Below are 111,939 nucleotides of genomic sequence, written 5' to 3'. Positions count from 1 at the left end.
CCCGTTCCGTCGCTCGCCGCCCTCGCTGCGCATCTCAACGGCGCGACAGGGCTGGAGCGGTTCGCAGGCTCCGCTCGCGGCGAAGAAGACCCGTTCGCGTCGGCCGTGACCGACTTCGCCGACATCGTCGGCCAGGAGCACGTGAAGCGCGCGCTCGAAGTCGCGGCGGCGGGCGGTCACAATCTCGTGATGAAGGGGCCGCCGGGCAGCGGCAAGACGCTGCTCGCGCGGGCGGTGCCGGGCATCCTCCCGCCGCTCACGGCAGCCGAGGCGATGGAGGTGACCCGCATTTACAGCGTCGCCGGGCTCCTGCCGCCCGGAACGGGCCTCGTGAGGAGCCGGCCGTTCCGGTCGCCCCATCACACCATCTCGAACGCCGGCCTCGTCGGCGGAGGTTCGGTGCCGCGGCCCGGGGAGATCACCCTTGCCCACCGAGGGGTGCTGTTCCTCGACGAGCTGCTGGAGTTCGACCCGCACGTGCTGGAGATGCTGCGTCAGCCGCTCGAGGACAAATCGGTGACGATCAGCCGGGCAAAGCAGGCTGTGACCTTCCCGGCGAGCTTCATGCTCTGCGCGGCGCTGAATCCCTGCCCCTGCGGCTACCTCGGCGACCCGGAGCGCCCCTGCACCTGTCCGCCGGCCGTCGTCGGCCGGTATCAGCGCCGCCTGAGCGGCCCGCTCATGGACCGCATCGACATCTTCGCGGACGTGCCGCGGGTGCCGCTCGAGAAGCTGACGGCTGCCGCGCGGGGCGAGCCGTCGTGGGCGGTGCGGGCGCGCGTGGCCGCGGCGCGCGACGTGCAGGCGGAGCGGTTCGCGGGGACGCGGACAGCGACGAACGGCGAGATGTCGCCGGCGCAGGTGCGCGATTTCGCGCAGGGAGCGCTGGAGCCGGCAGCCGCCGAGCTGCTGAAGCGGGCAGTGGAGCGCCTCAACCTCTCGGCGCGGGCATTCCACCGGGTGTTGAAGGTGGCGCGCACGGTCGCCGACCTCGCCGGTTCGGAGCAGATCGGGCCGGCCCACATGGCGGAGAGCATCCAGTACCGGGCTCGGCTGGATTAGGCCTGCGGCGGCCGCTTCCCCGGGGGCGCAGCGAACGCCTCCATGAACCGCTGGAACGCCTCCGGGCTGGCCCACGCGAACGGCGCCTCGCGGGCGCGCTGCAGCCATGCCTCGAACTCTCCTGCCGCGTCGGCCGCCAGTTCGCCGAGGCGCACGTTCGCCTCGACGAGGGCGCTCGCGGCGGCGAACAGCTCGGCCCAGCGCTGGAGGACGAGGGCGTACTGCCGGCCGAATTCGAGGGCAGCGTCCGAAGGAGCGAGGAACGGCGAGCGGGCGCGCGGCATGGGCGGGAGTATACGCCAGCTGCCCGGCGCGACACCTGCTGACGTTTTTCGAACATTTGTGTTGACACCAGCACATCCGTTCGCCTAGGCTGTCGCCACCTCCCGAACGGATGTGCGCATCATGGTCAACCCGGTCCTCACCGTCCTCGTCGACCTCGTCCTCATCGGCTCGGCGCTCGCCATCCTCAGCGCCATGGTTGCCGAGGCATGGGTCGACCGCCGGCCGCGCGTCGGCGCAAAGCGGCTTCGTCCGCAACGGCTGCCGCCGGCGCGGCGGGACCGCGGCCTTCAGCTGACGGTCGGAAGTCGGCGTGTCGCCTGAATCAGGGCGCCGTGCGGCGGAGCTGGACGGGGGCTTCCTCGRGGAGCGGCTTCCGCCGGCGCTCCTGGACGCGCTCCACGGAGCGGACGCCGCGGACGATTTCGATGCGCGCGAGGAGGCGCGAGAGCTGTTCGATGCCGGTCGTCTCAAGCGTGGTGGTGATGGTGACCGAGCCATCGCCGTTCTCGATGGTCCGCACGCCGACCATGTTGACCTTCTCGTCGGTCACGACCGTGGTGATGTCGCGGAGCAGGCCCACCCGGTCCCACGCCTCGATGCGGATCGAGACCGGGTAGGTGCGCGTCACCGTGCCCCACTCGACTTCGACGATCCGCTCCCGCTCGGCTTCGTTGAGGATGTTGAGGCAATCGGCGCGGTGGACGGTGACCCCGCGCGCGCGGGTGACGTAGCCGACGATCTGGTCGCCGGGGACGGGGTTGCAGCAGCGGGCCATGGTGGTGAGGAGGTTGCCGACGCCGAGCACCCGCATGCCCGGGCCGCCGAGCTTCGCGGCCTCCTGCTTCTGGGGCAGCTGGGGCGGCTCTTCGGCCTCCGCCTCCTCCCGCTCGATAACGGCGGCCACCTTGCGGGCGATGCTGTTCGTGCTGACGCCCCCGTAGCCGATGGCGGCGAGGAAGTCCTCCCAGCTGGTGTAGTTGAACAGCTGGAGGAGCTGCTCCTGCCGCTCGGCGACGTCCCAGCCGAGCCGCTTCAGCTCCTTCTCGAGCATCTCGCGGCCGCGCTCGATGTTTTCCGCCCGCTCCTGCTTGCGGAACCATTGCCGGATCTTCTCCCGGGAGTGCGCCGTCCGGATGTAGCCGAGGTTCTGGTTCAGCCAGTCGCGCGAAGGCCCTTTGCTCGTCCGGCTGCGGAGGATTTCGACCACGTCGCCGGTCTTCAGCGGCGAGTTGAGAGCCACCATGCGGCCGTTCACTTTCGCGCCGACCGTCTGGTGGCCGAGGTCGGTGTGGATGCGGTAGGCGAAATCGAGCGGCGTCGCGCCGGCGGGGAGGTCGAGCACGTCGCCCTTGGGGGTGTAGACGAAGACCTGGTCGTGGAAGATGTCGGTCTTGACTGATTCGACGAATTCGTCGGCACCCGCGAGGTCGCGCTGCCATTCAATGAGCTGCCGCAGCCACGCGATCCGCTCTTCGTCGCGGCCGGCCTGTTTCCCGCCCTCCTTGTACCGCCAGTGGGCCGCCACGCCGTATTCCGCAACCCGGTGCATCTCCCACGTTCGGATCTGGATTTCGAGCGGCCTCCCGCCGGGGCCGACGACGGTGGTGTGGAGCGACTGGTACATCGAGTCCTTCGGGTTCCCGATGTAGTCGTCGAACTGGCCGGGAATCGGCCGCCAGAGCGCGTGGATGACGCCGAGGGCGTGGTAGCACTCGGAGACGGTATCGACGAACACGCGCATCGCGAGGAGGTCGTAGATCTGGTCGAAGCTCTTCGACTGCGCTGAATAGCGCCGCATCTTCTGGTAGATGCTGTAGATGTGCTTCGCTCGGCCGGTCACCTCGGCCTTGATGCCGGCGGCCTCGAGGTGCTCCTTGAGGATGACCGACGCTTCAGCGATGACCCGCTCGCGGGTAACGCGCTTGGAGGCGAGCAGTTCGGCGATTTCGCGGTACTTCTCCGGTTCGAGGTAGCGGAAGGCGAGGTCTTCGAGCTCCCACTTGATTTGCCACACGCCCAGGCGGCTGGCGAGCGGCGCGAAAATCTCCTGCGTTTCGAGCGCGATGCGCCGCTGCTTTTCGGGCGGGAACGCCCAGAGCGTCCGCATGTTGTGCAGCCGGTCGCACAGCTTGATGAGGACGACGCTCAGGTCCTCGGCCATCGCGAGGAACATCTTCCGGAGGTTCTGGGCCTGCGTGGTGCCGCGCATCGGGTCCAGGTCGGCCACGTTCATCGGCAGCTTGTCGAGCTTGGTGAGCGCGTCGACCAGCTTCGCGACCCGCGGGCCGAACCGCTCGGCGATCTCCTCGTTGCGGACACCGCAGTCTTCCTGGACGTCGTGCAGCAGCGCGGCGGCGATGGCGAGGTGGTCGAGTTCGAGGTTGGCGACGAGTTCAGCGACGGCGACGGGGTGGGTGATGTAGGGGTCGCCCGTCTTGCGGAATTGCCCCTCGTGGTGGCGGGCGGCGAAGTCGAAGGCGTCGCGGATGATGTCGAGGCGTTCGGCCGGGAGGTACTGGCTGGCGCGCGCGAGCAGGGCGTCGATGCTGACGCTGGCTACGGCGGGCTCTCCAGGGCTCACGGACATGGGCGGCGGCCTCTTTGCCGGGGCAATCCTTCTTCTTATCCTAACATGCTGTCACCCCCGCTCGTCAGGACGGCCCCATGCCCCGTTTCCAGGCCCCCCGCGGCACGCAGGACGTGCTGCCCGCGATGCAGCCTTACTGGCAGGCTGTGCTCGATGCCGTGCGCGAGGTGGCCCGGCTCCACGGCTTCCAGCGCATCGACACGCCGATGTTCGAAGTCGCCGGCGTCTTCGAAAAAGGCAGCGGAGATACGACGGACATCGTGGAAAAGGAGATGTACGTCTTCGAAGACCGCGGGGGCGATCGGCTCGCGCTGACCCCGGAGGGCACCCCGGCGATCGTCCGCGCCTACCTCGAACACGGGATGAGCAGCTGGCCGCAGCCGGTCCGGCTGTACACCACCCATCCGATGTTCCGGTACGACCGGCCGCAGAAAGGGCGCTACCGCCAGCACACGCAGTTCGACGCTGAGGTGCTCGGCTCGGCGGACCCGCTCGTCGACGCCGAAGTCATCACCATGCTCTGGCGGCTGTACGGGATGCTCGGCATCCGCGGCATCACCGTCCGGCTCGGCTCGCTCGACGACCTCGAACCGCGCCGCACCTACGTCGAGCGGCTGAAAGACTATTACCGCCCGTTCCTCGACCGGCTGTCCGAGGACAGCCGGCGCCGGTTCGAGCGGAACCCGCTGCGGCTCCTCGACAGCAAAGACGAGCGGGACATCCCGTTCAAGGAGGGCGCGCCGAAGCTGGTCGACCAGCTCAGCCCCGCCGCGCGCGAGCACCACGACGCGGTCCAGGCGGCCCTCGCGGCGGCCGGCGTCAAGTTCGCGGTCGACCCGCTGCTGGTGCGGGGTCTCGACTACTACAACCGGACCGTCTTCGAAGTCGTCCCGGACGATGACGAGCGGGCGCAGGGCACGATCGGCGGCGGCGGCCGCTACGACGGGCTCGTGGAGCTCCTTGGCGGGCCGCCCACCCCGGGCATCGGGTTCGGCACCGGCATCGAGCGCATCATCCTCGAGATGCAGAAGAACGGCGTCGTCTTCGAACCGGCGCCCGCGGCCGAGGTGTTCATCGTGCACCGCGGCGAAGGGTCCGCGCCCGCGGCCGTCCGGCTCGCAGCGGCGCTCCGGGACCGCGGCATCGCCGCCGTCATCGGCGAAGGCGGCCGCTCGTTCAAAGCGCAGCTGCGCTCGGCGAACGCGGCCGGCGCGCGGCTCGCGCTGATCATCGGCGAGGACGAGCTGGCGCAGGGCATCGCCACGCTGAAGCCGCTCGAGGGCGAGGGCGAGCAAGCCGGGGTGCCGCTGGAGCAGGCGGCCGAGGCGGCGCGCGCCCGCCTCCGGGCCGGCTGACCGCCCCTTTCCGTTCCGCTTTACCGCCGGGGCGGTACGATCGAGCAATGCCGGGGGAGAACGACGGGGGCCAGCCCGACTGGTACGAAGTGCTCGAGGTTTCGCCGAACGCGAGCCGCGAGGTGATCGAAGCCGCCTACCGCAGCCTTTCGGCGAGATACGCAGCCGACCCCGACCCCGCCGTCCGGGAGCGCCGGCGCCTGCTCGAAGCGGCGTGGGACGTCCTCGGCGATGCGAAGCGGCGCGCAGAGTACGACGCGCGCCGGAACGGCGGCCCGGTCCTCACGGCGCCGGCCCCGGCCGCTGGCGCGCCGCCGCCCGGCACGGTCGTGACGTGCCCGCGCGACCCCGGCGTCGAAACGGCGCTGCGCTGCAGCCGGTGCGGCACGCCCATCTGCCCGCGCTGCCTCGTTCAGACGCCCGTCGGGGCGCGCTGCCGCGATTGCGCGAGAATCGCGAAGAACCCGATCTACACCCTCACCGCCGGGGGCATGGCGCGCGCCGCCGCCGCGTCGCTCATCGGCGGCGTGGTCATGGGGCTCATCTGGGGGCTCGTGCTGCTGCCCTTCACCTTCGGGTTCTTTGCCATCTTCGTCGGCGCCGGGCTCGGCTACGCATTCACGCGGATGCTGGAATTCGCGACCGGGCGGAAGCGCGGCCCCGCCGTCGTCAGCTTCGCTATCGCGGGCATCCTCGTCGCGTGGGGTGTGATGGCCGTCCTCGTGCCGCAGGTCTGGCTGTACGGGGCGCTCCCGGCGGGCATCGCCGCGTACCTCGCCTACGCGAGCCTGCGCTGAGCGGCGAACAGGGCGAATCGACCGGGTTTACTGGACGACGAAGCTCATCACCCCGATGAAACCGAGGCTGATGAGGCCGACGACGAGGATGCCGAGGAGGTCGCGGCGGACGTAGCTGTAGTCCCGCGTGACGTGGTGGGCGCGCGGCTGGGGGTGATGCGGCTGAGGCCGGCGGGCCGCCGGCGCTGCCACACCCGCAGGCGCAGCCGCCGGGCGCGGGAGCGAGGAAGCCGGGGCATCGACCCGGCGACGTCGGCGGGGGCGTTCGGTGCTCACAGGCGGATGCTACCCCCGGCGGCGCCAACGCTCTAGCCGGCGTCAGACCTCTTTGATGGCGATGTCGATGTTGAACTCGCCGAACGAGACGACGAGCGGGACGACCAGGCGCGTCAGGTTGAGCGTGGCGATGCTGCTCCCCTTCCCGAGCAGGAGGACCGGGGGCGACATGTCGCTGGGGAAGCCGTTCTTCTCCAGGGCGATGCCGGCCTGGCCGGTGATCATGTTCGCGAGCTCGGCGATCGCGCTCTGCGGCAGGGCATCGAACTCCCGCACGGGCTCACCGATCATGCGGGAAGCGAACTCCTTCGCCGTCTGCTCGGACATCGAGTAGATCACGAGCCCGGCGACGCCGCCGGTGATGGCGATCAGCACCGACACTTCGTTCGAGGTCTGCGGCGACCGGACGCGGTGGAGCTGGCCGCGGGTCACCCGCTCGCCGCATTCCTGCTGGATGACGMGCGCGGCGGCTTCGACGAACGGGGCGATGAGCTCGACCCGGGCCTTCTCCCCGGCTTCGGCGGCCGCCTGGGCGGCCTCGGCGACGGTGATCCTTGCGTGCATGGAATCCTCCTGGCGATGCGCCGAACAGGGTGGGAACGGTGCCGGCGCCCTCAGCCGACCTGGAGCGTCCGCCCGAGGTCCGATGCGTAGGCGCCGAAATCGTCGATGTCCCGGGACGTGATGGTCACGGTAGCCGGGAGCATGCCGTACTCTTCGAGGCGCATCGCCAGCTCCCACCGCGCCCACGTCTTCAGGAGGGTCGTCTTTTCGACGGGCGCGAAGCGGGCGCGGGCCATCTGCTGCACGATCTTCCGGTGCGCATCCTGGGAGATGAGGACGGTTACCGTGCTCATGCCCGCGCGGCCGCCGTCGACCTTGAAGACGAGCCGGTGGAACCCGGACCCGCCGTTCATGATCTCCGAGGACATGAGCACCGCGCGGATCGGGATCGTGCTAGCCATTGGCGACATCCTCGAACGGTCTCACCCAACCATCATCGTCAACCATGCCCGTCACCTGTAGCGCCAGCCGCCGCCCATGCGTCCCGGGCACGCCGGCGAAGCGCTCGCAATTGCCGACCATCAGCCGCAGCGGCTCGTCGATCTCCCGGTCCAGGACGATGATGTCGCCGGGCTCGAGACGGGCGAGGTCCACCGCCGGGACGCGGGCCGAGCCGAGGATGGCGCGGAGGAGAACGCTCATGGGCAGCACCTGCTCCTCGCGGACGCGTTCGTCCTCCTTCGCTTTTCGCGCCGGGCGGTTGTCGAAGAGGCTCTGGCCGGTCAGCTTGGGCAGGATCTGTTCGAGGATGGTGAGCGGGAAGCAGAGCGAAATCCCGCCCGTCTGCTCGGCGAGCCGGATTTCGTACCAGGCGGTGATGACGAACTCGGAGGGCGGGATGGCGTGCATCACCTGCGGCCCGAGCGCCAGCTCCGAGACATCCGGCGTCAGCTCGACGATGCGCGCCCACGGCTCGATGAGCGACCGCGCGACGTCCATCCCGATGTGGCGGATGAGGGCGATCTCGATATCGGTGAGGTCGCGGTTGAGCACCCGCGGCGCCCGCTTCCCTTTGCCGCCGAGGAGCCGGTCGATGATGCCGAAGGCGACATCGAGCCCGAAGGCGGTGACCGCGTACCCCTGGAGCGGGGACATATCGATGATGATGACGACGGACTGGGTGCCGAGCTGGCTGACGTACTCCTCGTAAATGCCGCGTTCGAGGGCGCTGAGCCGGGATTCCACCGGGGCGCGCAGCCTGGCCGAGAAGTTCGCCGCCATCGAGCCGGCGACGCCCTGCTGGATGATCTGGAGGCCGCGGAGCTGCTCCTTGGAGAGCTTCTCCGGGTGGCGGAAATCGTACGGCTTCACGCGGCGGCCGCCATCCTTCCGCGCAGGGGGCGGCATGGCGACGATGGTGTCCGCGTCGAGCTGGCTCACATCGGCGCTGAGGAGCGCGTCGATTTCGCGCTGGGTGAGGACGGCGTTGTCGGATGCCATCGGCGGCCTGTCTCCTCCCGCAGTGTCCCTGTAGTGACTATCGGCACGAAATCCGCGGAAACCCTAGGCCCGCAGTGACGATTCCCCCACGGGGCGGGGACGGGTTAGGGGAGATCCGGGGGCGCATCGGGGGAGCCGCGGATGCCCGCGCTTCCCCGGCGGTTCGTAGCTTTTTCTAGCGCCCCGGCGGAGAGCCGGGATTCACGAGGAGGACCGACCGTGGCCAGGTTCGAAGCTGCCCCTGAATCGACTGCGCTCCCCGCCAGCGAGGAGCATGTCGTCATCTTCAAGCTCGCCGATGAGTACTACGCGCTCGATATCCAGGCGGTGCAGGAGATCGTCCGGATGCAGACGATCACCAGCATCCCCGGCGCCGATTTCTGGGTGGAGGGCATCACGAACCTCCGCGGCAGGGTCGTGCCCGTCATCGACCTGCGGAAGCGGTGCGGCGTCCCGGCCAGCGAGTACACCCCGGAAACCCGCATCGTCGTCGTCAGCAGCTCGACCGGCATGGTCGGGCTCATCGTCGATGCGGTGAGCGAAGTGATGCGCATCCCCGGCGACCAGGTGGAGCCGCCGAGCGCCATCGTCGCCGGGCCGGAGAACGGCTACCTCCGCGGCGTCGCGAAGCTCGAAGACCGCCTCGTCTCGCTGGTCGACCTCGAAGGGGTGCTGCCCGCCTCCGCGGATGACTACGGCAGCTTCTCCCGGGCGGCCTGACCGGGCGCGGCAGCAGCGCCGCGGGACGGACCGACGGATTTCGATTCCTTGATTGCGAGGAGTGCCGCCGCATGGCCAGCACGAAAGGAACCCCGCTCCAGTTCGACCTCGACGACGAGGACCTGAAGCTCTTCCTCGAAGAGGCGGAGGAGCAAATCGAACTGCTCGACCAGTCGCTCGTCCAGCTCGAGGGCGAACCCGACCCCGCGCTCGTCCAGCGCATCTTCCGGGCGGCGCACACCCTGAAAGGTTCGAGCGCGACGATCGGCCACAAGAAGATGGCCTCGCTCACCCACGCGATGGAAACGGTGCTCGACGCGGTGCGGCAGGGCCGGCGGGCGCCGACGTCCGACGTGGTCGATGCGCTGCTGGCGGGGCTCGACGCGCTCCGCGTGCTCGCCAACGAAGTCGTCACCCGGGTCGATTCGGGCATCGAGACCGAACGCCTCGAGGCCGACTTGATGGCCGTGCTCGAAGGCGACGGCCCGGCCGTGGCGCTGCCAGAAGCCCATGACGCACCGGTCTACCAGGTGCCGGCGGGCGCGCTCGAGTGCTGCTGGGAGGACGTCGAGCAGGGCCAGGGCATCTACTTCGTCGACGTGACCATCGCGTCCGATTGCCAGCTGCCGTCCATCCGCTGCTACCAGGTGCTCCAGGAGATGGAGAGCATCGGCAAGGTGGCGGCCTGCTGGCCGGAGCGCGACGTCATCGAGGCTGGCGGCGGCGAGTACCGGATGGCGAGCCTCCTGGTGACGCGCCAGACTGACGAGCAGGTCGCGGCCGCGCTGAAAGCAGTGAGCGACGTCGCCGCCGTGCGGCTCCGGCAGGTGCCGCCCGCAGAAGCCACCGGCCCCATCGAAGGTTTCCGCGACGAGCCGCAGCAGCCCGCGGCAGCCCGGCCGGAGGCCGGCGAAGCGCGGGAAGACGCCCCGGCGGAGACGCAGCGGGGCGCAAACGGCCGCAAGGCCTCCCAGTCCGTCCGCATCGATGTCGAGCGGCTGGACGGGCTGATGAACCTCGTCGGCGAGCTGGTCATCGACCGCACCCGCCTCCAGCAGGTGCGCGAACAGCTCAGCTCCGTGCTCCGCGACGCCAGCCTGAGCGAGCTGATGGACAACTTCGAAGAGACGACCTCACACCTCGCCCGCGTGACCGACGAGCTCCAGGAGCAGATCATGCGCAGCCGCATGCTGCCGGTCCGCTCGGTGCTTTCGCGGCTGCCGCGCCTCGTGCGGGACGTCGCCGTGAAGTGCGGGAAGAAAGTCGACCTCGTCACCGCCGGCGAAGAGACGGAGCTGGACCGCTCCGTCATCGAAGAGATTTCCGACCCGCTCGTGCACATCCTCCGCAACGCCGTGGACCACGGGATCGAATCGCCCGAGGAGCGGCGCGCGGCCGGCAAGCCCGAGACCGGGACCATCTCGGTCACCGCCTGGAACCAGGAGACCTACATCTACCTCGCCGTGCGCGATGACGGCCGCGGGATCGACACCTCCGCGCTGCGGCGAAAGGTGGTGGAAAAGGGGCTGATGACACGCGAAGCTGCCGAGGCGTCGACCGACGACCAGGTCGTCCAGTGGATCTTCATGCCGGGGCTTTCCACCGCGAAGCAGATCACCGACGTCTCGGGCCGGGGCGTCGGCATGGACATCGTCCGGACCAACATCGAGCGGCTGAACGGCCAGATCACCGTGAGCAGCGTGCCCGGCAAGGGGACGGAAGTCATCATCCAGCTGCCGCTCACGCTGGCGACGACGAAGGCGCTCATGGTCTCCGCCAACGGCACCGTCTATGCCATCCCCCTCGTCTCGGTCACGGAGGCACTCGCCGACCACGAGGCCGACATCCACACCGTCGGCGGCCGCAAGACGCTGCGGCTGCGGCACCGGCTGCTGCCGATGATCGACCTCGCGGCCGCGCTCGGCGACACCCGCCCGCGGATGCTGCCGACGGACGGCTACTTCGTCGTCGCCGCGCGCCACGGCGACCGCCAGGCGGCGTTCATCGTCGACCGGCTGCTCGGCGAACAGGACGTCGTCGTCAAATCCCTCGGCGACATGCTCGGGACCCGGAAGGGTCTCACCGGGGCGACCATCCTCGGCGACGGCACCCTCGGCCTCATCGTCGATATCGCCAGCCTCGTGACCGAACAGGCCGCCGTCGCGGTCCCGGCGTAGCGCCGCCCGGACCCTCACCCCCCACCCACGCAGGGAGCATGCAGATGGCCGTTGATGAGCTGATTCCCACCCTGGCTGCAGTTGCCGCGGACGGCGCGGTGCGCGCCGGCAGGGGCCTGAGCGGGCTGATGGGCCAGGAGATTTCCATCCACGTCCCGAACATCCGCACCGGGACGAAGAACGACGCCTGCGATGCCGTCGGCGGCGAGGAGACGGTCGTCATCGGCTCCTACCTCTCGATTTCGGGGGACATCACGGGGCACGTGATGCTGCTCTTCCCGGAGCCGCGGGCGCTGGAATGCGTCGACCTCATGATGGGGCAGGAGCCGGGCACCACGACCGGCCCGGACGAGATGGCCTGCTCCGCGATTTCGGAGCTGGGCAACATCGTCGGCTCCGCGTTCGTCAACGCCCTGGCCGACCACCTGAACCTGGTGCTCCACCCGAGCCCGCCGCAAGTGCTCCACGACATGGCCATTGCGCTGGTCGAGTCCGTCTATGCGGAGGTGCTGTCGCAGGGCAGCGACGTCGTCATGATGGATGCCGTCTTCGAGGACCAGAAGGGGCGCACCGCGGGCCTGCTCATCGTCGCGCCGGACCCGGCATCGCTCGGGGCGCTCCAGAGGGTAGCGGCATGACGACCACGACCGCCGAGGCCCGGCGCATCTCCGTGGGCATCGGCCAGCTCGCCCTCAGCCGCGACCCGCATGACATCCTCGTGGCCTACGGCCTCGGCTCGTGCGTCGGCATCGCCTGTTACGACCCGGAGGCGAAAGTGGCGGCCCTCGCGCACATCCTCCTGCCGTCTTCCGAGGGGAAGCGGGTGGATGACCGCGAGCCCGCGCGCTTCGCCGATACGGGCATCGACCTGCTGCTCCAGCGCCTCGCTGAGGCCGGCGCCGTCAAGCGGCGGCTCATCGTGAAGGTCGCAGGCGGCGCCGCAGTCCTCGGGGCTGCGAACGCCGAGAAATTCAAGATCGGCGTCCGGAATGCCGAAGCCATAACCGAACGGTTGAAGCACCACGGGATCCGCGTGACCGCCGCCGACCTCGGCGGGACCAAAGGGCGCACGATGGAGCTCCACGTGGCGACGGGCAAGACCTTCGTCCGAACGGCCGCTTCACCGGCCAGCGAACTGTAGGAGACACACGATGGCAACCATTCTCGTTGTCGACGATGCCGCCTTCATGCGCATGAGGATGTCCAAGATCCTCACGGAGGCCGGGTACGAAGTCATCCAGGCCGAGAACGGCCTCGAGGCGGTCGAAAAGTACCAGGCGGCGAAGCCCGATGCGGTCCTGATGGACATCACCATGCCGGAGATGGACGGGCTCACCGCCCTCAAGGAGATCCGGAAGGTGGACCCGAACGCGAAAGTGGCCATGGTCACGGCGCTCGGCCAGCAGCAGATCGTCCTCGAAGCCGTCAAGAGCGGGGCGAAGGACTTCCTCGTCAAGCCGGCCGAGGCCGACCGCGTGCTCGCCGCCGTCAGCAAGCTCTGCAACTGAGCGGGGAGGCGCGGCGGTGGCATACCCGGCCCAGTCCCCGGCGCGCCCGTTGCGCGTCCTCATCGTCGACGATTCGGCGTTCATGCGGCGCGCGATCGAGCGCCTGCTCACGGCCCACCCCGGCGTCACCGTCGTCGGCCAGGCCGCCGACGGCATGGAGGCCGTCCAGAAGGCGCTGCAGCTCCGCCCGGACGTCATCACCATGGACGTCGAGATGCCCCGCATGGACGGCGTCTCGGCTGTCGCCGAGATCATGCAGACGGTGCCGACACCGATCGTGATGGTCTCGACCCTCACGCACGAAGGCACGTCGACCGCCATCCGCGCGCTCGAAGCGGGCGCCGTCGAATGCGTCGGCAAGCCGTCCGGCCTTAGCGCCGACCTCGTCAACGTCGGCGAAAAGCTCTTCGAAGCGGTCCAGCGGGCGAGCCAGGCGCGGCTGACGCGGCGGCGGCCGGCGGCGCCGGCTCCCCCCGTCGTGCGGCTGCCCGAGCGCCCGCGCCTCACGGGCAGCCAGCAGCCCGCCAAATACGCGGTGGTCATCGGCTCCTCCACGGGCGGGCCGCCGGCCCTCACGCAGGTCGTGCCCCACCTTCCGGCCGGCCTCAACGCGGCGGTGTTGGTGGTGCAGCACATGCCGCCCGGTTTCACGGGCGCGCTGGCCCGCCGGCTGGACGGGCTCTCGCCGCTACCTGTCGCGGAGGCGCAGGAGGGCGACCTCCTCCTCCCCGGGCGGGTGCTCATCGCGCCCGGCGATTTCCACCTCATCATCGGGCGGGACCGGCGGGTCCGGCTCGACCGCGGCCCGACCGTCCACGGCGTGCGCCCGAGCGTCGATGTCACCCTGTTCTCGGCCGCGGAGGTGTTCGGCAGCGCCGTCAGCGTCGCCATCCTCACGGGGATGGGCCGGGACGGGGCCGACGGCGCCGCCCGGGTCGAGGCCGCCGGGGGACAGGTGTTCGCCCAGGACGAAGCGACCAGCGTGGTCTACGGCATGCCGCGCGTCACCGTCGAACGGACGAAGTCGGCGCGGCAGCTGCCCATCGACCGCATCGCCGCGGCGCTCGCCGCGAGCGTTCCCGGGAGGCAGGCATGACGATGCAGGAGACCGGTTCCGACCCCCAGTGGCTCTCGTTCCGGCGCGCGCTGGAGGCCGCCATCGGCGTCCCGCTCGGCCAGTACAAGGAGCCCCAGATGAAGCGGCGGCTCGGGAGCCTGATGACCCGCCGCGGCATCAGCTCGTGGACGGCGTTCTCGCGCGCCATCGCCACCGACCCGAAGCTGCTCGACGAAGTGCGGGACACGCTCACCATCAACGTCAGCGAGTTCTTCCGCCAGCCCGAGCGGTTCCGCGAACTGGAGACGCGCTGGTTCCCCCAGCTCCTGAAGGAGCGCCGCAGCCTGAAGATCTGGAGCGCCGGCTGCTCCATCGGCTGCGAGCCCTACACCATCGCGATGATCCTCGACCGGATCGACCCGCAGGGCCGCCACAGCATCCTCGCCACCGACGTCGACATGCCGATTCTCTCGCGCGCGAAGGACGGCGCCGGCTACCTGCCCTCCGAAGTGCGCTCCGTGCCGCCGGACTACCTGAAGCGGTACTTCATCCACGAAGACGGGACGTACCGGGTGGTCGACGAGATTCGGCGGAAGGTGACCTTCCGGCGGCACGACCTCCTGAAGGACCCGTACCCCTCCGATCTCGACCTCATCGCCTGCCGCAACGTCGTCATCTACTTCACCGATGAGGCGAAGGCCCACATCTACGCCGGCTTCAGCAAGGCGCTGCGGCCGGGCGGCGTCCTCTTCGTCGGCGGGAGCGAGATGATCATGCGCTCCGGCGAAATCGGCCTCAAAACCGCGGGCGTGAACCTGTATCAGCGGGCTGCATAGCCGGCTCCGGGAGCTCCGGCGCGAAGCGGCTGGCGGCCAGCCATGCAGCGAATGCGCAGGCAACGCCCACCAGCAGGTCGGACACGTAGTGCTCGCCGAGGTACACCAGCGACAGCGCCATCACCGCCGAGTAGCCGAGGAGCCACGGGGCGAGCGCCGGGATGTGGCGCCGCGCCCAAAGGTACATCGCGAACGTGACCGCCATGTGGATCGACGGCATCGCCGCGACGGAGTTCGGCTCGCCGAGCGCGGCGTACAGCGACGAGTAGGCGCTGCCGTGGATGGAGCCGCCGACGTAATCCATGACCCGGCGCACGCCGGCGAGCGCGCCGAGTTCGCCGGCGAACCACGGCGGCGCGGTGGGAACGACGAAGAACAGCGCCAGCCCGAGCCACATCGTCCCGACCATCAGCAGCGCGAAGCGCGGGAAGTGGCGCCGGTCCACCAGGAAGACGCCGACGGCGAGGGCGTGCGGCGCGATGAAGAACGACCAGTGGGTCGCCACCGCAGCGTAGTCGACGAACCCGATGCGGCGGGGGTCGAACAACTCCCGCTGAAGCCAGAGCGTCGGGTCCGTGCCGAGGAAGAGCCAGCGGTCGAAGCGGATGGGGTATTCGATGCGGACCGGCACGCCAGTCTCATCGGCGTAGGCGCGGAGCAGCGTGTAGACGAAGATTCCGCCGACGTAGACGAACCACCAGCGGCGGATGCGCCGCTGCCGAATCTCCGGCGCCCAGAGGAGCGCGGCGACGCCGACGAGGAGGAAACCGACCCAGAGGTGGTCCTGCCACGTGCGGGTCGCGACCGACGCGGTCATCGCGAGCAGGATGCCCGCCTGTGCGGCGAGGAGGAGGCGGCCCCGCCGGGTGGCCGGGGGCTCCGGCAGGGGCGGGAGCCGCAGGCGGCTCCATCCGCGCGGGCGGCCGGATTCGGCAATCACCGACACGCCTTCCAGCGTAGCCCGGCCGTTTCCCTTGGGGAAGGCTTGTGGCACGCTGTTGGGGAAGGGACTGGGCAGTGATCCGTTCGCTTGCCAGGTCGGCGCCCGGGTTCGTCGTCACCGCCGCATCGGTGGCGCTCCTGTGGCAGCTCATCCCGTGGACGCCCACGGTCGCCTCGCTGCGCACCGCCGACCCGCTGTTCGTCGCCCTCGCCATCGCCTGCCTCGTGGCTTCGCTGGTCGCCAAGACGGTCCGCTGGCGGCTGCTCCTGCCCGAATCGGCGCCCGTCACCACGCGCCGGCTCTACCGCATCCTCCATATCAGCTTTTTGCTGAACAACGTGCTGCCGGCGCGCCTCGGCGATGTGGCCCGCGTCGCCATGACGACCCGCCAGCCGGGCATTCGGCTCGGGCACGTCCTTTCTTCGATGCTCACCGAGCGGGTGACGGACACGGTCACGCTGCTGCTCTGCTTCCTCGCCGTGAGTCCGTTCCTGCCCGTGCCGGCGCGGTACGAAGGATGGAAGACGGCTGCATGGGTCATCGTGGCGGCGCTCGCCGCGGCCGTGGCGCTGGGCGCGCTGTTCCGCGGCCGGCTCCGGTCGGTGGCGCGCTCCGAGCGGCTGCACCGCCGGCTGCCCGCCAACCAGCGCATCCGCGCCGAGGCCTCCTCGTTCGCGGACGGCCTGGGCCGGCTCTTCCGGCGCGAGCGCGTCGTCCACATCTGGGGCTGGTCGTGGACGGCGTGGGTCGGCGCATTCGCGATCAACTATCTGCTGATGCGGGCACTCGCGATCGATGCCCCGCTCGCCGTCGCGGTCCTCCTCACCTGCACCACCAACCTCGCCATGCTGCTCCCGAGTTCGCCGGGCGCGATTGGCGTCTTCCACATCGCCGCGACGGCCTCGCTGCTGCCCTTCGGGGTGCCCGAGGCGCGGGCGCTCAGCTTCGCCATCCTGGCGCACCTCGTGAACGTCGTGCCCGTGAGCCTCATCGGCGCCGCGCTGCTGCTCGCCAGCCGGGACCGGCTTTCGCCCGCGCTGCTGCGCCGCGAGGCGAGCCCCGCGGCGCAGGCGCTGGGCGACGACTGAAGGCGGAGCCTCAGCCCCAGAGCTCCTTCGCTTCCCGGCGCAGCTCCGCCCGGAAATCCGGGTGGGCGATGGAGATGAGCTCCTCGGCGCGCTGGCGGTGGTTCTTGTCCAGCAGCCGCGCGACCCCGTACTCCGTGATGATCGTGTCCGCGAGGTAGCGGGGGATGGTCACGAGCGTGCCGGCCTCGTGCTTCGCCACGACCTTCGAAATCGTGCCGTCCATCGCCGTCGAGCGCATCACCGTGATGGCGCGGCCGTTTTTGCACATCGCCGCCGCCATGTGGGTATCGGGCTGACCGCCGGTGCCGTTCACCATATGGCCGCCGAACCGGTCCTCGCTCGCGATTTGGCCGAGGAGGTCGACCGCGATGGCGCTGTTGATCGACGTCATCTGGTGGTTCTGGGACATGAAGGCCGGGTTCAGCACGATGTCGTGCTGGTGCAGCTCGAACGCCGGGTTATCGGCGATGATCTTCAGGTCTTCGCCATCGCAGCCGGTCCAGGCGACGGCGATGCACTTGCCGGGGAAGAGCGTCTTCTTCGAGCCGTCGATGATGCCGCGCGCCCAGAGCTTCGCCAGCCCGGGCGAGCCGAGCTCGGTGTGGACGCCGAGGTGCTTCGCGTCATCGAAGGCGCCGGCGAGGAACATCAGCTGGCTGGGCTGGCCCACGCCGACCTGGATGGTGTCGCCGTCGCGGATGATCTGGCGGAGGTTGTCGGCGATCGCCTGGGCCGCCGGGTCGACCTCCTGGATGCCGAGCGCGGCCCCGAGGAGCGACGGCGGGAAGGTGTGGAACGTGTGCTCCACGAGCGCCAGCTGGTCCGGCGTGGCCCGCTTCATGATGTCGAGCAGCGCCTGCCGGTCCTCCTCCTTCGCCTGCGTGCGGACGCGCTCCTCCATCGCCGGGATGTCGACGGGCTTCATCACGCCGTCGATGAACGTCTCGATTTCGGAGACGTGCATCCAGACGTCGCCGTGGACCGGCGTGATGTTCGGGTCGACGATGGCGATGGTGTGCTTGCACCGCTTGGCGTAGCTCTTCCGCTGCCACATGTGGGGGCCGAAGTGCACGTAGCCGTGCTCGTTCGGCGGGCTGCAGGGCGTGAGGAAGACGTCCGGGATGCGGGCCTCAGGCCGGCCGTTGTCGAACGCCTTCATGCCGAGCATGAACGTGTTCGGCAGGTAGGTCGCAATCTTGGCGTCGTGCGCGGGGCGCATCGCATCGCCGATGAACAGCTCGATTTCGCGCTCGCCCTTGAAGAGTTCGGTGTTGAACAGGTCCGGGTAGTTCGGCGCCAGCGTGCGGACCGAGACGTTGCCGAGCTGCTTCGCGCGCTCGATGAACGCCTGCACGAGCGGGGCGGGGCAGAGGATGGTGACGCCGACGAGGTCGCCTTCCTTGATGACCTGCATCGCCTCGGCGAGGGACTTCTGCCGGGATTTGTACTCGTCGCGCCAGTTCTGGTAGCGGATGGCCATGGGCACACCTCCGTGGGGGATGGCCGGGCAGCTCGCCCGGCAGGCTGACGGGGGATTCTACATTCCTGAATCGAAAGGGGCAGTTCACCGCCTTCGCGGCCTCTGGTAGAGTTCCGCGGTGCCGCAGGGCAGGCGGCACGAGCAGGAGGTGGGACGAATGCAGGCGCTGGATGACGTCCGCGTCCTCGACCTGACGCACCATATCGCGGGCCCCTACGCAACGCGGCTGCTCGCCGACCTCGGGGCCGACGTCATCAAAATCGAAAAGCCCGGCGGCGACATCGCCCGCCAGCTGCCGCCTTTCAAAGGCGGCGTGCCGCACCCGGAGCGCAGCGGCCTCTTCTTCTACCTCAACTGCAACAAGCGCTCCGTCGTGCTCGACCTGCGCGAGCCGGCGGGCAAAGCCGCGCTCGAAGCGCTGGCGAAAACGGCGCACGTCGTCGTCGAGAACTTTGCGCCGGGCACGCTCGACCGGCTCGGCGTGGGCGTCGACTTCTTCCGGCGCATCAACCTCGCCCTGCCCGTCGTCTCTATCTCGAACTTCGGGCAAACCGGGCCCTACCGCGACTATCGCCTGAGCGAGCTGACCCTGTACGGCTTCGCCGGCGAGATGTACTCCATGGGCCTCACCGAGCGCGAGCCGGTGAAGATGGCCGGCACCGCGGCCCTCTTCGAATCGGGCGCGGCCGCGTCCGTCGCCATCATGGGCGCGCTCTGGGCGGCGAAGCGGTTCGGCATCGGCCAGCACGTCGACGTTTCGCTCGCCGAGACCCATTTCGGCGGCGTCGACCGGCGCCACGCGACGGCCATCGCCTACCAGTTCAGCGGCCGGAAGACGATCCGCGCGGCGGGCGGCGGCGCGGGCATGCCGCAGGGCATCTACCCCTGCGCCGACGGGTACGTGGAGTTCACGAACGCCGCCCTCCGGCCGGACCGCGTCGACGACATGCTCGGGCACCCGGAATGGAACCAGGACCCGCGCTTCAACGACCCCGTCCAGCGGCTCGACCCCGCGGTCATCGAAGAGTGGAACGTCTACTTCCTCACCTGGTGCCTCGAGCGCACGAAGCGGGAGATCTGGGCCGAGGCCCGGCGCGCCAAGGTGCTCTGCGGGCCGCTCTTCAGCATGGAAGACCTCTTCGAGGACGACCACTTCCGGGACCGCGGCTTCTGGGCGCGGGCCGAGCATCCCGAGCTGGGCGAAGTCGAATTCCCCGGGCGCCCGTTCCTCATGGGCAAGGGCGGCTGGCAGCTCCGCCGGGTCGCCCCGCTGCTGGGCCAGCACACCGGGGAAGTGCTCCGCGAGGCCGGCGTCGATGACGCCACGATCAGCCAGGTGCTCGCTGGGGGAGGTGCGCGGTGACTCACAAACCCCTCGAAGGCATCCGCGTCATCGATCTCTGCGTCGTCTGGGCCGGGCCGTTCGCCACGATGCTGCTCGGCGACCTCGGCGCGGAGGTCATCAAGCCGGAAAACCCGTTCGTATTCCAGCCGATGACCCGCGGCGCGATGGCGCGCCCGCCGCAAATCCTGCTGGAGCGGAGCATCGCCTGGAGCGGCGGCCTGCCGCGCAACGAAGTCGGCCCGCGGCCGTGGAACTACAACCCCACCTTCGTCAGCCTCTACCGGAACAAGAAGAGCTTCACCGTCGACCTCCGGCGGCCCGAAGGAAAGGACATCCTCCGCCGCCTCGTCGCGATCTCCGATGTCGTCTACGAGAACAACGCCGTAGGCACGCTCGAAAAGCTCGGCATCACCGAAGCGTGGCTCCGCGAAGCGAACCCCGCCATCATCCTCGTCCGCGTGCCGGCCTACGGGCTGACGGGCCCCTACCACAACGCCCGCGCCCTCGGGGTGCACCTCGAGGCGGTGATGGGGCACACCCTTCTTCGCGGCTACGACGATGCCGACCCCTCGGCCAACACCGCGATCTACTCCGGCGACTACATGGCCGGGGCGCAAGGGGCGCTCGCCGTGATGGCCGCGCTCTGGTATCGCGAGCGGACGGGCGAGGGCCAGACGATCGAAATCGCCCAGGCGGAGAACGCCGCCGCGATGTTCACCCACGCCATCATGGACTACTCGCTCAACCGGAACGTGCAGGGCGCCATCGGCAACCGCGACGTCCACGGCCGCGCTCCCTGCGGCGTCTACCCGGCAAAATCCCCCGGCACGGCGGCCACGATGGATGACCGCTGGATCGCCATCCACATCGAAAACGATGCCCAGTGGCAGCGGCTCGTCGAGGCGATGGGCTCGCCCGAGTGGGCGCGGGACCCGCGCTTCGCCACGAACGAGGGCCGCGCTGCGCACCACCGCGAAATCGACGAGGGCATCGCAGCCTGGACGCGCGAGCGCGACGACTACGAGCTGATGCACCAGCTGCAGGCGCTCGGCATCGCCGCGGCCCCGGTCCTCGAAGCCTCGCGGATGTTCGACGACCCCCACCTGCGGGCGCGGGACTTCTTCAAAACGCAGACCGTCCGCGATGCGGGGACCCACGAGTACGTCGGGCCGCTCTGGAAGTTCGAGAAGACGCCGGTCGAGTTCTACCAGCCGCCCGTCTGTTTCGGCGAACACAACGAGTACGTATACCGCGAGCTGCTCAAGGTCAGCGATGAGGAGTACGCCGCGCTCCGGGCGGGCGGCCACATCGCCGAAGAGTACGACCCGAGTGTGCCCTGACCGGCGGATTTCGCGCCCGGCCGCGGGTAGAATGCGCGGCAACACCTGAGCCCCTGCACTGGAGGATGTGGCATGGCCGACGTTGGCCTCCCTGTCGACGAGCGGTACGACCCGCCGGCGCACGCCCGCGAAGGCGCGCTCGTCGCCGATATGGACACCTACCGCGAGCTGTACCGCCGGAGCGTCGAGGACCGCGACAACTTCTGGCGGGAGATGGCGGACCGGTTCCTCACGTTCTCGAAGCCGTTCGAACGGGTCGTCGAAGAGGATTTGCGGGCGGGCAAGATCGCCTGGTTCATCGGCGGGAAGCTGAACGCCTCCGTGAACTGCGTCGACCGGCACCTCGCCGCCCGTGGCGACAAGACCGCCATTCTCTGGGAGGGTGACGAGCCCGGCACGAACCGCCGCGTCACCTACCGCGAACTCTCCGCCATGGTGAATCAGCTCGCCAACGCCCTCCGCCGCAAGGGCGTGAAGAAGGGCGACCGGGTCGCCATCTACATGGGCATGGTGCCCGAGCTGGCCGCTGCGATGCTCGCCTGCGCCCGCATCGGCGCCATCCACTCGGTCATCTTCGGCGGCTTCTCCCCGCGCTCTATCCGCGACCGCGTGGACGACTCCAGCTGCAAGGCGATCATCACCCAGGACGAAGGGCGCCGCGGCGGCCGGCCCGTCCCGCTCAAGGCGAACGTCGATGAGGCGCTCGCCGAGCCCGGCCACACCGTCGAGTTCGTTATCGTGTACCGCCACACCGGRACGCCGGTGAACATGGTTCCCGGCCGCGACACATGGTGGCACGACGAAGTCGCCGGGGAATCAGCCGAGTGCCCGCCGGAGGAGATGGACAGCGAAGACCCGCTCTTCATCCTCTACACGTCAGGCTCGACCGGGAAGCCGAAGGGCGTCCTCCATACCCACGCCGGCTACCTGCTCCACGTGATGGCCAGCCACCGGTACGTCTTCGACGTGCGGGAGGAGGACGTCTACTGCTGCGCGGCCGACGTCGGCTGGATCACCGGCCACAGCTACATCGTCTACGGCCCGCTCGGCAACGGCGCGACGACCGTCATGTTCGAATCGGTGCCGACGTACCCGGATGCCGGCCGCTACTGGGACATGGTCGACCGCCTCGGCATCAACGTGTTCTACACCGCGCCGACGGCCATCCGCGCCATCGCCCGCGAAGGAAACGAGTATGTCACGAAGTATCGCCGCACCTCGCTGCGCGTCCTCGGGACCGTCGGCGAGCCGATCAACCCGGAAGCGTGGCGCTGGTACTTCAACGTCGTCGGCGAAGGCCGCTGCTCCATCGTCGATACCTACTGGCAGACGGAAACGGGCGGCCACATGATCACCGGCCTCGCCGGCTGCACGCCGATGAAGCCCGGTTCCGGCTCGCTGCCGTTCTTCGGCGTCCAGCCGTGCGTCGTCGACGAAAACGGCAATGAGCTCGAAGGGAACGGCGTCACCGGCCGGCTCTGCATGAAGGCCTCCTGGCCCGGCATGATGCGGACGGTCTACGGCGACCACGACCGGTTCGTCCAGACGTACCTGACGGCGTACCCCGGCAAGTACTTCACGGGCGACGGGTGCCACCGGGACCAGGACGGCTACTACTGGATCACCGGCCGCGTGGACGACGTCCTGAACGTCGCCGGGCACCGCCTCGGGACCGCGGAGATCGAAGGCGCGCTCGTCGGCCACCCCGCCGTCGCCGAGGCGGCCGTCGTCGGCTACCCGCACGACGTGAAAGGCACCGGGATTTACGCGTACGTGCTGCTGAAAGCCGGGTTCAGCGGCTCGCCGGAGCTGGCGAAAGAACTCCGCGACGCCGTCCGGAAGGAGATCAGCCCGATCGCGACGCCGGACCGCATCCAGTTCGTGGAGGGACTCCCGAAGACGCGCTCCGGGAAGATCATGCGCCGCATCCTCCGGAAGATTGCCGAAGGCGAGCCGGAGAACGTCGGCGACGTCACGACGCTGGCCGACCCGGCGGTGGTGCAGGAGATCATCGCCGGGGCTGCGAAGGCGGACTGAACGGGCCGCGGACCGGTTCGCACCCTGCGAAACATCCTGTTACAATCCGGCCCGCAACAGGATGCCGGCCCGAACCGGGTTCGGCAGGCCGCGCGGGACGCGGTCACGACACATCGAAAGGGACGCAGAACGAATGGACCTTGGCCTCAGCGAAGAACAGGAACTGCTGAAAAACTCCGCCCGCGAGTTCCTCGAGAAGGAGTGCCCGGAAGAGCACGTCCGCGCCATGGAGGACGATGAGAAGGGCTACAGCCCCGAGCTCTGGAAGAAGATGGCCGACCTCGGCTGGCAGGGGCTCATGATTCCCGAGGAGTACGGCGGGGCCGGCTTCTCCTTCCTCGACCTCTGCATCCTCGTCGAGGAGTTCGGCCGGGCGCTCGTGCCGGGTCCGTTCATCCCCAACGCCGTCTGCGCCGCTGAACTCATCCTCGCCGGCACCGAGGAGCAGAAGAAGAAGTACCTGCCGAACATCGCCAACGGCACCGCCATCCACACCTACGCCATCACCGAACCCTCCGGCCGCTGGGACCGCGAAGGCATCGAGATGAAGGCCACCCAGAGCGGCAGCGACTTCGTGCTCAACGGCACCAAGCTCTTCGTGCCGGACGCCCACGTCGCCGACTACCTCCACGTCGTCGCGTGGAAGCCGGACGGCCGCCTCAGCACCTTCATCGTGCCCCGCACCGCGGAAGGCATCAGCATCACCGTCCTGAAGACGATCGCCAGCGACAAGCAGTGCGAAGTCGTCTTCAAGGACGTGAAAGTGCCGGCCGCTGACGTCATCGACATGGACGACAAGACGGCCGCCCGCCTGCGCAATATGGCGACCTGCCTCGAGTGCGCTTACCTCGTCGGCCTTGCCCAGCGCGACTTCGAGATCTCGGTCAACTACGCCAAGGAGCGCGTCCAGTTCGGCCGCCCGATCGGCTCCTTCCAGGCCATCCAGCACAAGGCCGCCGACATGGTCACCGACGTCGACGGCATGCGGTTCATCATGTACAAGGCCGCCTGGGCCACCAGCGAGAACGAGGACTCGCAGGACATGGACACCGCCATGGCGAAGGCCTGGTGCAGCGACGCCAGCCGGCGGGTGGTCGCCCACGGCCAGCAGATCCACGGCGGCATCGGCTTCACCAAGGACTACATCATCCAGCTCTACTTCCGCCGCCAGAAGCGGGCGGAACTCTTCTGGGGCGACGGCGACTACCACCGCGAGCGCGTCGCCCAGATGCTGGAGATCTAATTCGGCTCCTGTTCTCGAACGGAAGCGGGGCCCGCGCGCGGGCCCCGCTTCATGTTGTGCATTTGCGCACACAACCAATCATCGAGATTCACCGCAGCGCGCCGAACATTTGCATATACCACCTACGGGGGTCACGATTGGCCCCGGCGGGAAGCAGCACAAGGAGAACACACAAATGCGATTTCATCGTTTCAAGCTCGGGGCGCTCCTGCTCCCCGCCGTGGTGGCCGCCGGCCTCCTCGGGGCGTGCGGCGGCGGTGGCGGTGGCGGCGGGACCGGCTCCGATGAGCAGTTCGTCGCTGACGTCTGCAAAGCCGGCGCCAAGTTCCAGGACGACCTGACCAAGCTCATCGCCAAGCTCGCGACCATCGAGAGCGAAGAGGAAGCGGCCAAGGAGGTCGCCAAGCCCTTCGAAGATTTCGCGGCCTCGTTCAAGAAGGCGAAGCCGCCGGCCGACCTGAAAGAGTGGCACACCGGGGCCGGCAAGTCGCTCGACCAGGCCGTTGCCGCGCTCAAGAAGGGTGACACCTCGACGTTCGACGGCGACCCGTTCCCCGAGCCGCCGTCCGGCGCAGCCGACCGCCTGAACAAGATCGCCGAGAAGAACGCCGACTGCCAAAAGGCGCAGCTCTTCTCGGAGTAGTCTTCCGGGCCAGTTCCCAGCCCGCCGCACGAGGGGGCCGGCCCGGCGCCGGCCCCTTTTCCGTTTTCGAACCGGTCCGCCCGCTCCCGTAGCACCGTTCGCGCCGGTCCGGCATAGTGTCCCGCATGCGGCGCGCCGGCCCGCCCCTGCATGCCCGGACGAGCCGGGCCCTCGCCTGGTCGGTCGCGGTCGCGCTCATCGTCCTGGCCGCGGTCGCGGCTCTGCCGGCGCCGGGGCAGCCGCCCGGGGCGTCCCCGCCCGCTGACGGCTACCGCGTCAGCATCCACGTGCTCACCTGGGACGGGAGCGACCCGGACCTCGAGCCGGTCCCCGACGCCGGCGCCGCCTTCAAGCTCAACCCAAACCGCTGGTCGCCCTCGGCGATGCCGGTACGGGTATGGCTCAACCCCGCGGGCGGGCCGTCCACCCTGCCGGTCGAGGACCTGGTCCGCAGCGCCGTCAGCCAGTGGAGCAGCATCGAGGGGTCGGCGTTCCGCTTCGAATACGCCGGCACGACGACCGCAGACGCCGGCGCCTGCAACTTCGCCAACCGGCAGCTCGACGGGCGCAACACCATTACCTTCACGACGGGGCTTCCCTCGACGACGCTGGGCGTCACCTGCAGCGTCTGGGGCGGCAGCGGCAACCTGCGGGAGTTCGACATCCAGCTGAACGCCAGCGTGAACTGGGGACCAAGCGGCAGCCTCGGCCCGGGGCAGTTCGATCTCGCCTCGACGATCCTCCACGAGCTGGGGCACGGGGCGGGCCTCGGCCACCCCTGCGAAAACACGGCCCGCTGCACCGACGACGAGCGGCAGGCCGTGATGTACCCTGCGCTCAGGCCGCGGGAGGAGCGCAACGTGCTCCAGCCCGATGACCGCGCGGCGATGGTCGAGGCCTACCCGGCACCGGGCGGACAGGGGGCCGGGTTCCGGCTGGTCTTGCCGGTCGTGAGCCGGGACTGACGGCGTTCAGTCGTCGCCGAGGTCGAGGTCATCCCAGCTGTGCGAGTGGGAATGACCGCCCGGCCCGTGGCTGTGCCCGTGCGAATGGCCGTGGCCATGCGAATGGCCGCCCCACTCGTGGCTGTGCCCGTGTCCGCCTTCCTCGCCGCCTTCGCCCCCGTCTTCCCAGGGCGCGGGGCCGTCTTCCACGCCGGGCTGCGCCCGGCCGACGAGGACGAAGCGGCCGAAGGACTTCTGCGCCTGTTTGCCACACTTCGGACAGGGGATGACCTGGAGAACGTCGGACATGGGCATCCGCTTTTCCGTGCGGGTGCCGCAGGAAGCACAGACGTATTCGTACAGCGCCATGGCCCGATCGTCCGCCGGCGGGCGGCGGCCGTCAACGCGGGGCGAGGTGCGGGCGGTAGGCCCAGGTGCGGAGCTCCCAGGGCTCGGGCGGCACCTCGGACCAGCCGGCCGGCAGCCCGGGAACGGACCACCCGGCCGGCGGCCGCCAGCGCGGCCATTCGCCGGCGAACACGCCGCTGCGGCGCTCGAGCTCGGCGAGCACGGCCGCAGCCTCGGCGCGCACGGCGGCGGCGAAGGGCTCCGTGAAGACCCCCTGCGCGGCCAGCGCCTCGAATTCGTCGAGGTCCTTCCACTCCCAGCGGAAATCGGGCCACACGACGATATCGAGCGCGTGGTCGTTCGTGTCGAAGCCGATGGGCGTCCGGCGGAACGGCTCTTCGAAGTTGACGTAGTACATCCGGAAGGCGCGGTCCGGGCCTTCCCACGAGCACCAGGTGGAGTGTGCGCGGCCCGGGAACATGAGCCGGAGCGTCTCGCGGCGCCACCGGGCCGGGCCGAGGCGCCGCGGCTCGCCCGGCGGCCGGTGCCAGGCCCGGTATTCGGCACCCTCGGGAATCCAGAGAGCGACCAGCTCGTCGTCGTCGCGCACGACGCGGGCGGGCCACGTCATGCCGACGGTGCTGTCCGCGCGGGTGATGTAGCGCAGCGCGACGGTTTCGCCGGGCTCGAAGCGGCGCATCCTGTCGGAGATCGTCCGCCCGGGCCCGCGCGGCCGCAAGCCGTCAGTAGGCGCGCGGCAGCGGCGTGGGCGTTGCCTTGGGCGGGATGGGCGTGCGGGTCGGCGTCGGGGTCCGCGTCGGCGTCGGCGTGATGGTCGGCGTCGGCGTCGGCGGCTCGGGGGTGGGCGTCGCCGTCGGCGGGCCGGGGTCGGGCGTGTTCGGCTCCGGCGCCGGGCTGCCGCCGCCGTCGCTGCGGGGTGCGCTGCCGCCGGGCCGCGGCGTGTTCGTCGGCGTCGGTTCGGGCGTCGGCGTGTCGTCGGGTTTCGGCGTGGGCGTCGGCGTCGGCGTCCACGGGATGACTTCGCGGCCCGGCACCTGGACGAAATCGGCCGGGTCGACCGGGACGCCGAGGTAGCGGATTTCGAAGTGCAGGAACCCGCCCGGCTCGCCGGCGCCGATGACGGTGGACTTGCTCACGAGGTTGCCCTTCGCGACGCGCAGGCCCYGGAGCCAGCCGTAGACGGTCTCGAACCCGCCGCCGCAGTCGATGACGACGTGCGTGCCGTACCGCTCGTCGCTGCCCGTCGCGGTCACCTCACCGTCGCAGGCCGACTGCACGGGGATGTTCTTGAGGCCGACGAGCGAGAAATCGACGCCGGCGTGGCGGAGGCCGTTGCCGCGGTCGGTTCCGAAGTAGTCTTCGACGCCGGCGTGGGCGGTGAGGGGCAGGGCGAACCGCTTGCCGCCAGCGATGAGGTATTCGCGGATGTCGGGCTTCGGCGGGTTCGCCGCGGGCCGGTAGGTGCCCTCCTCCATACCGCCCGCCCGCGACGACGGGTGGCGGGTCGGCGCCGGGGTGTTCGTGGGCGCCGATTCCGGCTTCCGATCCGGGCCGGCCGGCGATGCGCCGGGGTCGGCGGGCGGCGCCGGGTCGCCGCCGCCGGCCAGCAGCATCCCCACGGCCGCGAACACGGCCAGCACGGGGACGGCGGCGAGCAGGTAGAACGGCGCCATCCGGCGCTCGTTGCGCCGGGAGCGGAACTCCTTTCCGTAGAACCCGCGGCCGGGCGGCATGTGTCCTCCTCGTCGAACCGCTGCAGGCAGGGCGCGTCCCGCCGCCCGCGGCGTCTCCTGCAAGGAGAATCGGCCGGGCGGGCGGCCGCGGACAGGGGCCGGGCCCCCGGTAAAGCCCGGCGGCAACGCCGGGGCAAGACCGCGAGGCGGGCAGATTGCGCGGAGCGGCGCAGGCCGGGATAGTTCGGCCTCGAACGCGCACCTATCGGAGGGACCATGCCCCGGCAGCGCCCCGGCCTGGGCCAGGGCCTCGCAGCCCTCGTCGCCCCCGCCCGTCCGGGCCCATCCCCTATGCCGGCCGCCGCTGCCGGCCCCGCGTGGGAATACGCCGCCATCGTTCGCAAGCGGAAGCGGGTCGTCGTCGAGCTCGCCACCGGCGACCCGGTCCGCGGCTTCAGCCGCCGCCGGGTGCGGGGCATGCCGCTCGTCGCGCTGCTCGGCCTGCTGGGCGCCGCCGGCTGGGAGCTGGTCGCCGTCGAAGGCCGGCGGATGTTCCTGAAGCGGCCGGTGAGCCGGCAATAGCGCATACACGGGCCGTTTCCGCTACTATTTCGGCCGACGCTAAGGACCGCCCCGCAGGGCGGCGCAGCAGAGGGACAGCACCATGACGTACCGCCCCGCGCGCATGCGCTTCGGCATCTTCCTCGCCCCGTTCCACCGCCTCGGTGAAAACCCGACGGTGGCACTCCAGCGCGACCTCGAGCTGGTGGACCACCTCGACCGGCTCGACTACGACGAGGCGTGGTTCGGCGAGCACCACAGCGCCGGCTGGGAGCTCATCGCCTCGCCGGAGCTGATGATCGCTGCTTCGGCCCAGCGGACGAAGCACATCAAGCTCGGCACCGGCGTGAGCTCGCTCCCCTACCACCACCCGTTCATGCTCGCCGACCGGATGGTCCAGCTCGACCACATGACCCGCGGCCGCGCGATGTTCGGCGTCGGCCCCGGGGCGCTCACCTCGGACGCCTACATGCTCGGCATCGACGCGCTCACGCAGCGGGCGCGGATGGACGAGGCGCTCGGCGTCATCCTGCGCCTCTTCCGCGGCGAAACGGTCACGATGGAGACCGAGTGGTTCACCATGCGGGAAGCGCGCCTCCAGCTTGCGCCGTACACGCATCCCCACATGCCGGTCGCCGTCGCGAGCACGTTCTCGCCTGCGGGCCCGGTGACTGCCGGCAAGCACGGCGTGGGCATCCTGAGCGTCGCCGTTTCGCAGCCGGGCGGGCTCATCTCGCTCGCGAAGACGTGGGAGATGGCTGAAGAGGCGGCGGCGAAGGCCGGGAAGACGATCAGCCGCGACGACTGGCGGCTCGTCATGCCGATCCACCTGGCAGAGACCCGCGAACAGGCCTTCGCAGATGTCGCCGAGGGGATGCTCCGCTGGAACAAGGAGTACTTCGAGGAGACGCTCGGGCGCCCGGCCGACCCTTCGAACCCGGGCGACGTCGAATCGACGGTCGCGCGCGGGGGCGCCATCATCGGGACACCGGACGACGCCATCGAGGCGATCGAACGGCTGCTCGAGCTCTCCGGCGGCTTCGGCTGCCTGCTCGGCCTCGCCCACGAATGGACGACCTGGGAGAAGACCATCCACAGCTACGAGCTGTGGGCGCGGTACGTCGCCCCGCGGTTCCAGGGCCAGTACGAGCGCATCGCCGCCAGCCAGAAGTTCGTCTCGGACAACCGCACGACGATCTTCGGCCCGAACGCGGCGGCCATCGGCAAGGCGTTCATCGACGCCGGCGTGCAGCTGCCGGCCGAGATGATCAACCGCATGCAGCGGGGGAACGTCTGACCCGGCGGCGGCCGGCTTGCCCYGCCGCACCGCCCCCGCCAAGATGCCGGGTGTGATGGCCCGTCTCCCGTCCATCGTCCGGGGCCTGGCTGCAGCTGCCTTCGCGGCGGCCCTCCCACTGCTCATCGTGACCGGCACGGTGCGGTGGCTCGCCGGCGATATCGCCTACTACCGGCACGGCTTCCGCGCCTTCGACGCCGCCGGCCGGACCGGGCTGCCGCTTGCCGAGCTCGACCGCGCCGGGCAGGAGATCATCGACTACTTCGAAAACGACGCCGACACCCTCCGCATCGTCGTGACCAACAACGGCGCGGAAGAGCCGCTCTTCGGCGAGCGCGAAGTGGCGCACATGCGCGACGTGAAGACGCTGATGCGGGCGCTCTTCCGCGTCAACGAAGCCGCGCTCGTCGTCGTTCTCGGTTATGTCTCCCTCGCGGTCCTCTGGTCGGGGGAGCGGTCCGTCCGCGGGCTGGCGAAGCTGGCGCTGGCCGGGCTCGCCGCCGGCGCGGCGGCCGTCGGCATCATCGCCGTGTTCGCCGTCGCGGGTTTCGACCGCGCCTGGACGACGTTCCACGAGATCGCCTTCAGGAACGACCTCTGGCGGCTCGACCCCGCGACCGACCGGCTCATCCAGATGTTCCCCGAGCCGTTCTGGCAGGAGACGACCTACCTGGCCGGCGCGCTCATCGGCGCGCAGGCGGCCGTCATCGCTGCGGCGGCCGGGCTCTATCTCTACCGCTCGCGGCGAACGGGCAGCGAATCGGCGTCAGTTCGCTGAGGCGCAGGCGCAGCCGCCACCGCCGCAGCAGCCGCCGGCCGGCGCTTCGGCCACGGCTGCGCCTTTCGGCACCGCGAACATGGAGAGAACGCGCTCGGCGCGGTGGCCCCGGGCGCACGTCGCCGGTTCGCCGGCGCTCGACATCGGGCGGCGCTGTTCGAACTTCTCGCGGCAGGTCGGACAGTAGAACTCGTAGATCGCCATACCGGAAGTATACGGCGGAGGCCGTCGGCTCAGGCCGCCCGGCTGGCGCGGCGGCGGCGGACCCGCTGGGCCGTGCGGGTGACCGGCTGCTGGCGCGCATTGAGCGCGATGATGCTCGCTGTGCGGCGCTGCCGCCGGACCGGCGGCTCGATCGGCGGCAGGGTGATCGACGCAGGCGCCGTCAGCACCGCGCGGGTGATCGCATTCGACGGCTCCACCCAGGCGTCCTCGTGCGAACGCCGGAGGAGGGCGTCGATGAGCGACCGGAAGAGCCGAATGAGCCAGGCCATGGGAGCTAGACCATAACCGGGCCGTTCACCTAATGGCAACGGCTCATCTCCTCAGCAGTTTACCCGGAGGCGGAGGCGAGGAACTCCCCGACGGCGGCGTTCCACTCGGCCGCGCGTTCGAAGTAGCAAGAGTGGCCGGCCCCGGGGATGATGTGCACGCGCGCGCCGCGGACGAGCGCCGCCGCCTCGCGGATCATCGCCGGCGGGGTGATGGCATCGTGTTCGCCGACGATGTAGAGGATGGGGACCCCGAGCCCGGAGAGCAGCTCGTGCATCGAGCCCCGGTAGGTGGGCGGCGGCGGCCCGAGCAGCCCGCGCGGCCGGGGCGGATTGAGGGCGTTGATCTGGCGGTAGAGCAGCGCGAGCGCCGGCTCCTCGGCTTCGAAGCCCGGCGCAAGCGCCTGTTCGCGGAGGCTCGCGTCGCCCCGCTCGGCCCGCAGCGCGGCCTGCATCTCCCGGATGCGGTCGTTCGTCGCCCCGGCGGTCGTCCCGCTGAGGACGAGCGAGGCGATGCGGCCGGGGGCCAGCCGCGCGAGCCCGGCCACGGCCCGGCCGCCCATCGATTGCGCGGCGATGTGGGCCCTGCCGATGCCGAGGTGGTCGAGCAGCCCGAGCAGGTCCGTGCCGAGGGTCGTCCGGCCGACCGCCATCTCGCCGCGGGAGAGGCCCCAGCCGCGCGCGTCGTAGACCGTCACCCGGTAGTCCCGGGCGAAGTGCGCCGTCTGCTGCCACCAGGCGAGATGGTTGCCGCCTGCGCCGTGGATGAAGACGAGGTCCGGGCCGGCGCCATGCTGCCGGTAGTAGAGGCGGGCGCCGTTGACGGCGGCGTAGGGCATGGGCCGAAGTCTACCGCGCGGCCGCGCTTCACCGGAGCGCCCCGAATGCGTAGGCTGACCTGCCGGGAGAGGAGGTCGAACGGCATGAAGATCGGCATCGGTATCGGCATCACCGGCAGCGAAGGGCTCCCGGAGGTCATCCGGCAAATCCAGCGAGCGGAGGAGAGCGGGTTCGACGCCGCGTGGCTGCCGAACATCTTCGGGCTCGACGCCGTGACGACGCTGGCGCTCGCCGGGCGCGAAACGTCCCGCATCGAGCTGGGGACGTTCGTCGTCCCGACCTACCCGCGCCACCCGATGGCGCTCGCGCAGCAGGCGCTGACGGCCGCGGCGGCCGCGGGCGGCCGGTTCACGCTCGGCATCGGCCTGAGCCACCGGGTCGTCATCGAGGGGATGTTCGGGCTCGACTATTCGAAGCCGGTGCGGCACATGCGGGAGTACCTCTCGGTCCTCGTGCCGCTGCTCGAAGGGAAGCCCGTCCAGTTCCGCGGCGAGGAGTACCGGGTGCAGGGCCAGCTGACGGTGCCCGGCGCCGGCAGGGTGCCCGTCATCGTCGCCGCGCTCGGACCGCAGATGCTGAAGGTCGCCGGCCGGCTGGCCGACGGCACGGCCACGTGGATGGGCGGCCCGGCCTACCTGCGGGAGACGGCCATCCCCGCCATCCGGGCCGCAGCCGCCGAGGCCGGCCGGCCGGCGCCGCGCATCGTCTCCGGTTTTCCGGTGGCTGTCACCGCCGACGCTGCCGCAGCCCGGGCCTCGGCCGCGAAGGTCTTCGCCGTCTACGGCACGCTGCCCTCCTACCGGGCAGTGCTCGACGTGGAAGGCGCGGCCGGCCCGGCCGACGTCGCCATCGTCGGGTCAGAGAACGACGTCGCCGAACAGCTGCGGGCCCTCGCCGCCGCGGGGGTGACCGACTTCAACGCCTCGCCCTTCCCGGTGGAGGGCGACCCGGCCGCCGTCGGCCGGACCATCGAGTTCCTCGCCGGGTTCCGCCGCGCCGCGGGGGCCTGACGGGGGTTCGCCCGCCGCGGCGGCGTCCGATACGCTGGAATCGAATGAACGACCACACGCTGCGGGTTCTCGAATTCGACCGGGTGCTCGAGCTTTTGGCAGCGGAGGCGGCCTTCAGCCTCGGCGCGGAAAAGGCGCGCGCCCTGCGGCCTGCGGCTGACTTCGGCGCGGCGAAGCAGCTCGCCGCCGAAACGGCGGAGATGCGCCTGCTCGACCAGCTCGGCATCGATATCCCGTTTTCGGGGGCGCGCGACATCCGGGCACACCTCCGCGCTGCAGCCATCGGCCAGCTGCTGGAACCCGGGGCGCTGCTCGAATGCGCGCAGGTGCTGACCACGGCGCGGCGCGCCCGGCTGGTGCTCGAAAAAGTGCGCGACCGGGTGCCCGTCCTCGCTGCCATCGGCGACCGCATCGGCGACTTCCGCGCGTTCGCCGGCGACGTCGAGCAGGCGATCTCGCCGCGCGGCGAGGTGCTGGACAGCGCCAGCGAGCAGCTCGCGCTCGTGCGCCGCGAACTGCGCGCTGCTGAAGCGCGGCTCGAGCAGCGGGCGCAGGCCGCGCTCGCGGAGGCGCTCCGCCGCGGGGCCGCGCAGGAAGGGCTGCTGACCGAGCGGAACGGCCGCAAAGTCATCCCGGTCCGTTCCGACAGCCGGTCGCTCGTGCCCGGCATCGTCCACGACGTCTCATCGAGCGGCGCCACGCTCTTCATCGAGCCGTTCGCCGTCGTGGAAGCCGGCAACGCCGTCCGCGAGCTGCGGCTCGCAGAGGAGCGGGAGGTCCGCCGCGTGCTCCAGCGGCTCACGGACCAGCTCGGCAGCCGGGCCGACGAGGCGCTCCGCTCGCTCGACGCGCTGGCCGAGCTCGACCTCATCAGCGCCCGCGCGCGGCTCGCGCGCAAGATGCGGGCTGCCCTCCCGCCGGCCGGCGACGCCGAGAGCTGGCTCGGCCAGCAGGGGCCGACGCGGCTGGTGCGCGCCCGCCACCCCCTGCTCCGCGGCGAGGTCGTGCCCATCGACATCGAGGTCGGCGAATCGCCGCAGGGCATCCTCATCACCGGTCCGAACACCGGCGGCAAGACCGTGGCCCTCAAGACCGTCGGCCTGCTCACGCTGATGGCGCAGGCCGGGCTGGGCGTCCCCTGCGACGAGGGCAGCCGCATCCGCTTCTACCCGAAGGTCTACGCCGACATCGGCGACGAGCAGTCGATCGAACAGAGCCTCTCCACCTTCTCCTCGCACCTCCGCAACATCATCAGCATCCTCCGCGAAGCCGACCGTTCGACGCTGGTCCTGCTGGATGAGCTCGGAGCGGGGACCGACCCTGCGGAAGGGGCCGCCATCGCCCGCGCCGTCATCGAAGAGCTGCTCGACCGGGGCACGACGCTCGTCGCGACGACCCACCACGGCGAGCTGAAGGTGTTCGCGCACGGCGACTCCCGGCTGGCCAACGCCTCCGTCGAATTCGACCTCGAAACGCTGAGCCCGACCTACCACCTCGTCGTCGGGCTGCCGGGGCAATCGAACGCGCTCGCCATCGCGCGGCGGCTGGGCCTCGATGAGCGCGTCGTCGCGCGGGCAGCGGAGCAGCTGGCGCCCGGCCACTTCGAACTCGAATCGCTGCTCGAGGAGATCCGGGCGCAGCGGCGGGAGGCCGAGGCCGCCCGGGCTGCCGCCGAAGCCGCGCGGGCGGAGGCCGAGCGCACCCGGCGGGAACTCGCGATCGAACGGGAGCGCATCGAAGACGAGCGGGCGGCCGTGCTCGCCGAGGCGAAGCGCGAGGCCGAAGACACGCTCGCGCGCATGCGCCGGGAGATCGAGCAGCTCCGGCGGCGGAGCGCGGAGCGCCAGTTCGACCCGCAGGCGGCGCAGGAAGCCCTCCGGCAGGCCGAACGGGAGCGGGAGCGGCTCGCCCGGGCCGCCGTCCCGCGCCGGGCCGCGGCCGCAGCACCCGTCATCACCCGCGAGGTCGAGCCCGGCGACTTCGTCCACGTCCGCGATATCCCGCAGCTCGGCGAAGCCCTCACGGCCCCCGGCGAAGACGGCCGGCTGGAGGTGCAGTTCGGGAGCATCCGGATGAAAGTCAGCATCGACCGGGTCGACCGCATCGAGAAGCGGAAGGCCGGCGGCGGGGGCGCAACCGTCGTCGTGCCCGCCGGCCCGCCCGTCAGCCACGAAATCGACCTCCGGGGCCAGCGCGCCGAGGCCGCGCTGGAGCGGTTCGAGAGCTACCTCGACGCTGCCTTCCGGGCCGGGCTGCCGTACGTCCGCATCATCCACGGGAAGGGAACGGGCGCGCTCCGCGCGGCGATCCGGGAAGCGCTCGCCCGGCACCCGCTCGTCCGCGGCTACGAATCGGCGCCGGCGGCGGAGGGCGGCGACGGCGTCACCATCGCGCTGCTGGCGGGCTGACGGCGATGGCGGACGACGCCCTCCAGGCCGGGTTCGATTTCGGCGAGCCGCCGGCAGCTCCGCCCCCGCCCGATGCGCCGCTCGCCGCCCGCATGCGGCCGCGGTCGCTCGACGAGGTCATCGGGCAGGACGCCGCCGTCGGACCGGGGTCGATGCTCGGCGAACTGGCGCGGCGCGGCCGGCTGCCGTCGGTCATCCTCTGGGGCCCGCCGGGCTGCGGCAAGACGACCATCGCGCGGCTCCTCGCCGCAGCCGCCGGCGCGGCCTTCGTTCAGCTCTCGGCGGTCACCTCGGGCGTCGCCGACCTCCGCCGCGTCATCGGCGAAGCGGAGCGGGCGCGCCGGGCCGGCCGGCGGACCGTGGTGTTCATCGACGAGATTCACCGGTTCAACCGCGCCCAGCAGGACGTCGTTTTGCCCCACGTGGAGGAGGGAACGATCACGCTCATCGGCGCGACGACGGAGAACCCGTCGTTCGAAGTCGTGGCGCCGCTCCTCAGCCGCGTCCGCGTCGTGCGGCTCCAGCCGCTGGACGAGGCGGCCATCCAGAGGCTCGCCGAGCGGGCGCTCGCCGACGCCGAACGGGGGCTCGGCCGCCTCGGGCTCAGCCTCGAGCGCGAAGCGGCCAGCCTGCTCGCGCGGAGCGTCCACGGCGACGCCCGGGCGGCGCTCACCGCGCTCGAAATCGCCGCCGACCTCACCGCCGCCCGCGGCAGCGCACGCATCGAAGCGGGCGATATCGCAGCCGCCCTCCAGGACCGGCGGCCGTACTACGACCGCGCCGGCGACGCGCACTACGACACCATCTCGGCGTTCATCAAATCGGTGCGGGGCAGCGACCCCGACGCCGCGCTCTACTGGCTCGCGCGGATGGTGGAGGCCGGTGAAGACCCGCTCTTCATCGCCCGGCGGATGGTCATCCTCGCAGCGGAAGACATCGGGCTGGCCGACCCGCAGGCGCTGGTCCTCGCGACGGCCTGCCAGCAGGCGGTGCATCTCATCGGCATGCCCGAAGGCGCAATCCCGATGGCGGAGTGCGCCGTCTACCTCGCCCTCGCGCCGAAGAGCAACAGCGCGTACGCCGCGCTCGGGCGCGCGCTCGAAGACGCCCGCGCGACCGCCGGCGAACCCGTCCCGCTCCACCTGCGCAACGCCCCGACGGGGCTGATGGCCGCCTTCGGCTACGGCCAGGGCTACCGGTACGCACACGAGGAGCCGGGCCACATCGCCGCCGGGCAGGCGTATTTGCCCGAAGCGCTGGGAGACCGGGAGTATTACCGGGCAGGGGCGCTCGGCGCAGAGGCAGCGCTCGCGGCCCGCTGGAGGGCGGCGGTGGCAGCCGCGAAGGCCGCCGCCGGCAGCCCGGCATCCGATCGAGAGGAGGACGGCAGCGATGGCCGTGACGATTGAATTCCTGTATTCGAAGGCGACCGGCAGGAGCCCGGAGGCCGAGGAGGCGCTGCGGCTCGCGCTCGAAGCGACCGACCCCGCAATCCCGGTCGTCTACATCGAAATCGACGGGATGGAGGAGGCGCGCGAAAAGCGGTTCCTCGGCTCCCCGTCGATCCGCGTGAACGGCGTCGACGTCGAATACGGCGAGCGCGAGCCGGACGAGTACCAGAGCGGGACGCGCTACTACAACACGCCGCAGGGCTGGAAGCCGTACCCCCACGCGCGGCTCATCGCCAACGCCATCCTCGAGCAGCAGGCGCGGGAGGCGGCGAGGCAGGGCTGAGGCCCTGCGAGGGCGCTCAGCCGCGGTCCGCGAAGGTGGCGAGGCCGTCCAGGTGGCAGGTGTCGTTGTGGCGCGCGATGACGAGCCGCCCGCGCCCGTCGCGCACCACCTCGGTGAAGGAGCAGTTGCCGACGCGGAACGTGCCACGCCGGTGCAGGTCGGCGCCGAGCACGAGGTGGCAGACCGCAGCGACGACGCCGCCGTGGGTGACGGCGACGGTCGTGCCCTCGAGCCGCGTCAGCCGTTCGAGCGCGGAGCGCACGCGGGCAGCGAAGGCCTCCCGGCCTTCTTCGCCGGGGAAGCGGACGGGCTCCCCGCGGCGCTGCGCCTCCAGAACGCCCGGGAAGCGGGCGCGGATCTCGGCCGGGGTCAGCCCGCTCGGCGCGCCGATGTCGTACTCGGCGAGTTCCGGCAGCACCCCGGGCGCGGGGCCGGCCAGCGCGGAGACGATCCCGGCCGTCTCGAGGGCGCGCCTTTGCGGGCTCGAGACCAGCCGGTCGATGCCCATCGCTGCGAGACGGGCGGCCGCAGCTTCTGCCTGGAGCCGGCCGCGCGCGGTGAGCCCGTACTCGATGCGTCCCTGGAAGACGCCGGCGGCGTTCCCTTCGGATTCGCCGTGGCGGATGAGGATGAGCCGCACCGCTACTCCGTGAGCCGCCGGTAGAGCGTCGGCAGGCGGCTCGGCAGCGATTCGATGTCGGCGACGACCTCGTAGCCCATGTCTTCGCACATCGTCTTCAGGTAGTCGTGCCCGGCGCGGTCGACCGTCAGGGCGAAGGGCGTGATGCCCTCGCGCTTCGCTTCGTTGAGCGCCTGCTTGGTGTCGTGGATGGCGTACTCCTTCTCGGTGCGGTCGCGGCCGTACCCGTGGTCCTGCGGCCGGCCGTCGCTGAGGAGGAAGAGGATTTTCACCTTCGCGTCGGTCTGCATGAGCTTGAAGGTCGCGTGGCGGATGGCCGGGCCCATGCGCGTCGACCGGATCGGCGTGATCTTGTCGAGCCGGTTCTTGATCTTCTGGTCGAGCGTCTCGTCGAAGTCCTTGATGACGAAGAACTCGACGTTGTCGCGGCCGTAGCCGGAGAAGCCGTAGATGCCGTACTGGTCGCCGATGGTCTCGAGCGCGGTCATGAGGAGGACCGTGGACTCTTTCTCGAGGTCGATGATGCGCTTCGGCGGCGAGGTGAGCTCCTGCCGGCGCTTCGAAACCCACCAGCTGAGGTACTTCCGCGGGTCGTCGTCGTAATCGTCGTCGTCGTACTTCTTGTCCCGCTTGTTGATCTCCTCGTCGGTGCTCGCCGACATGTCGATGAGGAAGGCGACGGCGACGTCGCGCTCGATCTTATTCCGGCGCCAGTAGATTTTTTCAGTCGGGTTGGCCCCGGCGCGCTTTTCGACCATCCATTCGATGGCCGAGTCGAGGTCGAAGTCTTCGCCGTCGGGCAGCCGTTTGATCTTCCGGAACATCTCCGGCTTCATCAGCTCGAACTGCTTGCGGGTCTGGGCGACGAGGCCGGCGTGCTCCTTGAGCGCCTTCTCGTAGAAGCCCTCATCGCCCTCTTCGAGCTTCGCCTCTTTGACGGCGCACCAGCGGGGCTTGTAATCCTGCGCGCGGAAGTCCCACTCGTCGTAGTAGTAGACGGTGACGACGGGCTTGAGCGGCTCCTCGCCCTCGCCTTCGCCGGTCGAGTTGTCGCTGGTCGGCTGGCCGCCCTGGTCGCCCTTCTCGGAAGCGGGGGTGCCGGCCTCCTTCATGAGATTCGAGAGGAACATGCCCGTCGAAGCGTCGAGGTCGCCCTCGTCCATCGCGTCGAGATCGATTTCGACGCTCTTGGCGAGGAGCTCGGCGAGCTGCTCGGGGGTGAGCGGCATCGTCTGCTGCTGGCCGGCCTGGCCGCCCTGCGCGTTCTCGCGCAGCTTCATGAGGAGGTCGACGAGTTCCGGCTTGAAATCGCCGCGGAAGTCGATCTCCTGGGGGCTTTCGTACTCCTCGTCGCCTTCGCCGGCGCCGCCGAGCTGGGCCTGCGAGCCCTGCGCGCCGCCTTCGCCGGCCGCCTCCATCGGCATCGCCTGGCCTGCTTCCATCGGCTCCACGGCGTCCCACGAGCCGGGGTCCACGTCGTCGCGGATGTTGGGGATGGAGACGGCGATTTCGTAGAGGGCGAGGGCGGCCTCGGCCGCGTCTTCGACGGTCGCCCCAGGAGTCTGCACCGCCGAGAGGATGCCGAGCGCGCGGCTCATCGCCTCGGCGCGGTCCCGCGGCCAGCGGACGAGGTGGAGCCCGTCGAGACTCGCACGCACGAGGTTTTCGACGAACGCGTTGCGCAGCGGCATCATCTCGACGGGCGGCCTGCGCTCCAGCTCCTCCGCCTGCATCCGCACGAGGTGGCGGCGGATGCCGCCGTATTCGTCCTTCACGCGGGCGTCGATGCGCGCGTCTTCGGCGATGGTGAAGAGGTCGCTGGCGAGCTGACGGTCGGGGAAGAGGTCGAAGAACGCCTCCATGTCCGTCGTGGCGGGGCGTTCGCGGTCGCGGGCGAACGCGTGCCGCCGGGTCGGGAAGACGGCGCCGGGCCGGTCGAATGCGAACTGGAAGCTGCCAAATTCGATGTGGGCCGCCTGGTGGGTGGCGAACACCTTCATCGCCGCGAAGTTGTCGTCCTTGTTCGGGAAGCGCTCCATCAGTTCCGGGAGGAAGATTGTGGTCCCGTCCGTGCTGGCGCGGTGCTCGTCGACCCAGCCGATGCCCTTCTCGGCGAGCGATTCGGCGGTCTGGATGCTGACGTTGCGCCCCGTGAGCGCTTTGCAGTAGAGGCGGAGGACTTCGCCGACGCGGGAAAGTTCGACCCGGGAGGAGAGGTTCTCGAGGATGTCCTCGGCGCGGGTGGACTGGAGGCGGAAGTAGGCCTCGCCGCCCTCAGCCGAGGTCTGCAGGATGCGGAGGCCGGCCTGCTGCCACGACTCCAGCTCGTCGATGCGGATGCGCTGGAGCACCGTCGGCATCGCCGTGAGGAAGTCCATCGCTGCGAACGGCGAGTACGGCGCCAGCTGCTCGGCGAGCATGATGACCTGCTGGTGGTCGTCCGGGTCGACCTCGCCGAGCGCATTGGCGGCGTCTTCGAAGTACTGGTAGGCGGAGCGCTGGTGGTGGCCGCGGGCGGCCTGCGCGGCGAGGAGGAGGAACCGCTCGCGAAGCGACGAGTGCACTTTTTCGATGAGCGGCACGCCGCGGTCGAAGTAGAGCCGCGAATCGGCCCAGGAGGTCTGCGCGAGCTCGGTCGCGAACGTGATGAACGGCAGCCGGTCCTCCTCTTCGAGGCGGGCGAGGACGGACGGCGCCGAGGCGAGGCAGGCGCTCGCGAGTTCGTAGCTGTGCCTGGCGAGTTCATCGATGAAGATGACCAGCCGCGACGCCTGGCCGATGCGGAGCACGCGGAACAGCTCGGGGGCGACCTCGTAGAACTGGGCCGCGAGCGAGGAGCTCTTCCAGTTGCCCTTGTAGAGCCGGCGGCCGAGTTCCGCCCAGGCGTGGATGTTGGCCGGGCCGATCGCCTCCATCGCGCCCGGCGCGGCGCGGAGGAACGAGACGGCGAGCGGCGCGGATTCGGCCGCCATCTGGAGGGCATCGCGGCCGATCGTCTCGATGGCGTCCCAGGTCGCCTGCGGCGGGTAGTTCGCCCCCGCGCGGAAGTATTCGACAGCGGCCTCCCACGAGCGGAGGCTGAGCGCGGTCAGCTCGGCGCCCGTCTCGGCCCACGCCTGCAGCTGGGAGGGCGTGAGCCGGTTCGCGAGGGCGCGGAGCCCGGCTTCGAACTGCTGGCCGAGCGGCGCGGGGAAGCCGGAGAGGCGCTCCTGGTGGCGCGCGAGGAGTTCGGTCACGATGGACACAGGCATGGCGCGGCGGCGACCTCCTTGCCGTGGCGTGGCGCCGCAAGGGCGCGGATGGCGGTCGGCGGATGCGGGGCCCGGCTCACTGCTCCCCCGAATGTCGGACGAAGTGACGGGTCGGGTCGGGATAATCGTAGAAGACCACTTCCCCGGTTGTCGTGTCCCAGGTCGCGCAGGAGAGCTGGAAATCGTTCCGGTGGTCGCGCGGGTCGCCGGCCGACCCGGGGTTGATGACGAGCACGCGGCCGACGCGGAGCGCCATCTTGTAGTGCGTGTGGCCGACGATGAGCGCGTCGCAGTCGAGCTCGGCCGCGCGGCTCCAGATCGGCTCGTGAGGGTAGTGGTAGTCCTTCCAGGGCTCCCACGGCGAGCCGTGCGTCATCACCACCTTCTTCCCATCGACGACCCGCTCCACCCGGTACGGCTGCTGGCGGAGCCAGGCGACCAGCTCCTGGTCCACCTTCGGGTTCGAGAGCGCGCGCTGGCCGTCCGGGCCGAGGATCGTCTCTTCGTGATTGCCGAGGACGACGACGGCATCCAGCTCCCGCAGCCGGCGGACGACGTCGTTGGACCAGCGAAACTGGAAGACGCTGTCGCCGGCGCACCAGAGCTGGTCGAACGGCGCCATGAGGTCGAGCGCCCGTTCGAGGCCCTGGATGTTGCAGTGGATATCGGAGACGATGCCGAGGCGCACCCGCGCTCCCTATTCGAAGATGCTCGTCACCACCTCTTCGATGGAGCGCTGCACTTCGGAGTCGTCGGTGAGGGCCCAGGTGATGGCGACCTGGCAGGCGCGGCGGGCCGGGATGCCCTGCGCGATGAGGCGGCCGGCGTAGACGAGCAGGCGGGTGCTCACGCCCTCGCCGAGGCCGTGCTCCTTCAGGTTCCGCACCTTCTCGCCGAGGCGGGCGAGGTCCATCGCGGTGCGGTCATCGCAGCCGGATTCGTGGGCGATGATCTGCGCCTCCGCATCGCGCGGCGGGTAGTTGAATTCGATGGCGATGAACCGCTGCCGGGTCGAGTGCTTCAGGTCCTTGAGCGCGCTCTGGTAGCCCGGGTTGTAGCTGATGACGAGCAGGAAGCCGTCCGCCGCTTCGATGACCTGGCCAAGCTTCTCGATCGGCAGCAGGCGGCGGTAGTCAGTCAGCGGGTGGATGAGGACGGTCGTATCCTTCCGGGCTTCGACCACTTCGTCGAGGTAGCAGATGGCGCCGACCTTGACGGCGCGGGTGAGCGGGCCGTCGACCCAGCGGGTGCCGTCGGTATCGAGCAGGTAGCGGCCGACGAGGTCGCTGGCGGTCAGGTCTTCGTGGCAGGCGACGGTGATGAGCGGCATCCGATGCTCGACTTCCTCGCCCGTGCGGGACGAGACCTTCAGCATCGGGCGGCCGAGGCGGTAGGCCATGTACTCGACGAAGCGCGTCTTGCCGGCGCCGGTCGGGCCCTTGAGCAGGACCGGGATGCGCTGGCGGTACGCGGTTTCGAAGAGCTGGACCTCGTCCCCAATGGGGAGGTAGTAGGGCTCTTCGTGGACGCTGTATTCCTCGACGGCGTAGATGGTTGCGCCCTGGACGGACCCGTTCTCGGCCACTGGCTAGTTCCTCCCGGCTGCGGCCTGCAGCCGCTCTTGAAGTGCTTCCCAGGCCTGCTGGATGCGCGCGTGCAGCTCCTCCAGCGTGCCGTTGTTCTCGATGATGACGTGCCCGCGCCGGATGCGCTCCTCGTTGGAGAGCTGCGAGGCGATGCGGGCGCGCGCCGCCTCCGGGTCGAGCCCGTTCCGCGCCGCCAGCCGCTGGACGGCGACCTCCGGGTCGACGACGACGACCCAGATTTCATCTACGAGGTCTTCCCAGCCGGCTTCGAACAGGACCGCCGCTTCGAGCACGACGAGCTCGTTGCCGGCCGCCTCGAACCCGGCGAGCTGCTCGCTGGCGAGCCGGCGGATGCCGGGCCAGACGATATCCGTCAGCTTCTTGAGCTCCTCGGGCTTGCCGAAGACTTTGCCGCCGAGCACTTTCCGGTCGATCGTCCCGTCGGGCGCGACGACCTCCTGCCCGAACGTCTCGACGACCTTGCGGTAGGTTTCGGTGCCGGGGTCGTAGGTGCGGTGGCCGAGCACGTCGGCGTCGATGACGGGGATGCCGCGGTCGCGGAAGAACGTGGTCACGGTCGACTTGCCGCTGGCGATGCCGCCCGTCAGCCCGATTACGTGCACGAAGGACTCCGGCTGTGGTGGTCTGAACTTACAGTGTACGCCCGGCAGGGAAGGGTCACAAACCGGGCCCGCGCAAGGCGGAGGGAACCGGGCCGGGCTGCCGTCAGGAACGCCGGGGCGCGTAGCGGGCCTCGAGCCGGCCGGCTTCATCGAGGATGTGCCGGTAGCGGGCGTGCACCTCCCGGTCGGCGGCGAGCGCTGCGGCGCGGTCGCGCGGCGACAGCGCCCCGGCCGCCGCAAGCGCCTCGAACTCCTCCCGGTCCTCCTCGAGGAGGACGTCGCCGGGCAGCACCCACCAGTCGAGCGCGAGGTCGCGGTAGTTCACACGCTCCGGGCCGATGACGACGTCGGCAACGGCATCGAAGCGGTGAGCGAGGAGGGCGCCGTCCGGCCCGCGCCAGCGGTAGAGGTTGTACGGCCGGCTCTCCCAAAAGTAGCCCAGCGAAACGGAGCCGGGCGGCACCGCGATGGGGATATCGGGCGGGCCGCCGCCCCGCAGCATGCGGAATCGGACGAGCGCGAACCCCCGGCCGAGGTGGAGCAGCTCCGTCGGGTACTCCCGGACCGTCCCGTCCGGTTTCACTTTCTGTTCGAGGTAGACGTCCATCGCAGCGGCTGGCCCCGCGCGGTATTCTGCCGCCGAAATCCCGTTGGAGCCCGAGCCCATGAGTGAACCCGGCTACACGAACATCCGCTATGAGAAGCGCGATGCCATCGCCGTCATCACCATCGACCGCGAGCAGGCGCTCAACGCCATCGATGCGAAGACTTCCAGCGAGCTGTACCGCGCGTGGTGCGACTTCCGCGACGATGATGCGCTGCGGGTCGCCATCCTGACCGGCGTCGGCGAGAAGGCGTTTTCGACCGGGATGGACCTCGTCGCCACGGCGCGCGGCGAGAACCAGTTCGAAGGCGGCAAGCCGGTGCCGTTCGGCGGCTTCACCAAGCGGATGACGATCGACAAGCCGATCATCGCCGCCATCAACGGCTACTGCCTCGCCGGCGGGCTGGAGCTCGCCCTCGCCTGCGACATCCGCATTTGCACGCCGGAGGCGCGGTTCGGCCTGCCCGAAGTGCGCTGGGCGATCATGCCGGGCGCCGGCGGCACGCAGCGGCTCCCCCGCGCCATCCCGCAGGCGTGGGCGAACTACATGATTCTCACCGGCGAGCAGATCGACGCCGAGACGGCGCTGCGCATCGGGCTCGTCTCGCACATCGTGCCCCGCGAAGAGCTGATGGACCGCGCGCTGCAGATCGCCGGCGTCATCTGTGAGCGCGGCCCGCTCGCCGTCCGCGCGGCGAAGGAAGCGATCCGGCGCGGCCTCGATATGCCGCTGGAGCACGGGCTCGCGTTCGAAGACCTGCTGCTCGGCCGGCTGTTCGCCACCGAGGACGCGAAGGAAGGCCCGCGCGCCTTCGCCGAAAAGCGGAAACCGAACTACACAGGGAGGTAGCAGATGAGGCCGGCCGGCCGGCTCGCGGCGGTGCTGGGCGGCTGGCTCCTGCTCGTCCTGCTGCCGGCCTGCTCCGGCGAGCCCCGGCCGCCGTCCGCCCCCGCTGCCGCAGAGGCCCGCGCCGAGCGCATCCGGGAGAACGGCCTCGCCACCCTCCGGAGCCGCGTCACGGTGACGTTCGACCGCCCTGTCGAATTCGCCGAGTCCCGCATTCCGCTCGCTTCGCACTTCGAGCTTCGCATCGCCCTCGCCGAAGGCGGCAGCCGCCGCCAGCTCGTCGCCGCCGCCGAGCGGAGCACCGCGAACCGGCGGGAGGTGGTGCTCACGGTCGATGCCCTCGTGACCGAGGGGAGCGTGCTGGTCATCTCGCGCCGGGCGTTCGACCCGCGGGCGAGCGGCAGCTTCGACGTGCCGGTCGCGGCGGACCTCAGCCCTCTCGCCGCGCTCCTCGCCTCGAGCGCGCTGACGCCGGCAGACCCGGCCTTTTTCGACCCGCCGGAGGCGCGCGAGCCGGACCCGGCGGCCGATGACCCGGCAGCGATGCGGGACGCGCTCCGCCGGCACCTCGCGGTGCGGGGGTCGGATGCCGCGACGAGCGCCGACGCTCTCGCCGTCTTCGACGCCATCCCGGCGGCAGTCGTCCCTTCGCCGAAGATCCGCGCGGCGCTGGCGGCGCTGACGGGGACGTTCGCCGAGCCCGCGCTGGCCGACCTGCTCACGGCGGCGAACTGCACCRGCCTGCCGGCAGCGAGCATCGATTTCCGCGAGCCGCCGGGGATGGAGCGCCTGCTCGCGCGGGTGACCTACACGGGCACGGGCGCGCGGGTGGTCTCCATCCACCCGTCGCTGCGGGACGAGCGGTTCGAGCTGCTGATCCCGCTCCTCGCCCACGAAGCGGTGCACTGCGACCAGGCCGACAGCCGGGTCGAAGAGGTGGCCGCCACCGCGTTCGACACGCTCCTCTTCCTCCGGCTCGTCGCCGCAGACCCGACGCTCGCCGAAGAGCGGACGCGCGTGGCCCGGGAGCTGCGCATCGACGCCCTCGCGATGGTCAACAGCGGCGCGGTGCTGCCGGAGTCGGTCGGCGTGCTGCGGTCGCCCGGGTTGGAGGCGGCCCTCCCGGGGACGAATGCGCCCTACCGCTCCTTCGCCGAGCTGGTGGCAGCCGCGTACCCGTCGGTCACGGCGCTCCAGTCGCCGACCGAGCCGCTGGCCGCGGCCTACATGGCGGCGCTGGCGGCGGAGACGGGCGCCCCCGCCGGGGACCCGTTCGACCTGCGCTATCTCGACGGGCTGCTGGCGCAGGCGCTGGACGGCGCGAGCCTCGTCGCCGTCATCCGGGCCTTCGGGCTCGTGCCGGCTGATTGACGGGCGATCTTGCCGCGTTAGCCGCAGCGCGTGCTAGCATGTGAGGAAATCCCGCGAACGTGGCCGCTCGTATCGAGATGGGGTTGAGGGACCGGCCCGGTGAAACCCCGGCAACCTGCCCGGCGGGTAAGGTGCCAAATCCGGCCTCCCGGGAACATCCCGGGGGAAAGATGAGAGCGACTTCGCTCCGAAACACGGCCCACGCGGAACGAGGAGTTGCCGAGATGGTTGAGTTCCTGGGCCGAATGGTCATGCTCTAGCCCCTCACCCGAAGGGGCCTCCCGCATCGTCTTCGCCGCCTGTCCGCCCGCGCGCTGCCCGGCGCCCTGCGCCTGCGCGGGCCCACGCTCCGAAGGGAGGAAGAGCATGAGCTTTGCCAAGAATCTCCGCTGCCGCGAATGTCATCGCGAATACCCGCTCGAAGCGCGCCACGTGTGCGACTTCTGCTTCGGGCCCGTCGAAGTCACCTACGATTACGACGCCATCCGCAAGGCTGTCAGCCGCGAGCGCATCGAGCGCGGGCCGGCGTCGCTCTGGCGCTACCGCGACTACCTGCCCTGCGACGCCGAATCGGCCATCGACATCGGTGCCGGCTTCACGCCGCTCATCCGGGCGAAGAACCTCGGCAAGGCGCTGGGGCTGAACAACCTCTACATCAAGAACGACACCGTGAACCCCACCTGGTCGTTCAAGGACCGCGTCGTCGCGGTGGCGAGCAGCCGCGCGCGTGAGCTCGGCTACGACAAGCTCGCCTGCGCCAGCACGGGGAACCTCGCGAACAGCGTGAGCGCCCACGCCGCCGCCGCCGGGATGGAAGCCGTCGTCTTCATCCCGCACGACCTCGAGCTCGGGAAGGTGCTCGGCTCGAGCATCTACGGCCCGACGCTGGTGAAGGTGCGGGGCAACTACGACGCCGTGAACCGGCTCTGCGCCGAGCTCGCCGGCGCCTACAACTGGGCGTTCGTGAACGTGAACGTGCGGCCCTACTATTCCGAAGGCTCGAAGACCCTCGGCTTCGAGGTGGCCGAACAGCCTCGGCTGGCGCGCGCCCGACCACTGCGTGGTGCCCATCGCCTCCGGTTCGCTCTTCGTGAAGATCCGGAAAGGGCTGCAGGAGCTGTGGAAGACGGGGCTCATCGATGAGCCGAAAACCCGCATGAGCGGTGCGCAGGCCGCCGGCTGCTCGCCCGTGGCGACGGCCTGGCAGGAAGGCTCGATGAACTTCCGGCCCCAGCGGCCGAACACCATCGCCAAGTCGCTCGCCATCGGCAACCCGGCCGACGGCTACTACAGCCTCGTCCAGCTGCAGGAGACCGGCGGCGCCTGCGGCAGCGTCACCGACGACGAGATCGTCGCCGGGATGAAACTGCTGGCCGAGACGGAGGGCATCTTCGCCGAGACCGCCGGCGGCGTCACCGTCGCGTCGCTCAAGCAGCTCGCCGCGCAGGGCCGGATTCACCCGGATGAGCTGACGGTCGCCTTCATCACGGGCGCCGGGTTCAAGACCGTCGAAGCCGTCGCCGAGGCGCTCAACCCGCCGCTCGAAATCGACGCCACGATGGAGAGCTTCGAAGCGGCGTACAATGCCCGCGTGGCGCAGGGAGTCGCGTGATGGCCGTCAAACGCGTCCGCTTTACGTTTCCGGAGAACCTGATCCGCGAGCCGATCATCTACCGGCTCGGCCACGAATTCCRGGTCATCACCAACGTCCGCATGGCCGATGTCGACGAGAAGACCGGATGGGTCGTCCTCGAACTGGAAGGCGACCCGGACGAGATCGAGCGGAGCCTCGCCTGGGCGCAGGAGCGCGGCGTCCGCGTCGACCCCGTCACCGGCGACATCGTCGAAGGCTGAGCCTGCGCCTTCAGCACCGCTCCACCACCAACTTCGCAGAGGAAGGAACTGCCCACGTGCCTGTCAATGTCCGCATCCCGCAGCCGCTCCGCCCGCTCACAGGCAACCAGTCGACGGTGACCGCCGACGGCGCGACGCTCGAAGCGCTCGTCGCCAACCTGGAATCGGCCTACCCCGGCATCAAGGAGCGAATGGTCGACGAAGCCGGCCAGATTCGCCGGTTCGTCAACATTTATGTCAATGGAGACGACGTCCGCTTCCTCGACGGCATGCAGACGGCGCTCAAGGACGGCGATGAAGTGAGCATCGTGCCGGCGGTGGCCGGCGGCGCGTAGCCGCGGGCCCTCAGGCGTTCCGCACGGCCTCCTCGAGCCGGGCGGTCGCGTCCTGGTACGACGTGCCGGGTTCGAAGCGGATCGGCTCGCCGATGCTGACGCGGACGCGCGCCCGCGGGTGCGGCAGCCACTTGCCTTCGTAGAAGCCCGGCCGGAGGACATCGATCCGCATCGGCAGCACCGGCACGCCGGTCTCCACGGCGAGCAGGCCGGTGCCGGATTTGAAAGGCTGCATGGGGCCGATGACGGTCAGCTTGCCTTCGGGGAAGATGAGGACGTTCCAGCCCTCGCCGAGCATCTTCGCCACGTACTCGAGGCTTTCGCGCACGCCGGAGCCCTCCTTCGCGAACGGGAAGGCGTTCCCGAGCAGGCTGGCGAAGAACCCCCGCAGCCGGTTCCCGAAAATGTCGCTCGCGGCCGCCGCGATCGCCACGCGCCGGCGGAAGCCCGGCGGCATGCTCCGCAGCAGCATCGCCTGGTCCAGGTGCATGTTGTGGTTCGAGATGATGAGGCAGGGCTGCTGCACCGTCGCGAACCGCTCCCGTCCCCGGACTTCGACGCTGTAGCCGACCCGCAGGAGCGGGAAAACGAACCACGAGAGCAGCGCATGGCGCAGCCACTGGACCGTGCGCCAGCGCGGCCAGGTCGGGAACTTGCGGATGCGCACCTTCCGTTCGCCTTTGGCTACCATGCGCCGAAGCTCACCGATGGTAGTCTGCGGACCGACGTCGGCATCGTCTACGTAGACGCCGATATCATCTTCGATGGCCGAGAGCAGTTCGACCCGCGCGAGGGAATCGAGACCGAGGTCGGCGCCGAGGTTCGTCTCGTCGGTGAGCGGCGCGCCGGGCCGGGCGATGGCCGCGATGATGCGGAGCAGGGGGTCGCCGGTTTCGATGGTCTGCGCCGCAGGGGCCGGCTGCTGCTCGCGGAGCCACGCCTCGACGAGGGGCCGGCGCACCTTCAGCGTGTGCGTCCGCGGGAAATCCGGCTGCGGCCACGTGCTCCACGCGAGGATCTGCTGGCGTGCATCGAGCTGCCGGTTGGCGAGGCGGACCGCCTCGGCGGCCGACCCGGGCTCCGCCTCCGCGATGACGGCGTGGAGGACGACCTGCCCCTCCCGCTTCAGGCCGAGGACGACGGCGTCGGTCACGCCGGGCTGGCGGCGCAGCACCGCTTCGAGGTCCTCCGGGTAGACGTTCTGACCGTCGGCGAGGACGATGAGGTCTTTTTTCCGCCCCTTCAGGTAGAGATAGCCGTCCTGCAGGTAGCCGAGGTCGCCGGTGCGATACCAGCCGTCCTCGAACGAGGCGGCCGTCGCCTCCGGCGCTTCCCAGTAGCCGGCGAAGACGTTCTCGCCGCGGGTGAGGACTTCGCCGTCCTCGGCGATGCGGACCTGCTGGCCGGGGAGCGGCCGGCCGACGCTGCCGACGCGGCGGTCCTCCCGGGGGTTGATGGTGACGATGGGCGCGCACTCGGTGGTGCCGTAGCCCTCGACCACGGAGATGCCCATCGCCTCCCACTTCAGTTGCACCTCCGGGTCGATAGCCGCGCCGCCGCTGGCGACGAAGTCGAGCGCGCCGCCGAACCGGGAGAGCACCGGCCGGAAGAGCAGCCGCCGGGCGCGGGCGGGGAGCGGCTGTCCGACGGCCCGGAGGAAGCGGAGCAGGCCGAGCCGGTGCCGGGCTGCCGCCTCCCGCTCGATGCCGGCCATGAAAAGGCTCAGCACCTGCGGCACGCCGATGATGACCGTCGGCTTCCACTCCTGCATCGTCCGGCTCAGCGAGGCAGGCTGCCGGCTCGTGGGGTAACAGACCGCGGCGCCGGCTGCGATCGGCGCGAAACAGCCGGCAGTCTGCTCGAACATGTGGCTGAGCGGCAGCAGCGAGAGCATCCGCGTGCCGGGGCCGATATCGATGACCGCGAGCCCCGCCTCGACGTTCGCCACGATGTTCCGGTGGGTCAGCATCACGCCCTTCGGGTCGCCCGTCGTCCCTGACGTGAAGATGACCTCGGCGAGGTCGTCGCCGGTAAGCTGCGGCCCTTCGAAGCGGCCGTCGAGCGGCGGCCGGGCCTCCTCGAGCACGATGACCGGCACCTCCAGCGCGGCCAGCGCCTCTGCCTGCGAGCGGCCGGCGAACGCGAGCTTCGGCCGAACGCGCTCGACCACCCGGGCGGCGAACTCCGCTGAGCTGCGGACATCGAGCGGGACGAGGACGCCGCCGGCGATGAACGTCCCGAACATGGCGGCGACCCACTCCGGCTGGTTCGGCGCCCACGCGATGACCCGGTCGCCTTTTTCGATGCCCCGCGCCGCGAGGAGCCGCGCCCACGCATGCGCGCGCCGGGCGAGTTCGGCGTAGGTGTAGCGCGTCGTCCGGACGCCGAGCCGCATGGTGAGCGCGAGGCGGTCCGGGTGGCGCTCCGCCGACCGTTCCAGCAGGTCGACGAGCGTGTTCATGCGGGCAACGCGCGGGCAAACTCGCGCACGCGCAGGTCGGCATCGCGGACGATGGGGCGGAAGTGGCTGAAGCAGAGGGTGTCGAAGTCGAGCTCGGCGAGGCGGCGGATGGAGGCCGCGGCCTGCGCCATGTCCTGCGTGAACAGACGGTGGGGCAGCATCAGCCGGCCGAACCGGTACTGCATCGCATCGCCGACGATGAGCACCCCCCGCTGCGGGAAGTGGAGCGCAATCGAGCCGGGCGTGTGCCCCGGCACATGCACGATGCGCATCCCGCCGAGCGCCGGGAATTCGTCGCCGTCGCGCAGGTAGACGTCGATTCGCGCGCGGCCGGGGTCGACCCACTGCAGGTAGGGTTCGCAGATCCGCGCGAGGAGCGGGTGGGTGAAGGGGTTCGGCAGCGGGTCGTCGCTGTCGATGTGGTGCGCCTCGGCGAGGTGGATGCCGGCCCGTGCCGGAATCCGCCGCTGGAGCTCCGGCAGGCCGCCCACGTGGTCGAGATGGCCGTGCGTGATGATGATGTCAGACACGTCGTCCGGCGAGCGGCCGAGTTCGCGGATCGCCTCGAGGATGCGCTCGCCGGAGCCCGGGGCGCCGGTATCGATGACGGTGATGCGGTCTTCGACGGCGAGGTAGGCGCGGGATGCCCGCGTCCGGACCTGGTAGAGGCCGGGGACGACTTCGACGAAGGGGCGAAGCGGCTCGGGACGGAGCTCCTGCCACCGCTCGTGCCATGCGGCGCGGCGCGTCTCAGGCGGTCGGTTCATGGCCGGGGGACAGGATACCAGCAAGGGGGGCGGTGCGGTGGCCGGCCGGAGGGCAGATGGAAGCAGAGCAGTAGGAGAAGGGACAGAACCGAAAGCCGGCCACCGCACCCGGGTGGGACAATGTGAAGACTATCACGAGCGAACCGCGCTCGGGAAGACGGCCAGCCATCGAAGTTTCCGCGGGCCGCGATTGAGCGCGCGCTCACCAAATCCGAACGGAATTCGCTTGCAGGCCGGGGAGCCGTCCCCCACAATCGGTGCACACGGCAGCAGCCGAACGACCCGACAGCACGAAAAAGGAATCCGCATGGCCATCAATCTCGGCGACAACGAACGCGAAGCAGCGTGGCGCAAGGAAGTGCGCGAATTCATCGAAAAGGAGGCCCCGGCCGCGCTCCGCGCCGGCGGCGAAGGCGGCGAAGGCAGCCTCTTCGCCCGCATGGGGGCCATCAAAGAGTGGCGCGACAAGCTCGCCGCCAAGGGCTGGATTGCGCCGGCCTGGCCGAAGAAGTACGGCGGCGCCGACATGACCGTCGTCGAGCAGTTCATCATGAACGAGGAGTTCGCCGAGGCCGGCGTGCCCGCCAACGTCGGCGGCTTCGGCGTCATGATGATCGGTCCCACCCTCATCGAGCACGGGACCGAGGAGCAGAAGGAAGAGCACCTCGGCAAAATCCTGCGCGGCGAAGTCATCTGGTGCCRGGGCTATTCCGAGCCGGGCGCCGGCTCCGACCTTGCCAGCCTGCAAACCCGCGCCGTCCGCGACGGCGACGACTACGTCATCAACGGCCAGAAGATCTGGACCACCGGCGCCCAGTTCGCGGACTGGATGTACATGCTCGTCCGCACCGACCCGGACGCGCCCAAGCACCGCGGCATCACCTACCTGCTCGTCGACATGAAGTCGCCCGGCATCACGGTCCGGCCGCTCACGACGCTCGCCGGGACGCAGACCTTCAACGAAGTCTTCTTCGAGGACGTGCGCGTGCCGGTGAAGAACCGCGTCGGCGAGGAGAACCGCGGCTGGTACGTCGGCACGACGACGCTCGACTTCGAGCGCTCCTCCATCGGCTCGGCCGTCGGCATCCGGAAGCAGCTCGAAGGGCTGATGCGTCAGGCGAAGGAAGGCAAAGAGGCGAAGTTCCGCAGCGACACCGTCCGCCGCGAATTCGCCGACCGCTGGATCGAGGCCGAGGTCGCGAAGATGCTCAGCTACCGCGTGGTCTCGATGCAGGCTGCGGGGAAGATCCCGAACTACGAGGCGAGCATGTGCAAGCTCTTCACGAGCGAGCTGAGCCAGCGCATCGCCAACCTTTCGATGCACCTCTACGGCATGTACGGCAACGTCCGGAACCGGGCCTCGATGGGCTACATGCAGGCCGTCTCCGCGACCATCGCCGGCGGCACCACCGAGGTGCAGAAGAACATCATCGCCACCCGCGGCCTCGGCCTGCCGCGCGGCTGACGCGCACCGTTCGACTGCCATCGCGGGCCCCGGGCCGAGTGCCCGGGGCTCGCCGTCTTCGCGCGGCGCGTTCGACCACAGGGCTGGCCCGGGCATAATGGCCGGCGTGGCCATCCCGCTGCGCGCGCTCGGCCCGGCAATCCGCGCCGCTGAGGCAGCAGTCCTCGCCATCTCGGCATACCAGTCGGCGGTGACGCTGGCCGGCTACCTGAAGCGGCGCGAGCCGCCGCAGCCCCCGGCCGCATGGCGGCCCCGGTTCGCTCTCGTGGTGTGCGCGCGCGACGAAGAGGCTGTCGTCGGCCGGGTCGTCCGCGACCTCCTCGAGCAGGAATACCCGGCGGAGCTGCGGGACGTGCTCGTGGCGGCCCACAACTGCACGGACGGCACCGCCGCCGCAGCCCGCGCTGCCGGCGCGAAGGTCATCGAAACATCGTCCCCCGTCCCCGGGAAGGCCTGGGCCATCCGCGCCGCCCTCGATGCCATCGGCGAAGGGTACGACTACCTCGGCGTGTTCGACGCCGATGCGCGGGTCGAGCCCGGGATGCTGGCGGCGGTCGCCCGGCGCGGCCCCGGCGCGGGCTGCCTGCAAGTCGAAACGGTCCCGATCGGCGACCCCGAGTGGATTGCCGAGGGCTACGGCTTCGGCCGCCGCGCGCGCAACCTCTTCTGGTGGCGGCCGCGCGAGTCCCTCGGCCTCGGCACCACGATCAGCGGGTGCGGCTGGTTCATCCGGCCGGCGCTGCTGCGCGAGGAGCTGCCGCAGGTCACGACACTGACCGAAGACCTCGAGCTGACGGTGCGGCTGGCGCTCCGCGGCGTTCCCGTGACGTACGTTTCCGAGACGCGCGTGGCGGTGGGGGAGGCGCGGGACCTCGGGACGTCCGTCCGGCAGCGGCTCCGCTGGGTTCGGGGCCACCTGCTCGTCGTTCGCCGGCTGTGGCCCCGGCTCGCGCTGCGGGCGGCGCGCGGCGACGCGCGGGCGCTCGACCTGGCGCTGTACCTCATCGCGCCGACGCGGATGCTGACCCGGCTGGGCGCGAGCTTCGCCGCGCTGCACGCCCTGCTGCCCGTCCCGGCGGCGCTCCCGCGGGCCGCAGCGCTGCCCGTCGCCGCCGCAGAATGGACCGTCCCGGCCGTCATCGCCTGGCGCGAGCGGCTGCTGAGCTTCAACCGGCGGGGGTTCGACCTCGCACTGCGCCACAGCGTCCTCAGCCTGCTCTGGTTCCCCATCGGGCTGTGGGCCCTGCTGACCGCGCAGGTGCAGGCCTGGACGCCGACCCGCCGCACTACGCCGGAGGTGCCCCATGGCAAACCAGCGGCCGGCCGCTGACGGCGCGGGCGCCGCTTTTCCGCTGGCCCCGTGGCTGTTCAGCGGGTCCGTGCTCGTCCTCGCAGGCGTGCTGTTCTTCGGCATCGCGACCCGCGTCAGCCTGGCGAACGACATCGACATCGTCGCGCGGGCCGGCATCTCGCGCGTGCTGCGCGGCGGCATCCCGGACCTCGTCGACACGTTCCTGCTCATCCTCGTGATGTTCGCGGCCTACGCGGGGGCGCTGCGGGCGCTGTGGCTCGGGTTCCGGCACGCGTTCGCAGCGGCCGCGGCGGGCATCGTGCTCTGCAGCCTCGCGATGCTGCCGGCCATGCCGCTGACCTCCCCGGACGCCGTTCACCTCGCCGCTGATGTGCGCACGTTCTGGCTCCACGGCAAATGGCCGGCGGATTTCAGCGGCACACCGGACAAGGTGGATGACCCGGTGGCGAACGAGGTGCGCGTCTTCCGTTCGAACCCGAGCGGCTACGGGCCGCTGGCGTACATCATCGGCGGCGCCGCGCTGCCGTTCGTCGGCGATTCGTTCCGCGCGAACCTCGTCGGCCAGAAGGTCATCGCCGGCGTCTTCCTGCTCGGCACGGCGCTGGCGGCGGGCATCATCGCGCGGAGGTTCGGCGGCAAGGCGGCGTTCACAGCCGGCTTCATCGGCCTGAACCCGATGATGCTCTGGCAATACCCGGGCGACGGCCACAACGATTCGCTCATGGCTTTCTTCGGCGTCGCCGCGCTCGGCCTGGCGACGCTGCCGGGCTGGGGCGCGCGGGCGGGAGCCGCCCTCGCAGGGCTCGCCTCCGTCCTCTGCAAGTACGCGCTGCTCATTGCGGCGCCGCTGCTGGCGGCCTACTGGTTCCCGCGCTGGCGGCTCGCCGTCGCCGGGGCAGCGGCCGGCCTCGGGCTGGTCCTGCTGCTCGCCTATGCGTTCGGGCTCGGCCCCGTCCGCAACGGCACGCTCGGCCCGGCCACCGCCGTCGCGCCGTCGAACCCGTGGGGCGTCGTCGCCGGGCTGTTCTCCATCGAGGGCAGGGGCCAGGACCGGATGGTGTTCTTTGGTTACGTCATAGCGCTGGGCATTCTTGCCGCAGTCGCCGCGCGGCATCGCCTCGAGACAGGACGCGACCTCGCGCGGGCGGTCGCGCTGGTGATGGGCCTGTTCCTGTTCGCTGCCTTCCCGGGATTCCTGCCGTGGTATCTCATCTGGTTTCTCCCCTTCGCGGCCATCGGCGGCGACCGCCGGCAGCTCTGGTGGGCGGCCGCCTGGAGCGCAGCGGCCTTCCTGCCGGTGCTGGCGCTGAACTGGCAGCTCTCCATCAACCGCGCGTGGAACATCCCCGAGCCGGTCCGCTGGTCGGTCGTCCTGGCGTGGTCGCTGACGCTGCTCGCTGTTTGGCTGGGGCCGCGGCTCACGCCGGGGGCACCCCGGCTGCCCGCCCGGGCGGCAGGGCCGCGGCGCGCGCGGCGCCGGCGCAGCATCTCCGTGCGCGAGGCCGGCCGGCGAGCCTAAGCGCCGGGCCGCCGCACCAGCCGCGTCACTTCGCGGGCGAGCGCGGGGTAGCGCTCGAGGTCGGCCCGCCGCAGCCGCCAGAGGTCGCGCCCCGGCACCGGCGCGAGCCAGAGGAAGAGAGCGATGGCTGCGAAGCCGGAGACGAGGTAGCTCGCCGTCGTCGCCCAGGCCGCGCCCACGAAGCCGAGCCCCGGGATGAGCGCCAGGCCCAGCGCGACGCTGATGACGAGGGAAAGGAGCCCGAGCGCCAGTGCAAGGCTCGGCCGGCCCAGCTGGTTCGCAAAATAGTTGTTGAGCAGCGCCTGCGGCGCGTAGAGCAGCGTGCCGATGCAGAGGATGCGCAGCGGCAGCGCCGCCGGCCGGTAATCGGGCCCGAAGAGCAGGACCATGGCCCACGGGGCCGCCGCCGCGAGCAGCCCGGCGCCGGCCGTCACGATGAGGAGCGTGTGGCGCACCCCGGCGGCCGTGATCCGGGCCGCCTCCGCGCGGGACTCCGCCCCGACCCGTGCAAACGACGCCATCGCGATCGCCGACGAAAAGAGCCAGAGCGCCTCGGCGCCCGCGATGGCCGAAGCGTAGATGCCGGCCCCCTCGCGGCTGTCGAGCGTGACCACGAGGAGCAGGTCGATGCGGTAGTTGAGCAGGCCGACGGCGCCAGCGAGCCCGCTCACGGCGGTGAAGCGGAGCATGCCGCGCAGCAGCGCGCCGTCCGGGCGGTGGCGCAGCAGCCACGTCCACCACCCCTTCCCCCACGCGGCGAGCGGCAGAAGCCCGAGGTACTGCGCCACCGTCCACGCCGCCAGCGCCGCGAGAGCGGTGCGTTCGCCCGCGCCGAGCAGGACGCCGAGGAGCAGCGCGAACCCGATGACGACCGGGATGTTCGCCGAGAGGTTGAACGGCACGAGCTTGCCTTCGCCCAGCAGGACCCCGTTGAGCGTGTTGCGGATGATGTTCGGCGGCAGGAGCAGGCCCGCGATGAGGCCGAGCCGGCCCGGTTCGCCCGGCAGGAGCAGCCACGCGAGCGCGCCGCCCGCGGCGGCGAGGATGGACGCCGCAAGGGCGACGAGCAGCGCATTCCCGGCCACCTCGGCGGGGAGCCGCTTCCGGTTCGCGACGAAATAGCCGGTCGCCGCGCCGAGGCTCGTCACGCCGCCGACGGCTGAAGTGAAGACGACCGCCGACGCGTAGGCGCCCCGGTCCTCGACGGAGAGCGCGCGCGCAGTGAGCACGCCGATGACGGCCCACAGGAACGTCGCACCGAAGCGGAACGCGAGCGCGATGAGGCTGCCGGCGGCGATGCCCACGCCGGCATGGTAGCGCGGCCCCGGGTTACGCCATCGAGCGGTAGGCGTCGAGCAGCCGGCGGCCGACGGCCTCGACGGAGAAATCCGCTGCGCGGGCCGCGCCAGCGTCGCGCAGCCGCTCGGCGTGGCCGGCGTCCCCGAGCACGCCGGCGAGGGCGCGGGCGAGCGCCCCGGCGAAGTCCGGTTCCTCGAGCGGTACGATGACGGCGGCGCCGCCCGAGACTTCCGGCAGCGCGCCGCCGTCGCTGGCGACGACCGGAGCCGCATCTGCATCGCTTCGAGCACCGGATAGCCGAAACCCTCCGCGAGCGACGGCTGCGCCAGGACATCGCAGGCGGCATACAGCGGCACGAGCAGGGGGTCATCGACCGGGCCGACCTCGATGAGGCGGCCTTCGGCGGCGAGCCGCCGGACCAGGGGGAACCGCCGGGGGCTCAGCTTCGTCCCGGCGCGGACGAGGCAGGCACGCCGGAGCTCCGGCCGCTGCATGGCCTCGAGCAGCGCGGGGAGGTTCTTGTAGAAGCCGTCATGCCCCACGGAGAGGATGCGCGGGGCGGCCGGCAGCCGAATGCCCGCTTCCGCGAGGCGCGCCTCGGCCGCCCCGCGGGCGAGCGGCACGAAGGCTGGGTCGACCGGGTTGGGGATGACAGCCAGCCGGGAAGCGTCGATGCCCTGCCAGCCAGCTGCGCCGTTTGAGTTGAAGTTCGACGGCGCGACGACGAGATTCGCCGCCCGCAGACCTGACAGCGGCCTCCGAAGGAATTGCCGCCGCGCGAATCCCCTCAGGCCGTGGAAGTACCCGGGCATCGACATCGCCAGGACGTCGTGGACGGTCACCGCCACAGGTGTGCCGCGCCCGAACCGCCGGGCATGGTGCGCCAGGGGAACGTCGGCCAGGTGCACGACGTCGAAGCGCCCCTGGCGGGCTTCCGCGACCGCCTGCTCGCGCGCCCATGCCCAGGTCCCGGGGCGGAGCGGCGACGGGGGAAACCACGGCGCGGACACCCGGACCACTTCCGTACCAGACGAGCGGAGGGCGAGCGCGAGGCCGTCGGCGTAGCGGGTGATGCTGCGCCAGCGCTGCCCGGGGAACGGTTCGACGATGAGGACGCGCACGGGCCGCATGGTAGAGTGACGGCCCGCTGCGAACGAATGCCGGGGCTCTGGTAGGATGGCAGTGGCCCGGCAGCGGGCACCGAGCGGGCGGGCGTGGCGTAGTGGCAGCGCGCGACCCTTCCAAGGTTGAGGTGCGGGTTCGATTCCCGCCGCCCGCTCCAGTTCACCGGCGCGCCCGCACCCGGACCGCTCAGTACAGGCCCGGCACCAGCCGCCAGCGCACCCGGCTCGCGTAGCTTTCGTAATCGGCGGTCGCGCGGAGGACGCGCTCCTCGGCCTGGATGCGGAGCACCTGGAAGACGACTACCGTCACGAAGACGAGGCCGTTCCACCACCAGAGGTTGGCGAGCAGGAAGCCGGCCAGCGTGATGTTGTGGCCCAGGTAGATCGGGTGGCGCACCAGCCGGTAGGGGCCGTACGTCTTCAGGCCGCGGTTCGCGGCCACGACGCCAAAGCTCCGCCCGAGCGTGGCAAAGCTGACGATGACCCACGTCAGCCCGACGACCTGGAGGCCGATGCCGTACGCCTCGAGGATGCCGCCGCTGGGCATCGGCCGGGAGGCGAGCGCGAACCAGCCGCCGATCGTGGCGATCACCCAGTCGTAGACGCGGGTCGAGGTGTAGATGGGCCGCCGGCGGGTGAGGAAGATGCCGATGAGGAGCGCCTGTTCGATGGCAAAGAAGGCGCTGGCGGCGGAGTGGCCTTCGAGCGCCGAGCGGCCGTGCGCATAAAAGAAGAGGGCGCTCACGACGACGAGCGCGGCGTCCTGCGCCATGGAAACGCGCCGCTTCCACGGCGAAGGTGACAGGCTTTCGGCAGTCGCCCCGGCAGTCGGCATCGGCGTTCCCCCCTGCTGGCTGCAATTCGGGCAGCCGTCATTCCTAAGGTCGGCAGGGGAATCCGGGGGCAGCAGTCCCGGGGCGCGGCGGGCGGACGGGGGAACGAAGCAGTTGCACGTGGGTGACTGGTCTTTTGGGGCCCTGGGGTGCGGCCGAAGTTGCGAGTAGCTCCACCGATGGTGGCGCCCCGCCGGAAGGCGACCGACGCGACGGCCAAACCCGATGAGGGGTTCGCGGAGGTTCGACGGACGGCTCCGGGCCAGGCGGCCCGCAGGTCGGACGCTGACATCGAGGGCGAACACACCCGGGGCAGGGACCCCAAAGAGAGGTAGGAGAACCGACATGTCGAAGCTTCGCAACTGGGCCGTCAGCAAGGTCGCCGCGTGGCAGGCGCGCGACGAGGAAGGCCAGGGTCTCGCCGAATACGGCCTGATCCTCGCCCTCATCGCCATCGTCTGCATCGGCGCCCTCACGCTCCTCGGCGGCAACATCGCCAACGCGCTGAACAACGTCGCCGGCAGCATCTAGTCCGAATCGCCGGTAACCCCGGCGAGGCGGCCAGCAGCGAAGGGGTGGGGCACGGCAGTACCCCACCCCTTCTGCCATCAGACAGGAGTCTGCAGCCATGACCGAAGCGGCAGAGGAACCCCGCGGGGCGGGGATGGAAGAGCCGGGCGCGCCCCGGCGTTCGGCGTTGCGGCGGCTGCTGCGGCGCTTCCGGGAGACGGAGACCGGCCAGGCGCTCGTGGAATTCACGATGATCCTGCCGCTCTTCGTGCTCCTGTTCATGAGCATGGTGGAGTTTGGGCGGGCCTTCCACACCTGGCTGCTCATCACGAACGCCGCCCGCGAGGGCGCCCGCATCGCCGCGGTCCAGTCGGACCTTTCGACGGTGCAGACCCGCATCTACGACAGTTTCTGCGCGAACTACCCGAGCCAGTGCAACATCGATCCGTCACGCGTCACCATCACGACGGCGAACGTGCAGGGCTCGCGCGGCTCGATGGTGCAGGTGGATGTCGCCTACAACTTCCAGTGGGTGACGCCGATTGGGAACATCGTCAATCTCGTCTCGGGCGGGAACCTGGCGAACCTCACGATCCGTTCCCACGCGTCGATGCGGCTCGAATGACCGAAAGGTGACCAGGAAAAGGAGGCGAACGATGGCGCGTTCGCTCTGGAATCGGCTTCATCGCAGTGAGCGCGGGCAGGCGCTGCCGCTGTTCGCGCTGTTTTTGCTGATCTTTCTCGGCTTCGTGGCCATGAGCATCGATGTCGGCCGCTACGTCTGGGCGCGGACGCAGATGCAGGCGGCGGTCGACGCGGCTGCGCTCGCCGCCGCGCAGAGTATGCCCAGTGAGACCGACGCGGCGGCGAAAGCGACCGAATACTGGCTCGACAACTCCGGCTTCATCCGGAGCCAGGGCGAAAACGTGCAGTTCGCCGTCACGTACCCGGAGGGGAACAAGGCGGTCCGGGTGCAGGCCTCGGCGCGCATCCCGACCTGGTTCGCGCGGCTGTTCGGGGTCACGCACTGGAACGTTTCCGCCTCAGGCGACGCCGAATCGCAGGTGCTCGATATCGTGGTGGTGTTCGATATCTCGGGGTCGATGTGCTTCGACAGCTTCCGGCAGGTGGAATCGAGTGTCGCCTACCAGATGAGCCCGGGCCGGCTGACGCCCGCCGGCGGCTTCGCCTTCCCGCGGCTGGCGGAGAACATCAACGCGACGCAGACGACGATCCGCCTGAACGACGTCCGCATCTTCGCGAGCACGAACGCTTCGACGAACCGGGCGAACTTCGGCACCACCTTCAATTCGACGACGCCCTACTGGCAGCGGTCGGCTTCGGGACTCCGCGCCGGGATGATCATGATCGACAACGAAATCATGCGCATCACGAACGTGAACGTTGCCAACAACACGCTCACGGTGCAGCGCGGGCAGCGGAACGACGCGACCGGGGTGATGACGGCCGCAACCTCTCACGCGATGTACGCAGAAGTCTGGGCGAACCGCACCGGCTACTCCAACACGAACGACTACTGCGAGCTCGCGAGCTACCGGACACCGACGACGACCGTGAACGGGCCGCATGAGCCATTCGACTCGGCCATCGACGCGGCGAAGTACTTCACGACGCTGTTCGACAGCCAGTACGACAAGATCGGCGCGGTGCGGTATTCGACGACGGCGGCCATCAGCCAGAACCTGACCGCGAACTTCGCGAACGTGCGCGGCAGCCTCGACGCGATCCTCTGGCCGGCGGGCGCGACGAACATCGCTCACGGGCTCGCGGTAGGCCGCCAGGTGCTCGACGGCACCGGCAAACGGGCGAACGCCGTCCGCGTGCTCGTCCTCCTCACGGACGGCGTGGCGAACACGTACTGCGGCAGCGCGACCTACAACCCGAACGCGTACAACAGCACGAGCTGCACGACGGGCAACGGCGTGTCGCAGGCGGAACACCACGCGCGCCAGGAAGCGCAGCGCGCAAGGAACGGCGACATCCTCATCTTCACCATCGGGCTCGGGAACGACCTGAACACGGCGTTCCTGCAGGACATCGCCACCATCGGCGGCGGCCACTTCTACCACGCGCCGACGACGGCCCAGCTCGATGAGGCATTCCAGGCCGTCGCCGAGCAGACGCACATCGCGCTGGTGCGCTGACGCCCGGCTTCGGCACGCACACCGTGGCATCCCCGCCTCCCCGGCGGGGATGCCGCTTCCGGGGCGGATTCGACGGGCGGTCTGTAGGGGAACCGTATGACCGCCGATATAGCAAGGGGAGGAGTAGTCACGTGAACAGATCGATTGCGGCAGCCACCAGCGGTTCGAACCGGAACAAGGGCGTGCTCCTGCTCGCCTGCGCGTTCGGTCTCCTGAGCGCCCTGCTCGTCTTCGCGTTCCTGAACAGCCGCGGCGGCGGGGAAGACGTCAACAGCAAGATCTTCGCCGGCGAGGGCGCGGAAACCGTCGTCGTCCTGACGCGCGACGTGAACGTCGGCGAAAAGATCACGTCCGACATGCTGACGACGCGGACGATCCCGGCGACGGCGCTCCTGCCCGGCCGGGTGAAGGACAGCGACCTCTCGACGCTCGTCGGCAAGGTCGCCACCGCGCCGATGTACGCCGGCGAGCAGGTCATCGATGCCAAGGTGACGACGTACGTGGGGCAGGACACGCTCGCCTACAAGGTGCCGCAGGGCATGCGGGCGATTTCGCTGCAGGTGCCGCACGAGGCGTGGATTGCGGCGGGCCTGCCGCAGCCGGGCGACCGGGTCGACATCCTCGGCATCACGACGCTGAGCAAGGTCGACCCGCTGACGGGCGAGGAGAAGCCGAACGTGGTGGCGGGCTACATCGCGCAGGACGTCGAAGTCCTCGCCGTCGCCCAGGCGGTAGTGAAGACGGTCCCGAAGGTCGACGGCGCGAACGGCGGCGACGGCTCGAGCGCCGGCACGTCGGCCACGACGGCGGGCGCCGTGAAGCAGGAAGCCGCGACCTACGAGAAGGCGATCTCGATCACGCTGGCGCTTCCGCCGGACCTCGCGGCGAAAGTGGCGCTCATCGATGCGATGCGCGACGACGTGGGCCAGTACCGCATCCTGCCGCGGCAGAAGGGCGACACGGACCCGATCACCGGCAAGCAGGTGTGGACGTACGACGACCTGTTCCCGGTGCGGTGAGGCCGCGGGAGTGACGACAGCGCGGGCGCTGCCCCGGCGGCGCCCGCACCAGCGCAGGACGATGCAGGCCCCTGGTGGTCGCCGGGGTGCAGACGGTGGAGGAAACGACGACGATGGCACGAGTACCTCAGCTTCTCGTGGTTGACCCGGACCGGGAGAGCTCGGCGGAACTGGCGAAGACGCTCCAGATGCTGGGCTTCGGGATTCTCGGGACTGCCGGGTACGGGGTGGAGGCGTTCACCCTCTGCTTCCAGATGCGGCCCGACCTGGTGCTGATGCGGATCGAAGAGCCGCTCGTCCGCCCGGTGCAGACGCTCTCCCGCATCAACGACGGCCTGCCGGACCTGCCGATCATCGTGTTCTCGACGGAGGCGAACATCCGCCTGATGCGCCAGTCGATGGTCGGCGGCGCGTCGGACTACCTCGTCGAGCCGCTGGACCCGGAGGAGCTCGAGACGTCGATCATGAAGGTGCTCGAGAAGAAGGAGCGGGAGGCGATGCGGCGGCGCGGCGAACTGGCCGACCCGGTCGCCCAGGGCACGATCATCACCGTCTTCGGCGCGAAGGGCGGCATCGGGAAGACGACCATCGCATCGAACCTCGCCGTCGCGCTCGCCACTGAGGCTCACCAGACGGTGGCGCTGGTCGACATGGACACGCGCTTCGGCGACGTCGCCATCACGATGGATATCCCCGTCGAGCGGTCGATCGCCGACCTGGCGCGGAACCTCGACAACGTGGACCGGAACACGCTCCGCGAATACCTCGTCGAGCACGAGTCGGGCGTGCGCATTCTGCCGGCGCCGACGCGGCCGAGCGACTGGCGCAACCTCAGCTCCGCCCACATCCGGGATGTGGTGGACATCCTGTCACAGACCCACGACTTCGTGATTCTCGATACGCCCGGGACGTTCAACGAGATCGTCGCGGCGGCCATCGAGGTGGGCACGATGATCTTGCTGATCACCACCCTCGATATGGCGAGCATCAAGGACACGGTGCTCGCCCTGGAGATGCTGCACGAGCGGTTCGGCAACGACGACGAGCGGATCAAGGTGGTGCTGAACCGGGCGGGCGTCGACACCGGCGTCCGCGAGAAGGACGTCGAACGGACGCTCGACACGGACCTGTGGTGGAAGATTCCGCAGGACACCGAGGTGGTGAAGGCGGCGCAGCTGGGCCGGCCGATCGTGCTGAGCCGGCCGAACAGCCGCGTCGCGACCGAGATCCGGGAGATTGCGCGGGCGCTCGCGGGGATCCGGGCGCGGTCGAAGGCGAAGAAGAGCGGCGGCCTCGGCGGGCTGCTCGGGGGCCTGTTCAAGAAGAGCGCCTAGCGAATTCGAAAAACCAGGGGATTGAGCCATGCCGGATGACTTTCGCGAACGACGTGCAGCAGGCGGCGAAGAGCGCCCGGCATTCGGCTGGGGCGCGCGGCGGCGGCTGCTCCCGGGCGACCAGGGCGCCGGGCCGCGGCCGGAAGGCCAGCAGCCGCCGGCGAACCCCGGGCCGGCGCAGCCCATCGGCAATCCGGAGGCGCTGAAGCTCCGGCCCTCCGGCCAGCTCGGCCGGCCCTCCACCGGCAAGCCGTGGGGCCACATCGAGCCCGCCGCGCCGCCCCCGCCGCCCGGCATTCCCGGGCAGCAGCGCGCCGGGGGGCTCCTCCGGCCGTCCGCTGCGCAGCCTGCGCCTGCCGCTGCGCCCGATGCGCCGCAGGGAGCCCCGCTCCGCCCGGTGCGGCCAGTCCAGGTGGATGCCCCGGGCGGCCGGGCGCAGGGCGCCAACCCCGTCGCCGAGGCGACCAAGATCCGCCTCCATGAACTGCTCATCGAAGAGCTGGAGCACGGCGCGCTGGAAGGTCTCGCCCCGGAGCAGCAGCGCGAAGCGGTCATCAAGGCGGCGCGCGAACTGCTCGTGCAGGAGGGCCTCCAGCTCGGCGGCATGTCGCGCGACGAGCTGCTCGAGGCCGTGGCCGACGAGGCGCTCGGCCTCGGCCCGCTGGAGCCGCTCCTGCGCGACCCGTCCATTTCCGAAGTCATGGTCAACGACATCGACAAGGTCTACTTCGAGCGGGAGGGGCGCATCTTCCGGAGCCCGGTGCGGTTCCGCGACAAGCAGCACGTGATGCGCATCATCGAGCGGATCGTGGCGCCGCTCGGCCGGCGCATTGACGAATCGAGCCCGATGGTCGATGCCCGCCTCCCGGACGGCTCCCGCGTGAACATCACGATCCCGCCGGCCTCGCCGAAGGCGCCGACGATCACCATCCGGAAGTTCCGGGCGGACAAGATGCGGATGGCGGACCTGATTGCGGTCGGCGCGCTGAGCGAACAGACGGCCGAGTTCCTCGCGATGTGCGTCCGCGCGCACCTGAACATCATCATCTCCGGCGGTACGGGCACCGGGAAGACGACCATCTTGAACGCGCTCTCGGCCTTCATCCCGAACACGGAGCGGATCATCACCATCGAAGACCCGGCCGAACTCCGGCTCCAGCAGGACCACGTGATCACGCTGGAGGCGCGGCCCGCAAGCATCGAAGGGAAGAACCAGATCAAGCAGCGCGACCTGGTGCGGAACTGCCTCCGCATGCGCCCGGACCGCATCATCGTCGGCGAGGTCCGCGGCGAAGAGGCGTTCGACATGCTGCAGGCGATGAACACGGGCCACGACGGCTCGATTTCGACCATCCACGCGAACAACCCGCGCGAAGCGCTCTCCCGCCTGGAGAACATGGTGCTGATGGCGGGCATGGACCTGCCGTCGCGCGCCATCCGGGAGCAGATCGCCTCGGCGATTCATATCTTCATCCAGCTCAGCCGCCTCCAGGACGGTTCCCGCAAGGTGACCCACGTGACGGAGGTGAGCGGCATGGAGGGCGACACCATCACCCTGCAGGACATCTTCCTGTTCAAGCTGGATCGGGTGGACGAAGACGGGAAGGTGCACGGGTCGATGCGGCCGACGGGCATCCGGCCCGGCTTCGCGCACAAATTCGCCATCGCAGGCATCGAGCTGCCGAACAATCTGTTCGGCACCGGGGAAGGCTGGTGACCCTGATGCTGATCCTCGCAGCGATCTCGACGGGCATCTTCGCGACAGCGCTGGCGCTCTGGTTCTTCGGCTTCGGCGGGAGCAGCGTCGAGGCCTCGGCCCGGCTGAAGAAGCTGCGCGAGGCCGAAGCCCAGCTGCCGCAGGAGACGCGGGCCCGGCTTCGGCGGCGTGCGTCGGTGAACTTCGCCGGCATCACGCTCATCTCCGGGAATATCGCGGCGAACTGGTCGCGCGACCTGGAGCGGGCGGGGCTCACGCTGAACGCGAAGGAGTACTTCACGCTCCGGCTCGTCGTTGCGGTTCTGTTCGCGCTCGTGGGCGTCATGCTCCTGCCGCTGCCGATTTTCGGGCTGATGCTGGCGCCGCTCGGCTGGTTCCTCGTGGGCTTGTGGCTGAAACGGCGGATCGCCACGCGGTTGCACAAGATGGAGGGGCAGCTCATCGAGCTGCTGCAGATGCTCTCCAGCGGCCTCCGGGCGGGCTTCGGCCTGCTCCAGGCGATGGAGGCCTCGGCCGAGCAGATCCCGGCGCCGCTCTCGGTCGAAATCCGGCGCACCCTGCGCGATACCGCGATGGGCGCGAGCGTCGAGCAGGCGCTCGCGGCCCTCAACGACCGCGTCGGCAGCCCGGACTTCGACATCGTGATCACGGCGATCCTGATCCAGCGGAGCGTGGGCGGAAACCTGGCGGAGATCCTCGACAACGTCGCCCACACGATGCGCGAGCGCGAGCGCATCAAGGGCGAAATCCGGACGCTGACGTCGCAGCAGCGGATGACGGGTTACGTCATCGGCGGCATCCCGATCGGCCTGCTCATCATCTTCTACATGATCAGCCCGGACTTCACGGGGCTGCTGTTCACGGACCCCCTCGGGCGACTGATGCTGATGGGCGCGTTCGTCAGCGAGGTCATCGGCTACCTGATCATCCAGCGCATCGTGAATATCGAGGTGTAGCGCGATGGAGATGCTCATCGCCTTCAGCACGTTCCTGTTCATCACGCTCATGACCTACGGCCTGCTGTACCGGGGGGCGGGCAATTCGGCGATGGACGTCCGCCTCGGCGGCCTGCGGTACACGCGGCCGGCGCGGGAGGCGCTGCCGGACCCGGAGGCGGCCTTCACCCAGCGCGTGTTGAAGCCGCTCATCCAGAACGTGAACCGGCAGATCAACGCCATCCTGCCGTCGTCGATCGAAGAGCGGGTGGAGATGGCGCTCGTCCAGGCGGGCCTGCGGCTGAAGCCGGGGCAGTTCATCGCGCTCGTGGCGGTGTTCGCCGGGCTGTTCCCGCTGCTCGGCCTCGTCTACGCGATGGGCGCGGGGCTCGACGCGCAGCGCACACTGCTGGTGTTCGCGGTGCTCACCGGCCTGGGGCTGTATGCGCCGCGGATCTACCTGCTCGGCCGCATCCGCCGCCGCCAGAAGGAGATCTGGAAGTCGCTGCCGGACGCCTTCGACCTGATCACGGCTTCCGTCGAGGCGGGGCTCGGCATCGATGCGGCGTTCACGCGCGTCATCGAAAAGGTGAAGGGCCCGTTCGCGGAGGAGCTGACGCGGACGATGCGGGAGATCCAGATGGGCCGCTCGCGCCGGGACGCGTTCCTCGACATGGCGGACCGGACCGGCGTTGACGAGCTGCGGCAGCTGATCAACGCGATCGTGCAGGCGGAGGCGATGGGCATCTCCATCGGCGGCGTCATCCGCGTCCAGACCGGCGTCATCCGGACGAAGCGCCGGCAGCGGGCCGAGGAGGCGGCCTTCAAGGCGCCGATCAAGATGGTTTTCCCGCTGGTCTTCTTCATCTTCCCGGCCATCATGATCGTGATCGGCGGCCCGGCGATCATCCAGCTGAAGAACCTGTAGGGCCTCAGCCGCCGAGCGTATCGAACCGTTCGAACCAGAGGAGCACGACGACGGCCCCTGCCGCGAGGTAGGGGCCGTAGCTGTACGTCGAGCCCCGGCCGCGGAGGACGAGAAGGACGCCGGCGACGATGCCTGCGGCGACGATGCCGAGCAGGAGAGCGCTGAGCACCGCCGGCCAGCCGGTGAGCAGGCCGATGAGGAGGATGAGCTTGGCATCGCCGAGACCGAAGGCCGTCTCCCGCGAGCGGGCGGCAGCGCCGGCGAGCGCGCCGAGGAGGAGCAGGAGGACAGCCGCCGCAAGCGCCGCCGCACCGCCGGCGGCGATGCTGCCGATGGAGCGGTCGGGCCAGGCTGGCGCGGCGACGACCGCGGCGAGGATGCCGGGGTAGACGAGGACGTTCGGGATGCGCCGCCGATCGAAGTCCGTGGAGCTGATGGCGATAAGCAGCAGGCAGAACGCCGCCGTGAGCGCGGAGGCGAGGCCGCCGGGCTGCCCCGGCCGGAAGGCGAGGGCGGCGGCGAGGGCGCCGGCCGGCATCGCGAAGGCGCGCAGGGCGAACAGGCGCGCCCCGCGGGCCGGGGCTTCGCGGAACGCTGCTTCGCGATAGAGGCGGTGCTGCTGCGCGGGGAACCAGTACCCGAACAGCGCGCCCAGCAGGCCCGCGGCAGCCTCGAACGCCCAGTCCACGCGGGGACTATCGGCGCAGGGCGGATTACCGGCAATACGGAATCGGGTTTCAACCCGGGGGCGGTGCGAGTTCGGCGCGCATGGCTTCGAGGTCGGCCGGGCTGATCGGTTCGAACGCCCCGCCGAGGCGCTCGCTCCACCGGCGGGCGAAGCTGCGCACAGCGTCGTCCGGCGAAGGCGGCGCGCGCCGGGGGACCAGCGGCGAGACGCCGCGGCTGAGCGCGGCGAGGTCCGTCTCGCCGAGGAGGACGGCGACGGCGAGCCGGAGGTGCTCGAAGGTGATGACGGGCTCGAGGCGGTAGTCGGCGAGCGAGGACGCCATGGACAGCACGTCGGCGAGGCGGATGGGCGGCTCGTCGCCGGGCACAGTCAGATGTCCGGGTCTTCGACCTGGAGGTCCCGCTTGCGGCGGAGGGACCCGGATTCGACGAACCGCTCGACCGAACGGGCGAAGTCGTTGAGCTCGGCGGGGGACATGTGCTCCATGAGCCCGGCAGCATACTCGCGGAGCTCCTCGCGGAGGGATTCGACGACGGCGCGGCCGCGGGGTTCGAGCCAGATGCAGATGCTGCGCCGGTCGTTCGGGGCCACTTCGCGGCGGATGAAGCCGCCGCGCTCGAGCCGCTCGAGGAGCGCGGAGACGGAGGGCCGGGTGACGTAGAGGCGCTCGGCGAGCTCGGCGTTGCTGAGGCCCTCCTGCTCGGCGAGGTGGCCGAGGAGGCGCAGCTGGGTCACGGTGAGGTTTTCGCGGTCCCAGAGGGTGAGGCGGATCGGGTCGAGGAGTGCGCTCGCGCGGAACAGGGCGGTGATGGCCCGTTCGACTTCGGGGGTGCGTGGCTGGCGCTTCACGTGGCTTCTCCGGTACGTACGAATTCCGCCCGTGTCCCCGGGGTGGATTCTGCGGGTGCGGCTGAGGATGCGCAAATGCCGGGATGCGATGGCGCTGCCCGGGAGAAGTTCGCATTGCGCTAAGGGTTCTGTTAGACTCCGCCCGCAACAGGAGGGTTCGAATGAAGTTCGGAATTTTCTACGAGCACCAGCTCCCGCGGCCGTGGGACGACGGCGCCGAGCTGAAGCTCTTCCAGGACGCGCTGGACCAGGTGGAGCTCGCCGACCGGCTGGGCATCGACTTCGCCTGGGAGGTAGAGCACCACTTCCTCGAGGAGTACTCGCATTCGTCCTGCCCCGAGGTGTTCCTCGCGGCGGCGAGCCAGCGCACGAAACGCATCCGGCTCGGGCACGGCATCAAGCTGATGCCGCCGAACTACAACCCCCCGGCCCGCATCGCGGAGGAGATCGCGACGCTGGACCTCGTCTCGAACGGCCGCGTCGAGTTCGGCACGGGCGAATCGGCCTCCCGGGCAGAGCTGGAGGGCTTCAACATCAACCCGGCCGAGCGGCGGGCGATGTGGCTGGAGACGACCGAGCAGGTCTGCAACATGATGGCGATGGACCCGTACCCGGGCTACCAGGGGAAGTACTTCTCGATGCCCGTGCGGAACGTCGTTCCGAAGCCGGTGCAGAAGCCGCACCCGCCGCTCTGGGTGGCATGCTCGAACCGGGACACCATCCACCTCGCCGCGCAGCTCGGCATCGGCGCGCTGACGTTCGCGTTCGTCGACCCGGCGGAGGCGAAAAAGTGGGTGGACGACTACTACGAGACGTTCAAGCGGGAGTGTGTGCCGATCGGCCACACGGTGAACCCGAACATCGCGATGGTGACGAGCTTCTCGATCCACCACGACCGGGAGGAGGCGTTCCGGCGCGGCTTCGACGGCTTCAAGTTCTTCCAGTTCGGGCTCGGCCATCATTATGTCTTCGGCCATCACAAGCCGGGCCGGACGAACATCTGGGAGAACTATGAGCGCGTGAAGGCCGCGATGGGGGCGGAGCAGCTCGACTTCCTCGGCGGCGGCACGGACGGCATCGGGACGCCGGAGGACCTGCGGCAGCACCTGCGGAAGTTTGCGGAGGCCGGCGTGGACCAGACCGTGTTCATCCAGCAGGGCGGGAAGAACCGCCACGAGCACATCTGCGAGGCGCTGGAGCTGTTCGCAGCCGAGGTGATGCCGGAATTCAAGGAGGAAGAGGAGCGGCGCCAGCGGCAGAAGATGGACGAGCTGGCGCCGTACATCGAAAAGGCGCTCCAGCGGAAGCAGCGGATGCGGGAGCTGACCGACGACGAGATCCCGGTCTACGCGGCGTACGGCGCGATGATCGCCGAGGTCGACACGTCGAACCTGGAAGGCGCGGCGCGCATCCGGGCCGAGCGCTGGCGGAAGATGCGCGAGGTGCTGACGCAGGTCTGAGCCGTCCAGCCCGCTGGACACGGTGGTGGCCCTCCCCGCCCCGGGAGGGCCACGCTGCATGGCGGGCGAGCGTCAGCCTTCCGCGGGCTGCCGCTTCGGCGGGGGCGTGCCGAGGCCGCCCATCGGCACGAGCCGCGACATATCGATGTCGAGCAGCGCCGGGCCGCCCCGCTCGAGCGCCCGCTGGAGCGCGGCCCGAAAGCCCGCCGCCGAGTCGACAGCCTCGGCCGGGATGCCCATCGCCCCGGCGACGCGGACGAAATCAGGCGTGGCGAGGTCGACGCCGAACTGGCGGCCTTCGAAGGTGCGGCCTTCGATGGTGCGCAGGACGCCGTAGCCGCGGTCGTTGAAGACGCAGACGATGACCGGCACGGCGTATTGCGCAGCGGTGGCGAGTTCGCCGATGTTGAGCATGAAGCCGCCGTCGCCCTGGATGACGACGGCCGGCCGGCCGGCGCCGATGGCCGCCCCGAGGGCGAGCGGCAGCGCCGGCCCGATGGCCGCCGAAGTCGGGTAGATCGACGTCCGGGGCGAGAGGATGGGGAGGAGCCGGTTGCCCCAGAGGTAGGCCGGCACCGTCGCATCCCGGACGATGAGCGCGTCCCGCGGCGCGAGTTCGCGGATGGCGTCCATGATCGCGGCGTAGTCGGGGCCGATTTCGCGCCGGATCTGCTCGCGGGCGGCATCGCGGAGTTCGGCCGCGCGGGCGGCGTAGTCCGGGTCGGCGCGGTGCCCTTCGAGGTCGCGGAGGAGCGCCGCGAGGGCGAGCCGGGCATCGCCGACGACGGGGACGTCGGCCCGGTAGCTGCGGCCGATGACCGCCGGGTCGGCGTCGATGTGAATGAGCCGGCCGCCGAGCGGGAGCGTCCAGTTCCGGGTCGGGCCGGCCTGGAAGCGGGTGCCGACGGCGAGGACGGCCTCGGCGCGCTCGAACACCTCCTGCAGGCCGGGATGGGCGGAGAGCGGGCCGAGCGCGAGGGGGTGGTCCTCGGGGATGGCGCCGCGGCCGTTGGCGGAGGTGACGACGGGCGCGCCGAGCGATTCGGCGAGCTGCCGGAGTTCGGCCTCGGCGCCGGCCGCGAGGACGCCGCCGCCCGCCCAGAGCAGGATGCGGCGGGCGCTTTTCAGCACGTCGGCCGCGCGGCCGAGCGCTTCGCGCTGCGGCCGGACCCGGGGCCAGCCTTCGACGTGAGGCACGTCGACCTCTGCGCGGGCGTACTGGAGGTCGATCGGGATTTCGACCGCGCCCGGCGCGGGCCTGCCGGTCGAGATGTCGCGGGCGACGCTGACGATCGTCTCGGCGATGTCTTCGGTTCGGCGGACGGACTCGGCGCGGCGGGTGACGGTGCGGAGCATCGGGAGCTGGGCTTCGGCTTCGTGCAGGAAGCCCTTTCCCTTGCCGTAGAAGAGCGACTCGACCTGCCCGGTGATGAGGAGGACGCGGCTGGAAGCGAACTGCGCTTCGTAGAGGCCGGTCATGGCGTTGGTGGTGCCGGGGCCGGTGCTGGCGATGGCGACGCCGAGGCGGCCGGTGGCGCGCGCGTAGCCGTCGGCGGCGTGGAGCGCGCCCTGCTCGTGGCGGACAGCGACCGGGGTGATGCCGCCGAGCCGGTGGATGGCGTCGTAGATGGGGATGTTGTGGACGCTGACGATGCCGAAGACGTGTTCGACGCCGAGCGCACGGAGGGCGTGGTAGACGGCTTCGCCGCCGGTCATCTCCTGCACGGGTTCCTCCGGGATGGGGTGTGGCCGGGACGCTACCGGCGCCCCGGGAGGGGTGTCAAACGGGGATTGGCGCCCGGCCTACCAGCGGTACTGGCCGGCCTGCCATTCGGCTTCGTAGTAGGGCGAGACGTGGGTGCCGGGCCGGATGATGCGGTCGATCGCCCGGCGGTCGTCGTCGGTGATCGTCACGTCGAGCGCGCCGAGGTTGTCTTCGAGCTGCTCCATCGTGCGCGGGCCGATGATGGGGCTGGTGACGCCGGGCTGGTGCATGCACCACGCGAGCGCGAGGCGGGAGAGGGTGGTGCCTTTGTCCCGGGCGAGCTGCTCGAGCGGCTCGATGACGTCCCAGATGGCGTCGTTCATCCGGCGGCGGTACATCGGGTTCGCATCGAGGTTGGCGTAGCGGCTGTCTTCCGGCGGCGGCGCGTTGCGCGAGTACTTCCCGGTCAGCAGCCCGCCGGCCAGCGGACTCCACGGGATGATGCCGAAGCCGTAGGCCCGCGCGGCGGGCAGCACCTCGCGCTCGATGCGCCGGTCGAGGAGGTTGTAGGGCGGCTGCTCGCAGACGAACCGCTCGAGGCCGTACTCCTTCGAGACCCAGAGGCTTTCGACGAGCTGCCAGGCGGCGAAGGTGCTCGTCCCGATGTAGCGGACCTTCCCGGAGCGGACGAGGTCGTCCAGGGCGCGGAGGGTTTCGTCGATGGGCACGTCGGGCTGGGGCCGGTGGATTTGATAAAGGTCGATCCAGTCCGTCTTCAGCCGGCGCAGGCTGGCCTCGCACTGCTCGATGATGTGGCGGCGGGTGTTGCCCATGGCGTTGGGTCCATCGCCCATCCGGCCGTGGACCTTGGTGGCGAGGATCACATCGGCGCGGCGGCCGTTCCGATGGAGGGCGTCGCCGACGGCTTCTTCGCTGCGGCCCTGGTTGTAGACGTTGGCGGTGTCGATGAAGTTGATGCCGGCATCGAGGGCGCGGTCGATGATGGCGGCGGAATCGGCCGCGCTGGTCTTGCCGCCGAACATCATTGCGCCCAGGCAGAGCGGGCTGACGCGGATGCCGGTGCGCCCGAGCGGGCGGTACTCCATGGGTGCGACCTCCGGGTGGTGGATGCGGTGAGGGGAGCGTACGCCACCGGCGGCCGGTCTGCAGCCGGGTCAGCCGTGCCGCGGCGCGAGGCCGAACTCCCGCGCGAGCAGCTCGTAGCTCCGCTTCCGCGCCGCGGCGTCGTAGGTGATGGTCACGATAACGAGCTCTTCGGCGCCGGATTCGGCTGCGAGCTGGCGGAGCCGGCTTCCGACGGCGCCGGGGCTGCCGTAGATGGACGACTGGCGGAGGTAGGCGAGGTAGTCGAGCTCGGCTTCGGTGTAGTCGAACGCCATCGCGTCACGCGGGGAGGGGATGCCGGGCGGCTCGCCCGGCCGCGCGCGGGAGATGATGCGGGCGCCCCAGCGGCTCCACGAGAGGTGCTCGGCCTCCTCGTCGGTCTCGGCGCAGGTGACGGCGACGGCGAGCGCCGGCCGCGGCCGTTCGAGCCAGCGCGACGGGCGAAATCCGGCGGAATACCGGCGGAGCGTCTCCGCCGCGCCCTCTTCGGTGATGAAGTGGGCGAAGCAGAACGCCCAGCCGCGCTCGGCCGCCAGCGCGGCGCTCACACCGGAAGAGCCGAGGAGCCAGAGCTCCGGCATCGCCGGCCCGGCGGGCTGGGCGGTGACGCCCCGGTACGGGTGGCCGGCCGGGAGCTCGCCGGCGAGGAAGCCTTCGAGGTCGGCGAGCTGCTGCGGGTACGCTTCGAGGCCGGTGATGGCGCCGCCGCCGAGCGCGCGGGCGGTGCGGGTGTCGCTCCCCGGGGCGCGCCCGATGCCGAGGTCGACCCGCCCGGGGAACAGGGCCTCGAGCATGCGGAACTGCTCCGCGACCTTGAGCGGCGCGTAGTGCGGCAGCATGACGCCGCCGGAGCCGACGCGAATGCCGCTGGTGAGCGACGCGACGCGGGCGATGAGCACCTCCGGCGCGGCCGAGGCGAGCGAGCCTGCGCTGTGGTGCTCGGCGAGCCAGTAGCGGCGGTAGCCGAGCCGGTCGCAGAGCCGGGCGAGTTCGAGCGTCTCGCGGATGGCCTCCGCCGGGCTGCCGCCGCGGCGCACCGGCGACTGGTCGAGCACGGAGAGCGCGAGGTCAGCCACCGGCGGGGCTCCGCCCGGATTCGCGGGCGAGGGCGGCAAGCCACGCCAGCCGCCCCGGGTCGACCTGTTCCCATGCGAACCGCCACGTCCAGTTGCCCTCGGCCCGGCCCGGGTGATTCATCCGGTGTTCGCTGCCGAGCGCGAGAACGTCCTGCATCGGGATCACGGCCGTCTCTGCGACGGAGTGCATCGCCGCGCGGATCATGTCGTCGACGATAGCGGAGCCGTCGGTGCCGAGTTCGCGGCGCACGTTGTCGCGCTCCCATTCGGGCAGGTGCTGCCACCAGCCGAGGGTAGTGTCGTTGTCGTGGGTGCCGGTGTAGACCACCTGGTTGGCGCGGTGGTTGCGGGGGAGGTAGGGGTTGTGCGGGTCGCCGCCGAAGGCGAACTGGAGGACGGCCATGCCGGGGTAGCCGAGCTCGTCGCGGAGCGCGCGGACGTCGTCGGTGATGATGCCGAGGTCCTCGACGATGATGGGCAGGCGGCCGAGCCGGGCTTCGAGCGCATCGAAGAGCGACCGGCCGGGGCCGGGAACCCAGGCGCCGTTGACGGCGGTCGGCTCGTTCGCCGGGATATGCCAGGCGGCGACGAAGCCGCGGAAGTGGTCGACCCGGACCGCATCGAAGAGTTCGAGCGCGCGCTGGAAGCGGGCGACCCACCACGCGTAGCCGTCGGCGCGCATCGCATCCCAGTCGTAGAGGGGATTGCCCCAGCGCTGGCCGGTGTCGCTGAAGGCATCGGGCGGGACGCCGGCGACGACGGCAGGTTCGCCCCCCTCGCCGAGCAGGAAGAGGCCGCGGCGGGACCAGTGGTCGGCGCTGTCGCGGTCGACGAAGATGGGCATATCGCCGATGAGGAGGATGCCGCGGGCGCGGGCGGCGCTGCGCAGCTCCTGCCACTGGGCATCGAAGACGTACTGGAGGAAGCGGTGGAACTCGGCCTCCTCGGCGAGCGCGGTGCCGGGGAGCGGCCGGCGGGGCGGGTACTCCCGGAACTCGGCGGGCCATTCCCACCACGGCTGACCGGTCAGCTCGCGCAGCGCTTCGAAGAGCGCGTAGTCCTCGAGCCACGGCTGGCCCGCGGCGAAGGCGTCCAGCCGGTCGCGGCCGCCAGCGGCCATGAACCGGTCGAAGGCGCGGCGGAGGACGGGCGCCCGGAGTGCGCGGGCAGCAGCGAAGTCGGCGCGGTTGGCGGCGCCTGTTTGCGGGATGGCCGCCTCGGCGGCCGTGAGCCAGCCGCGCCGGCCGAGCCACTCGAGGTCGATGAGCCGGTCGTCGCCCGCAAAGGCGGAGCGGCCGGCATACGGCGAATCGTAGGGGCCGGGCGGGCACACCGGCAGCATCTGCCACGCGCCCGCGCCGGCCGCGCTGAGCAGGTCGAGGAAGCGCAGCGCAGGCTCGCCGAGGGTGCCGGGGTGCGGCAGCGATGTCGGGTGGAGGAGGACGCCTCCCAGCCGGCGGCCCATCATCGCGCGGCGGCCAGCGCTTCGAGCTCGGCGGGCGAGAGCCGGGCCACGCGCCGGCCGTGCTCGAGGAGAGCGGCGATATCGCCCCGCGCCTGCGCTGCTTCGAGCTGGCCGAAGGTGAAGGACTCGCCGGGGACGGGCACGTCGATCGCGGGCGGGTCTTCGACGACGAGGAAGACGCCGGTATCGGGGCCGCCCTTGTGGAGCTGGCCCGTCGAGTGGAGGTAGCGCGGCCCGAAGCCGACGGTGGTGGCGATGCGGAGGCGGTCGCGGAAGGCGTGGCGCGCCCGTTCGAGGCGGTCGGCCGTGGCGCGGTCGCGCGGGAGGTAGGCGAGGATGGCGAGGTAATCGCCGGGCCGAATCGAGCCCRGGACCTCCGCCGGGGGCGCAGCGGCCGGCTCGGGCGCGCCGCCTTCGAGCACCCGCCGGGCGTTCCGTTTCGATTCCTCGACGTTCGGCTGGTCGAACGGGTTGATGCCGAGGATATGGCCGGCGACGGCGGTGGCGAACTCCCAGCGGAAGAATTCGGCGCCGAGGTCGAGCGGGCCGATTTCGGGCAGGCGGATGACGGGATGCCCGGCGGCTTCGAGTTCGTCGAGCCCGTCGAGCGGGCCGTAGGCGACGAAAAGGCGGTCCTCGCCGTAGACGGCCGGCGGGCCGATGCGCTCGGCTTCGACGGGGAGGATGCCGCGGCCGCGCTTGCCGGTCGACTCGGCGACCAGCTGCTCGATCCAGTGGCCGAGCGCTTCGACGGCGTGGGGGAGGAAGAGGGTGAGCTTGTCGCAGCCGGCGAGGGCGGCCTCGGCGATGACGGCGCCAAGTCGTGCGCCGGGGTTCGCTTCGAGGCTGCGCCGCTCCTGGCACGCCTGGACCATCGGGCCGATGCGGCCGAACATCCCCGGCACGTCGGCGCCGCACAGGATGGCCGGCACGAGGCCGAAGAGCGAGAGCGCGGAGAACCGGCCGCCGATATCGGGCGGGTTGAGGAAGAGGTGGGGGATGCCGAGGCGGTGGGCGTCGGCCTCGAGCGGGGTGCCCGGGTCGGTGATGACGATGAAGCGGGCCGGGTTGCTGATGCGGTCGCGGAAGAGGGCGAACTGGCTGCGGGTCTCGATGGTGGTGCCGGATTTGCTGGAGACGGCGACGGCGGTGCGGCTGAGGTCGAGGCGGCCGAGCAGCGCTGCGACCTGCCGCGGGTCCGTGGAATCGAGCAGCTCGAAGCGGAGCGCTCCTTCAGCGGGGCCGAAGGAGGAGGTCATGACCTCCGGCGCGAGGCTGGAGCCGCCCATGCCGAGGAGGAGGAGGGTGTCGCAGCCCTCGGCCCGGAGCCGGTCGCGCAGCGCTGCGATAGCCGGGAGGCGGGCGAACATCTGCTGGTGGACGGTGAGCCAGCCGAGGCGGTCGGCGCACTCGGCGGGTTCGGGCTGCCAGACGGTGTGGTCGCGGGCCCAGGTGCGCCCGATGATGTCGGCGGCAGCCATCGCCTCGAGTCGGGCGCGGACCGCGGTCTGGAGCGGAGCCGGCAGCATGGAACCTCCGGCGCGGGTTTGCTGCTAACGATACCGGAGGCGAGGTGAACGGGCAGGAGCGGGCGCCGGGCGGACCGGCTGTTCGCCGGCGACGATGACGCGCTCGCGGGGGACGACGCCGGTGCGCGGCGGGAGCCGGTGGGGCAGGGGCCGGGGCCGGCGGAACGGCAGCGGCTCGGGCGAGGCGTACATCCCACCGACATTTTCGGCGGTCCGCATCCGGAAAACCCCGCGGGCGGCGTTGCGGGTTCGGTGGCGCCGGGTGACAGGCCGGTGGCGGCCGGAGGGCGCGAAATGGCCGCGGTTCCGCTCCCGGGGATGCGGGTTTTCATGGAGTGAACGGGAGGGGGCAAGTTGCCGAATATCGAATTAGCACCGGCGGCGCGTTGGACCGCCGCCCACCCGGGGAGGCTGCACCCATGCAGGGCCACATGCGCATCTGTCAGCACTGCGGGGCGCCGTACGACTGGCGCCGTTCGCCGAGCGCGTACCTGAAGATGACCTACTGCGGGAGCCTCTGCGAGAAGGCGGACCTCGGCTTCACCATCGAGACGCTGCTGCGCGAGGTCGAATTCGTGCGGGGCGAGTGGCGGGCGCTGCTCGCGGCCTGAGCCGGCGGCGGGGGCCGGTCAGCAGGTCGTAAGCGGCGCAGGGGTGCGTCGCTTTACGAAACGGACTGGCGGCCTCTACGCTGGAAGTGCACGGAAGCCGACCGCGAGGCGGCCAAGCCGGCAAAGGAGGCACCCACCATGGAAACGCCCATCGGCCCCGGCCCCACCGGGATGAACCTGAACAACATCCGGGTGTGCGCGCGGTGCGGCCTCCGCTACGACTGGCGGAAGTCGCCGAGCGGGATGAAGATGACGTACTGCTCGTCGCTCTGCGAGAAGGCGGACCTCGGCTTCACGGTCGAGGCGCTCATCCGCTGGGAACGCGAGCCGATCGCGAAGGAGCCGGTGGCCCCGGCCTCCGATTAACCCGGCCGTCGAATCCGAACAGCCCGGCGGGCCCGGCTCAGGTGAGCCGGGCCCGCCTGTTTTCCGCAGGGAGGCGCGGCCTGGTGCGGGCTACTCCAGCGTGAGCGGGGTATCGTCGCGGTTCGCCCAGTCGCGCATGGAGCCGTCGTAGACGCGGATGTCGTCGTAGCCGACGAGGGTCATCGCGAAGGCGGCGTGGGCAGCGCGGATGCCGCCCTGGCAGTAGGTGATGGTGGCGCGGCCGCGGGCGAACCCGGCTTCGGCGAGGAGCCGTTCGATCGCTTCGGCCGGGAGGAAGCGGCGGGTATCGGCAGTTTCGACGAAGCGGACCCATTCGAGGTGCTTTGCGCCGGGGACGCGGCCGACGCGCCGGTTGCCGCGGTCGTTGGTGCCGTCCCACTCGGCGTCCGTCCGCGCATCGAGGATTTGGCAGCCGGGGTCGCCGATGCGGGCCTTCAGGTACTCCGCGTCGGCGATGAGGTCCGGGTTGGGGCGGGCGGTGAAGGACGCGGATTTCGGCCGGGTGGCGTGGAAGGTGATGGGCCGCCCTTCGGTGAGCCAGCGGTGCCAGCCGCCGTTCAGCACCTTCACGTTCGTGTGGCCGTAGTAATTGAGCACCCACCAGAGCCGGGCCGCGACGAGGGCGTTGTTGTCGTCGTACGTGACCACGAGGGTGTCGTTCGAGACGCCGAGCCGGCCCATGAGCGCTTCGAATTCGGCGGGCGGCATGACGAAGGTGCCGTGGTCGGCGCCGGGCGGGCCGGCCTCTTTGATGTAGTAGTGGACGGGGAGGTGGACGGCCCCGGGGATGTGGGCCCGGCGGTACGCCTCGAGGACGGCGCAATCGATGATGCGGACGCCGGGGTCGTCGAGGTGCTGCTGGAGCCAGTCGGGTTCGGCGAGGAGTTCGGGGCGCGCGTAGCCCATGGGCGGCCTCCCGGGAGGGTTTGGCGCGGAGTGTACGCCCCCGGGCGGGCCGGGGTCAGGGTCAGGGCGGGGGCGTCGGGGTCGGCGTGGGCGTGAGCACGTTGTTCGGGATGCCGCCGAAGGGGGTCGGGGTGGCGCCGGGGAAGGGCGGCCCGCCGCGCCGGATGTTGATGTACACCTGCAGCGAGAGCCCCTTGCCGTCGTTCGTCGAAAGCCGGAGGGTGTAGACGCCGTCCTCGAGGCCATTCAGACGGATGGTGCCGAGGACGCCGTTCTCGACCTTCGCCGTGCCTTCGCCGATGGTCTTCCACTCGGCCGGGGTCGAGCCCTTGCCGAGCTCGAGCTTCCAGTTCTTCAGGTTCGGCGGGTTGACGGTGCCGATGACCTCGGTGTCGCCGGAGATGGTGCGGCCGGTGGTGATGTTGTTGATGGCGATGGCGGCGAGACCGGTGCTCTTCTCTTTCGGCGCGATCGGGATATTCCGCTTCTGGGCGAGCTCTTCCGCAAGCTCAGGTTTGAACGCCGGGAGTTTGACGAACTTTTGCATCTTGCGGAACTCGGCCGGCGTCTCGTCGGTGGCGAGGAGGCCGTTCCGGCTGTCGATCTCCTTCTCTTCGCACTCCGATTCGTAGGTGACGTCCGTCCGGACCCAGGCGGTGACGACCTGGTCGCAGTACTTGAAATCGGGGCCGAGGTTGCGGTCGGTCGCCGGAGTCTGGAACTCGCGCTGGGCGACGTTGCGCGGCTGGAGGTCGGAGAAGCCTTTGCCGATATCAGGGACGCCGCGGGCGGCGAGCGCCTCGTGGTAGTAGCCCATCCAGTTTTTCCAGAGGCGCACGGTGGTGTTGGCGGCCGCGAACTGGCGGTCGTTGACGAGTTCGTTGGTGGCGTTGCCGACCCAGACGGCGGTGGCGGCGTGGCGGCTGTAGCCGGTCATCCACGTCTCGAGGGTGTCGGCGGCGGAGGCGGGCCCCTGCTGGGTGCCGGTCTTCACGCCGGAGGGGATGCGCTGGCCGTTGGCGTAGAAATCGAGCCCGAGGTCGTTATTGCTCCCGCCGCAGCCCCAGATGATGAAGCGGGCGGTGCAGTCCGACATGATGGTGTGGAGGAGCCAGACGGAGCCGGCATCGACGACCTGGCGGGTTTCGGGCTCGCCCTGGCGGAAGATGACGTTGCCGTCTTTGTCGCGGACTTCGAGGATGACGACGGGATCGAGTTCGCGGGTGCCCTCGATGCGGATGTAGCCCTTCTCGAACAGGAGCTTCTGCTCGAGGGCGAGTTCGTAGTTGGCCCCCGTATCGAGCGCCGTGCTCTTGAGGTCCGAGACTTTGACGTAGCGGGCGAGGGTGGGGACGCCGACCATCTTCCCCATGTTGGCGATGACGGCGTCCATGTAGGCCATGTCGATGGCGCGGATGTTCGCGCCGCCGGTCGCGATCGACGCCCCGTAGGTGACGTCCGGGTGGGAGCGGAAGGTGGGGTCGAAGCGCTGTTCGAGGGTGGTGATGCCGAGCGCCTTGGCCATCTTGATGACGTTGTCGACGCCGGCTTCCTGCGCGGCGCGGAAGGCGGGCACGTTCTGCGAGCCGCCGAGGCCGGCGCGCGCGGAGATGAGGCCTTCGGACTTTTCGGCGTCGCGGCGCGGGTTCTCGATGGCGGTGCCCTCCACCGTGAGCGGGCTCGTGTCCCAGAAGGTGCTCATCGGCGCTTTGTTGAGGACGTCGAACCAGCTGAGGTAGACGGCCGGTTTGAACGAGGAGCCGGGCTGGTTGATTTCGACGAGCTGGTCGATTTCGCCGGCGACGCGGCGGTCGGAGCGGTAGGACGGGTCGCGGTTGGGCGCGTAGACGATGACCTGGCCGGTGGACGGCTCGATGGTCACGATGGCGGCGTTGTGGCATTCGCAGCCGGCTTCGAGCCCGGCGGCGATGAAGCCGCGCGCCATCTCCATCGCCTTCGCCGTCAGCTCCCAGTCGAGCGTCGACGTGACTTTGTAGCCGGCCATGTGGACGCTGGACTTGCAGTCGGGGGCGGAGGGGAGCTTCGGCAGGATGCCGGCTTCGCACATCCGGACGAGGCGGGGCTCGACCTGGTTGTCGACGAATGCCTCGGMGCGCTGCGGGTTGGAGCCGAGGTAGACGCGGACTTCCTCCGCCTTGGCGGCAGCCGCCTGCTCGGGGGTGATGCGGCCGTGGCGGACCATGAGGTCGAGCACGTCTCCCTGGCGGGCCTTCGCATCGCCGCCGACGATGCCCCGGCCGAGTTCATCGACGATGCAGTCGCCGCGGTCGTCTTTGAGGCAGTTGAGGCGCGGGTGGTAGGTGGTCGGCGCCTGGGGGATGCCTGCGAGGAGCGCGGCCTCGGCGAGGGTGAGGTCTTTGGCTGGCTTGCGGAAGTAGCCCTGGGCCGCGGCCTCGACGCCGATGTACCGGTCGGCGTAGCTGATCTGGTTCAGATACCAGGTGAGGATCTGCTCCTTGGAGTAGTCGCGCTCCAGCTCGATGGCGTAGGCGATTTCGCGGAGCTTGCGGTCGAGCGTTCGCTCGGCGGTGACGCAGGCGTTCCGGTTGTCGCCGTCTTCGGAGATCGAGGGGCAGATGTAGACGTTTTTGATGAGCTGCTGGGTGATCGAGGAGCCGCCGGTGCCGGCGCCGAAGTCGTTGAGGATGTAGTTCTCGTAGGCGGCGCGGACGAGGCCCTTGAGGTTGATGCCCGGGTGCGTCCAGAAGGAGTTGTCCTCGGTGGAGACCGTCGCTTCGATCATCCACGGCGAGATCTGGTCGAGCGTGACGGGGTTGAGGAGCTGGGCGTTCGGGTTCGAAAGGGTGGCGAGCAGGACGCCTCCGTCGGGGCCGCCGCGGTCGTAGATTTCCGTCGGCACGGAAGAGACTTCGAGCAGCTTCTGCTCGATGGGGACGTAGTCCTTGGCGTACGAGTTGTAGATGGTGAACAGCGCGCCGAGGGCAGCGGCGGCGGAAACGGCGCCGAGGCCGACGAGCGCGAGCAGCGCGATGAGCAGCGGGCGCGCGCGGCTCCCGCCGTCGCGGCGGCGTTCGCGGAGCCGCCGGCGTACGACCATGCTGGTCATGGACGGGCACCCCCTGTGCGCCCGGGGCGGATGCGCAGCATCGCACCCGAGGGTAACAGACCCGCGCGGCTGGCAACACGGCGGCAGGTAAGCCGGGCTTCCCCTATCCTTGACCGCATGGCGCTGACCCGTGATGACGTGTTGCACATCGCCCGGCTGGCCCGCATCGCACTCGACGAGGCGGAGGTGGAGCGGTTCCGGGCGCAGCTTTCGGGCATCCTCGACCACTTCCAGGCGCTCGCCGCCGTCGACACGGAAGGCGTCGAGCCGACAGCCCACCCGCTGCCGCTCGCGAACGTGATGCGGGAGGACGCGGTCCAGCCGTCGCTCCCGCGCGACGAGGTGCTGGCGAATGCGCCCCTGGCCGAGGACGGCTACTTCCGCGTGCGGGCGGTGCTGGAATGAGCGAGCTGTGGCGTCTGACGGCGCACGAAGCGCACGAAGGGCTCCGGCGGCGGGAGTTCACCAGCGTCGAGCTGACCCAATCGGTGCTGGAGCGGGTCGCGGAGGTGGAGCCGACGGTCAACGCGTACATCACCCTGACGGCCGACCTGGCGCTCGAGCAGGCAAAGGAGGCCGATGCGAAGCTGGCCGCGGGCGCCGCCACGCCGCTCACGGGCATCCCCGTCGGCGTGAAAGACCTCATCGTCACGAAAGGCGTGCGCACGACGGCGGGCTCGAAGATGCTCGAGAACTTCATCCCGCCCTATGACAGCCACGTCTACGAGAACTTACGCCGGGCCGGCGCGGTGATGATCGGCAAGTGCAACATGGACGAGTTCGCCATGGGCTCGTCGACGGAGCACTCGGCCTACGGCCCGACGCGGAACCCGTGGAACCCGGCGCTGGTGCCCGGCGGTTCCTCCGGCGGGTCGGCGGCGGCGGTGGCGGCGGGGGAATGCCTCGTCTCGCTGGGGAGCGACACGGGCGGGTCGATCCGCCAGCCGGCGGCGCTCTGCGGGCAGGTGGGGCTGGACCCGACCTACGGCCGGGTGAGCCGGTACGGCATCATCGCCTTCGGCAGCTCGCTGGACCAGGTCGGGCCGATCGGCCGGGACGTGGAAGACGTCGCGACGATGCTGGACTGCATCGGCGGGCACGACCCGCGCGACAGCACGACGAACCCGGAGCCGATGCCGGACCTGCGGCACTACCTCGGCCGCGACATCCGCGGCATGCGCATCGGCGTGCCGAAGGAGTACTTCATCAGCGGGATGGAGCCGGGGGTCGCGGCGCGGATCGAGGAGGCGCTCGGCGTGCTGGAAGGGCTCGGGGCCATCGTCGACCGGGACGTTTCGCTGCCGAGCACCGGGCACGCGCTGGCGGTCTACTACATCATCGCGCCGAGCGAGGCCTCGGCGAACCTCGCCCGCTACGACGGCGTGAAGTACGGGTTTAGCGACCGGTCGGCGCCCTCGATGTGGGAGAACATGGAGCAGACGCGGGCGAAGGGCTTCGGCAACGAGGTGAAACGGCGCATCATGCTCGGAACGTACGCGCTGAGCGCGGGCTACTACGACGCCTACTACCTGAAGGCGCAGAAGGTGCGCACGCTGATCAGCCGGGAGTTCGCGGAGGCGTTCGCGAGGTATGACGTGCTGGTCACGCCGACCTCGCCGACGGTGGCGTTCCCGATCGGGGCGAAGGTCGACGACCCGTTCGCGATGTACCTGAACGACATCTACACGCTGCCGGCCTCGGTGGCGGGGCTGCCGGCGATCAGCGTGCCCTGCGGGTTCAGCGAGGGGCTGCCCGTGGGGATGCAGATCATCGGGAACTTCTTCGATGAAGGGCGCATCCTGCAGGTGGCGCACGCGTACGAGCAGGCCAGCGGCTTCAAAAACCAGCTGGCGCCGCTGGCTGCCGGCTGAGGCAGGGCCCGGGGCGGCCTGCCCGGGGCAGGACCGGCGCGGGGGCTTCGGCCGGTGACGAAGCTCGGGGCCGCGCTCGCCGCGGCCGGGGCGGCGGCGGCATGGGCCGGGCCGGCGGGGCTCGCATGGGCCGGCTGGACGGCTGCCGCGGCGGGAGCGCTCCTGCTCGTCTACCGGGCCGCAGCGGCGCTGCGGCGCCGCGCAGTCCTGCGGACCCTCGAGGGCTTGCGGGGCCTTCCGCCGGCCGAGTTCGAAGCGCGCGTCGCGGCATGGCTGGAGCGGGACGGCTGGCGGGTCGAGCAAACCGGCGGGCCGGGCGACGGCGGCATCGACCTCATCGCAAAGAAGGGGCGTGACGTTGCGGCCGTCCAGTGCAAGCGGTTCGCGGGCGGGGCGGCGGTCGGCGCCTCGGCGGTGCGCGACCTCTACGGAGCTGCGACGGCGGCGGGCGCGACGCTCGCCGTGCTGGTGACGACGGGCCGGGTGACGGCGCCCGCTGCGGCGTGGGCCGCGGGGCTCAGGCAGGGGCCGAAGCTGGTGCTGGTGGATAGCGGCAGCGTGGCCGAGGCCGCGCGCGGCGGGCGGCTCTTCCGTTAGGCGAGGTCAGAGCGGCGGCATGCGCCGGCGCCAATCGGTTGCGCATTCGTAGGCGAACGCGGCGCGGAGCACCGCCGCCTCATCGAACGGGCGGCCGGCCACCTGGAGGCCAATCGGCAGCCCTTCCGCGGAGAAGCCGCAGGGGATGCTGATCGCCGGGATTCCCGCGAGGTTGAACGGCATGGTCAGCGAGGCGAAGGCCGCGCCGGTGCTCAGCTGCACGCCCTCGACTTCGACGGGGTCCTCGCCGATGCGGGAGGCCGGCCGCATGGTCGTCGGCGCGGCGAGCAGGTCGACGGTTTCGAGCACGCGGCGGACGCCCTCTTTGATTTCGTAGCTGGCGAGGTACGCCGCCGAGAGGTCGAGCGGCTCCGGGAGCGGCTGGAGGAGGACGTTCCGCAGCTCTTCGCTGTACGCCTCGGGCTGCTGCTCGAGCCACGGCGCGTGGTAGAGCCGGCCTTCGACGTTGACCAGCCGCCACGCGCTGATGACCTGCTCGCGGGTGAACCCGGCGTCGACATCCTCGACGGCGGCGCCGAGGCCGCGCAGCGTCTCGAGCGCTTCTTCCACGGCGACGAGGACTTCGGGGTCGAGGAGGCCGAAGAACTGGTCGCGGGGGACGCCGATGCGGAGGCCGCGGATGTCCGGGACGAGCGCGGCGGCGTAGTCGGGCACGGGCACCGGCACCGTGGCGAAATCGGCCGGGTCGTAGCCGGCGATGGCGCCGAGGAGGATGGCGGCGTCTTCGACCGTGCGGGTGATGGGCCCGGCGTGGTCGAACTGCCACGACATCGGGATGATGCCGGCGCGGCTGACCCGGCCGAAGGTCGGCTTGAGGCCGACGACGCCGCAGAGCGCGGCCGGGATGCGGATGCTGCCGCCGGTATCGGTGCCGAGAGCGGCGGGGCAGAGCCGGGCAGCGACCGCTGCGCCGGAGCCGCCGCTCGAGCCGCCGGGAATGCGGTCCGGCGCCCAGGGGTTGCGGGTCGGGCCGGTGTGCGGGTTGTTCGTCGTCGTGCCCCAGGCGAATTCGTGGGTGTTCGTCTTGCCGAGGATGACGGCGCCGGCCTCGCGGAGCCGGGCCACGGCGGCGGCATCGCGGCCCGGCACGCGGCCGCGGAGGACGGCGGAGCCGGCGGCCGTTTCGATGCCGGCTGTGTCGTAGAGGTCCTTCAGGCCGACAGGGATGCCGTGGAGCGGCCCGCGGTGCTGGCCCGCGAGGAGTTCGGCCTCGGCGCGGGCGGCCTCCTCGAGCGCGCGCTCCGGGACGACGGTGACGAAGGCGTTGAGCGCGGGGTTGCGCGCCTCGATGCGGGCAAGGCAGGCGCGGGTGAGCTCGAGGGGCGAGAGGTCGCGGCGGGCGATGGCGCGGGCGGCTTCGGCGACGGTCAGGTCTGCAGGGTCGGTCATCGGCGCACCTGGAAGTCGATCGTGTCCCGGGTCAGGCTTCGAGGTAGCCGCGGCGGGCGAGCCACTGGAGAGCGCCGGCGAGCGCGACCCGGGCGGTGGCGAAGGATACGCCCGCGGCGCGGACGGCGTCATCCTCGGCTCGGGGCGCGAGCTCTTCCACGATGAGGCGCGCCAGGTCATCGTGCGTGCGGGTGCCGTCGAGCCAGGGAAGCAGCGCGAGGGGGAGCGGCGGGACGTCGTAGACGGCGTGGGTGAGGGCGACGGGCATGGTGCCGTCGCGGCGCGCCTGGTCGCGGGCCATGGCGAAGGCCCGCGGCAGCGGCCCCGCCGCCGGGACGGGGCGGGCAGGTTCGGCTTCGAGCTGGAGGCCGCCGTGGAAGAAGAGGCGGAGCAGCTTCGGAGCGGTGCGCTGCCAGAAGCGGCGGGGGTCGACGGCGGCCGCCAGCTCCTCGGCCGGGACGGCAGCCGGCCGCCGGGCATCGAGGATGCGCACGGCCTCGAGGAGGTCCGGGTCGCGCAGCGCGAGGATGCCGCCGGGGTGGACGAGCTTCGGGAGCGCCGGGTCGTACCGCTCTTCGCCGGGGCCGATCAGGTCGCCGAGCAGGCGGAGCGCGAGCCCCCGGAGCCGGGCGGGCGCCGGCGGGCGTTCGACCGCAGCCCCGGCGCAGCAGAGCAGCGATTCGCGGAAGGTGCGGCCGTGGACGAAATCGAGCAGCTGTTCGCGTTCGACCTGGCCGGGGGCGAGCGATTCGAACTCAGCGGCGACGTCGCCCGCGAGGTCGGGCATCGCCATGCGGAGCGGCCAGGCATCGCCGACGTACTGCAGCCCGCGAGCGGCGGCGTGGGCGACGAAATCGGCGAAGTAGACGGGCGCGTTGGTCGGCTCGAGGTGCTCGTGGGCGACGTAGTCGTCCGGGCGGTCGGCGATGAATTCGAGCTCGCGGGCGAGAACGCGGGCGTAGAGCGGCCCGCCGGGGAGGCGGGCTTCGAGGTCGAGCGCCGTGCGGACCACGATCTCGGCCATGGCGCGAGCGTGGCCGACGAGCTGGCCGGGCGGCGCGTCGAGGTTGCGGGTGGCGAACACCATCAGCTCGCGGAGCGGCTGCCGGAGGTGCCAGCCCGGGTAGCAGTTGTAGCTGACGAACGCGATGCCGCCGGGCGCGAGGAGTTCGCCGCAGAGGCCGAGGAGGCGGTCGCGGACGGGCGCCTCCACCCAGGAGTACACGCCGTGGGCGATGATGTAGTCGAACTGGCCGAGCGCGGGGCCGGCCTCGGCGATGTCGAGCGGTTCGAAGCGGACGTTGCGGAGGCCGAGCCGGGCGGCCGTCTCGCGGGCGAGTTCGACCTGCCGGGGCGCATTGTCGATGCCGAGGCAGGTTGCGCCCGGGAGACCGGCTGCGATGGCGTTCAGGTTTTCGCCAATCGCGGAGCCGATTTCGAGAACCCGGGCCGAAGATGGCGGCGGAGTTTCGATGCCGAAGAGGCGGCCGAGGGCGGCGAGGCGCCGCGGGTGAGAGGCTTCGACGGCGGTGCCTTCGTAGGGGATGGCGTCGTAGCTGATGACGGGCACGTCGGCACCCAGTGTAGGCGCGCGGGGCGGGCCGAAGAAGCCGGGAAAGGCGCCGGAATGATCGGGGAACGCCCGGTATTGACGTTATGGGCGGCAGCCGTGAGAGTTAGCAGGCATGGTTCACACCACCACCCTCGCCGCGCTCCTCGCCGCTGCTGCCGCTGCGGCTGCGCGTGCGCGCCGGTAAGGGTGGCGGTCGGAACCGTACGTCGAGAACACCTGCAGGAAGGCCGCCCCCGGGGCGGCCTTTCCCGGTAGGAATGGCTGGCGGGGGCAACGAGGAGCAGCACCGATGACCGCTGACACGTCCACCCGCACCGAACCGGTCCGCTACGTTTCGCGGCGGATGCAGGCCGTTCCGCCGAGCGGCATCCGCCGGTTTTTCGACCTGCTCAGCACGATCGAGGACGTCATTTCGCTCGGCGTGGGCGAGCCGGATTATGTCACTCCAGAACCGTTCCGGCGGGCCGCCATCGCGAGCATCGAGCGCGGCGACACCCACTACACCTCGAACTACGGGCTGCTGGAGCTGCGCGAGCGGCTCGCCGCGCACCTTGAGCGGCTGTACGGCGTGCGGTACGACCCGCGGACCGAAATCGTCATCACCTCCGGCTCGAGCGAGGCGCTGGACATCGCGATGCGGGCCATGGTCGACCCGGGCGACGGCGTGCTGTGCGCCGACCCGAGCTACGTGGCCTACATGCCGGTCACGGTGATGGCCGGCGGGGAGTTTTTGCCCGTGCCGACGCGCGCGGCCGACGACTTTCGGCTGCTTCCGGCCGACCTCGAGGCGGCGGTGACGCCCTCGGCCCGGGTGCTGCTCCTCGGCTACCCGGCGAACCCGACGGGCGCGACGATGGACCGCGCCGACCTCGAAGCGGTGGCGGATGTCGTCGAGCGGCACGACCTCGCGGTCATCAGCGACGAGCTGTACGACCGGATGACCTACGCGGGCGAACACACCTGTTTCGCTTCGCTGCCCGGCATGCGCGAGCGGACGGTGCTGCTGGGCGGATTCAGCAAGGCGTACGCGATGACCGGGTGGCGGCTGGGCTGGGTGGCGGCCCCGGCGCCCATCGCCGAGGCGATCATGAAAGTCCACCAGTACGTGATGATGTCGGCGCCGACAGCCTCGCAGTACGCGGCCATCGCTGCGCTCGACGAGGGCGAGGCGTTCGTGGCCGAGATGGTGGCGGAGTACGACCGGCGGCGGCGGCTGATCGTCGACGGCTTCCGGGCGGTGGGGCTGCCGACGTTCGAGCCGCGCGGCGCGTTCTACGCGTTCCCGGAGATCCGGGTCACCGGCATGAGTAGCCTCGAGTTCAGCGAGCGGCTGCTGGCCGAAGAGCGGGTGGCCGTGGTGCCGGGGAGCGCCTTCGGCGCGTGCGGCGAAGGACACGTGCGCGCCTGCTACGCGAGCAGCTTCGAGCAGATCGAGCGGGCGCTCGAGCGGATCGGGCGGTTCGTCCAGCGGCACCGGACGGCCTGAGGTTTCGCGCGCGCCCGGGTGCGTTAGCGAGCGCCTCCTGAACTACTTTCCGCGGGATAGCCCCCGCTGATGGTAGGATTCGGCGCCATCGATAGCAGCGCTCAGGAGGTGGCATATGACCGGTGACCGGGGGGTTTGGCGGGCCGCGGCGCTTGCCGCGCTGGCGGCGGCGGGGATCACGCTGGCGGCGTGCGGCGGCGGTAACGGGGGCAACAAGAACGTGACCCTCGAGAACGTGAACCCGAACGTGAACGCGACGGAGGCGCCGCAGGAGCGGCCGGTGCAGGAGATCAGGGTCACCGACCAGGGCTGCGACCCGGCGAACGTGACCATCAAGGCACGGACGCGGGTCGTCTGGAAGTGGGAAAACACGTCGTCGCCGATCGCCATCATGCTCGCCGGCCAGAAGTCGCCCGAGCAAACGACCGGCGAGTACACCCGGGACTTCGACCAGGCGGGCCTGAGCTTCCCGTACCAGTGCGGGCCGATGACCGGCCGCATCGTGGTGGAGTAGCGGCCGCGGCCGGCTGGTTCACAGGCCGTACAGCTCCGGCCGGGTGCGGAGCCACTCGCCCACCATCTCGCCGATCATGATGCTGGTGAGGTTGGTGTTGGCGCGCGGGACGGTCGGCATGATGCTCGCATCGGCGACGGCGAGGCCCTCGACGCCATAGGCCCGGCCGTACTGGTCGACGACCGCGTGCGGGTCCGATGGCGGGCCCATGGGTGCAGTGGCGCAGGGGTGGTAGCCGCTGGCGGCGAGCTTCAGCAGCAGGGCGCCGATCGCCTCGTCGCTCAGCTCGCGGGCCGGGTCGGGGAAGATGACCCGGTCGACGAGGGCCGCGAGCGGACCGGCCGTGACGAAGCGGAGGGCGTCGCGGAAGCAGGCGGTGAGCCGCCGGCGGTCTTCCGGGTCTTCGCAGAACCGGTTTTCGATGACCGGGGCAGCGTGAGGGTCGGCGGAGGGCAGGCGGAGCGTGCCGGTGCCGTTCACCTGCTCGAGGACGGCGGCGACGGCGAACGCCTGCAGCGGGCCGGCGCCCCGCGGGGAGAAGGAGAACGCCTCGACCTGCAGGTCGTTGCGGTGGGGACTGTCCGGCGCCGTATAGCGGAGGATGGTCTGCACGATGGGCTGGTCCGGGTCGAGGATGCCGGGGTCGCGGACCGCCGCGACGACGGCGAGCGCCGGGTGGTCGGAGAGCCGCATGCCGACCGGGGCGGCCCGGACGGGCTCGATGCCGAGGCGGGCGAGCTCTTCCGCCGGGCCGATGCCCGAGCGGATGAGAATGGCCGGCGAATGGATGGCGCCGGCGGCARGGACGACGAGCCGGCCGCGGATGGTCTCCACGTCCCCGCCGCGTTCGACTTCGACGCCCGCAGCGCGGCCGGCTTCGAACAGGACGCGGCGGGCGAGCGTGTTCGGGAGGATGCGGAGGTTCGGGCGGGCGCGGGCGGGCGCGAGGTAGCCGACGGCAGTCGAGACCCGCAGCCGGCCGACCTTGTTCATCGGGTGGGGCCCGGCGCCCCAGCTGGCGGGGTCGTTGGCGTCCTCGCAGCGGGGGTAGCCGAGCTCGCCGGCGGTTTCGAGCCACGCCCGGTGGACGGGGGTGAGTTCGTCCCACGTGTAACGGCGGATGGTGATCGGGCCGGCGTCGCCGTGGTAGGGCCGGTCGCCGAAATCGAGGTCGCGCTCGAGGCGGCGGAAGGCGGGGAGCACACGCTCCCACGCCCATTCGGGATTGCCGGCGGCCGCCCAGCCGTCGTAGTCCTCCGGCATCCCGCGGAGCGCGATGGTGGTGTTCACGGCGCTGGAGCCGCCGGTGACGCGGCCGCGCGGGAAGGGTGCCGAACGGCCTGCCGCCGTCGGCCGGTAGCTGAGGCCCCAGTCGTGCGCGGTGTAGGAGTTGTTGTGGCTGTTGACGAGGTCGAACGGCAGCTGCGCGAGGTCGGGGTAATCGGGCCCGGCTTCGACGAGCAGGACGGAGCGGCGCGGGTCTTCGCTGGCGCGGGCGGCGATGACGGCCCCGGACGAGCCGGCGCCGACGACGATGACGTCGAAGGGTTCGTTCATAGCGGAGCCTCCCGGGGCGGGAATGTACCCGTCCCGGCGGTGGGACGCACGGGCGGGTTCCCGTACAATCCCGCCACACCACCCGTTTCCGCGAGGCATCCATGTCGTTCGAAGCAGTGCTCGCGCAGGCGCGCGCCGAGGGCCGCACCCTGCTGACCGAAGTCGAAGCGAAATCGCTCCTGCAGGAGGCGGGCGTCCCGGTGGCGGCGACGCTGCTCGCGCGCACCCGGGAGGAGGCGCAGGCCGCGGCCGACCAGGTCGGCTACCCCGTCGTGCTGAAGATCGTCTCGCCCGATATCGCGCACAAGTCCGACGTCGGCGGCGTGAAGCTCAACCTGCAGGACCGGGAGGCAGTCGGCGCGGCGTTCGATGAGGTCGTCGCGAACGCGCAGCGGGCGGTCCCCGGGGCGCGCATCACCGGCGTGGCGGTGCAGCACATGGCGCCGCAGGGCACGGAGGTGATCGTCGGGATGACGACCGACCCGCAGTTCGGGCCGGTGCTGATGTTCGGCCTCGGCGGCATCATGGTCGAAGTGCTGAAGGACGTGTCCTTCCGGCTGGTGCCGCTGGAGGAGAAGGACGCCCGGCAGATGATCGACGAGATCAAGGGTCGGCCGGTGCTCTCGGGGGTCCGCGGCCAGCCGCCGGCCGACATCGAGGCGCTGAAGCAGACGATCCTGAAGGTGTCCGAGTTCGTGCAGGCGCACCCGGAGGTGAAGGAGCTCGACCTGAACCCCGTGTTCGCCTACCCGGACGGCGCGCTGGCAGTCGACGCGCGCATCGTCATCGGCGAGGCGTAAGGCAGGGCGGCGGGCTTCCGCCGGGAGGGTAGCGAAATGGCAGTGCCCGGGCACCGGCTCGACCGGATGTTCAACCCGAAGGTCGTCGCAGTCATCGGCGACAAAGGCCCCGGCTACATGTGGCTGCACAACAACCTGCCGATCAGGGAACGGGGCGGCCGCCTGTACTCGGTGCAGCTCGACGAGAAGGAGATTCCCGGCATCGAGGCGCTCGGGGTGCAAAACTTCACGTCCGTGCTCGACGTGCCTGAGCCGATCGATTACGCGCTGGTGGCCGTGCCGCGGCAGGTCGCGCCGCACGTGTTGAAGGACCTCATCGCAGCCGGGGCTGCCGGCGCCGGCTTCTTCACTTCCGGGTTTGCGGAGACGGGCGAAGAACTGGGCATCCGGCTGCAGGCGCAGCTGACGGAGATGGCGCGCGAGGCGAGCTTCAACCTCGTCGGGCCGAACTGCATGGGGCTCTACCTGCCGAAGGCCGGCGTGCGGTTCAACGCCGATGCCCCGGTCACGGACGACGGCGAAATCGGCTTCCTCAGCCAGTCCGGCACGCACGGCATCATGTTCAGCCTCGTCGCGGCGGCGAACGGCATGTACATCAGCAAGTGCGCCTCCATCGGCAACGCGATCGTGCTCGACGTCTCGGACTATCTCGAATACCTGATGCTCGACGACGAGACGAAGGTCATCGGCATGTACGTCGAGGGGGTGAAGGACGGGCGGCGGTTCTTCGCGACGCTGAAGGAGGCCTGCCGGCGGAAGCCGGTCGTCGTCTGGAAGGGCGGCCAGACGGAGGCGGGCGCGCGCGCGACGATGTCGCACACCGGCTCACTGGCTGCGCCGCAGGCGGTGTGGGACGGGATGATGCGGCAGTGCGGCGCCATCACGACGAACAACCTCGACGAGACGGTCGACGCGATGAAGATGCTGCTCCGGGCAAAGCCGCCGCGGGGCGACGGGATGGCGCTGCTCGCGCAGACCGGCGGCCAGTCGGTCTCGATCACGGACGCCTTCGCGAAGGCGGGCCTGCGGGTGCCCCGCTTCGCAAATGAGACGTACGCCGCGCTTGGCGAGTTCTTCAACATCGTGGGCGGGAGCTACCAGAACCCGCTCGACATGGCGGGAACGATCCAGGGGAACATGGAAACGCTCGACCGGGTGCTGCGGATCGTAGACGCGGACCCGAACGTGGACGGCATGGCGATGGAGCTCTCGGCGATGTTCGCCGCGCGGCAGTGGAAAGCGAAGCCGGAAACGCTGGACGCGACGATAGCGACGCTCGCGGGGCACATCGCCCGGTCGGAGAAGCCGCTCGTCGTCATCCTCCACCCCGCGCACGAGGCGGAGTACGTGGCGAGCATCCAGCCGAAGTTCAACGCGGCCGGCGTGCCGGTCTTCCCGAGCTTCGAACAGGCGGCGGCGGCGTACCGCCGGGCGCTGGAGTTCGCGCGGGAGCGGGCGGGCTAGCTTTCGGCCGCGCCGCCCAGGTTGGAGAGGCTCCGCTCCGCTTCGTCGACACTTTCGAGTTTGACGATGCCGCGCTTGAGCGCGTAGCGGATGAGGTCGGTCCGCGAGCGGGCCTTGAGCTTCTCCATGATGTGGGCTTTGTGGGCCTCGACGGTCTTCACGCTGACCACGAGCTCGTCGGCGATCTGCTGGTTGGTGCGGCCCTCGGCGATGAGCTGGAGGACTTCGCGCTCGCGGGGCGTGAGGTTGTCGAGCGACGTCTTCTGCTCGGGCCGGCGCGCCTGGAGCTGGAGTTCGGCGATGTCGAACCCTTCGGAAAGCGCCGCCGAGTAGTACTGGTTGCCCCGGTGGACCGTCTGGATGGCGAGGATGAGTTCGGAGACGTCGGAGTTCTTGACGAGGTAGCCGGAGGCGCCGGCGCGGATGGCGCCGGTGATCTGCTCCTCATCGACGAAGCCGGAGAGGATGACGACCCTGGTAGACGCGGAGGCGCGCTTCACCTGCCGCGTCGCTTCGATGCCGTTCAGGCCGGGCATGACGACGTCCATGAGCACGACGTCGGGCCGGAGGCGTTCGACGGCGAGGAGCGCCTCACGGCCGTTCTCGCAGTCGGCGACGACTTCGATTTCGGGGCGGGATTCGAGCAGCATCCGGAGGCCCTGGCGGATCACGGCGTGGTCATCGACCACGAGCACGCGGATCGGCCGCGAACCGCTGGCGGGGCTCCCCCTCCCTAGCGAGCGGTTATTGCTCATGCAAGCTTCTCCCGCGGGGCGGAACGCACGCCCCGCTGTACGGGGCAGTCTACTCCTCCCGGCGCGCCTGCCAAGTGAATGTTTATGGCGAGCGGGGCCGCGCCGGGCAGGCAGCGCAGCGTTCGAAAGCCCGGTCTGGCGGGCGGGGCGCACAGCCGAACAGCTCCAGCAGCCGGTAGAGGGTCCAGAGCGGGAGGCCCATGACCCCGCAATAGCACCCTTCGAGCCGGGCGACGGGCCGGACGTCCTCGTGCTGGATGGCGTAGCCGCCGGCCTTGTCGAGCGTGCGCCCCGATGCGGCGTAGGCTTCGAGGACCGCGTCGGGCAGGTCGGCCATCACGACGGTCGAAATTTCGTGGTCGATGGCCGCTCCTTCGGGGGCGATGACGGCGACGGCGGTGACGACCTGGTGCGGCCGGCCGCGGAGCTCGCGGAGCATGGCGGCGGCCTCCGCGGTATCCGCCGGCTTGGCGTACAGGCGGAGGCCGCGGAACACCACGGTGTCGCAGCCGATGACGAGGGCTGCCGGGTAGCGGCGCGCGACGGCTTCGGCCTTGGCGTAGGCGAGCTGGCGCGCGCAATCCACGGCGTCGCCCTCGAGGTCCTCGGCGATATCGGCCGCATCGATGCCGAAATCATCGAGGAGGGCGGCGAGCAGCTCGCGGCGCCGGGGCGAGGCGGAGGCGAGGACGACGGGGCGGCTCACGGCTGCGGCCACTCCAGCCGGCTCACGCATTCGATGTGGCCCGTCTGCGGGAACATGTCGAGCGGCGTGACGTCCGTCAGCCGGTAGCCGCCGTCGACGAGGACGCGGAGGTCGCGCGCCAGCGTGGCCGGGTTGCAGGAGACGTACACGACGACCCGGGGGCGGAATTCGGTGATGGCGGCGAGCACCGGCGGCGCGCAGCCGGGCCGCGGCGGGTCGAGCACGATGGCATCGGGGTAGTCCTCGAACGTCGGCAGCACGTCCTCGACTTTGCCGATGCGGATGCGGGCGTTCGGGACCGGCTTCAGGTTCACTTTCGCGTCGCGCGCGGCGCTGTTCGATTCCTCGATGGCGACGACGGACTCGAAGCGGTCGGCAAAGATGCGGGCGAAGGTGCCGACCCCGGCGAAGGCATCGACGAGGAGGCGGCCGCGCGGCGGCAGCGCTTCGCCGACGAGGCGGACCATCTCCTCGGCCTGGGCGGTGTTGACCTGGAAGAACGCCGAGGCGCTGACGACGAAGTCGTGGCCGGCGAGCCGCTCGAGGTAGCTGGTCTGGCCGGTCGGAATCTCGGCCCCGGGGACGGCCGGGTTGATGAGGAAGGAGCCGGTGGCCGCGGAATGGCGCACTTGCACCTGGTGGAGACCGGCGCCGTGGCCCTGGAGCTTCGGCAGGACCTCGTTCACCCACGGGTCGGCGATGGGGCAGTGCTCGACCTTCAGGAGGCCGTGGCCGCGGCGGGAGATGAAGCCGACATCGCCGAATTTGCGGCCGGTGGAGAAGCGGATGTGGTTGCGGTAGCCCCACGGGTCGCGGGCGCCGACCATCGGCCGGACGACGCTCTCGTCGAGGCCGCCGATGCGGCGAAGCTGCTCGCGGACGACGGCCTCCTTCGCCCGGAGCTGCGCGGGGTAGGCCATGTGCTGGAGCTGGCAGCCGCCGCATTCGCCGAAGAGCGGGCAGCGCGGTTCGACCCGGTCGGGCGACGGCTCGAGCACGCGCGTGACCACGGCCTCGAGGTAGTCCGGGTATTCCTTTTCGACGGCGGCTTCGACGAGTTCGCCGGGGGCGGCGAAGCTGACGAAGACGACCCGGCCGTCGGGGGCGCGGGCGAGGGCGGCGCCGCCGAAGACGAGGCTTTCGGCGCGGAGCACGAGGGTGACGGGCTCGGCGGGGGTTTTCCAGGCGCGGCCGCGGCGGGGCATGCCCCCAGCGTAGGGGCCGGCACGGTCACGCGCGAGGGAGCGCGGGCCGGGTGGCGGCTTGCGGCCTGCGGGCGTATGCTATGCGCAGCGTGGGCGGTTAGCTCAGATGGTTAGAGCGCTGCGTTGACATCGCAGAGGTCACTGGTTCGAATCCAGTATCGCCCACCAGCCCACGCACACCGCACCGCCGGCGCCCATGCAGCCGGCGTTTTTCGTTTCGATGGGGGCAGCAGGTGCGCGGCCCGAAACGGCGGGCCGGGGTAGACTCTGGCTATGCGCCGCGTGTTCCTTCTCCTGGTGTTCGTGCTGCTGCCGGCCGCTGCGGCCGCTCCCTGGGCGGTCCCCGGGACCCGCGCCTCGGCCGAGAGCGGCCCCGTGAGCATGGTCATCGAGCCGCAGCTCGATGGCAGCCAGTTCGTCTATGTCGTCTTCCATACGCTCGACCGGGGCGGCTTTTGCCAGCCGCCGGCGGGCGCCGTGAGCCTCCACCCCGTCATCGATATGCCGGTCGATTTCATCATCGAAGCCGGCGAAGGGATCATCATCGAGACGAGCTCCGGCGGCCTGGCGCCGGGGCGGCAGGCGCTCGGCGTGCGGACGTTTTCGACGGCAGTCAACGCCGCATCCGGCAGCCCGGTGCGGAGCTTCCCGCCGCTCCGGGACGGCGTGACGGACGAATGCCAGGCGTGGGTGCGGATTTCCCAGAGCATCCCCGGGCCGCTGCGGGTGCTCGTGCTCGCCCCCGGCGACGGCGGCGGGCAGGTCGGCTGGGTGGCGGAAGCGGGCCGGGAAACGGCCGTCACCGTGCCGCTCCAGTTCCGCTGGACGCTGGTGACGTGGAGCGGCCCCTCGACGCCGGCGGCGCAAGCGCTGCAGGGCGTGCAGGGCGCGCAGGTGACGGCGGTCTACGGCTGGGACGCCGCCGCGCAGTCGTGGCTGGCGTACTTCCCGGCGGGCGCCGGCGTCCCCGGCGCGAACACGCTGGCGACGCTGGAGCCCGGGCAGGCGTACTGGGTGGCCATCGCCGGGCCGGCAGGCGGCTCCTGGCGGATGCCGGCCTCACCGTAGCCTTCTGACGGGCGTGGTACACTGCGGCGCCGCCAATCCGCGGCCAGGAGAGTGCCATGCCAGGGTGGGGTGTGATTCCCTCGCTGCGGTTCGCCGACCTCGAGGCGGCGGTCAGGTTCTACGTCGATGGGCTGGGGTTCGCGGTGCGCCGCGGCGAGCCGGCCGAAGGGAACGTCTCGGTCACGTTCGGCGATGCGCACCTGATGCTGGAAGCCGCCGCGGATTTCTACAGCGACGGCTACAACCGCGCCATCCGTGAGCGGCTGGGGACGGCCGGGCCGGCGGCGTACTACATCGAGGCGGAGGACCTGCGGGCGCTGTGGGAGCAGGTGCAGGCTGCGGGCGTCCGGGTGGTGGACCCGATCGCGCCGCGGCCCTGGGGGCAGGCCGAGTTCACGGTCGAAGACCCGGCGGGGAACTGGCTGACCTTCTGGCAGTCGCAGCAGGCGGGTTAGTCGAGCGCCYCAGGAAGCGAGAGCTGGGCGAAGGCGAACTCCGCCTCCTGGCGCGCGGCGCGCGCGACGGACCGCGCGAAGGCGCTGATGCGTTCGCGGTCGGCAAGGGCGGAGTCGCCGGAGCGCAGCAGCGTCCAGGCTTCGATGAGCACCCCGCGGAGGGCGGCTTCGACGGCGCGGCCGGCAGGCAGGAGGGAGGGGTCGAGCCCGCCGGGGCCGGGCTGGAGTTCGCGCGCGAGCGTATCGAGCCGGAACTCGACGGCAAGCGCGCAGTCGCGCACGGCGTCGCGAATGGCGCGGGGCTCGCGGGAGGATTCGAGCCGGCGGACCGCCCCCAGGAGCGACTCGACGATGCGCGGGGCGGAGCTTTCGATTGCGGCCATGGCAGCACCTCCGGGCGGGGGTGCCTCGATGCTAGCGAATCGCCGGGGGCGCCGGGGCATCGCAGGGCGCGCCCGGGGCAAAACGTAACGAAACTGGAACAGAAGCCTCGCGAGGAGCGAACGGGCCCGGCGCGCGCCGGGCCCGTCCGTCCTGTGGAGCCGGGTGCGCCGGGCTACTTCAGCAGGCCGCGCTCGGCGAGGAGGCGCTTCATCGTGGCGCCGATATCAGCCGGGGAATCGGAGACGACGGCGCCGGCGGCGCGGAGCGCGGCCTTCTTGTTCTCGGCTTTGCCGTCTTCGCCGGAGATGATGGCGCCGGCATGGCCCATGCGGCGGCCGGGCGGCGCGGTGGCGCCGGCGATGAAGGCGACCACCGGCTTCTTCACGTGCTCCTTGATGTAGGCCGCCGCTTCCTGCTCGGCCGAGCCGCCGATTTCGCCGACGAGGACAATGGCGTCGGTATCGGGGTCCTCGTTCAGCATGCGGACCGCTTCGACCTGCCGGGTGCCGATGATCGGGTCGCCGCCGACGCCGATGCAGGTGCTCTGGCCGATGCCCTCGGCGGTGAGCTGGGCGACGACTTCGTAGACGAGCGTGCCGGAGCGGCTGACGACGCCGACGCGGCCGGGCATGAAGACGTCGCCCGGCATGATGCCGACGCGGGTCTTCGTGCCGGGGGTGATGACGCCGGGGCAGTTCGGGCCGATGAGGATGCTGCCGGTGGACTGGAGCGCGGCTTTGACGCGGACCATATCGAGCACCGGGATGCCTTCGGTGATGCAGACGATGAGCGGGATTTTCGCGGCGGCTGCCTCGAGGATGGCGTCGGCGGCGCCGGGCGCGGGGACGAAGATGATGCTGACGTTGGCGCCGGTTTCGCGGACCGCCTGGTCGACGGTGGTGAAGATCGGCACGCCGTCCTGCTGTTCGCCGCCGCGCTTGGGATGGATGGCGGCGACGACGCTGGTGCCGTAGGCGATGGAGCGGCGCATGTGGTTCGCGCCTTCGGTGCCGATGCCCTGCACCAGGAGGCGGGTGTTCTGATCGACGAGCACAGCCATGTGGCGAATTCCCGGGTGACGCGATTTCCGATTTCCGCCCGGGCGCGGGGCCGCCCCGGCCGGGGTGGGTTCGGATGCCCGGGTGGGAAGGATACCGGCTCGGCCGGCTAGGAGCGATCGGCGGCCGGGCGCGCCCGCGCGGGGGCGGGCTCGAGCGGGCGCTGGGCTTCCATCAGGCGGAGGAGTTTCTTCCACTCGGGGCCGCCGAGCTGCCGGTACACCTGGGGGAATTTCGCCCGGAGCTCTTCGGCGTGGGCGCGGTAGCGCTCGGCGAGCATGCCCATGGCCATCAGCGTCGCCGGCTCGAGCCGGCGGCCGGAACTGGCAGCCAGCTCTTCGAGCATGTCGATCGCGACGTACGCATCCTGGTGAAGGCCGAGCAGGTCCTGGAGGGCCGTCACCCGGGCGCTGAATTCGAGCGCCGGTTTGCCGTAGATGCCGTTGCCGACGAACTCGAGCGCGTAGCGCAGCTTCTTCGCCTCGATGCGGAGGAGGTGGTAGGCCTCGGGCGGCGACGACTTCTTGATGCGGTCGCCGAGTTTGCGCACCTTCCGGTAGCGGCGCTCGACGAGGTCGGGCGCGACGGCGAGGACGGGCGTTCGGCCGGGCGCGAAGGAGCGGGGCGGGCCGGAGCGGAGGGCCGTCGCGAAGCGGGCGCAGAGCCGTTCGTAGCGGCGGGAATCGAGGACCTGCAGCATGCGGCGGCGCGCTGCCTCGCGGCGTTTGCGGAGCAGGCGTTCGATGCCGTCCAGGAGATGGGCGCGCTCGGCCGGGAATTCGGCCCGCCACTCGTCCATCCGTTCGAGCTGGACATCGAGGTCGCGGACTTCGCCGAGGGCGCGGGCCACCTGGCCGAATTCGTCGCGGAAGGCGAGCATGCGCGGGCTGAGGAAGGGGCGGAAGGTGGCCATCGCGGCGCGCAGCCGGCGGGTGGCGACGCGCATGTCGTGCAGGGCTTCGATGTCTTCGCCGAGGCGGGTGCCCGGCTCGTTCTGGAGGAAGACGCGGAACTGCTTGCGGAGCACGGCGTAGGCCACCTGCCCGGCAGTCATGGAGGGGTCGACGGTTTCGGGGCCGAAGGAGGGCGGCTCCGGGGGCCGCCGGCCGGTCGCGATGAGGGCGGCTTCGAACTTGGAGGTGCCCGCCGGGCCGAGGCTGCAGGCGGCGGCGAGGGCCTCGACGAACGGCCGCGCGCGGTCCAGCGCGGCGGCATCGACTTCGACTTCGACGCGGGCGAGGCGAACGGGTTCGTCGCCGGCGACGGGGATGGCGGTATCGTCGAGGGCGATTTCGCCGAGGGCGCCGGCGGCATCGGCGAGGCGAAAGCGCTGGCGGGTGGTGAGGAGGCGGAAGAGGGGCTCGAGCGGCTGGCGGCCGCAGAGTGCGCGGAGGGCGGCGCCGGCCTCGCCGGGTGCGGCGCGCGGGTCGGCCTCCGGGCCCGGCAGCGGGGCCGTGATCTCGCGGCGGCTGCGGATGCCCTCCTGCGGCTCGGCCATGGATTTCAGCGTCAGCTCGGCGCCGTCGGCCTTCGCCCGGACGCGGCAGGTGTAGCCGGCGCGGTGGATGCGCCAGTCGGGCGTATCGAGGTAGGTGTCATCGAGCGACTGGGCCGCGAGCGGCTCGACGGTGTAGCCGTCCGGCGCGCTGGACTGGAGCCAGCGGCCGACGGGCCGCGTATCGAGGGCGGCGAACTGCCATTCGACTTCGAGGGCCGGGGAGGTCACCGGCTCATCATACCTGTGCGGGGGCCGAGGCGCGTGCAGCGGCCGCTCAGGCGCGGCGGATGGTGAGGCCGCCGTCGACCGGGAGGGCGACCCCGGTGACGAACGAGGCGGCGGGCATCGCCAGCGAGAGCGTCAGGTGGGCCACTTCCTCGGGGAGGCCGTAGCGGCGGAGGGCGGTCCGCTGGCGGGCGTACTTCTCTTTCGCCTCCTCGGGGATCGCCTCCGTCATGCCGGTGCGGATCGGGCCGGGGCAGATGCAGTTGACGGTGATGCCCTCCCGGCCGAATTCGAGCGCGAGGGAGCGGGTCAGGCCGACGACGCCGTGCTTGGCGGCGGTGTAGGCGCTGTGGCCGGGGGTGGCGCCGAGGCCTTCCGTCGAGGCGATGTTGATGATGCGCGGGCTTTCGGACTTGCGGAGGTAAGGGAGGGCGGCGCGGATGGTGTAGGTGAGCGCGGTGAGGTCGACGGCGAGCGTGCGCGCCCACGTCTCGTCGTAGTTCTCCGCTTCGAGGGGGAGCGCGGCCGAGATGCCGGCGTTGTTCACGAGGATGTCGAGACCGCCGAACTCCGCCGCGACCTCCTCGATGAGGCGGTTGACGGCGGCGCGGTCGGCGACGTCGCAGGCCCATGCGCGGGCCGTGCCGCCGGCGGCGCGGATTTCGGACGCGACGGCTTCGACGGGGCCGGCGTTGACGTCGACGGCGGCGACCTTCGCGCCTTCGTCGGCGAAGAGGATGGCGGTGGCGCGGCCCATCCCGCTGCCCGCGCCGGTGACGAGCGCGACTTTGCCGGCGACGGAGCGGCTGAGCTGGCTGAGACGGGGCATCGGGGGACTCCTCTCGAGGGCGGCAGGTGTGGCGAGAGGTCTACCGCGCCGGGCCGGGCGATGCAAGCCGCGGTTGCGCGGCCGGGCGGGCGCCAGCATGCTACCGGCACAGAACTCGCCCCTGCAGGAGACGTTTCCCCCATGGTGATGGCACTCGACGGCATCAAGGTGCTCGACCTCTCCCGGCTGGCGCCGGGCCCCCACTGCTCGATGCTGCTGGCCGATTTCGGCGCGGACGTGACGCTGGTGGAAGCCGTGCCCGGCGCTTCCGCGAAGCTCGGCTCGACCGGCCTCAGGCGGAGCGAAGCCGCCGAGCGCGCCGCCGCCTACAACGCGCTCGGCCGCGGCAAGAAGTCCATCGCGCTGAACCTGAAGGAGGAGGAGGCGCGGAAGATCTTCTACCGGATGGTCGAGGGCGCGGACGTCGTCATCGAAGGGTTCCGGCCGGGCGTGGTGAAGCGGCTCGGCGTCGACTACGACACGCTCTCGCAAATCAACCCGCGCATCATCTGCTGTTCGATTTCGGGCTTCGGCCAGACCGGGCCTTACGCGAACCTCGTGGGCCACGACATCAACTACATCGCCGTCGGCGGCGCGCTGGGGGTGACGGGACGGCCGGGGCAGCCGCCGGCGATCCCGGTGAACCTGCTGGCGGATTTTGCCGGGGGCGGGCTCACGGCCGCCTTCGCTATCTGCCTCGCCATCATCGCCCGGGAGAAAACGGGCCGCGGCCAGAACATCGACGTCGGCATGAGCGACGGCGTGCTCTCGCTGATGACGAGCGCCTTCAGCCAGTACTTCTCGACCGGTCAGCCGATCCGCCCCGGGGAGTATCTCCTGAACGGCGCGGCGCCGTTCTACAACACGTACAAATGCAGCGACGGCCGGTGGTTCTCCATCGGGAGCATCGAGCCGCACTTCTGGGCGAACCTCTGCAAGGTGCTCGGCACCGAAGACCTGCTCCCGCACCAGTTCGACCAGGCGCGGTGGCCGGAGATGATCGAGCGGTTCGCCGGGATTTTCGCGACGAAGACGGCGGATGAGTGGATGGCCATCATGTCGCAGGACGACATCTGCGCGGCGCCGGTGCTCGAAATGGAGAACGTGGTGACGAACGAGCACAACCTGGCGCGCGGCATGGTGATCGAGCTCGATTCACCGGTGGGCAAGGTGAAGCAGATCGGGGTGGCGCCGAAGCTGAGCGAGACGCCGGGCCAGCCGCGCTCGACTGCGCCGCTCATCGGGCAGCACACCGACGAGATCCTCAGCGGGCTCGGGTACACAGCCGAGCAGATCGCAGACCTGCGCAGCCGCGGCGTCGTGGGCTGACGGTTCCGCGCGGCCCCGGAAACGACCGGAGGGGGTGCGCCRGGCGGCGCACCCCCTCGACGTTGTCGACGAGCCGGGGCGCTAGCAGCAGCGGGAGTCGGCGGCGGCCGGCTTCCGCGCGGTGACGGCGGCGGAGGCGAGGCCGCGCCCGCCGGGGTACTCGGAGGCGGCGGACTGGACATCCACGAAGCCGGCGGCGCGGATGTGGTCCAGGTATTCCGATTCGAGCAGGGCGCCGGCGATGCAGCCGGCCCACTTTTCCATGTCGCCGCGGACGTCGTCCGGGACGGGGCGCGTCCAGACGATATCGGAGACCTGGAGGCGGCCGCCCGGCTTCAGCACGCGGAACGCTTCGCGGAAGACCYGGGGCTTATCGGGCGAGAGGTTGATGACGCAGTTCGAGATGATGACGTCGACCGAAGCATCGGCGACGGGCAGGTGCTCGATTTCGCCGAGGCGGAACTCGACATTCGGGGCGCCGACCTTCTCGGCGTTCTTCCGGGCGAGGCGGATCATCTCCGGGGTCATGTCGACGCCGATGACGCGGCCGGAGGGGCCGACCATCTTCGCGGCGAGGAAGCAGTCGATGCCGCCGCCGGAGCCGAGGTCGAGCACGACCTGCCCGGGCTCGAGGGCGGCGATGGCGGTCGGGTTGCCGCAGCCGAAGGCGACGTCGGTCACCGTTGCGGGCAGGTCGGCGATGTCGGCGTCGCGGTAGAGCTCCGCGATTCGGGTGATGACGACCTCGTCGGCGGCCGGTTCGCTGCCGCAGCAGGAGTCGGCGGCGGGAGCGGCGGGCTCGCAGCAGCTCGCGCTCGCGGCCAGGGGAAGGAGCTCGACCGTCTCGGCGCGTTCGAGCACGGGCCGGACCCGGCTGGCGTAGGCGCGGGCGACTTCGTCGCGGATGGCGTCGGGCGTCGGTTCAGGCATCGGAGGCCTCCTCGGCGTGATGGCGTCATCGTAATTTTTCGATGGCTGCGCTGTCAACGAGCTGTTCGGACCGCAGGAAACGGGCGGCGAAGTCTCCGAGCCGCCGCCAGTCGTCGAGCTGGCGCTCGAGCGGGCGGCGGATGGCGGCGCGCGGGGAGGGATGGTAGAGCGGGATGAGCCAGCGGCCGCCCCAGGGCGCGGGCCGGCCGGCGTCGCGGGCGAGGACGAGGCGGTGGGGTTCGACGGCGGCCAGCGCGGCGAGCGCCACGGCCCCGAGGGCGATGACCGCTTCCGGCCGGGTCAGTTCGAGGACTGCCCTGAGGTAGCGGCCGCAGGCGCGGACCTCGGCAGGCTGCGGGCGGCGGTTCCGGCCGCGCTCATCGAGCGGCAGGCAGAGCACGGCGTTGGTCACGGCGGCGTCGGCGCGCGAGAGGCGGGCTTCGGCGAGCAGCCGTTCGAAGCGGGTCCCGGCGGCGTCGCCGCGGAACGGCACCCCGGTGCGGGCCGCGCCGAGCCGCCCCGGCGCTTCGCCGACGAACAGGAGCGGCCGGGGCCCGGACGGGAGGTCGAGCACGGCGGAACCGGGAACCATCCGCGGGCAGGCGCGGCAGGCGGCGGCGGAGCGCCGGAGGTCAGCGGCGGTGTGGCACCGTCCCTCGGGGCCGGCGTAGGATGCGCGCATCTCGACGGAGGGTACAGGAGTGGAGCCACGCATCGTCGCAACCGGGCTGGAGTTCCCGGAGGGGCCGGTTGCGCTGTCGAACGGCGACGTCATCGTGACGGAGATTGCGGCGGGTCGGCTGAGCCGCGTCAAGCCCGACGGGACGGTCGAGGTGCTGGCCGTCACGGGCGGGGGGCCGAACGGGGCAGCGCTCGGGCCGGACGGCGCGCTGTACGTGACGCAGAACGGCGGCTTCCAGTGGCACCGCCGGCCGCTGCCGGACGGCACGACGGGGCTCTTCCCCGGCGAACAGCCGGAGGATTACACCGGGGGCGCCATCCAGCGCGTCACCCTCGCGGGCGAGGTGAGCACGCTCTACACCGAATGCAACGGCATCCCGCTCAAGGGGCCGAACGACCTCGTCTTCGACCGCGAGGGAAACTTCTACTTCACCGACCTTGGCAAGAACCGGCCGCGCGAGAAGGACCGCACCGGCGTCTACTACGCCTCGCCGGATGGGAAGTTCATCCGCGAGATCATCTTCCCGATGGAGGGGCCGAACGGCATCGGCCTGAGCCCGGACGAGAAGACGCTCTACGTGGCGGAGACGCCCACCGGCCGGGTGTGGGCGTACGACATCCAGGCGCCGGGGCAGGTCGCGAACGGCCGGGTGATCGGCACCGTGCCGGGCGCGCCGCCATTCGGCTATTCGTTCTGCGACTCGATGTGCGTCGACGCCGAGGGCAACGTCATCGTCGCCACCATCCTGAACGGCGGGCTGACGATGTTCTCTCCCGACGGTTCGAAGGTGCAGCACTTCCCGTGCCCGGACCTGCTGACGACGAACGCCTGCTTCGCGCCAAACATGACGTCGCTTTATGTGACGCTGAGCGGGACCGGCCGGCTCGGGGTGTTCGACCAGTGGCCGACGAAGGGGCTGAAGCTGAACTTCGCGGCCTGATGGGAGCCGGTTCGCGAATTTTTCGCTGAGGCTACGTAACAGCCTCGCCGGGGGATGGCAGGTCGGGGAGAATGAGGATTCCCGCTGGAGGTGCCCATGCCCGCCGTCACCCTGCTTTCCCACACCCCCGACCCCATCCGCTCCCTCTACATGGCGTACCGCGTCTGCTACTCCAGCCTGACCCCGCAGCAAGTCGCCGAGCGCATCGAATCCGAGCGCATCACCCGGGAAGCCATGGAGGCCTTTGTCGCCGAGCGGCTGAAGACAGGCCACACCTCGCCGCTGGAACAGGTGGTCTTCGAATTCGCCATCTCCGGCGTCAGCCGCGCCTTCAGTCACCAGTTCGTCAGGCACCGGGTCGGAATCAGCTTCGAGCAGCAGTCGCAGCGCTACGTCACTTACCGGGACGGCACCTATCCCTACGTCACCCCCGAGAGCATCCGCAAGGCAGGGCTCGAAGCGGACTACGAGCGGCACCTTGCCGAAGCGGGGGCCCTCTACGCCCGCATGGTGGAGGCAGGGGTTCCCGCCGAAGACGCACGCTTCCTCCTGCCGAACGCTGCAGCCACCAATTTCAAAGTGACCGTCAATCTCCAGTCGCTGCTTCACATTTGCGACCTTCGCCTGTGCACCCGCGCACAGTGGGAATTCCGGAAAGTCGCAGCCCTCATGCGTGCCGAGGTGCTCAAGGTAGAGCCGATGCTTGGGCGGATGCTTCAGCCCAAGTGCGGCGAGCTGCGCCTTGGCTACTGCGACGAAGAGCGGAAAGCGTGGGAAGCGTGCCCCATCGGCAGGGTGCGCCCGCACAAAGACGTCCTGTTCGCCATCTACGACCAGTACCGCAAGGGAGAGCTGCAGCCCCTGCAGCCCGACCACTACGCCATCATCGAGGAGGCCGGGGAGGAGCTGGAGGCCTCGGGCGAGCCCGCACCCGGGGCCGGCGTCCCGGCCAGCTGACGGGGGATGGTGCGGGGGCGGCTGTTCGGGCGGTGGGGACCGCTGGTGCTCGGGCTGCTGGGGCTGGTCTCGGCCGGCGCGGGGGTCGCGCTCGGCCGGGAGGGGCTGGCGGTGATCGGGGCGGCAGCCGCTGCAGGGGCGGCCCTCGCCGCGCTCCCCCTGCGCCGGGACGGCGATGACGGGCCCCCCGGCCCGGCCTGAGGACGCCACCGCTCCGCCACGACGTTGTCACGACACCGGCCGGGCGGCGGGCCGCCGCGGTGCTCCACGCGGGAGCCGCGGCCGCCGAACCTGAATACGGGAGCACGCTCCCCGGGGGTTTCGCGTGGCAGCACTGGTGGCAGTGCCCGACCTCGGGCGGGAGATGGTCGGCGGGCTGGTTGCCGAGTGGTATCGGCCGGACGGCGCCGAAGTCGAGCCGGGCGAAGCAATCTGCCGGCTGGAGTGCGACTACATCGCCGTCGACATCGAAGCGGAGCGGGGCGGCATCCTTCGCCACCGGAAGCCGGCGGGCAGCATCGAGCGGAAAGGCGCGGTGCTCGGCGTCATCGTCGCGCGGGGCGAACCGCTCCCGGCGGAGGAGGAGCTGCGGGCGGCCGAACCGCCGCCCGGGGCCGCGCCTGTCGCTGACGACCGGCATGAAGGCGAGGCCGCGATCGCGCCGGCCGGCGAGGCGCGGCAGGAGCCGGTCGAAGCGCTGCCGGAGCCCGGCGGACCGGCTCCTGCGCCGGCGCCCGAGGGCACGGTCGTGCCCTTCCCGCGGCGCGCCGAGGCGGCAGAGCGGGCCGAGCCGCTGCCGGAGCCGGGAGGCGCCATCCCGGGCCTGCCGCTCTGGGAGGACGAGGAGCAGCGCGCGGCCGCCGATGCCGAGGCGGCCCCGGCCCAGGAGCCCCCGCCGGGGGACGAGCAGCCTGCCCGGTTCGCGCGCATCGCGCGGGAGGCCGCTGCGCAGGCCGAGGTGCTGAGCGCCCACGTCTGCGTCTCGTGGACCCGCGCCGCGGAGGCTGCCGAGGCGCTGGCGGACGAGTGGCACCCGTTCGGGCCGCGGCCGCGCATCGAAGACCTCGCGCTGCGGGCCATCGCGCGGGCGCTGGCCGAGGCGGGGGTCGAGCCGGGCCCCGCGGGCATGGTCATCGTCGAGCCGGAATCCGACCGCTCCTTCGCGGTGGAGGCACCGCTCGATGAGGAGTTCCGGCGGATGGTGCGAGCGCGCATCGAGGGGCAGGCGCCGTTCGAGCGGGCGGACTGGGTCGTGGTGTCGCTGCTGCCGCTGGGGGTGGAGCGGCTCGAGCCGCGGCTGGCGGGCGGGCGGCTGGCGTTCGGGCTCGGCGCTGGCCGCGACGGCAGCGGGACGATCACGATGCGCTACGACAGCACGATGTTCGGGGAAGGAGACGCCGGCCGTGTCCTTGCTCGGGTACGCTCACTGGTGGAAAACCCGTACCGGCTCTGGGGGTGACTGCGCGATGACGACGGGACCGGCCGACACCGGGCGCTCGGTGGCCGTCTACCACCTGGGGACGACGAGCTACGGCGAAGTGCACCGGCTGCAGCAGCGGCTCCAGGCGGCGCGCCGGGCCGGCTCTGGCGTCGATACGCTGCTGCTGACGGAGCACCGGCCAGTCTTCACCCTCGGGCGAAGCCACCCGTCGCCGAACCTGCGCGTGCCGGAGGAGACGGTCCGGCAGTACGGCATCGACATCGTGCCGACCGAGCGGGGCGGCGACATCACCTACCACGGCCCGGGGCAGCTCGTCGCCTACGGCATCATCGCGCTGAAGGGCTGGGGCCTGGGCGTGACGGAGTACGTCGCGGGGCTCGAGGAGACGGTCATCGGGGTGCTGGCCGACTGGGGCCTTCGCGGCGAACGCTCGGAGCGTGGCCGGGGCGTCTGGGTCGAGGGCCGGAAGATCGCCTCGCTGGGGCTGAACGTGCGCGGCTGGGTGACGATGCACGGGGTCGCGCTGAACGTGGACCCGGACCTCAGCCACTTCGAGCTCATCAACCCGTGCGGGATGAGCGATGTCGAGGTGACCACCATGGCGGCGGAGGTCGGCCGGCAGGTGGCGATGGACGAGGTCGTCGAGGCGTTCGTCTTCCACTTCGGGCGGGTATTCGAGTGCCGGGCGAAGCTGCAGCCAATCCCGGGCCGGGAGAAGGCGCGGCCCGCGCGCTGAGAGCCGCGGCGTAAGACAGGGCAAGCGCCAGTGTCTTCCCCCTGCGCAGGGGGGTTCCCCGATTCTCCGCCGGCGGAGGGGAACCCGGGCGGCGCCCCGTGCGTTCTTATGTGCAGGAGGTCGGCCATGGAACGGACGCTGAACGCGCTGGCGCTCTTCGCGACGCTGTACGCGGCGGTCGTACTGATGCGGTTTGCGGGCTGAGCCGGTCAGCCTGCGTAGGAGGCCACCGCTTCGTCGCTGAATTCCGCGTTGGAGTAGACGCGCTGGACGTCCTCGAGGTCTTCGAGGGCTTCGATGAGGCGGAGCACCTGGTGGGCGGTCTTCTCATCGACTTCGATGGTGGCCTTAGGAATCATCGCGAAGTCCGCGTTTTCGACCTGGAGGCCGGCGGTTTCGAGGTTTTTGCGGACGGCTTCGAGGTTTGCCGGGTCGGTGCGGACTTCGATGACGTCGCCCTGCACGTCGACGTCCTCCGCGCCGGCGTCGATGGCCTGCAGCGCGACCTCTTCGGGGTCGCGCCCTTCGAGGGGGATGGTGATGATGCCGCGCGGTTCGAACTGCCACGCGACGGAGCCGGTTTCGCCGAGGTTGCCGCCGGCGCGGCTGAACTGGTGGCGGACTTCGGAGACGGTGCGGTTGCGGTTGTCAGTGAGGGCGGAGACGAGGATGGCGATGCCGCCGGGGCCGTAGCCCTCGTAGGTGATTTCGTCGAGCTGGTCTTCCTGGGCGCCGCCGGTGGCTTTTGCGATGGCGCGCTCGATGTTGTCGTTCGGCATGTTGGCGGCGCGGGCGCGCTGGATGGCGAGGCGCAGCTTGAAGTTGCCGGCCGGGTCGCCGCCGCCCTGCTTCGCGGCCTGCATGATTTCGCGGGTGAGTTTGGTGAAGAGGGCGCCCCGCTTCTGGTCGTTGGCGCCCTTCTGGCGCTTGATCTGCGCCCACTTCGAATGGCCTGCCATCGGTCGTGCTCCGGTGGTGGGGTGACGTGGTGTGCCTCCGAGTGTACCGAGGGCGGCGCGTTGGGGTGAAATCCCGGCGGCGGGGCGCAGGTCAGATGGCGCGGATGCCGTCGACCGCGAACGACGCCGCGGCAACGACGGCGAACGCGGCGGAGAATCGCCCCAGCGCGTCGAACAGCTCGCGCGGGCGGCGGGGCGAGGCGCAGAGGGCGATGCCGGCAGCGGCCGAAGCCAGGCCGGCAGCAACAGCCGGGGCGGCCGATTCGCGGACGCTGACGACGATGACCGCGGCGAGCCCCGCCGGCGCGATGAGGAGCGGCAGGGCGAGCGGGACCAGCCCTTCGAGCGCCGAACGCCAGGCGGGCCGGTAGGCCGGCGCGCCGAAGACGAGGATGGCGGCCCCGGAAGCGGCGAGGATGACGCCGGCGGCAACGAGAAAGGATTCGGGCTCGACCGACAGCGCGTCGAGGATGCTGCCGGCGAACGCCCCGGCAAGCGCATAGGCTGCCCCGGCGGCCGCGCCCGCGGCGAGCATCACGGGGAGCGGCGGCCGGGGCGCGCCGGAGAGGCTGGCGGCGGCGGCGAAGGGGTTGACGGCGGCGGCGATGGCGAACACGGCGAGCCAGGCGTTCACGGCTGCTCCTTTCCGGAGAGGATGAGCGAGGCGAGGAGGAGCGCGGAGAGGGCGTGCTGCTGGTCGTCCATGCGGGTGACGCCGCCGGAGAACCAGGCGCCGGCGGCGCGTCCCGGGTTCGGCGCTGCTGCGGCTTCGGCGGGGGAGACCTGGCGGTCGGCGAGCATGCCGGCGACGCAGGCGAGGCGCTCTTCGATGGCGGGGCGGAGGTGCGCCAGGCGCGGCTCGGCGAGCGCGGCCCGGTGGAGGCCGGCGAGCCCTTCGCCCCATGTCGCGAGACCTGCGGCGCGCGCCTGGCGGCCCCGGAGGAGGCGGGAGAGTTCCGAACCGGTGCGGGCCGATTCGGCCCGGGTGAGCAGGCCGAAGCGGGCGGCGAGCGATTCGAGGTAGCGCACCTCGCTCTCCGCGAGCGGGCCCCAGGTGGCCATCTCGCCGAACCCGTAGGCGGCCCACTGGTCGGCCCACGGCGGGAAGGCGAGCCCTTCGACGCGGTCGCGGTCCTCGGCGAGGTAGCGGGCCGTGCGGCGGGCGGCACCGTCCCAGCCTTCACCGGGGAAGAACCGGTGCAGGAGCGCGAGCGCCCAGAACGCCTCGCCGGTGGCGTACTTCGAACGCTCTGCCGGGTCGGGGCGGAGCGCGGCGGTGTCCCAGCGGTTGAGGAAGGCGCCATCAGGCAGCTGGAGGACGAGCATGCCGCGCCCGAGTTCGCGCATGAGGCTGTCGTAGGCCGGCTCGCCGGTGGCGATGCGGCGGTGGAGCAGCCCCGCCAGCATGAGGGCGGTGGCGCCGAGCCGGACGCTGCCGTCCGCCGGGTCCTGGAGCGCCGCCCAATCGTCATGGCGGTAGAGGTTCCGCTCCATCCAGCGGAGGCCGCTGTCAGCCGCCGGGAGGTAGGCGGTTTCGCCGGCGGCGGCGAGCTGGTAGAGCGACATCGTGACGCCCGCATGGCGGACGACGTTGTAGCCGGGCAGGTCGACATCCTCCTCGATGTCGTATTCGTAGACGTAGGAGCCGTCCGGGTACTGGTTGGCATCGATCCAGGCGGCGGCGAGGCGCGCAGATTCGAGCGCGGCGGCAGGCGCAACGGCCGGGCAGTGCTGCGGAGCGGCGAGGGTGGCGCGGAGGACGACGAGGCCGACAGCCCAGGCGGAAAGGGTGGCGAGGAGGGGCCGCTTCATCGCGGGCGGAGCATACCCGCTCGGGCGGGCGCGAACATCATCGCCCGGCAGCCGCGGCGGCTTCGGCGGCGCGGCAGAGACGGTCCATGACGGGAAAGAGCCCGGCGCCGCGGGGAGAGAGCGTGTAGATCGACACGGGCGGGTAGGTGTGCTCGACCGTGCGGTCAACGAGGCCAGCCGCCTGGAGGTCCTTGAGCGCGAGCGCGAGGGCGCGCGGGGTGATGCCCGGGAGTTCATCCTCGATGCGGGAGTAGCGGTTCGCGCCGCGGCCGACGGCGGTGAGGACGAGCATCGGCCATTTCTTGAGGGCGAGGGGGACGAGGTCCATCGCGCGGACCGCATCCACGGCCTCGACGCAGGCGGAGCCGACGGCTTCGCCGGCCGGGGTGAGGGAGCAGACAGCCCCGCGCGGGGCGGGGGAC

The 111,939-nt window shown here is 70.8% G+C and carries 109 protein-coding genes, 2 tRNA genes, 1 pseudogene and 1 riboswitch (2 of these 113 cut by a window edge); of the genes and pseudogenes, 61 read left to right on the top strand and 51 right to left on the bottom strand.

Annotation, left to right across the window (positions count from 1 at the left end; translation table 11 throughout):
• Positions 1-1,062, top strand: partial view of a YifB family Mg chelatase-like AAA ATPase gene (locus O0235_RS12790; RefSeq protein ID WP_270056167.1) — the 3' portion only. Its footprint begins 468 nt before the window's first position; the window shows 1,062 of its 1,530 coding nt (coding positions 469-1,530); the start codon falls outside the window, past its left edge; the stop codon is at positions 1,060-1,062.
• Here the strand turns inward: O0235_RS12790 and O0235_RS12785 are convergent.
• On the bottom strand, positions 1,059-1,346 hold the full coding sequence (locus O0235_RS12785) for a hypothetical protein (RefSeq protein WP_270056166.1): 288 nt from the start codon (positions 1,344-1,346) through the stop codon (positions 1,059-1,061). The two genes, O0235_RS12790 and O0235_RS12785, sit on opposite strands and share 4 nt — an antisense overlap.
• 121 nt (positions 1,347-1,467) lie before the next feature.
• Here O0235_RS12785 and O0235_RS12780 point away from each other — a divergent pair, with 121 nt between their 5' ends.
• Positions 1,468-1,668, top strand: coding sequence for a hypothetical protein (locus tag O0235_RS12780; protein WP_270056165.1), 201 nt, complete (start codon positions 1,468-1,470; stop codon positions 1,666-1,668).
• A 1-nt stretch (position 1,669) separates the two neighbouring features.
• Here the strand turns inward: O0235_RS12780 and O0235_RS12775 are convergent, their stop codons facing one another.
• Entirely contained in the window at positions 1,670-3,934 is a 2,265-nt protein-coding gene (locus tag O0235_RS12775) for a RelA/SpoT family protein (protein ID WP_270056164.1), read from the bottom strand.
• A gap of 77 nt (positions 3,935-4,011) precedes the next feature.
• Here O0235_RS12775 and hisS point away from each other — a divergent pair, with 77 nt between their 5' ends.
• Together hisS and O0235_RS12765 are read left to right on the top strand one after the other, a co-directional pair.
• Positions 4,012-5,289: a histidine--tRNA ligase gene (gene hisS / locus O0235_RS12770; protein WP_270056163.1), complete on the top strand. Its 1,278-nt coding sequence runs from the start codon at positions 4,012-4,014 to the stop codon at positions 5,287-5,289.
• A 47-nt stretch (positions 5,290-5,336) separates the two neighbouring features.
• Positions 5,337-6,086: a DnaJ domain-containing protein gene (locus tag O0235_RS12765; protein ID WP_270056162.1), complete on the top strand. Its 750-nt coding sequence runs from the start codon at positions 5,337-5,339 to the stop codon at positions 6,084-6,086.
• Between the two features lie 27 nt (positions 6,087-6,113).
• On the opposite strand, the gene O0235_RS12760 is transcribed toward O0235_RS12765, so the two are convergent.
• Genes O0235_RS12760 through O0235_RS12745 form a run of 4 tightly spaced genes read right to left on the bottom strand, consistent with a single transcriptional unit; the run spans position 6,114 to position 8,366 of the window.
• Positions 6,114-6,362 carry a hypothetical protein gene (locus tag O0235_RS12760; RefSeq protein ID WP_270056161.1) on the bottom strand — a complete coding sequence of 83 codons (249 nt, stop codon included), beginning with the start codon at positions 6,360-6,362 and terminating at the stop codon, positions 6,114-6,116.
• Between the two features lie 42 nt (positions 6,363-6,404).
• Positions 6,405-6,926, bottom strand: coding sequence for a chemotaxis protein CheX (locus tag O0235_RS12755; RefSeq protein ID WP_270056160.1), 522 nt, complete (start codon positions 6,924-6,926; stop codon positions 6,405-6,407).
• A 50-nt stretch (positions 6,927-6,976) separates the two neighbouring features.
• Entirely contained in the window at positions 6,977-7,327 is a 351-nt protein-coding gene (locus O0235_RS12750; RefSeq protein WP_270056159.1) for a hypothetical protein, read from the bottom strand.
• Entirely contained in the window at positions 7,320-8,366 is a 1,047-nt protein-coding gene (locus tag O0235_RS12745; protein WP_270056158.1) for a flagellar motor switch protein FliM, read from the bottom strand. Before O0235_RS12745 ends, O0235_RS12750 begins: the two co-directional genes overlap by 8 nt.
• A 219-nt stretch (positions 8,367-8,585) precedes the next feature.
• On the opposite strand from O0235_RS12745, the gene O0235_RS12740 reads away from it, so the two are divergent.
• From O0235_RS12740 to O0235_RS12710, 7 genes are all read left to right on the top strand, one after another.
• Complete coding sequence (locus O0235_RS12740; RefSeq protein ID WP_270056157.1) at positions 8,586-9,086, top strand: chemotaxis protein CheW; 501 nt, start codon at positions 8,586-8,588, stop codon at positions 9,084-9,086.
• A 71-nt stretch (positions 9,087-9,157) separates the two neighbouring features.
• Positions 9,158-11,263, top strand: coding sequence for a chemotaxis protein CheA (locus O0235_RS12735; protein ID WP_270056156.1), 2,106 nt, complete (start codon positions 9,158-9,160; stop codon positions 11,261-11,263).
• A gap of 44 nt (positions 11,264-11,307) precedes the next feature.
• Complete coding sequence (locus O0235_RS12730) at positions 11,308-11,901, top strand: chemotaxis protein CheC (RefSeq protein ID WP_270056155.1); 594 nt, start codon at positions 11,308-11,310, stop codon at positions 11,899-11,901.
• Positions 11,898-12,404: a chemotaxis protein CheD gene (locus O0235_RS12725; protein ID WP_270056154.1), complete on the top strand. Its 507-nt coding sequence runs from the start codon at positions 11,898-11,900 to the stop codon at positions 12,402-12,404. The genes O0235_RS12730 and O0235_RS12725 overlap by 4 nt, the downstream gene beginning before the upstream one ends.
• 10 nt (positions 12,405-12,414) lie before the next feature.
• Complete coding sequence (locus tag O0235_RS12720; protein ID WP_270056153.1) at positions 12,415-12,771, top strand: response regulator; 357 nt, start codon at positions 12,415-12,417, stop codon at positions 12,769-12,771.
• A 16-nt stretch (positions 12,772-12,787) separates the two neighbouring features.
• Positions 12,788-13,867, top strand: a complete 1,080-nt coding sequence (locus O0235_RS12715) for a protein-glutamate methylesterase/protein-glutamine glutaminase (protein WP_270056152.1) — start codon at positions 12,788-12,790, stop codon at positions 13,865-13,867.
• Complete coding sequence (locus O0235_RS12710) at positions 13,864-14,664, top strand: CheR family methyltransferase (RefSeq protein WP_270056151.1); 801 nt, start codon at positions 13,864-13,866, stop codon at positions 14,662-14,664. Before O0235_RS12715 ends, O0235_RS12710 begins: the two co-directional genes overlap by 4 nt.
• Here O0235_RS12710 and O0235_RS12705 read toward each other — a convergent pair.
• Positions 14,624-15,610, bottom strand: coding sequence for a phosphatase PAP2 family protein (locus O0235_RS12705; RefSeq protein ID WP_270056150.1), 987 nt, complete (start codon positions 15,608-15,610; stop codon positions 14,624-14,626). The genes O0235_RS12710 and O0235_RS12705 overlap by 41 nt on opposite strands.
• A gap of 71 nt (positions 15,611-15,681) precedes the next feature.
• Here O0235_RS12705 and O0235_RS12700 point away from each other — a divergent pair, with 71 nt between their 5' ends.
• Positions 15,682-16,695, top strand: coding sequence for a lysylphosphatidylglycerol synthase transmembrane domain-containing protein (locus O0235_RS12700; RefSeq protein WP_270056149.1), 1,014 nt, complete (start codon positions 15,682-15,684; stop codon positions 16,693-16,695).
• A gap of 10 nt (positions 16,696-16,705) precedes the next feature.
• Here O0235_RS12700 and O0235_RS12695 read toward each other — a convergent pair whose 3' ends face one another.
• Positions 16,706-18,175 carry an acetyl-CoA hydrolase/transferase family protein gene (locus O0235_RS12695; RefSeq protein ID WP_270056148.1) on the bottom strand — a complete coding sequence of 490 codons (1,470 nt, stop codon included), beginning with the start codon at positions 18,173-18,175 and terminating at the stop codon, positions 16,706-16,708.
• 118 nt (positions 18,176-18,293) lie between these two features.
• Here O0235_RS12695 and O0235_RS12690 point away from each other — a divergent pair, with 118 nt between their 5' ends.
• The 6 genes from O0235_RS12690 to O0235_RS12665 all read left to right on the top strand — a co-directional run bounded on the left by O0235_RS12690 (position 18,294) and on the right by O0235_RS12665 (position 25,748).
• Positions 18,294-19,538: a CaiB/BaiF CoA transferase family protein gene (locus O0235_RS12690; protein WP_270056147.1), complete on the top strand. Its 1,245-nt coding sequence runs from the start codon at positions 18,294-18,296 to the stop codon at positions 19,536-19,538.
• The gene (locus O0235_RS12685) at positions 19,535-20,860 is read left to right on the top strand and encodes a CaiB/BaiF CoA transferase family protein (RefSeq protein WP_270056146.1); all 1,326 of its coding nucleotides are present in this window, start codon (positions 19,535-19,537) and stop codon (positions 20,858-20,860) included. The genes O0235_RS12690 and O0235_RS12685 overlap by 4 nt, the downstream gene beginning before the upstream one ends.
• Before the next feature lie 72 nt (positions 20,861-20,932).
• The gene (acs, locus tag O0235_RS12680) at positions 20,933-22,897 is read left to right on the top strand and encodes an acetate--CoA ligase (protein ID WP_270056145.1); all 1,965 of its coding nucleotides are present in this window, start codon (positions 20,933-20,935) and stop codon (positions 22,895-22,897) included.
• Between the two features lie 133 nt (positions 22,898-23,030).
• Positions 23,031-24,140, top strand: a complete 1,110-nt coding sequence (locus tag O0235_RS12675) for an acyl-CoA dehydrogenase family protein (protein WP_270056144.1) — start codon at positions 23,031-23,033, stop codon at positions 24,138-24,140.
• A 175-nt stretch (positions 24,141-24,315) separates the two neighbouring features.
• Positions 24,316-24,783 (top strand): hypothetical protein, encoded by a 468-nt coding sequence (locus tag O0235_RS12670; protein ID WP_270056143.1) that lies wholly within the window; start codon positions 24,316-24,318, stop codon positions 24,781-24,783.
• Between the two features lie 125 nt (positions 24,784-24,908).
• A complete protein-coding gene (locus tag O0235_RS12665) occupies positions 24,909-25,748 on the top strand; it encodes a matrixin family metalloprotease (protein WP_270056142.1) in 840 nt (279 codons plus the stop codon).
• Positions 25,749-25,754: 6 nt separating this feature from the next.
• Here the strand turns inward: O0235_RS12665 and O0235_RS12660 are convergent, their stop codons facing one another.
• Genes O0235_RS12660 through O0235_RS12650 form a run of 3 tightly spaced genes read right to left on the bottom strand, consistent with a single transcriptional unit; the run spans position 25,755 to position 27,829 of the window.
• Positions 25,755-26,096: an FmdB family zinc ribbon protein gene (locus tag O0235_RS12660; protein WP_270056141.1), complete on the bottom strand. Its 342-nt coding sequence runs from the start codon at positions 26,094-26,096 to the stop codon at positions 25,755-25,757.
• 31 nt (positions 26,097-26,127) lie between these two features.
• Positions 26,128-26,775, bottom strand: a complete 648-nt coding sequence (locus O0235_RS12655) for a ribonuclease FAU-1 family protein (RefSeq protein WP_270056140.1) — start codon at positions 26,773-26,775, stop codon at positions 26,128-26,130.
• 43 nt (positions 26,776-26,818) lie between these two features.
• A complete protein-coding gene (locus O0235_RS12650) occupies positions 26,819-27,829 on the bottom strand; it encodes a murein hydrolase activator EnvC family protein (RefSeq protein WP_270056139.1) in 1,011 nt (336 codons plus the stop codon).
• Between the two features lie 216 nt (positions 27,830-28,045).
• Between O0235_RS12650 and O0235_RS12645 the strand changes: the two genes are divergently transcribed.
• The 3 genes from O0235_RS12645 (at position 28,046) to O0235_RS12635 (ending at position 30,405) form a co-directional block, all read left to right on the top strand.
• Positions 28,046-28,351 (top strand): hypothetical protein, encoded by a 306-nt coding sequence (locus O0235_RS12645; RefSeq protein ID WP_270056138.1) that lies wholly within the window; start codon positions 28,046-28,048, stop codon positions 28,349-28,351.
• 82 nt (positions 28,352-28,433) lie between these two features.
• Entirely contained in the window at positions 28,434-29,627 is a 1,194-nt protein-coding gene (locus tag O0235_RS12640) for an LLM class flavin-dependent oxidoreductase (RefSeq protein WP_270056137.1), read from the top strand.
• A gap of 55 nt (positions 29,628-29,682) precedes the next feature.
• A complete protein-coding gene (locus O0235_RS12635; RefSeq protein ID WP_270056136.1) occupies positions 29,683-30,405 on the top strand; it encodes a TIGR01906 family membrane protein in 723 nt (240 codons plus the stop codon).
• Here O0235_RS12635 and O0235_RS12630 read toward each other — a convergent pair.
• Genes O0235_RS12630 through O0235_RS12620 form a run of 3 tightly spaced genes read right to left on the bottom strand, consistent with a single transcriptional unit; the run spans position 30,394 to position 31,735 of the window.
• On the bottom strand, positions 30,394-30,609 hold the full coding sequence (locus tag O0235_RS12630; protein ID WP_270056135.1) for an FmdB family zinc ribbon protein: 216 nt from the start codon (positions 30,607-30,609) through the stop codon (positions 30,394-30,396). The two genes, O0235_RS12635 and O0235_RS12630, sit on opposite strands and share 12 nt — an antisense overlap.
• 29 nt (positions 30,610-30,638) lie before the next feature.
• The gene (locus O0235_RS12625) at positions 30,639-30,899 is read right to left on the bottom strand and encodes a hypothetical protein (RefSeq protein ID WP_270056134.1); all 261 of its coding nucleotides are present in this window, start codon (positions 30,897-30,899) and stop codon (positions 30,639-30,641) included.
• 59 nt (positions 30,900-30,958) lie between these two features.
• Positions 30,959-31,735 carry an alpha/beta fold hydrolase gene (locus O0235_RS12620; RefSeq protein WP_270056133.1) on the bottom strand — a complete coding sequence of 259 codons (777 nt, stop codon included), beginning with the start codon at positions 31,733-31,735 and terminating at the stop codon, positions 30,959-30,961.
• An 84-nt stretch (positions 31,736-31,819) separates the two neighbouring features.
• Between O0235_RS12620 and O0235_RS12615 the strand changes: the two genes are divergently transcribed.
• The 4 genes from O0235_RS12615 to O0235_RS12600 are packed head-to-tail and all read left to right on the top strand — an operon-like array spanning position 31,820 to position 36,888.
• Positions 31,820-32,746, top strand: a complete 927-nt coding sequence (locus tag O0235_RS12615; RefSeq protein ID WP_270056132.1) for a TIGR03564 family F420-dependent LLM class oxidoreductase — start codon at positions 31,820-31,822, stop codon at positions 32,744-32,746.
• Between the two features lie 44 nt (positions 32,747-32,790).
• The gene (locus tag O0235_RS12610) at positions 32,791-35,154 is read left to right on the top strand and encodes an endonuclease MutS2 (RefSeq protein ID WP_270056131.1); all 2,364 of its coding nucleotides are present in this window, start codon (positions 32,791-32,793) and stop codon (positions 35,152-35,154) included.
• Between the two features lie 5 nt (positions 35,155-35,159).
• The gene (locus tag O0235_RS12605; protein WP_270056130.1) at positions 35,160-36,563 is read left to right on the top strand and encodes a replication-associated recombination protein A; all 1,404 of its coding nucleotides are present in this window, start codon (positions 35,160-35,162) and stop codon (positions 36,561-36,563) included.
• On the top strand, positions 36,547-36,888 hold the full coding sequence (locus O0235_RS12600; RefSeq protein ID WP_270056129.1) for a hypothetical protein: 342 nt from the start codon (positions 36,547-36,549) through the stop codon (positions 36,886-36,888). Before O0235_RS12605 ends, O0235_RS12600 begins: the two co-directional genes overlap by 17 nt.
• A 16-nt stretch (positions 36,889-36,904) precedes the next feature.
• On the opposite strand, the gene O0235_RS12595 is transcribed toward O0235_RS12600, so the two are convergent.
• From O0235_RS12595 to O0235_RS12570, 6 genes are all read right to left on the bottom strand, one after another.
• Positions 36,905-37,528 carry a histidine phosphatase family protein gene (locus O0235_RS12595; RefSeq protein ID WP_270056128.1) on the bottom strand — a complete coding sequence of 208 codons (624 nt, stop codon included), beginning with the start codon at positions 37,526-37,528 and terminating at the stop codon, positions 36,905-36,907.
• Between the two features lie 2 nt (positions 37,529-37,530).
• Positions 37,531-40,779, bottom strand: coding sequence for a nitric oxide reductase activation protein NorD (locus O0235_RS12590; RefSeq protein ID WP_270056127.1), 3,249 nt, complete (start codon positions 40,777-40,779; stop codon positions 37,531-37,533).
• 76 nt (positions 40,780-40,855) lie between these two features.
• On the bottom strand, positions 40,856-41,467 hold the full coding sequence (locus tag O0235_RS12585; protein WP_270056126.1) for a metallophosphoesterase family protein: 612 nt from the start codon (positions 41,465-41,467) through the stop codon (positions 40,856-40,858).
• A 9-nt stretch (positions 41,468-41,476) separates the two neighbouring features.
• The gene (locus O0235_RS12580; RefSeq protein WP_270056125.1) at positions 41,477-42,364 is read right to left on the bottom strand and encodes a CbbQ/NirQ/NorQ/GpvN family protein; all 888 of its coding nucleotides are present in this window, start codon (positions 42,362-42,364) and stop codon (positions 41,477-41,479) included.
• A 3-nt stretch (positions 42,365-42,367) separates the two neighbouring features.
• A complete protein-coding gene (gene coaE, locus O0235_RS12575) occupies positions 42,368-42,988 on the bottom strand; it encodes a dephospho-CoA kinase (protein ID WP_270056124.1) in 621 nt (206 codons plus the stop codon).
• A gap of 103 nt (positions 42,989-43,091) precedes the next feature.
• Positions 43,092-43,655: a ribonuclease FAU-1 family protein gene (locus tag O0235_RS12570; RefSeq protein ID WP_270056123.1), complete on the bottom strand. Its 564-nt coding sequence runs from the start codon at positions 43,653-43,655 to the stop codon at positions 43,092-43,094.
• Here O0235_RS12570 and O0235_RS12565 point away from each other — a divergent pair.
• The 5 genes and pseudogenes from O0235_RS12565 to O0235_RS12540 all read left to right on the top strand — a co-directional run bounded on the left by O0235_RS12565 (position 43,654) and on the right by O0235_RS12540 (position 47,999).
• Positions 43,654-44,442: an enoyl-CoA hydratase/isomerase family protein gene (locus O0235_RS12565; RefSeq protein WP_270056122.1), complete on the top strand. Its 789-nt coding sequence runs from the start codon at positions 43,654-43,656 to the stop codon at positions 44,440-44,442. The two genes, O0235_RS12570 and O0235_RS12565, sit on opposite strands and share 2 nt — an antisense overlap.
• Positions 44,443-44,445: 3 nt before the next feature.
• Positions 44,446-45,810 carry a hypothetical protein gene (locus tag O0235_RS12560; RefSeq protein ID WP_270056121.1) on the top strand — a complete coding sequence of 455 codons (1,365 nt, stop codon included), beginning with the start codon at positions 44,446-44,448 and terminating at the stop codon, positions 45,808-45,810.
• Positions 45,811-45,876: 66 nt separating this feature from the next.
• Positions 45,877-45,987, top strand: a riboswitch (SAM riboswitch).
• A 189-nt stretch (positions 45,988-46,176) separates the two neighbouring features.
• Positions 46,177-47,422, top strand: a pseudogene (gene thrC, locus O0235_RS16135) (threonine synthase).
• Entirely contained in the window at positions 47,422-47,664 is a 243-nt protein-coding gene (locus O0235_RS12545) for an NIL domain-containing protein (protein ID WP_270056118.1), read from the top strand. Before thrC ends, O0235_RS12545 begins: the two are co-directional and overlap by 1 nt.
• Before the next feature lie 56 nt (positions 47,665-47,720).
• Complete coding sequence (locus tag O0235_RS12540; RefSeq protein ID WP_270056117.1) at positions 47,721-47,999, top strand: ubiquitin-like small modifier protein 1; 279 nt, start codon at positions 47,721-47,723, stop codon at positions 47,997-47,999.
• Positions 48,000-48,009: 10 nt separating this feature from the next.
• Here the strand turns inward: O0235_RS12540 and O0235_RS12535 are convergent, their stop codons facing one another.
• Entirely contained in the window at positions 48,010-50,460 is a 2,451-nt protein-coding gene (locus tag O0235_RS12535) for an AMP-binding protein (protein WP_270056116.1), read from the bottom strand.
• A complete protein-coding gene (locus O0235_RS12530; RefSeq protein WP_270056115.1) occupies positions 50,457-51,227 on the bottom strand; it encodes an MBL fold metallo-hydrolase in 771 nt (256 codons plus the stop codon). Before O0235_RS12530 ends, O0235_RS12535 begins: the two co-directional genes overlap by 4 nt.
• A gap of 307 nt (positions 51,228-51,534) precedes the next feature.
• On the opposite strand from O0235_RS12530, the gene O0235_RS12525 reads away from it, so the two are divergent.
• The 3 genes from O0235_RS12525 (at position 51,535) to O0235_RS12515 (ending at position 55,523) form a co-directional block, all read left to right on the top strand.
• Positions 51,535-52,692 carry an acyl-CoA dehydrogenase family protein gene (locus tag O0235_RS12525; protein WP_270056114.1) on the top strand — a complete coding sequence of 386 codons (1,158 nt, stop codon included), beginning with the start codon at positions 51,535-51,537 and terminating at the stop codon, positions 52,690-52,692.
• A 106-nt stretch (positions 52,693-52,798) separates the two neighbouring features.
• On the top strand, positions 52,799-54,022 hold the full coding sequence (locus O0235_RS12520) for a glycosyltransferase family 2 protein (RefSeq protein ID WP_270056113.1): 1,224 nt from the start codon (positions 52,799-52,801) through the stop codon (positions 54,020-54,022).
• Positions 53,997-55,523, top strand: coding sequence for an MptA/MptB family glycosyltransferase (locus O0235_RS12515; RefSeq protein WP_270056112.1), 1,527 nt, complete (start codon positions 53,997-53,999; stop codon positions 55,521-55,523). Before O0235_RS12520 ends, O0235_RS12515 begins: the two co-directional genes overlap by 26 nt.
• Here O0235_RS12515 and O0235_RS12510 read toward each other — a convergent pair.
• Entirely contained in the window at positions 55,520-57,943 is a 2,424-nt protein-coding gene (locus O0235_RS12510) for a glycosyltransferase (RefSeq protein WP_270056111.1), read from the bottom strand. The genes O0235_RS12515 and O0235_RS12510 overlap by 4 nt on opposite strands.
• Positions 57,944-58,030: 87 nt before the next feature.
• Here O0235_RS12510 and O0235_RS12505 point away from each other — a divergent pair.
• Positions 58,031-58,104, top strand: a tRNA-Gly gene (locus tag O0235_RS12505).
• 29 nt (positions 58,105-58,133) lie between these two features.
• Here O0235_RS12505 and O0235_RS12500 read toward each other — a convergent pair.
• The gene (locus O0235_RS12500; RefSeq protein WP_270056110.1) at positions 58,134-58,718 is read right to left on the bottom strand and encodes a methyltransferase family protein; all 585 of its coding nucleotides are present in this window, start codon (positions 58,716-58,718) and stop codon (positions 58,134-58,136) included.
• A 406-nt stretch (positions 58,719-59,124) separates the two neighbouring features.
• Between O0235_RS12500 and O0235_RS12495 the strand changes: the two genes are divergently transcribed.
• The 8 genes from O0235_RS12495 (at position 59,125) to O0235_RS12460 (ending at position 67,387) form a co-directional block, all read left to right on the top strand.
• Positions 59,125-59,310 carry a Flp family type IVb pilin gene (locus O0235_RS12495; RefSeq protein WP_098503739.1) on the top strand — a complete coding sequence of 62 codons (186 nt, stop codon included), beginning with the start codon at positions 59,125-59,127 and terminating at the stop codon, positions 59,308-59,310.
• Between the two features lie 97 nt (positions 59,311-59,407).
• On the top strand, positions 59,408-59,914 hold the full coding sequence (locus O0235_RS12490; RefSeq protein ID WP_270056109.1) for a TadE/TadG family type IV pilus assembly protein: 507 nt from the start codon (positions 59,408-59,410) through the stop codon (positions 59,912-59,914).
• A gap of 31 nt (positions 59,915-59,945) precedes the next feature.
• Positions 59,946-61,454: a vWA domain-containing protein gene (locus O0235_RS12485; RefSeq protein WP_270056108.1), complete on the top strand. Its 1,509-nt coding sequence runs from the start codon at positions 59,946-59,948 to the stop codon at positions 61,452-61,454.
• A gap of 131 nt (positions 61,455-61,585) precedes the next feature.
• Entirely contained in the window at positions 61,586-62,473 is an 888-nt protein-coding gene (gene cpaB / locus O0235_RS12480) for a Flp pilus assembly protein CpaB (protein ID WP_270056107.1), read from the top strand.
• A 74-nt stretch (positions 62,474-62,547) separates the two neighbouring features.
• Positions 62,548-63,807: a CpaE/TadZ family protein gene (locus O0235_RS12475; RefSeq protein ID WP_270056106.1), complete on the top strand. Its 1,260-nt coding sequence runs from the start codon at positions 62,548-62,550 to the stop codon at positions 63,805-63,807.
• A gap of 28 nt (positions 63,808-63,835) precedes the next feature.
• On the top strand, positions 63,836-65,524 hold the full coding sequence (locus tag O0235_RS12470; protein WP_270056105.1) for a TadA family conjugal transfer-associated ATPase: 1,689 nt from the start codon (positions 63,836-63,838) through the stop codon (positions 65,522-65,524).
• Positions 65,525-65,529: 5 nt separating this feature from the next.
• The gene (locus tag O0235_RS12465) at positions 65,530-66,480 is read left to right on the top strand and encodes a type II secretion system F family protein (protein ID WP_270058076.1); all 951 of its coding nucleotides are present in this window, start codon (positions 65,530-65,532) and stop codon (positions 66,478-66,480) included.
• Between the two features lie 4 nt (positions 66,481-66,484).
• On the top strand, positions 66,485-67,387 hold the full coding sequence (locus O0235_RS12460; RefSeq protein ID WP_270056104.1) for a type II secretion system F family protein: 903 nt from the start codon (positions 66,485-66,487) through the stop codon (positions 67,385-67,387).
• A gap of 4 nt (positions 67,388-67,391) precedes the next feature.
• Here the strand turns inward: O0235_RS12460 and O0235_RS12455 are convergent, their stop codons facing one another.
• The 3 genes from O0235_RS12455 to O0235_RS12445 are packed head-to-tail and all read right to left on the bottom strand — an operon-like array spanning position 67,392 to position 68,924.
• Positions 67,392-68,075, bottom strand: a complete 684-nt coding sequence (locus tag O0235_RS12455) for a prepilin peptidase (protein WP_270056103.1) — start codon at positions 68,073-68,075, stop codon at positions 67,392-67,394.
• Between the two features lie 49 nt (positions 68,076-68,124).
• Entirely contained in the window at positions 68,125-68,442 is a 318-nt protein-coding gene (locus tag O0235_RS12450; RefSeq protein WP_270056102.1) for a hypothetical protein, read from the bottom strand.
• A gap of 2 nt (positions 68,443-68,444) precedes the next feature.
• Positions 68,445-68,924: a MarR family winged helix-turn-helix transcriptional regulator gene (locus tag O0235_RS12445; protein ID WP_270056101.1), complete on the bottom strand. Its 480-nt coding sequence runs from the start codon at positions 68,922-68,924 to the stop codon at positions 68,445-68,447.
• 161 nt (positions 68,925-69,085) lie between these two features.
• Between O0235_RS12445 and O0235_RS12440 the strand changes: the two genes are divergently transcribed.
• Positions 69,086-70,384, top strand: a complete 1,299-nt coding sequence (locus O0235_RS12440) for an LLM class flavin-dependent oxidoreductase (protein WP_270056100.1) — start codon at positions 69,086-69,088, stop codon at positions 70,382-70,384.
• A 72-nt stretch (positions 70,385-70,456) separates the two neighbouring features.
• Here O0235_RS12440 and O0235_RS12435 read toward each other — a convergent pair whose 3' ends face one another.
• The 6 genes from O0235_RS12435 to O0235_RS12410 form a co-directional block, all read right to left on the bottom strand.
• Positions 70,457-72,100: a thiamine pyrophosphate-binding protein gene (locus O0235_RS12435; protein ID WP_270058075.1), complete on the bottom strand. Its 1,644-nt coding sequence runs from the start codon at positions 72,098-72,100 to the stop codon at positions 70,457-70,459.
• Between the two features lie 87 nt (positions 72,101-72,187).
• Complete coding sequence (locus O0235_RS12430; RefSeq protein WP_270056099.1) at positions 72,188-73,195, bottom strand: aldo/keto reductase; 1,008 nt, start codon at positions 73,193-73,195, stop codon at positions 72,188-72,190.
• Between the two features lie 69 nt (positions 73,196-73,264).
• Positions 73,265-74,290, bottom strand: coding sequence for an LLM class flavin-dependent oxidoreductase (locus O0235_RS12425; protein WP_270056098.1), 1,026 nt, complete (start codon positions 74,288-74,290; stop codon positions 73,265-73,267).
• Positions 74,283-75,758, bottom strand: a complete 1,476-nt coding sequence (malQ, locus tag O0235_RS12420) for a 4-alpha-glucanotransferase (RefSeq protein ID WP_270056097.1) — start codon at positions 75,756-75,758, stop codon at positions 74,283-74,285. The genes O0235_RS12425 and malQ overlap by 8 nt, the downstream gene beginning before the upstream one ends.
• Positions 75,755-77,284 (bottom strand): phosphoglucose isomerase-related protein, encoded by a 1,530-nt coding sequence (locus O0235_RS12415; RefSeq protein WP_270056096.1) that lies wholly within the window; start codon positions 77,282-77,284, stop codon positions 75,755-75,757. Before O0235_RS12415 ends, malQ begins: the two co-directional genes overlap by 4 nt.
• A gap of 24 nt (positions 77,285-77,308) precedes the next feature.
• Complete coding sequence (locus tag O0235_RS12410) at positions 77,309-77,476, bottom strand: hypothetical protein (RefSeq protein ID WP_270056095.1); 168 nt, start codon at positions 77,474-77,476, stop codon at positions 77,309-77,311.
• A 227-nt stretch (positions 77,477-77,703) separates the two neighbouring features.
• Here O0235_RS12410 and O0235_RS12405 point away from each other — a divergent pair, with 227 nt between their 5' ends.
• Both O0235_RS12405 and O0235_RS12400 read left to right on the top strand, forming a co-directional pair.
• On the top strand, positions 77,704-77,895 hold the full coding sequence (locus O0235_RS12405) for a hypothetical protein (RefSeq protein ID WP_270056094.1): 192 nt from the start codon (positions 77,704-77,706) through the stop codon (positions 77,893-77,895).
• A 138-nt stretch (positions 77,896-78,033) separates the two neighbouring features.
• Positions 78,034-78,261 carry a hypothetical protein gene (locus O0235_RS12400; protein WP_270056093.1) on the top strand — a complete coding sequence of 76 codons (228 nt, stop codon included), beginning with the start codon at positions 78,034-78,036 and terminating at the stop codon, positions 78,259-78,261.
• Between the two features lie 90 nt (positions 78,262-78,351).
• On the opposite strand, the gene O0235_RS12395 is transcribed toward O0235_RS12400, so the two are convergent.
• Entirely contained in the window at positions 78,352-79,188 is an 837-nt protein-coding gene (locus tag O0235_RS12395; protein ID WP_270056092.1) for a sulfurtransferase, read from the bottom strand.
• Between the two features lie 61 nt (positions 79,189-79,249).
• Complete coding sequence (locus tag O0235_RS12390) at positions 79,250-82,276, bottom strand: transglycosylase domain-containing protein (RefSeq protein ID WP_270056091.1); 3,027 nt, start codon at positions 82,274-82,276, stop codon at positions 79,250-79,252.
• Between the two features lie 117 nt (positions 82,277-82,393).
• Between O0235_RS12390 and gatC the strand changes: the two genes are divergently transcribed.
• Genes gatC through O0235_RS12375 form a run of 3 tightly spaced genes read left to right on the top strand, consistent with a single transcriptional unit; the run spans position 82,394 to position 84,744 of the window.
• A complete protein-coding gene (gatC, locus tag O0235_RS12385) occupies positions 82,394-82,681 on the top strand; it encodes an Asp-tRNA(Asn)/Glu-tRNA(Gln) amidotransferase subunit GatC (protein ID WP_270056090.1) in 288 nt (95 codons plus the stop codon).
• Entirely contained in the window at positions 82,678-84,147 is a 1,470-nt protein-coding gene (gene gatA / locus O0235_RS12380) for an Asp-tRNA(Asn)/Glu-tRNA(Gln) amidotransferase subunit GatA (RefSeq protein WP_270056089.1), read from the top strand. Before gatC ends, gatA begins: the two co-directional genes overlap by 4 nt.
• Before the next feature lie 54 nt (positions 84,148-84,201).
• Complete coding sequence (locus O0235_RS12375) at positions 84,202-84,744, top strand: restriction endonuclease (RefSeq protein WP_270056088.1); 543 nt, start codon at positions 84,202-84,204, stop codon at positions 84,742-84,744.
• Positions 84,745-84,750: 6 nt separating this feature from the next.
• On the opposite strand, the gene O0235_RS12370 is transcribed toward O0235_RS12375, so the two are convergent.
• Both O0235_RS12370 and O0235_RS12365 read right to left on the bottom strand, forming a co-directional pair.
• Positions 84,751-86,154, bottom strand: coding sequence for an amidase (locus tag O0235_RS12370; RefSeq protein ID WP_270056087.1), 1,404 nt, complete (start codon positions 86,152-86,154; stop codon positions 84,751-84,753).
• A gap of 31 nt (positions 86,155-86,185) precedes the next feature.
• The gene (locus tag O0235_RS12365; protein WP_270056086.1) at positions 86,186-87,724 is read right to left on the bottom strand and encodes a methyltransferase regulatory domain-containing protein; all 1,539 of its coding nucleotides are present in this window, start codon (positions 87,722-87,724) and stop codon (positions 86,186-86,188) included.
• Between the two features lie 292 nt (positions 87,725-88,016).
• On the opposite strand from O0235_RS12365, the gene O0235_RS12360 reads away from it, so the two are divergent.
• Entirely contained in the window at positions 88,017-89,213 is a 1,197-nt protein-coding gene (locus tag O0235_RS12360; RefSeq protein WP_270056085.1) for an aminotransferase class I/II-fold pyridoxal phosphate-dependent enzyme, read from the top strand.
• A gap of 115 nt (positions 89,214-89,328) precedes the next feature.
• Positions 89,329-89,727: a cupredoxin domain-containing protein gene (locus O0235_RS12355; protein WP_270056084.1), complete on the top strand. Its 399-nt coding sequence runs from the start codon at positions 89,329-89,331 to the stop codon at positions 89,725-89,727.
• An 18-nt stretch (positions 89,728-89,745) separates the two neighbouring features.
• Here the strand turns inward: O0235_RS12355 and O0235_RS12350 are convergent, their stop codons facing one another.
• A complete protein-coding gene (locus O0235_RS12350; RefSeq protein ID WP_270056083.1) occupies positions 89,746-91,284 on the bottom strand; it encodes a GMC family oxidoreductase in 1,539 nt (512 codons plus the stop codon).
• Positions 91,285-91,385: 101 nt separating this feature from the next.
• Here O0235_RS12350 and O0235_RS12345 point away from each other — a divergent pair, with 101 nt between their 5' ends.
• A complete protein-coding gene (locus tag O0235_RS12345; protein ID WP_270056082.1) occupies positions 91,386-92,084 on the top strand; it encodes an acetate--CoA ligase family protein in 699 nt (232 codons plus the stop codon).
• 36 nt (positions 92,085-92,120) lie between these two features.
• Entirely contained in the window at positions 92,121-93,548 is a 1,428-nt protein-coding gene (locus O0235_RS12340; RefSeq protein WP_270056081.1) for a CoA-binding protein, read from the top strand.
• Here the strand turns inward: O0235_RS12340 and O0235_RS12335 are convergent.
• The 3 genes from O0235_RS12335 to O0235_RS12325 form a co-directional block, all read right to left on the bottom strand.
• Positions 93,545-94,243, bottom strand: coding sequence for a response regulator (locus O0235_RS12335; RefSeq protein ID WP_270056080.1), 699 nt, complete (start codon positions 94,241-94,243; stop codon positions 93,545-93,547). The genes O0235_RS12340 and O0235_RS12335 overlap by 4 nt on opposite strands.
• A gap of 142 nt (positions 94,244-94,385) precedes the next feature.
• A complete protein-coding gene (locus O0235_RS12330) occupies positions 94,386-95,009 on the bottom strand; it encodes a Maf family protein (RefSeq protein WP_270056079.1) in 624 nt (207 codons plus the stop codon).
• Positions 95,006-96,214 carry a class I SAM-dependent RNA methyltransferase gene (locus O0235_RS12325; protein WP_270056078.1) on the bottom strand — a complete coding sequence of 403 codons (1,209 nt, stop codon included), beginning with the start codon at positions 96,212-96,214 and terminating at the stop codon, positions 95,006-95,008. The genes O0235_RS12330 and O0235_RS12325 overlap by 4 nt, the downstream gene beginning before the upstream one ends.
• 91 nt (positions 96,215-96,305) lie before the next feature.
• Here O0235_RS12325 and O0235_RS12320 point away from each other — a divergent pair.
• The 3 genes from O0235_RS12320 (at position 96,306) to O0235_RS12310 (ending at position 97,737) form a co-directional block, all read left to right on the top strand.
• Positions 96,306-96,382 (top strand) — tRNA-Val (locus O0235_RS12320).
• A gap of 105 nt (positions 96,383-96,487) precedes the next feature.
• The gene (locus tag O0235_RS12315; RefSeq protein WP_270056077.1) at positions 96,488-97,282 is read left to right on the top strand and encodes a hypothetical protein; all 795 of its coding nucleotides are present in this window, start codon (positions 96,488-96,490) and stop codon (positions 97,280-97,282) included.
• 56 nt (positions 97,283-97,338) lie between these two features.
• Positions 97,339-97,737, top strand: a complete 399-nt coding sequence (locus O0235_RS12310; protein WP_270056076.1) for a VOC family protein — start codon at positions 97,339-97,341, stop codon at positions 97,735-97,737.
• Here O0235_RS12310 and O0235_RS12305 read toward each other — a convergent pair.
• The 4 genes from O0235_RS12305 to O0235_RS12290 all read right to left on the bottom strand — a co-directional run bounded on the left by O0235_RS12305 (position 97,734) and on the right by O0235_RS12290 (position 101,731).
• Complete coding sequence (locus O0235_RS12305) at positions 97,734-98,120, bottom strand: hypothetical protein (protein ID WP_270056075.1); 387 nt, start codon at positions 98,118-98,120, stop codon at positions 97,734-97,736. The genes O0235_RS12310 and O0235_RS12305 overlap by 4 nt on opposite strands.
• A 173-nt stretch (positions 98,121-98,293) precedes the next feature.
• Positions 98,294-99,181, bottom strand: coding sequence for a succinate--CoA ligase subunit alpha (sucD, locus tag O0235_RS12300; protein ID WP_270056074.1), 888 nt, complete (start codon positions 99,179-99,181; stop codon positions 98,294-98,296).
• Between the two features lie 107 nt (positions 99,182-99,288).
• Positions 99,289-100,905, bottom strand: coding sequence for a CYTH and CHAD domain-containing protein (locus O0235_RS12295; RefSeq protein WP_270056073.1), 1,617 nt, complete (start codon positions 100,903-100,905; stop codon positions 99,289-99,291).
• Between the two features lie 46 nt (positions 100,906-100,951).
• Positions 100,952-101,731, bottom strand: a complete 780-nt coding sequence (locus O0235_RS12290) for an SDR family NAD(P)-dependent oxidoreductase (RefSeq protein ID WP_270056072.1) — start codon at positions 101,729-101,731, stop codon at positions 100,952-100,954.
• 141 nt (positions 101,732-101,872) lie between these two features.
• Here O0235_RS12290 and O0235_RS12285 point away from each other — a divergent pair, with 141 nt between their 5' ends.
• On the top strand, positions 101,873-103,060 hold the full coding sequence (locus O0235_RS12285; RefSeq protein WP_270056071.1) for a CaiB/BaiF CoA transferase family protein: 1,188 nt from the start codon (positions 101,873-101,875) through the stop codon (positions 103,058-103,060).
• An 81-nt stretch (positions 103,061-103,141) separates the two neighbouring features.
• On the opposite strand, the gene arsM is transcribed toward O0235_RS12285, so the two are convergent.
• The gene (gene arsM / locus O0235_RS12280) at positions 103,142-103,990 is read right to left on the bottom strand and encodes an arsenite methyltransferase (protein WP_270056070.1); all 849 of its coding nucleotides are present in this window, start codon (positions 103,988-103,990) and stop codon (positions 103,142-103,144) included.
• Positions 103,991-104,015: 25 nt separating this feature from the next.
• Positions 104,016-104,672 (bottom strand): uracil-DNA glycosylase family protein, encoded by a 657-nt coding sequence (locus O0235_RS12275; RefSeq protein WP_270056069.1) that lies wholly within the window; start codon positions 104,670-104,672, stop codon positions 104,016-104,018.
• A 19-nt stretch (positions 104,673-104,691) separates the two neighbouring features.
• Here O0235_RS12275 and O0235_RS12270 point away from each other — a divergent pair, with 19 nt between their 5' ends.
• The 5 genes from O0235_RS12270 to lipB all read left to right on the top strand — a co-directional run bounded on the left by O0235_RS12270 (position 104,692) and on the right by lipB (position 108,746).
• The gene (locus O0235_RS12270; protein ID WP_270056068.1) at positions 104,692-105,612 is read left to right on the top strand and encodes an SMP-30/gluconolactonase/LRE family protein; all 921 of its coding nucleotides are present in this window, start codon (positions 104,692-104,694) and stop codon (positions 105,610-105,612) included.
• 96 nt (positions 105,613-105,708) lie between these two features.
• On the top strand, positions 105,709-106,569 hold the full coding sequence (thyX, locus tag O0235_RS12265; RefSeq protein ID WP_270056067.1) for an FAD-dependent thymidylate synthase: 861 nt from the start codon (positions 105,709-105,711) through the stop codon (positions 106,567-106,569).
• 6 nt (positions 106,570-106,575) lie between these two features.
• A complete protein-coding gene (locus O0235_RS12260) occupies positions 106,576-106,770 on the top strand; it encodes a hypothetical protein (RefSeq protein ID WP_270056066.1) in 195 nt (64 codons plus the stop codon).
• A gap of 124 nt (positions 106,771-106,894) precedes the next feature.
• Entirely contained in the window at positions 106,895-108,028 is a 1,134-nt protein-coding gene (locus O0235_RS12255; RefSeq protein ID WP_270056065.1) for a lipoyl domain-containing protein, read from the top strand.
• A 7-nt stretch (positions 108,029-108,035) separates the two neighbouring features.
• Positions 108,036-108,746 (top strand): lipoyl(octanoyl) transferase LipB, encoded by a 711-nt coding sequence (gene lipB, locus O0235_RS12250; protein WP_270056064.1) that lies wholly within the window; start codon positions 108,036-108,038, stop codon positions 108,744-108,746.
• Between the two features lie 209 nt (positions 108,747-108,955).
• On the opposite strand, the gene O0235_RS12245 is transcribed toward lipB, so the two are convergent.
• The 4 genes from O0235_RS12245 to O0235_RS12230 all read right to left on the bottom strand — a co-directional run.
• Positions 108,956-109,705: a YebC/PmpR family DNA-binding transcriptional regulator gene (locus O0235_RS12245; protein WP_270056063.1), complete on the bottom strand. Its 750-nt coding sequence runs from the start codon at positions 109,703-109,705 to the stop codon at positions 108,956-108,958.
• 91 nt (positions 109,706-109,796) lie between these two features.
• Positions 109,797-110,339, bottom strand: coding sequence for a hypothetical protein (locus O0235_RS12240; protein WP_270056062.1), 543 nt, complete (start codon positions 110,337-110,339; stop codon positions 109,797-109,799).
• The gene (locus O0235_RS12235) at positions 110,336-111,517 is read right to left on the bottom strand and encodes a hypothetical protein (protein ID WP_270056061.1); all 1,182 of its coding nucleotides are present in this window, start codon (positions 111,515-111,517) and stop codon (positions 110,336-110,338) included. Before O0235_RS12235 ends, O0235_RS12240 begins: the two co-directional genes overlap by 4 nt.
• A gap of 37 nt (positions 111,518-111,554) precedes the next feature.
• On the bottom strand, positions 111,555-111,939 hold the 3' portion of the coding sequence (locus tag O0235_RS12230; RefSeq protein ID WP_270056060.1) for a winged helix-turn-helix transcriptional regulator. The gene runs 179 nt beyond the window's last position; the window shows 385 of its 564 coding nt (coding positions 180-564); the start codon falls outside the window, past its right edge; its stop codon occupies positions 111,555-111,557.

This window comes from Tepidiforma flava, from assembly GCF_027594505.1.
GTDB lineage: Bacteria > Chloroflexota > Dehalococcoidia > Tepidiformales > Tepidiformaceae > Tepidiforma > Tepidiforma flava.
Note: the sequence above shows the minus strand (reverse complement) of the source record. Positions and strands in the feature narration are given on the sequence as shown.

Excerpts from the sequence above, each read along its gene's own strand:
- O0235_RS12405 (WP_270056094.1), top strand. The coding sequence starts at position 77,704 with ATGCAGGGCCACATGCGCATCTGTCAGCACTGCGGGGCGCCGTACGAC.
- O0235_RS12610 (WP_270056131.1), top strand. The coding sequence starts at position 32,791 with ATGAACGACCACACGCTGCGGGTTCTCGAATTCGACCGGGTGCTCGAG.
- O0235_RS12675 (WP_270056144.1), top strand. The coding sequence starts at position 23,031 with ATGGACCTTGGCCTCAGCGAAGAACAGGAACTGCTGAAAAACTCCGCC.
- O0235_RS12640 (WP_270056137.1), top strand. The coding sequence starts at position 28,434 with ATGACGTACCGCCCCGCGCGCATGCGCTTCGGCATCTTCCTCGCCCCG.
- O0235_RS12325 (WP_270056078.1), bottom strand. The coding sequence starts at position 96,214 with ATGCCCCGCCGCGGCCGCGCCTGGAAAACCCCCGCCGAGCCCGTCACC.
- gatA (WP_270056089.1), top strand. The coding sequence starts at position 82,678 with ATGAGCGAGCTGTGGCGTCTGACGGCGCACGAAGCGCACGAAGGGCTC.
- O0235_RS12655 (WP_270056140.1), bottom strand. The coding sequence starts at position 26,775 with ATGCGCCGCTTCGAGCCCGGCGAAACCGTCGCGCTGCGCTACATCACC.
- O0235_RS12565 (WP_270056122.1), top strand. The coding sequence starts at position 43,654 with ATGAGTGAACCCGGCTACACGAACATCCGCTATGAGAAGCGCGATGCC.
- O0235_RS12355 (WP_270056084.1), top strand. The coding sequence starts at position 89,329 with ATGACCGGTGACCGGGGGGTTTGGCGGGCCGCGGCGCTTGCCGCGCTG.
- O0235_RS12570 (WP_270056123.1), bottom strand. The coding sequence starts at position 43,655 with ATGGGCTCGGGCTCCAACGGGATTTCGGCGGCAGAATACCGCGCGGGG.
- O0235_RS12410 (WP_270056095.1), bottom strand. The coding sequence starts at position 77,476 with ATGTACGCCTCGCCCGAGCCGCTGCCGTTCCGCCGGCCCCGGCCCCTG.
- O0235_RS12315 (WP_270056077.1), top strand. The coding sequence starts at position 96,488 with ATGCGCCGCGTGTTCCTTCTCCTGGTGTTCGTGCTGCTGCCGGCCGCT.
- O0235_RS12785 (WP_270056166.1), bottom strand. The coding sequence starts at position 1,346 with ATGCCGCGCGCCCGCTCGCCGTTCCTCGCTCCTTCGGACGCTGCCCTC.
- O0235_RS12235 (WP_270056061.1), bottom strand. The coding sequence starts at position 111,517 with ATGAAGCGGCCCCTCCTCGCCACCCTTTCCGCCTGGGCTGTCGGCCTC.
- lipB (WP_270056064.1), top strand. The coding sequence starts at position 108,036 with ATGACGACGGGACCGGCCGACACCGGGCGCTCGGTGGCCGTCTACCAC.
- O0235_RS12590 (WP_270056127.1), bottom strand. The coding sequence starts at position 40,779 with ATGCCTGTGTCCATCGTGACCGAACTCCTCGCGCGCCACCAGGAGCGC.
- O0235_RS12620 (WP_270056133.1), bottom strand. The coding sequence starts at position 31,735 with ATGCCCTACGCCGCCGTCAACGGCGCCCGCCTCTACTACCGGCAGCAT.
- O0235_RS12345 (WP_270056082.1), top strand. The coding sequence starts at position 91,386 with ATGTCGTTCGAAGCAGTGCTCGCGCAGGCGCGCGCCGAGGGCCGCACC.
- O0235_RS12615 (WP_270056132.1), top strand. The coding sequence starts at position 31,820 with ATGAAGATCGGCATCGGTATCGGCATCACCGGCAGCGAAGGGCTCCCG.
- sucD (WP_270056074.1), bottom strand. The coding sequence starts at position 99,181 with ATGGCTGTGCTCGTCGATCAGAACACCCGCCTCCTGGTGCAGGGCATC.
- O0235_RS12465 (WP_270058076.1), top strand. The coding sequence starts at position 65,530 with ATGCTGATCCTCGCAGCGATCTCGACGGGCATCTTCGCGACAGCGCTG.
- O0235_RS12630 (WP_270056135.1), bottom strand. The coding sequence starts at position 30,609 with ATGGCGATCTACGAGTTCTACTGTCCGACCTGCCGCGAGAAGTTCGAA.
- O0235_RS12360 (WP_270056085.1), top strand. The coding sequence starts at position 88,017 with ATGACCGCTGACACGTCCACCCGCACCGAACCGGTCCGCTACGTTTCG.
- O0235_RS12745 (WP_270056158.1), bottom strand. The coding sequence starts at position 8,366 with ATGGCATCCGACAACGCCGTCCTCACCCAGCGCGAAATCGACGCGCTC.
- O0235_RS12730 (WP_270056155.1), top strand. The coding sequence starts at position 11,308 with ATGGCCGTTGATGAGCTGATTCCCACCCTGGCTGCAGTTGCCGCGGAC.
- O0235_RS12290 (WP_270056072.1), bottom strand. The coding sequence starts at position 101,731 with ATGCCCCGTCTCAGCCAGCTCAGCCGCTCCGTCGCCGGCAAAGTCGCG.
- O0235_RS12490 (WP_270056109.1), top strand. The coding sequence starts at position 59,408 with ATGACCGAAGCGGCAGAGGAACCCCGCGGGGCGGGGATGGAAGAGCCG.
- O0235_RS12460 (WP_270056104.1), top strand. The coding sequence starts at position 66,485 with ATGGAGATGCTCATCGCCTTCAGCACGTTCCTGTTCATCACGCTCATG.
- O0235_RS12780 (WP_270056165.1), top strand. The coding sequence starts at position 1,468 with ATGGTCAACCCGGTCCTCACCGTCCTCGTCGACCTCGTCCTCATCGGC.
- O0235_RS12370 (WP_270056087.1), bottom strand. The coding sequence starts at position 86,154 with ATGACCGACCCTGCAGACCTGACCGTCGCCGAAGCCGCCCGCGCCATC.
- O0235_RS12400 (WP_270056093.1), top strand. The coding sequence starts at position 78,034 with ATGGAAACGCCCATCGGCCCCGGCCCCACCGGGATGAACCTGAACAAC.
- O0235_RS12340 (WP_270056081.1), top strand. The coding sequence starts at position 92,121 with ATGGCAGTGCCCGGGCACCGGCTCGACCGGATGTTCAACCCGAAGGTC.
- O0235_RS12765 (WP_270056162.1), top strand. The coding sequence starts at position 5,337 with ATGCCGGGGGAGAACGACGGGGGCCAGCCCGACTGGTACGAAGTGCTC.
- O0235_RS12495 (WP_098503739.1), top strand. The coding sequence starts at position 59,125 with ATGTCGAAGCTTCGCAACTGGGCCGTCAGCAAGGTCGCCGCGTGGCAG.
- O0235_RS12600 (WP_270056129.1), top strand. The coding sequence starts at position 36,547 with ATGGCCGTGACGATTGAATTCCTGTATTCGAAGGCGACCGGCAGGAGC.
- O0235_RS12735 (WP_270056156.1), top strand. The coding sequence starts at position 9,158 with ATGGCCAGCACGAAAGGAACCCCGCTCCAGTTCGACCTCGACGACGAG.
- O0235_RS12670 (WP_270056143.1), top strand. The coding sequence starts at position 24,316 with ATGCGATTTCATCGTTTCAAGCTCGGGGCGCTCCTGCTCCCCGCCGTG.
- O0235_RS12635 (WP_270056136.1), top strand. The coding sequence starts at position 29,683 with ATGGCCCGTCTCCCGTCCATCGTCCGGGGCCTGGCTGCAGCTGCCTTC.
- O0235_RS12275 (WP_270056069.1), bottom strand. The coding sequence starts at position 104,672 with ATGCGCGCATCCTACGCCGGCCCCGAGGGACGGTGCCACACCGCCGCT.
- O0235_RS12435 (WP_270058075.1), bottom strand. The coding sequence starts at position 72,100 with ATGACCGGCGGCGAAGCCGTCTACCACGCCCTCCGTGCGCTCGGCGTC.
- gatC (WP_270056090.1), top strand. The coding sequence starts at position 82,394 with ATGGCGCTGACCCGTGATGACGTGTTGCACATCGCCCGGCTGGCCCGC.
- O0235_RS12660 (WP_270056141.1), bottom strand. The coding sequence starts at position 26,096 with ATGGCGCTGTACGAATACGTCTGTGCTTCCTGCGGCACCCGCACGGAA.
- O0235_RS12695 (WP_270056148.1), bottom strand. The coding sequence starts at position 18,175 with ATGGCCATCCGCTACCAGAACTGGCGCGACGAGTACAAATCCCGGCAG.
- thyX (WP_270056067.1), top strand. The coding sequence starts at position 105,709 with ATGCCCGCCGTCACCCTGCTTTCCCACACCCCCGACCCCATCCGCTCC.
- O0235_RS12710 (WP_270056151.1), top strand. The coding sequence starts at position 13,864 with ATGACGATGCAGGAGACCGGTTCCGACCCCCAGTGGCTCTCGTTCCGG.
- O0235_RS12535 (WP_270056116.1), bottom strand. The coding sequence starts at position 50,460 with ATGAACACGCTCGTCGACCTGCTGGAACGGTCGGCGGAGCGCCACCCG.
- O0235_RS12725 (WP_270056154.1), top strand. The coding sequence starts at position 11,898 with ATGACGACCACGACCGCCGAGGCCCGGCGCATCTCCGTGGGCATCGGC.
- O0235_RS12440 (WP_270056100.1), top strand. The coding sequence starts at position 69,086 with ATGAAGTTCGGAATTTTCTACGAGCACCAGCTCCCGCGGCCGTGGGAC.
- O0235_RS12310 (WP_270056076.1), top strand. The coding sequence starts at position 97,339 with ATGCCAGGGTGGGGTGTGATTCCCTCGCTGCGGTTCGCCGACCTCGAG.
- malQ (WP_270056097.1), bottom strand. The coding sequence starts at position 75,758 with ATGATGGGCCGCCGGCTGGGAGGCGTCCTCCTCCACCCGACATCGCTG.
- O0235_RS12750 (WP_270056159.1), bottom strand. The coding sequence starts at position 7,327 with ATGGCTAGCACGATCCCGATCCGCGCGGTGCTCATGTCCTCGGAGATC.
- O0235_RS12470 (WP_270056105.1), top strand. The coding sequence starts at position 63,836 with ATGCCGGATGACTTTCGCGAACGACGTGCAGCAGGCGGCGAAGAGCGC.
- O0235_RS12430 (WP_270056099.1), bottom strand. The coding sequence starts at position 73,195 with ATGGAGTACCGCCCGCTCGGGCGCACCGGCATCCGCGTCAGCCCGCTC.
- O0235_RS12500 (WP_270056110.1), bottom strand. The coding sequence starts at position 58,718 with ATGGCGCAGGACGCCGCGCTCGTCGTCGTGAGCGCCCTCTTCTTTTAT.
- O0235_RS12245 (WP_270056063.1), bottom strand. The coding sequence starts at position 109,705 with ATGGCAGGCCATTCGAAGTGGGCGCAGATCAAGCGCCAGAAGGGCGCC.
- O0235_RS12285 (WP_270056071.1), top strand. The coding sequence starts at position 101,873 with ATGGTGATGGCACTCGACGGCATCAAGGTGCTCGACCTCTCCCGGCTG.
- O0235_RS12260 (WP_270056066.1), top strand. The coding sequence starts at position 106,576 with ATGGTGCGGGGGCGGCTGTTCGGGCGGTGGGGACCGCTGGTGCTCGGG.
- O0235_RS12645 (WP_270056138.1), top strand. The coding sequence starts at position 28,046 with ATGCCCCGGCAGCGCCCCGGCCTGGGCCAGGGCCTCGCAGCCCTCGTC.
- O0235_RS12605 (WP_270056130.1), top strand. The coding sequence starts at position 35,160 with ATGGCGGACGACGCCCTCCAGGCCGGGTTCGATTTCGGCGAGCCGCCG.
- O0235_RS12665 (WP_270056142.1), top strand. The coding sequence starts at position 24,909 with ATGCGGCGCGCCGGCCCGCCCCTGCATGCCCGGACGAGCCGGGCCCTC.
- O0235_RS12485 (WP_270056108.1), top strand. The coding sequence starts at position 59,946 with ATGGCGCGTTCGCTCTGGAATCGGCTTCATCGCAGTGAGCGCGGGCAG.
- O0235_RS12625 (WP_270056134.1), bottom strand. The coding sequence starts at position 30,899 with ATGGCCTGGCTCATTCGGCTCTTCCGGTCGCTCATCGACGCCCTCCTC.
- O0235_RS12530 (WP_270056115.1), bottom strand. The coding sequence starts at position 51,227 with ATGAACCGACCGCCTGAGACGCGCCGCGCCGCATGGCACGAGCGGTGG.
- O0235_RS12515 (WP_270056112.1), top strand. The coding sequence starts at position 53,997 with ATGGCAAACCAGCGGCCGGCCGCTGACGGCGCGGGCGCCGCTTTTCCG.
- hisS (WP_270056163.1), top strand. The coding sequence starts at position 4,012 with ATGCCCCGTTTCCAGGCCCCCCGCGGCACGCAGGACGTGCTGCCCGCG.
- O0235_RS12720 (WP_270056153.1), top strand. The coding sequence starts at position 12,415 with ATGGCAACCATTCTCGTTGTCGACGATGCCGCCTTCATGCGCATGAGG.
- O0235_RS12395 (WP_270056092.1), bottom strand. The coding sequence starts at position 79,188 with ATGGGCTACGCGCGCCCCGAACTCCTCGCCGAACCCGACTGGCTCCAG.